A 115,343-nucleotide genomic window follows, 5' to 3' on the forward strand; every position below is an offset into this window, starting at 1 on the left:
CGCTTGACCAGCGGGCGGATCACCACGAACAGCACCACGATGCCGAGCAGCATCATCACCACCAGCTCGATGACGTTCATGACGTCGTCCTTGGTGAATTGCAGCATGCCGAGCAGGCCGCCGGGCTCGCTGGCCGGAACGGACTGGGGCGCGTCGGCAAAGCGCAGGTTCACGATCTCGACCTGGTCGCCGCGCTTCTGGTCGAAGCCGATGGCGGAGCGCACCAGGGCACCGATGCGGTCGAGCTCGTCCTTGCTGCGTTCGGTGTAGACGGTCTCGCCCTTGTCGTTCTTGCCGTAGATGCCGTCGACCAGCACCGCGACCGAGATGCGGTTGACGCGGCCGGCCTCGGTGACCTCGGTCTTGGTGACGCGGGAAATCTCGTAGTTGTTGATTTCTTCGCTCTTCTTGCTCTGGTCGCGGGCGGTGGTGGTCTGGCCGTTCTGCTGATTGCCCGGCAGTTCGTTGTTGACGGTGACCTGGCCGTCCCGATTGTCGGCGGTCAGGCTCGATTCCTCGCGCGACTGGCTGGAACGCAGCACCCGGCCTTCGGGGTCGAACTTGTCGGAGGTCTGGGTGACCTTGTTGTAATCGAAGTCGGCGGAGAGCTGGACACGGGCCCGACCGGAGCCGACCACCGAGGAGACGATGGCCTCGACCTGGTCGCGCATGCGCTTTTCGTAGGCCGCGCGACGTTCCTCGCCGGAGATACCATCGACAGTGTCGCCGGCCGCCCCGTCGGCGAGCAGGCGGCCGCTTTCGTCGACGATCGACACCCGCTGCGGCTTGAGGCCGGTGACCGCGGAGGCGACGACGTGGCGGATGGCGCGGACCTGCTGCGGCTCAAGCATGCCGCGGACCCGGAGGACGATGGAGGCGGACGGCTCGGGGACGTCGCGAGAGAACAGCGGCCGCTCCGGCAGCACCAGATGGACGCGGGCGAACTGGATCCGGTCGATTGCCCGGATGGTGCGGGCGAGCTCGCCCTCGAGTGCACGCAAGTGATTGATGTTCTGGACGAAACTGGTGGTGCCGAGGGCGTCGGACTTGTCGAAGATCTCGTAGCCGACGCCGCCGCCCTTGGGCAGGCCCGATTCGGCGAGCTTCATCCGCAGCCGGGTGACCTTGTCCTTGGGCACCATGATGATGGCGCCGTCGTTGCGCAGCTCATAGGGAATGGCCTGGCGGTCGAGTTCCTTGATGATGCCGGAGGAGTCCTCATAGCTCAGGTCGGTGAACAGCGTGGTCAACTGCGGGGAGGTCACCCGCAGAATCACGAAGGCGAAAAAGCCGATGAGGGCCATGGTGACGGCCGCCATCGCCGACAGGCGTGCCGCGCCCAGCGATTTCAGAAAAGCCAGTAGCCCCTGCAAAGAACCAGCCCCATGGATTCGGTGCCAACGTCACTGGGCAAAATTTGCCCATGGTATGGTTTCCATATGGTTAACGACGGTTAACGCGCGGAACCATTTTGAGACAGGGCAAGCGGACGATGAGGAAAATCGCGGGGATTTGGGCGGTGTTGTTAACCTCGTGGTAACCAGGGTAAACGAGATATGAGAAAAGCCGGCCCCGAACGGGACCGGCTTTCTTGACCGCCTGGGACAGTGGTCTGAACCGGCTTACTGCCGGTACTGCTGGATTCGGGTGGTGCGCAGGCCGGCGAGGCCGTGCTGGTCGATGGAGAATTGCCAGGAGAGGAACTCGTCAACCGTCAAGGTATAGCGGCTGCAAGCCTCTTCGAGAGAAAGAAGCCCGCCGCGAACCGCGGCAACGACTTCGGCTTTACGGCGGATGACCCACCGTTTGGTCCCGGGAGCCGGCAGATCGGCGATGGTCAAGGGACTGCCGTCGGGCCCGATGACGTATTTTACCCTCGGGCGATGGGGTTCTGTCATGGCTTACTCACATACTCTAACCACGAAACTCACTCTGCCACTCTAGGCAGCTCCACTTAAAATTTGCCTAAGCATATGGCTGCAATCGGAATTGTCGGCGCTGTCCGCATGCCAAAGGGCCCGGCCACTGTCGTGGCCGGGCCCTTGCGGGATCGTCATTGGACAGGGCAGGTCAGCCGGTCGTGGTCCCGGTGCCGCTCTTCGTCGGATTGACCACCCGTTTGATCTTGTCCGCCGTGTAGCTCTGGCCAGCCACCGAGAGCAGCGGCGGGCTCTGGGTGAGGTCGACGGAATCCACGGTGCCAAGGATCTCGGTCGAGATGCCGACGCTCTGGCCGTTGCTGTCCTTGGCTGTGACCGACAGCTTGTAGGTGCCGTCCGGATATTGCACCCCGTCGCTGCCCTTGCCGTCCCAAGAGAAAGTGGCCTCGCCGGAATTCACCGAATAGTCCTTCGAGAAGACGGTCTGTCCCGCGGCATTGGTGATGGTGATGGTCGCGTTCGCTGCCTGGCTGGCGTTGATGCCCCAGCTGGCCGCGCCGTTGGTCAAGCTTGCCTGGCTGCCGTCGATCGCGACGGTGCGGCCGACATAGGCCATCGCCTCGGTATTGGCCGCCGACTTCTGCAGGCTCACCAGCGTGGTGAGCTGCTCGTTCGCCTTGAGCTGCTGCTCGACCTGGGCGAACTGCACCAGTTGCTGGGTGAACTGGTTGGTGTCCATCGGATCCAGCGGGTTCTGGTTCCGCAGCTGGGTCGTCAGCATGGTCAGGAAGGTCTGGAAATTATTGGCGAGGCCGGTGACCGTGGAATTGGCTGTCGTCGTCGTGTTGGACGGATTGGTGTTCGTGACGGGCGTCGCGGTGACTGTCATGGCGCGGTCCTCATACGCGGATGTCGACGCCGCTGCTGGTGCCCAGCATGCGGCCGTAACTGCGGCCGGCGATCTCGACCGGCACGGCGTCGTCCTCGGGGATGATCAGGCGTTGAGCGTTGCGGCCGCTCTGACCGTCGTCGCGGCCGCCGGCGAAGGATGACTGATCGCGCAGGCTGAACTGCAGCCCGCTGTCGCCGGTCTTGAGGCCGGCATCCTCCAGCGCCCGTTGCAGTTGCGGCGCATCGCGGCGCAGCAGGTCGAGCGTTTCGGGCTTGTCCACGGTGAGATGGGAGGTCACCTGACCGCTCGCCTTGTCGACATCGAGCCGGACGTCGATGCGGCCGAGCTCCGGCGGGTCGAGCCGGATTTCGAAGCGGTTGTGGCCGCCCTGAAGCTGCGAGGAGATCTCGACCGCGAGGCCGCTCATGGGCACGGCCACCGGATTGGCGGGGGAGGCGGCCGCCGCTGCCGTCGGAGCGTTTTGCGGCGCGGAGTTCTGCAGGCTCGCGGTGCCCGGCAGGCTGTTGCCGGTCAGCTCGGCCTGAAGGTGATGCGCCAGCGTGGAGATCGGGCTCGGGGCCGCGGCGGCTTCGCGCCCCGGCGCCTCGGTTTTGGCGGCACCGTCCTTGGCCGTGGCCTCGGCGACGGCGGGCTTGGCAGACTTGTCTGCGGTCGGTGTCGTGGGCTGCGCGCTGCCTGGACCGGTCTGTGCTGTCGGCGTGCCATCGCCGGTCGCGGTCGGCAGGCCCGCCGTCGAGGCATCGGCGGCGGTCAGTGCGGTCGGCTTCTTCAGGGCGTCTTTTGCCGCGGGATTGGTGCTGGCGGCGACGGTTTGCGTCAGCCCCGTCGCGGCCGATGGCGCGCCATTGTCCGTTGTGGCTGCGGCGTCGGCGCTCGCTGCTGCATCGGTCGGCGCGGCATTCCCGCCTTTGCCGGCCTGGAGCGCGGCGAGGGCGGAGAGCTGGGAATTGGTCTTGCCCGCCGCGGCGGCAGCTTCGGCGTTGCCGGTCGAGGCGTCGGTCGAGATCTGGTTGGCGGTGGGAACCATCGGGATGAGAACCGCGACCGGCACCAGCTGGGTGGTTGGCGAACCCGCTGCTGCGGCGTCCGAGGAGGAACTGTCCGTGGCCGATCCGTCGCCGCCACCGCCGTCGAGAGTGCCGCCGCCGCGCGTACTTGACTTGATGACGACGAGCCCCGTCTCGGCGGTTTTGCTCGTGCCATCGCCGCCGGTCTGCTGCACATCGCCCGCGGCCTGGCCGTCGCCGGCTGCGCGGTTCGCGGTGCCGGCGTCGGAGCGTTCGCCACCCGCCCTGTCCTTGGCGTCGCTCCGGTCGGTGGTTCTCGCCGACGACGCCGCTTTTGCGGGCGCCGATCCGGACGGCGAGGCGCTCGATCCGGTTGCGGAGGTTTTTTGCTCCGTCGATGGATCGACGGTGCTATCGACCAGCGAACCGAAATTTGGCGCTTGGGATGAAGACCGGCTGTCCACGGCCCGCGCGCGGGACGGCGGAACGGAGGCGGCAACCTGGCTGTCGGACGACGGTGCGCTGACCACGGCAATCCCTTTGCGGGTGAACTGGATTTTCGATCAGCAAGGACCGGGCCAGCCGTAATCTCAAAAATATATGTGTATTTTCAATGGCTTGGAATGAGGTTGGCGGCGTGGACCGGGCTCAACCGCCGGCTTTTCCTGCCCGGCGGCAAGAATTGCCGGGACCACCGTTCCATTGCGCCCGGCCAGACCCAGCTACTATATAAAGACACTTCAAGATAAGACGCTCGCAAGGTCGCTGGCCGACGTCCCCGGGAAGTTTTCGCGCATGCTCAACAGTCTGGACCTCGAAGGTCGGCCCGAAGACACCCGGGTGGTGGTCGCCATGTCGGGCGGCGTGGATTCCTCGACGACCGCGGCGCTGCTCAAGGCCGAGGGCTATGACGTCGTCGGCATCACCCTGCAGCTCTATGACCACGGTGCCGCAACCCATCGCAAGGGCGCCTGCTGCGCCGGCCAGGATATCTACGACGCGCGGGCGGTGGCCGAGCGCATCGGCATTCCCCATTACGTGCTCGACTACGAGAGCCGCTTCCGGGAATCCGTCATCGATCGCTTCGCCGAGAGCTACGCCTCGGGCGAGACACCGGTGCCGTGCATCGAGTGCAATCGCGCCATCAAGTTTCGCGATCTGTTGGACACCGCGCGCGAACTCGGCGCCGAGGTGCTGGCGACCGGCCATTACGTCGCCTCGCGGCGCCTCGACGACGGCCGGCGGGCGCTGGTCTGCGCCGCCGACGCCGATCGCGACCAGAGCTATTTCCTGTTCGCCACCACCCAGGACCAGCTCCAGCATCTGCGCTTTCCCCTCGGCGACATGACCAAGCCGCAGACTCGCGAACTGGCGCGGCGCTTCGGCCTTTCGGTCGCCGACAAGCACGACAGCCAGGACATCTGCTTCGTGCCGACGGGCCGCTACACCGACGTGATCAGCCGCCTGAAGCCGAATGCGCTCGAGCCCGGCGACATCGTCGACCTCTCCGGCCGCGTGCTCGGCCGTCACAACGGCATCGCCAATTTCACCGTGGGCCAGCGCCGCGGCATCGGTATCGCCGCCGATGCGCCGCTCTACGTCGTGCGGCTCGACGCCGCGCGCCGCCAGGTCGTGGTCGGTCCGCGCGATGCGTTGCGGATGCGGCGCATCGTGCTGCGCGACGTCAACTGGATCGGCGACGGCACGCCGGAGAGCGCTGCGGCCGCAGGGCGCGAGATCTTCGTGCGGGTGCGCTCGACGCGGCCGCCGCAGCCGGCCTGGCTGCGCAGCGTCAACGGCGTCTGCGAGGTCGAGCTGGTCGAGGGCGAAGAAGGCGTGTCGCCAGGCCAGGCCTGTGTGTTCTATGACGCCGCTGGCGGACGCGCCCGGGTGCTCGGCGGCGGCTTCATCACCCATGCGACCGCCGAGACCGTGCCGGCCGGTCGCGCGTCGCGGAGCGAGCCGTTGCTCGCCGGAATTGGCGGCTAGTGTCCCGTCTCCGAATTACCGCTTCGTTTGCCTCACCCTCGCACGGTCATTCGGAGACATCGGGACACTAGCAAAATCAAAAAGCTAGTGTGGCTTATGTCTCGCAATTGCCTACAGGGGCTTGCCGCAAACGCACTAGAATCATAATGATGCTAGTGTCCCTTTGGTTCTAACGTTCGTATAAGTGCGCGCGGCAAAGGGATACGAACGTTAGAACCGGGACACTAGCTGCTCACCTCATGACAAACGATATCGATCGCGACGGCGTCGCGAAGGCCTATGCACGCTGGGCGCCGGTCTATGACCTTGTGTTCGGTCAGGTGTTCGATGCCGGGCGCAAGGCGACCATCGCCGTCGCCGATGCCATCGGCGGCCGGGTGCTCGATGTCGGTGTCGGCACCGGACTGTCGCTGTCGGACTATTCGCGCTCGACGAAATTGTGCGGCGTTGACATCTCCGAACCGATGCTGCGCAAGGCTCACGAGCGGGTGCGGGCCCTCAAGCTCGATAACGTCGAGACGCTGGCGGTGATGGATGCCAAGCATCTCGCTTTCGCCGACGGCACCTTCGATGCCGTGGTAGCGCAATACGTCATCACCGCCGTGCCCGATCCCGAAGGCACCCTCGATGATTTCGTCCGCGTGCTCAAGATCGGCGGCGAACTGATCCTGGTCAATCACATCGGCGCCGAGAGCGGGCCGCGCCGGCTGTTCGAGCTCGCCTTCGCGCCGCTGGCGCGACGCCTCGGCTGGCGGCCGGAATTTCCCTGGAAGCGGCTGGTCGATTGGGCCGCGCGCCACGGCGGGGTCAAGCTCGAGGAACGCCGGCCGATGCCGCCGATGGGTCACTTCTCCCTGATCCGCTTCCGCAAGGTCTGACCAAGGCAGCCCCGGAACATCCGGCGCGGTGGTCCGTTCTGCCGCCGTGCTGCCGCGCAAAACCCTCGTCACCGCCGCCGCGGCCAGTACCAATTGCGCGCCGACCCGGGCCCAGCCCGGCGAGGGCCAGGCGGCGCCGGGCGGCATCACCACGGGGTAGGCACCGTCTGAGCCGCTCGGCAGTCCCGGCGGCGATCCCTCGATCCAGCCGAAATAGCCGGGGCAGGGGCGCCAAGGTTGCTTGACATGTATTTGGCCGACTTCTTATATGCCGCCGGTTCGCGGACGGGCGATGCGCCCGTTCCGTGCGTTGGCGGGGTAGCTCAGCTGGTTAGAGCACGGGAATCATAATCCTGGGGTCGGGGGTTCGAGTCCCTCTCCCGCTACCACTAGACCCCCCACCCGAGAACAAGTCGGGAAAACGTCGGCCAGCCGTTCCACCGTGCACCGAGCGACATCGAAGCCCTCCCGGTTCAGCTGCCGCCAAACCTTGCGGGCACCGTAGACCTCGAAGTTCGCCCGGAACACGCGCGCGATCTCAGGCTCGAGGCCGACATCTCGTAGCGCCCGGGAAGCCAGTCGAGCCGGATCGGCCCGCTTGGCCGCGCCGCATGGTCGTGGTCGGTGGACGGGCCGATTTGCGGGGACGTTGCCAATCGTCAGCGGCCAGACCTCAGTGCCCTATCAGACCTTCATGCCGGCGCACGATCCGGCCTTCCTTCATGACGATCTGGATGCGGTTCATCGGATCGGCGAGGATCGCAGCATCGGCCATCGGATCGCCGTCGACGACGATGAGATCGGCGAGCGCGCCGGGGGCCAGAACGCCGAGCTGGCCCTCCATGCCGATGAGACGCGCCGCAGCCGTTGTGGCGCTGGCGATGATCTCACGCGAGGGCAGCACACGGGCGCGAATGGCGAATTCCTCGCTCTGGCGCACGTGGGTTTCCCCCAGAAGATCGGTTCCGAAGGCGATTGTCACCCCGGCGTCACGCAGGATCGTCAGGCTTTCCATGCCGCGACGCCGGACATCCTCGATCTTGGCGATCGAGGCCGGCGGCAGACCGTAGGAGGGGCCATCCTGCGCGAGCGCCTCATAGGTGACGAGCGTCGGCACGGCAACGGCCCCGGCACGTGCGGCGAGCTCTGCGGCCGGACGGTCGATATTGTTGCAATGCTCGAGCGAATGCACACCGCACTCGACCGCGCGCATGATGGCGTCAGCGGTATAGAGATGCGCCGAGACATAGGTCTGCGCATCACGGGCCTCTTCGACCGCCGCCTTGATTTCAGATACCGAATAGCCATGCCAGGCCACCGGATCGGTCGGGCTGGACACGCCGCCATTCGCCATGATCTTGATGAAGCGTGCGCCCTGACGTAGCTCCTGACGGCAAGCGCGGCGCACCTCGTCAATGCCATCCGCAACACGGCCGAGCGCGCCGAAATTGCGCTCCCAGCGGGTGGGATCGTGAATGTCGTAACGCGGCCGCCCATCGGCATGGCCGCCGGTCTTCGACAGCGACTTGCCACAGACGACAAGACGCGGCGCAACCGCAAGCCCCTGCTCAACCGCCTCTGCGAGCGCATAAGGCGCGCCCCCGACGTCACGCACGGTGGTAAAGCCGCGATCGATCATGCCGCGCATGATCGGCAGCGACCGCAATACGGCGAGTGAATCCGGCAGCTGCGCATTGGCATGCAGGTTCATCATGCTGGCGACCACATGCACATGGCAATCAATCAGGCCCGGCATGAGGGTGCGTCCGGCGAGGTCGATCATCTCGCGCCCGTCGGCAGGCTTGGGCGCGGCATCGAGATCGCGGATCACGCCGTCCTCGACCAGAAGATTGCCGATACGGCTCTCCGGCATCGTCGCATCGCTGAGGCGCGCGTTCAGGAACAGGGTCTGCATTAGAGGGTCTCTTTCATGGTCAAAAGGGCCGGAACAGCGTATTGCACAAGTGGATCAAGGCGACTTGGGTCGACGGTGTCGTACCAATGCGCCGCGTGGAGAAGGTTGAGCGTGCCGATGACGGTCGCATCCCACCGGACGGGCAGGTTCAGGACGCTTTCGCAACCGAGCGACCAGATCAGCTCGTAATCGAAGAAAACGTCGCGAATATCGTCGCGGTCGCGGCCGATATAAGCCTCGCCACGGCTCAACACGCGGCGCATCCACGGCGTATCATTGATCGGTTTGGTGCCGCCAACGGGATAGGCCTCGGGCATGTTCGAATAGGCGCGGCAAATGAAGCCGCGCACCGGATCATGGACAAGCACGGTGAAGAGCCGGACCCCGACGATCTCGGCCAGAACGCGCTCGATCGCCTGTAGCGAGGCCGTGGGCTGACCGCCGCCGATCTGCGCGGCGGCGAGATCGGCGACATGGCTGAGGGAGAGAGGCTGCATCAGGCGCGATCCAGCTCGGCGGCGGAGATTTCCTCGAGCGCACGATTGCGGGTGTCGACGCCCATGAAAAGGACAGCGCAAGCCCCGACCAGCAGCACGACAGTCGTCGTACCGAACACACCGGCAAAACCGAAATGCGGATAGAGCCAGCCGACGAGGATCGGCGAGACGATTGCGCCGATCCGACCGATGGAGGAGGCGGTGCCGACGCCGGTGGCGCGGACTTCGGTGGGGAAGATCTCCGGCGTATAGGCGTAGATGCCGCCATAGGTGCCATTCATGAAGAAGCTCAGGCAGATGCCGGCGATCATGATGACGCCTTCATTCGGCGCGAGCGCCATGCCGATGGCCGACAGACCACCCAACACCATGTAAGTTGCGATCGTTGCCTGCCGGCCGATGCGCTCATTGCAATAGGCGGCGGAGAAATAGCCCGGGATCTGGGCGAGATAGATCGCAATCGAATAGGCAAACGACTTGGTGATCGTCATTCCGCTTGCGACGAGGAGACTCGGGATCCAGGTGAAGAAGGCGTAATAGCTGAAGGTGATCGACAGCCACATCAGCCAGCTCATGAGCGTGATGCGGGCGAGCTTCGGGGTCCACAGGAATGCGAGCTTGCCAAGGAAGGAGCGCTTCGGCACCTCGACATGAGGCAGGGCCGCGGCGATTGGGCCGAGCGTCAGCCCTTCGGCCACAACACGCGCTTCGATGTTCGAAACGATCGTCTCAGCCTCAGCAAGACGGCCGCGGGTCATGAGCCAACGCGGCGATTCTGGCAGCGCCTTACGCCACCACAAGAGCATCAGTACCGGCGCAGCTGTGAGCAGAATGACATAACGCCAGGCCTCGGGGCCGAGCGGCACAACGAAATAGCCAAGCAGCGCCGCCGTCACGAAGCCAAAGGAGAAGAAGCCGGCGAGCGCACCAGTGAAGCGGCCACGCAATCGGCTTGTGACGAATTCCGCCAGGAACGGCGCAATAATGGCCGATTCCGCGCCTGTCCCGGCACCGGCCAGAATGCGCCAGGCGAGAAACGTCGACCAGTCCCCAGCAAACGCCGATCCGATCGAGGCAACACAATAGAACAGCAACGCATACATCATCACGGCGCGGCGGCCGATGCTGTCACCGAGAAGGCCGGCAAGCATCGCGCCGAAGAAGAAGCCGATATAGGTGCCGCTACCGAGGAAGCCGACCTCGACGCTGGTGAGATGCCACGTTGTGCGCAGTACCGGCAGCACGAACGCAATGACCGCCGCATCCAGCCCGTCAAACGTGTAGCCCAGCCCACCCATAAACAGAAGATTCCAATGGAACCGACTAAATGGAATTCTTTCTATACGCTCGGCTATGTTTGACAGGGTCTGCCCTCCAGCAGGTTGAGAATGGATACGGATCTCCACGCGCCGACATGTGCGGACGCGTTGACTGAGACTGCCTGGTCTCAGGTATTTCGGGGTGAAGTTTCGATTTCTCTCTCCAACTGCTCTTTCCAATAGGAGAGGATGGCCTCGAAATAGGCTGGATCGTCACGCAGCACACTTTGCGCGACCATGCCGCGAATCAGGCACATGGTCGCATTGAGCATGGTCTCCGCGCGGGTGGGTGACAGGCCGCGCCTCTGCGAGAGATGTTGCCAGGTCTGATCGATCGCGGCATGGAATTCCTGGACGACAGGGATGAGACGGGTGCGGAAGCCATGGTTGTGGCGCGCTTCCGGCAGATACTCCATGGTCGTATAGAAAAGACCACCGGCCATGAGGTTCCAGAGATAATCGACAATCTCACGGCTTGAGGTGAACGATGATGTTCCGCCTTCAACAAAAGCGCTTAAGTCAGCTGTGACTGTGCGCAGTTGATGCTCGATCGACTGTACGACAAGATCTTCCTTACTCTTGAAGTTATGCGTCAGGGCACCCTTCGAAAGCCCCGCTTCACGCGCGACATCGATTGTCGTTAGCCGTGTATATCCTTGCGTCAGCAGGAGATGCAGTGTCGCCTTCATCAGGGCGAGACGAGTGTCCTCGCTGCGCTGCTCCTGGGTGCGCTTCTGGCTCGCCGTCTGGTTGTCCACGCGGTGTCCTCACTGCCAGGTTTATCTGCCGGCTTGCTGGCCGGTTTGATCGTTCATGCAATAATCCTGACATTGATTTTAAAAACAGGCCAGCCGGTTTTTTAGACGGGGCTGAATTTTAGACAATCCAATAAATGTCAATTATTTCAGCTAGATAGCGCCAGATCGCCAGATCGCCTGATCCGTCTGGCCCCCGAAATGCCCATAATGCACATTACGGTGGATGAAATTCTAGGCAAGATCGACCAGCGAAGCGGACAGTCCGAAGTCGACACGCGGGTCGCCCGTGCTGCGGCGACGTGATCGTGTCCCGGGGCGTGGTGTAGCTGGCGGCGTGTCGCCGCGTTCGCCGGCGAGGGCCGGTCCGCTGGCGATAGCCGGAAGGCTGACGGTGGGATCATCGCTCAACGGCGCGATGGTTTCCGGTGTCATATAACGGGCCCGCTGGACGGCCCATTCATCGTTCTGTTCGCGCAGGAACGCGCCGACAAGGCGGACAACGGCGTCTTCATTGGGGAAGATGCCGACCACCTCGGTCCGTCGCTTGATCTCGCCGTTGAGGCGCTCGATCGGGTTGGTCGAGTGCAGCTCGGTCCGATGCTGCGGCGGGAACGTCATATAGGCCAGCACATCGGTCTCGGCCTCGTCCAGGAAGGTCGCGGCGGGAAATCGCTCGGCCAAACTGTTGAGCGCCGGTGCAGTCGTGCTGCGGTTTCCGCTCTGGTCGTATGCCCACCGGCGGTTTTGAAGGGCTGGATCGAACAGGTCAGGCAGTTCAGAACGGAAAAAGCTCTACGCGGACAGCCGCGTCAGAATCTCAATAAAGGCTCGGCTCACGGGCAGCTTCTTCCACTCGTCGGGAGCGGCGATCTGAAATCGGGCCTTGTAGGAAAAGAGATCCGGCCGCAAGATTCGAACTTGGCCTTGTTCGACAAAGGAACGCGCATAATGGTCGGGCAAATAGCCTAAGAAAGCTCCCGATTTGATCAAGTATGCCTCGGCTTCCATATTGCTGACGGTCGCATGAGACGACGGGATTGCAAATATCTTGATGTCACGCGCCGCCCAATAACCTCGCGCGATGATGCGATGCACGCGAACCGCCTCGATGTCGATCAATCGATCCTCGATGTTGAACAGCGGATGGTCGCGTCCGCAGCAGAAGTGCTGCATTTCGTCATAGAGATCGGTATAGGACAGGCCCAACGCGACCCGTGGAAAGCTGCCGATCGCTAGATTGAGCTTTTGTGCGACGACTTCGCGGAGTAGGATTTCTGGCGAGCCAATCTCCAGGGAGATATGGACGGTCGGAGCCACTCGAACGAATTCTGCGACCGCATCGGCCAGACGCATCCGGGAGTCGCTGATCGCATTGTCGACGACACCGATAGAGATCCGGCCGCCCAAGTGGCTGCGCAATTCCGCCACCCGCCGACTAAAATGCACCAGCGAGCCCAGGAGCCGCTGACCTTCTTCGTAAATCGCACGGCCATTTTCCGTCAGTGAGAAGCCGCTGCGGCCGCGCTTGCACAGCTTGACCCCAAGGCGCTGCTCGAGAGCACTTAGTTTTTCGGAGATGGATGGCAGGGAAAGATGGAGATCTGCCTGCGCGGCCGTCAGTCCCCCCGCCTCAACGACTGTCATGAAGATACGCAACAGCCGTACATCGGCGGTCTCCATGGCAATCAGCGCGCGCGCTCTTCTGCCTGCCGAATTCAAGGCATGTCCCCTGCGAGCTTCGAAATCGTGGTGGAAATCTTACATTCAACCGTTGCCCACGCAGGCTGTCTGTCCAGACGATCCAAAGCATTGGAAGCCCTTGAGCGTGATCGAGACCACTCGCATTGCATGATATCCCTTAGCCGTTGGTGAGCATCTTCGCTCTGCTGTCCAGATTTTAACGTTCGTATCCCTTTGCAGCGCGCACTGATACGAACGTTAGAACCAAAGGAACACCAGTATAGTCATGATTCTAGAGCGTTTTACCGCGGAGAAAGCGTGTCAAACAAAAACCTAGAGCTCCGCTCCGATTCCATCGGAGCGGAGAAGGCTCTAGTGTCCTGTCTCCGAATTACCGCTTCATTTGCCTCACCCTCGCACGGTCATTCGGAGACATCAGGACACTAGCAAAATCAAAAAGCTAGTGCGGCTTATGTCTCGCAATTGCCTACAGGGGCATGCCGCGAAGGGCATAGGCAATTGCGAGACGCCACACTAGTGCGGTTTTGGATCTGACGCCCGTACGACGACTTCGCTGCAATGCTGAAACGAGCGTCAGATCCCTTGTGCCCCTCATCAAGTTTCAAAACTCACGCGACCCGCGCAAATCGTTGCGATCGGGCTGATTTGATCAATAATTTCAGTTGGCGTGTCTTCAAGGTCGCTATCCAGGATCACGACGTCAGCTGCGTAGCCTGCCCTCAACTTGCCTTTCCAGCTGTCGCGAAATTCTGCGAATGCGGCTCGGACGGTATAGGCATCGAGTGTCTCGGCCAGTGATTGCCGGTTGTCAGGCAGGCCTTCCGCCCATGGCTTTCGAGTCATGGCCGAGTGGATTGACTGCAAAGGATTCACGGGAGAAACGGGCCAGTCGGAAGAGAAAATCATATCGACGCCGGCATCGCGGAAAGTGCGCCAGGCATATGCCAACGGCCACTTCGCCTTGCCGATGCGCGAAATGGTCGGTTCGAGGGGGAGCCCCATCTGGCCGGGCGGGTGCGGCGGCTGCATGGAGGCCAATACGCGGAGTCGCTTAAAGCGATCGAAGTCCTGAGAACGAATGATTTCGATATGCTCAATCCGATGCCGGCTGTCGCGTGGTCCGTTCGCTGCCGCAGCCGCCTCGTAGCCATCGAGCGCTCGCGCTACGGCGCCATCTCCGATAGCATGCACTGCCATTTGGAGACCACGCCGGTCCGCTTCTATGCAGATCCGATTGAACGTCGTCTCGTCGAGCCTCGCCTCGCCCCTCCATCCCGCAAGATCGGCGTAGTCATCGGCCATCAAGGCCGTGTGACTATCGAGCACGCCGTCCATGAATACCTTGACGGTGCCCGCACTCAGCCATTCCGAGTTATAGGCGGCGGCCATATATTCTGCTTTGTCCATAGCTTCAATAACGTCACCATCCGCATAGAGGAAGGGAATGCGAGCGCGGACGGTGAGTTCGCCAGACAGCTGCAAGTCCTTCAGCAACTTCAGTTGATAGAAGTTGCCATCCATATTCTGGAAGCTGGTGATGCCGTGCTTCGCCAAATGAGCGAGCCCTTTCTTCAAGGCCTCGCGGTCGCGGGCCATCTCGAGGGCGTCCGGTGACGGGGCAGGTTCGCCACCCGTACTAAGTCCAAGGCGCTCCCGGCCGCCGGAGCTTCCGAGAGCTATGACGGCATCAAAGGCAGCGTGCTCCCTCAGTTCACCGGTCGCGAGGTCGTCCGGGCCCATGACGATCTCGTTGCCTGGCGGCAGTACGCGCCCCTCCAGAAGCCCCGCTGTGCGCAGCGCGCGGGTATTCGCCCAGACCGTATGGTGATCGGGGGACATGAGGGCCAGCGGGCGATCCGGGAGGATGGAATCAAGCACATGCCGATCGACGCTGCGGTCTCCCAACAAGGAGTAGTCTGCAGAGTTCGCAATGATCAGGTTGTCCAGCGGCGTGCTCGCGGCATGCTCCACGATCGCTTTTCGGAGTGCTTCCTCGCCTTTCAAGCCAAACAGCGACAAATGCGTGAGTTCGACCGACCCACCGAAGATGTGGATGTGGCTTTCATTGAAACCGGGCAGAACCGTGTTTCCGGCGGCGTCGAAGACGCGTGTTCCGGGATGACGCAGTTCGGCAATCTCGTCGGCCGCTCCAACCGCGAGGATGCGGTCGTTCTGGATCGCGAGGGCCTCGGCCTTCGGGTTGAGTGGATCCATCGTGAGTAGGCGGCCGTTGGTTATGATGATGTCCGCCATTTCAGGCATGTTTCGCCTCCTGTCGAGTCGCAACTGTCAGATGCTTGACCGCAGAATAGGCGGCCAATCCGTGTGGTCCGAGCTCCCGTCCGATGCCGCTGGCCTTGAAGCCACCCCACGACGTGTTCGGGAAAATGATCTGAGGGGTATTGATCCAGATGTGACCAGCCACGACTTGCCTGGCCAGCCTCTGTGCATGATCCGGATCGCCCCCAACGATGGCGGCCGCAAGTCCGAATTCCGTGTCGTTGGCAAGCGCCACGGCTTCAGCCTCATCCGAAAAGCGCGCGATGGCCAGAACGGGACCGAAGATCTCCTCGCGCCAGATCGGGTGATGGAAGGGAACGTCCAGGTAGAGCGTCGGTTCGACGAAGAAGCCGTCTGCCTCAGTGCGGGCAACGCCGCCCTCCAGGCACTTCAAGCCGTCGACGCGAGCCTTCAGAAAGTAGGTCAGGATCTTGGCCCGCTGCGCCTCGGTCGTAATCGGTCCCATTTCGGCATGCGGATTGTCTGGACTATCCACGACCATGCGCCGCGTTTTTGCCCGCAGAACTGCGATCACGTCGTCGGCGATCGAATCGGCGACCAGCAGCCGCGATGTCGCCGAGCACATCTGGCCGCAATTGAAGAAAATGCCGGCGGCCGCGATCTCGGCCGCTTTCTCGACATCTGCGTCATCAAGAACGATGATCGGCGACTTCCCGCCAAGCTCCAGCGATAGTGGTAGAGTCCGCTCGGACGCGCCGGCCATGACCTGCCGTCCGGTGGCATTTGATCCTGTGAAAGACACTTTGGCGATGCCTGGATCCGCGACCAGCGCTGCTCCAATCGCGCCCGCGCCAGGCAGAATGTTGAGAACACCGGCGGGAAGTCCGGTCTCATCGGCAAGATCGCCGTAGACGAGTTCCGCAAGGGTCGTGAACTCGGACGGCTTGAGCACAGCTGTACATCCGGCGGCCAGCGCTGGCGCGAGCTTCCAGGCGGTCGTGACCAGCGGAAAATTCCATGGGACGATCAGCGCTGCCGGCCCGAGGGGTTCGAAATAGGTCCGGCCCGCAAGTCCTGGATCCGCAAGTCCTGGATCCGCAAGCATGAAGCCGCCGCCCTGGCGACCGTCGAGGTCGGCCGCCAGGGCGGCGTAGTAGTCGAACGCCGCAGCAGCATCGTCGACATCGATCATCGCTTCGCTACGCGGCTTGCCGTTGTTGCGCATCTGGAGAGCAACAAGCTCGTCCTTGCGTGCCCTGAGACCGTCCGAAAATCCGCGTAGGTGGCCGGCTCGGGCCGCTCCGGAAAGCGAGCGCCATTCGCTGAACGCCTCCGCGGCTGCCTGCCCGGCCAGACTGACTTGTTTAGCGCTCGCTGGCGCAATATCGGCAAACACCTTGCCGGACGATGGATCGACGGCCTCAAGCGGTTTATCGCCGCAGCCGGTATGCCAAGCACCACGAATGTACACCGCCTTATCCCGAGCGGGAATGGTCGGGGGCGCAGCCGCGCCTGGCCGGCGCATGTCGTCGTTCATAGGGGAAATCCCAATTGATGGACCAAATTGATCCAGAGCCGACGCCATCCGCCTTTCGTATCGGCCTCATCCAGGGCGTACATGGTTAGCTTGGCGCCGATCCAGCGGAACGGCTCGGGCGGAATATAGCCGGGGAGGGTGCTTGCGAATTCAAGCCGAAGTTCGGGTTTGTCGGCGCCGTAGAGAATGTCGAGGCCGACGCGAGCGCCGAAGCGTGTGGCGGTGACTCCGAATCCGGAATAGCCTCCCACCCAGATTCCCTTGCCGCCGTAGTAGCGTTGGAAGTGCACGGCCATGCGCTTCGAAAGATCGATCGGCCCGCTCCAGGCATGGCTGAACCGGACATCGTCAAGCTGAGGGAACGTCTTGAAAAAGGACGCAGCAAGCCGCTCGTAAGTGGTGATCTGCCGGTCTGCAGCGGGATCGACATCATCATTGTAGAAATAGCCGACACGCCCGCCGAAGACGATACGGTTGTCGGAGGTCAGCCGCATGTAGTTGAGCTGCAGACGGGTATCGTAGACGCCCTGGCGATTCCGCCAACCAAGCCTGGCCAACTGCTCGGCGGTTAACGGTTCGGTCGCCAGCACCCGGTCACGCACGCCAACGATCCGGCGCTTGATATGAGCATGGCCGGCCCCCCACGCGTTTGTCGCAAAGAGAGCCCGGTGAGCCACGATCCTTCCGTCATGCGTGATGATAGCAAGCCGGTCGCCCAAATCCTCGACACCGGTCATCGGCGTCAGTTCATGCATCCTGACGCCGAGACCCTTGGCGATACGCTTAAGTTCCCACGCGAGCTTCGCCGGATGGACCGTTCCGCTCTTTCCGAGCGACCAAACGCCGGCGGAAAAAAGCGGCGAAGCGACCTGTGCCTGAACCTGCTCGCGATCAAGCAGAACGGCGTCATGGCCGTAAAGCTTATGCAGCTCGAATTCCCGCTGGAGGCGAGGTACCTGCGCCTTCTCCACCGCAACCGTCAGCTCGCCTCCCCACTCGAGGTCGACATCGGCTTTGTTCTCGACCAGAGTCCGTTTCCAGCCGTCTAGGTTTTCATGTCCTAGCGCCTCGAGAACTGGCATGTCGTTCGGAAAAATCCGGCTCGCATTGACGAGTCCATGCATGACTGAAGTGGAAACGATTCCACCTGGCCTGCCGGACGCGCCGTGCCCGATCCTTCCCGCCTCGATCACCATGATGTCGCGGCCCGGATCGGCCTGTTTGGCGATGACAGCCGCCCAGAGGCCGGTGAATCCTCCGCCGACGATGACGAGGTCGGCCTGCGTCCGGCCGATAAGCTGCGGCTCTGGCGCGGGAGCCGAGGCATTGTCCAACCAGTAAGGATAAAGGGTCGCGTCGGACAACGCGCTTCGGATCTTCGTCATTTTCGGTCGGCTCCAAGTAGTTTCGGCAGATCGCCAAAACGGGCAATCAACGCCAGCTGCGTTACGGTCACGACGACGAAGAAGACGGAGGCAGCTGCCATGACGGGCGTGTAGCCGTAGCGCAGAGCATTGAAGATCTTCATCGGTAACGTTTCAAGAACTGGTCCAACAGTCATGAATGCCACGATGTATTCGTTCAGTGACGCGACAAACGTGAAAGCGAAACTGGATATGGCATAAGGCCGTATCAGGGGTAGGATGACGGTCATCGTGACCGTGCGTTCGTCGGCTCCCATCGTTGCGGCGGCCTCCGACAGAGACGGATCAAGACGCGAAAAGCCAAGGGTCAGCGAGAACAGCGGCAGTGAGACCAGGAGAATCGCATGGCTCAGGACGATGGTCCACGGTTGACCATAGGCCCCTGTTTCGATCCAGAATGCCAGAAGCCCTAGCGCAGTAATCACCGGCGGAAGCAGAAAGGGGATCAGGCCGAGCGCGACGATCATCTTGGCCCATCGTGATCGATATCGCCAGACATACCAGGCCAGCGGAAAGGCGATCGCGAGCGCGAGTAGCGCCGACGCCAGCGCAATCATTACACTGTTCGAAAGTGCGTTGAACCAGTCCGGATCGCGAAATATGTCGAAATACCAGGAGAAGCTGATGCCTTGCGGTGGAAAAGTGAGTGACTTCTTCTCATTGAGAGAGACGCCGATGACGACGATCAGTGGTGCCGCCATGACCACGGCCATCAAAGCGAAGAATAGCCGTCGCAAACCTGCCTGGCTCATCGCGAGGATTCCTTTTGTCCGAGCAGGAAAACTGAGCCGGCGAGCAGGATCGTCGCAACCACCAGGAACACCGCGAGTGCCGCGGCGAACGGGATGTTCGATTGCCCGATTGCCTGATCGGTGATGATCACCGATAGCGTCCATTCCTGCGGTCGACCGAGAATTTGGGGCATCAGATACGAGCCTAGCGTGAAGACGAAAACCATCAGAAATGTCGCGACGATGCTGTGGCGATGCATCGGCAGCACGATGTTGAAGAAGCTTCGCAGGGGCGAGCTTCCCAACGTGCGCGCGGCTTCTTCGACATGGGGATCATCGCGCGTCAGGATCGGATAGAGCAGAAGAACGGCGTAGGGAAAAGCCAGATAGACGATGCCTGCCAGCACGGCGCCAAGGCCGGGAGACAGCGAGGATGCCTCCGTCATCAAGCCCAATGTGACTGCGAGGTTCGTCACGCCTGCAGTGCGTGAAAGCAGAGTCGACCAGGCAAATCCGATGATCGTTTCAGACAGTGACAGAATCGAAAGCAGAAAGATCAGCCAGAGTACCTGGGTCGATCGAGCCGCCGTGACGAGAAGATAGGCAAAAGGAAAGGCTATCAGCACCGAAATCAGGGACACCAGCAGAGCAATACCGAGAGACACCCCCAAGATTCGCGCGACGTAGGGACTGAGCAGACGCGCGTAATTTTCGAACGTCAGCGTGGCTTCGTAGGCTCCTCCCCCGACATTATGGAAGAAGGAAATGGCTACCATGATGCCGAAGGGAATAACGAAGAAGAGCGCAAGCGCGAGGCCGGGCACGACGACCGGCAGGTGCCCGGCGAGCGTGCGGCGTTCGGCCGTCGAATCGCTCACGCGAGCACCACGCAGTCGCTCTGCGGAATGCGAACGTGAGCGATTTCGCCAAGCCGCGGCACCGGGCGATAGGCGGCGGCCACGGCCACAACCATGTCTCTGGGCTGTCCGGCGATGTTGATGCTGATCTCCGTGCTTGCGCCAAGTTGACGGACGAAGCTGACCGTCCCCGTAAGCGTATTTTCGCCGGCTTCGAGCTCAAGGATCAGATTTTCCGGGCGGACCGAGAAGGAAAAGCTCCCGCTTGAAGGCGCGCCTGCGACGTGAATCACGGTGTCAACGACCTTTGCTCGTCCATCGCCGAGCGCGTCGGCCTCGATGAGGTTGGCCTGCCCGACGAAGTCGGCCACGAAGGCATTCGCAGGCCGACGATAGACCTCGATCGGATGGGCGACCTGCTGAATGACGCCGTTCGACATCACGACGACCCGGTCAGCAGTGGTCATCGCTTCGCGCTGATCGTGCGTGACGAGAAAAGTCGTAATGCCGAGATCGCGCTGGAGGCGTTTCAATTCGATCTGCATTGCTTCGCGCAACTTGGCATCCAGTGCTGACATGGGCTCGTCGAGAAGGAAGAGCTTGGGTCGGAGCGCCAACGCCCGGGCGATGGCCACTCGTTGGCGCTGCCCTCCAGAGAGTTGGTTGATCGCGCGCTCGGCAACATCCGGCAGCCGTACCAGGTCGAGAAGCCGCTCGACCTCGATCCGCTGCTTTGCTTTCGGCACCCCGCGTATACGCATTGGATAGGAGACGTTCTCTCCCACCGTCAGGTGCGGAAACAGAGCGAGCGACTGAAACACCATTCCAAAGTCCCGTGCGTGAGCCGGGAGGTTGGTGATGTTGTGTCCGTCGAGCAGAATTTTTCCGGAAGTGGGAGTGTCGAGGCCGGCAATGATGCGCAACAACGTGGTTTTGCCGCAACCGGATGGCCCCAGCAGGCAGACAAACTGCCCATGCGCGACATCCAGCGATATGTCGTTGAGAATCGGGTGGGCACCGAACGTCTTGTTCAGATCGGTGATGGCGAGACCTGACATCAGATACACCTTCTGGTCGTCTGCGCGTTCAGGCGCGCAGACGACTGCAATTACCGATTCAACCCTGCTGCATTTCCGCCCAGATCTGGCTCAGCCAGTCGGCACGGGCTACGTGCATATCATAACGGGGGACGATCGGATCGATACTCGAGGAAACAGCCGCGAATTCCTCATCTGTCAGATCCGTGAGCGAGCGGTCGACGACCGGTGTGCTTCCGAGCTTGCGCGCAAGGAGTGCCTGAGTCGACGGCTGAGACATGTAGTCGATGAAGACCTCTCCCAGATCAACGAGCTTGGAGGCCTTCGGAATCACCCAACTGCCGCTGTCGATCAAGCCGCCCTCTTTAGGCATCGTCGAGCGAACGGGGAAGCCGTCGAGCGCGGCCTGACCCGTGACGTCGTGATAATATTGTCCCATCGGGATTTCGCCCGCCTTCAACGCCTGTTCGAACTGGGCCTCGTCGCGATACCACAACCGCACATTGGGCCTCAGTTCGCCGACCTTTGCGAGCACCCGCTTGATGTTCTCGTCTGAACTCAGGAAATCGGTGCCCCCGAAGAAGGTCTTTGCCGTAATTTCCAGCAGGTAGGAATTGCCTGCATTGGCAAGGACGCCCAGCTGGTTCTTATGCTTGGGATCCCAGAACTCCGCCCATGAGGTGGGAGCTTCCGGGAAGACCTTGGTATTGGAGACGAGCGTGATGTACCAGGAACTGGCTCCGACCGCGACGGTGTGCCCATCCTTGTCCTTGCTGATCAGCCGCGGTAGCACGCCACTGATGTGCGGCAACCGTTTCTCGTTGACACCCTGCCAAAGGCCCAAGGCAATGCCGCGCAACGCAGGCACCTGTGCCATCATGTTTACGTCGGCCGGCACTCGCCCTGCCTTGGCGGCTTGCTGCAACTGCACCAGCCAAGCCTCGCCGGTCGGCTCGGCGACGCTATCGATCTTGATGCCGGAGGCCTTGGTGAATGCCGGAAAGACCTCCTTGTCAAAGGTGTCCTTGTAGAGTCCGCCATATACGGCGACTTTCAAAGTTCTGTCCGCGGCTCGCAAGACGTTTGGAAAGCCGCCGATCAAGCTGGCCGCGCCCAACGTCGAGATATTGCGAAGAAGACGCCTGCGCGTCGTGGGAAGTGTTAAGACGGTGGCCATCGTATTCCCCAGCGAGTTGTAGAGTTTTGCCCGGCTCGGTCCCAGCGTGACTTGGACATTGCACGGGATACATTGCCAATTAGCGGCTCTCATTTCGGACTTTACCGAAGTTATGTCCTCTTCCGTCGGGATATGCTGACCGGCAGCCAGCAGAGGGAGCAAAGTGTGATCAGTCCGGAGAGGCTCAAATATCTACGCGAAAAATATGCCGAGGCCGCCGGAGGGGATGTCTTCGACCCGAAGTTTGGCAGGGTGGCAGCCGCACAATTTCAGGGCGGAGACCGGCGCAAATGGCCATTTTCGGGTGTGCCTACCTTGCTGAATTCCCCTTATCTACCTGGCGTACGCAATGCCGACGACGTCCACGGAGTCGATATCGCGCTCGTTGGTGTCCCCATGGACCTCGGCGTGACCAATCGCAGCGGCGCCCGCTTTGGTCCCCGGGCGTTGCGGACGGTCGAAAGGATTGGGCCCTATGAGCATGTTCTGGATTGCACGCCGTTTGCCGATGCCAGCATCGCCGATATCGGCGATGTGCCGATGCAGAGCCGGTTCGATTTGGCACAATGCCATCAAGACATCGAGCAGTTCTACACCGGTCTAGCGGACCGGGGGATTCGCCCCCTTAGCGTGGGCGGTGATCATTCGATCACTGCGTCGATCCTGAAGGCGCTCGGGCGAGAACGTCCGGTTGGGCTGATCCACATCGATGCTCATTGCGATACCGCCGGCCCGTATGAGAACACCAAGTTTCAGCACGGAGGCCCGTTTCGCCTTGCGGTGCTTCAGGGCTCGCTCGATCCGACACGCACCATCCAGATCGGCATTCGTGGCGGCGCCGAGTATCTCTGGGAATTTTCGCACGAGAGCGGCATGGTGGTCGTCCATGCCGAGAAAGTCGCCGCCATGGGCATCCCGGCTCTGATCCAGATGGCAAGAGAGGCCGTCGGCGACGGTCCGACATATTTATCGTTTGACATCGACAGCATCGATCCCGGCTTTGCGCCCGGTACGGGAACGCCTGAAGTGGGCGGCTTGACGCCGCGAGAGGTGCTGGAATTTCTACGCGGCCTGAAGGGCCTTGATTTCGTCGGTGGAGACGTGGTGGAGGTGGCGCCCCAATACGACACGACAACCAATACCGCTCAAATCGGTGCACAGGTGCTCTTTACGATCCTTTGCCTGATGGTTCAGTCGCCTCGGCCGGAAGGGACGCGCACTCCGGCGCAATTTTAGGCATTCGTTCGCACGAAGGCGCGTGCTTCCGCGGCGATCTGCTTTCCCGTGCAGCGCTGTCGCTGCAAAGCCTCGACGGCAACACACGCGACCGCCGGGGTTTGACCCGGCATGAATTGGGGCGTGAGGAACGGTCCCACAGCCTATCCACGTCGCCGCGCGGAAGCGTTCGACCCTCTTGGCGACGGTCTTCAAGGTCGTGTTGAATTGCCGGCACCCGGCAGCGAAGATCCAATCCGTTTCACGAGAGCGTCCGTTCCGATTGAATCAAAGCGGGCAAGGCTCCGGCCTCGCGAGCGCAAAAAAGAGGCGCCATGGAACACGGCGCCTCTTTCGCAATTCGATTGGGTAGGTCGGCCTGAGGAAGCTCAGAATTTGACCGAGATGCCCGAGGTCAATGATTCCTCCTTGCAACTCCCGTTGTTGACTGCCGCCGCCGTTCCCGCGTTGCCGAAGCACACATTATTGGCGACGTCCTTGTCATCCAGACCGAACTTGTTTTGCCAGTAGCGGTAGGCAACCCAGACGTCGACGAAGTGCGAGTATGTCGGACCCCAGAACAGCTTGGAGGCGTCGAAGGTCAGGCGAATGGGTTCGGAGTTGATCTCCATCTTGGTGTTGTTGATTGGCGATAGAATGCCGTCGGCCGCTCCTGTGCCTTTCGGACCGTAGAAGCCCGCGCGCCCCGAGATCGCGAAATACTGCAGGTTCTCCGGCAGGAAGCCGAGCTCCATATAGTAGTTGATCTCCAGCGCCCAGGTGCCGCGGAATTCGACGTTTCCGTCGACAACGCCCGGAAACGGCGCCGCGTAGGCCGGCATCACGAAGATGTTGTGATTCCACTCCTTGTAGTAAAGGGGCGCTACGTTGAAGTAGCCCTTGTAGGGCAGATCAAATGCGAATAGCAGTCCGGCGACCACTGCTTTCTTGGCAGGGGCCGCGAACTGATTTTCTGTCTCGATGTCGGCTCCGACCTCGAACGAGATGTTGTTCAGCGCCCCATAGCTAAAGGCTTTTGTGTTGAAGATTTCGTTCCAACCCAAGGTGCTCCGGAGCACTCCGAAAAACTCAACGGCACCAGCGCAGCCGGTCATCGGCCGTAGAACGTCGCCGCAAGGAGCTGCGGGATCATTTTTGTCGGATTTCAGTAGCTCGAAATTGGCGAAATTGGTGCCGTAGGCCCAGACGTCGAAATGGGTAAAAGCGAGGACGTTCTTGGCAGTGCGATTCGTCGCACCTGGCGAAGTGGCCGAGAACTGATAGGAGTAGGTCAGCACGTTGTCGTTGATCAGAAAGAACGGCAAGTCTGCGACAGGCTTCGCCTTCACAGGCATTGGAGATAGATCAGCGGCCAAAGCCGATCCGGTCGCGGCGAGCCCCAGACAAGCCGCGAATATGCAGTGTTTCAAGTTCATCTAAACTCCCTTTCACAGCGAACCTTCTGTCTCGTTACTGCTTGCGTGGGATGCGAGATCCGCATTGCGTCTCTCGGTCCAAACACGTGAGTGGTTTGATGCAGTAACTCACGAAGAATTCATCGATCAAAGGAGCGGTAGAGCGAAGTCTGCTTCGTCGACTGTCGAAGTGTCGGAATCGGTTTGATCTTGGATAAGCAATGCCAAGTCGGCGATCGGCAAGGCTCCACTCAATAGAGTGGCATCGGCGAGGCGCTGGGCCGTCGATCGCATCGGCCTCAGGCTGGCTCTGCAGGGGGCGCAGGCGAAGGCCGTCAGGATCGTGCTTCCGTTCGCCGATGCGAGCGATGCGTCGACGCATCCTTACCCGGCCAGTGCTAGTGCGGTGGATCTGACGCTCGTATCAGCGTTGCAGCGAATTCGTCGCACGAGCGTCAGATCCACCACACTAAGGCCTGTCCTCAATTGAGCCAGATGATAACCGCCGCGAGGTGGATTGCGGCGAGGAAATTTCTGGCGGTTTTGTCGTAGCGGGTAGCGATGGCGCGGTATTGCTTGAGCTTGCAGAAGAAATTCTCGATGAGATGGCGTGCCTTATAGGCGTGCTTGTCGAAATCGCGCTGGAGCTGCCGGTGGCGCCTGGGCGGGATCACGACCGACTTTCCCCGTGCCAGCAACGGGGCAATCACCCGTTCGTCGGCGTCGAAGGCCTTGTCTGCCAATAAGGCGTCGGCCGCCATGTCGGGCAGCAGTGCATCGGCGCCCTCCAGATCATGGGCTTGGCCGGGCGTCAGGATGAAGTCCAGCGGATTGCCCAGGGCATCGACAAGCGCATGGATCTTGGTGCTCAGCCCGCCTTTGCTGCGCCCGATAGCTTGGTCTTCGCCGTCTTTTTTTGTGCGCCGGCACTGTGCTGATGCGCCCGCACGATCGTGCTGTCGATCATCGCGTACTCATTGTCGGCATCGCTCGCCAGCATCTTAAACAGCTTCTTCCACACCCCCGCTCTTCGTCCAGCGCGAAAAACGCGTATGTATCTTGATCGGATCGCCGAAGCGTTCGGGCAAATCTCGCCAAGGGATCCCGGCTCGATAGCGGTAGATCACCGCTTCTACAAACAGCCGATTGTCTTTGGCCGTGACCCCTACATGCCCTTCACGTCCGGGCAAAATATCCTTGATCCTATCCCATTGATCGTCCCGAAGGGCGTAGCGGCGCATTTGGTCAGCTCCGAATCAGCTGACCGCCTATGAATCATGCGATAATCTGCTTGGGAATCCTCTAATTGAGGACAGGCTCTAGCAAAATCAAAAAAAGCTCGTGCGGCTTATGTCTCGCAATTGCTCACTGGGGCTCGCCGGCAAAGGGCATAGGCAATTGCGAGACGCCGCAAGACCCCCTCTGTCTCGTCATCTCCGCGATGAGCGGGCCGAGCTTTTGGCCGCTGGGCCGGATCCGACGGCCCGGTTTCAGACGAGAATATCGACAACCGGGCGTCGGGATTTTCGCCAGTAAGCTTTATAATGTAGGTTAAAATCCGTTTCGATTTGACGCTGTCCGTCAGTCCAAAATAGGCTCGCTCGATCTCGCGAAGAGCAGGATCGGAGATCAGGTGAGCGGCCGAAATCCGAGTTGCGGCTCAAGGGCCGGGTTCCTCGACCAGCGGATCCGCACGCTCGCGCGGGAATATTCAGAGTTGGTGCGCCTTCGTGATCTCGTTAAACAGGCCGAAGCGATCCAGAAGAACCGTCGGCGCTCCACCGGCATGGCCGGCGAGGCAAGGGGCGCAAAGACAAGCGGCGCCCGGCGCATTCGCTGAGGATCGCGCTCGCGGCGGCCTGCGGGACCGCCCGTCATTTAATTTTTGCGTCGCGGTAGCGCGTCCCAATTAAATCGGAGAGCGGCGCTTCTGGCGAGCCCGGCGTCGGCATATCGCATTGGGGGAGGGCGGCCATCACATGGTTGTGCGCTAAAATTGAGCGGAGGGACGGACGAGGCTCGAATATCGGGGCGCCGAGATGAAAAACCCTTCAAGAATCGGTCGTTAGGCCTGCCATGCGATCAAAAAGAATCTCGTTGATCAGCGAAATAAAAATAGTTCTCAATTGAGTTTGAACCCACGTCGGACCGTGATCGTCTAACATAGGGCGGAACGATATTCGCTTTGCGTCCCTATGTGTTGTGCCAGTATTGGGGGGTAACAATGAAGAAAATGAGCCATGTGGACCAATCGCATGCCGGCTCTCTTCAGCATTCTCTAAGTGCAATCAAAGAAGCACATTTTCAGCTCCTCCTTCTGACCTCTTCGTCAACGACGCCAACTGCCCTGGCCTCGCGCATTCAGCTTTACGACGTCTTGCTGGGCGAAATCTCAGGAATTCGCAATCGTCTTGCGAGGTCTATCAAGTACAGGCGCAGTGCGCCATACGCGTGCGGGGAGCGTGTCGGACTGAACAGCTGAGGACGTCGGCCGGCCGGCACCCCTCAAGAGTGGTGGCTGCGCCGCGAATTCTTGTTTTCCGCTGTCGGTCCGCCATCGCCGATCTTGAAGTCCTCAAGCTTGCGGCCGGACTTGAGAGCCGTGACCAGCCATCGCGGCTGCTTGCCGCGGCCGGACCAGGTCTCCGTCGGCGCAGACGGATTGTAGTATTTCGGCAAAACCTTCGGGTACTTGCGACGCGGTACCCGGTCGGACCGCGGTTCTTCGGTCGTAATTCCAGCCTCGCCGATCCTCTCAGCACGATTGAGCTGCGCCAGCCGCTTCTCCAGCTCCAGCTTTTCCGCGGTTATCTTTTCCGACAGAATCTTCGTCAGCTCCTCGTGCAGAAGCCAGAGCTCGTCGAAGTCCATTGCCTCTAGGTCCAGTTTGCGCATCGCGCTCTCGTGATTGTTCGACAGATTACAATCTGGTCGGCTGCAAACTCATCTGCGAAACGACACGCTCGGTTTGCGGCGGATCAGGTCAAGCTGGCGAAATTCGCCCCAAACCGGGAATATAATATAGACTAATTTATATAAATTAATAGCTTGCCAATTATTTTATTTCTGTCAAGTTTCTCTTGGTGGTGGGATTTAAAATGAACTGGCGTCCGTGCGATTTAAGGGATGATTTTTAAGATAAATCAATGAGTTGTCGTGAGTTCAAATATTGCCGAAGGCGCTATGAGGCAAGGGAGAATTAAATATGGATTTTATCGAGCCTCCCCTCGCTCGTCTCCAGGAATCCGTCAGCCGGTTCGTCGCTCCGTCCTGCGATTTGTGCGACGTCTGTGCGATCAAAGCCCAGATCGAGCTCAGGCAGCGCGCCTTGATGGACATCGAGGTCATCCGCTGCCGGCTGCGGCCTTTCATCCGGAGAGAAGGCGTGCGGCTGCACCGCAGGCTGCAGAATCGGTACGGACGCCGGCCGCCATCCGGGGCGCATATTCAGTGCCGGTCGCGGTTGCCGGTCATTATGACGCCATGAATCAATTGGAATTTAATAGACGGCGAATCAGGCGGTACGTCGCAGAATAATCCCTGGTCGCGCGAGCGATGCGGGCATTTGCCGCGGTTGCCCGAGGTGCGGCGCGGTTGTGCCAAGCCTAGTTGCTCGTGATAATGAGTGGCTGTCGGCTTTTTGCTTTGGAACACTCCGGGACGCCGCTTGATTAATATCAGGTGGGGCAATATGACATCCGACCAGCACAAAGCGGAGCTGCAAGGCGGCAGTATGTCGGCAAAGAAGGTCGAACTCGAAGCGATGGCGCTGGACGACCTCTGGTCGCTTCACGAAGAGATCAGCGCGATCCTGTCGGCTCGGATCAAGGCTGAAAAGCGCGAACTCGAAAAGCGCTTGGCGGTTCTTAATCGCGGCATGGATGTCATTGAGGAATCGAGCGATTCACGGCCGATTCAGAACGGAAAGCCGCGCCGCAAATATCCGAGGGTGATGCCCAAATACCGTAATCCGCAGACCTCGGAGACGTGGTCGGGGCGCGGCAAGCGACCGCGCTGGCTGGTGGCGGCAATGAAGTCCGGCCGCAAGATGGAAGAGTTCCGAATCAGCGAAGGCGGCGGCGCGAAGGGTCGACAGCGGGCCTGATCGTTTCCTTTCCGGCCTGTCTAACTCGACTTGCCATCAATCGTCTGAAGATGCCTGAGACGGCCTGCCCTTCGGTCGGCGCCACGGCTTATGGCTGCGGGCCGATTTAATAGGCATTGCGTCCGCGCAACACCTCGAGGGGGGTCTGAAGCAGGATCGCAAGATCGAGCCGCAGGCTCCAATTGTCGATGTACCAGAGGTCATACTCGACCCGGCGTTCGATCAGGGCGGTGGTCGGGGTCGGACCGCGACACCCATGCACCTGCGCCCAACCGGTGAGGCCGGGCTTGACGCGTCGCCGGAACGCGTAGTTCCGAACCACCTTGTCGAACTGGTTGTCGTGTGCCAACGCGTGGGGCCTTGGGCCGACCAGGGACATGCTGCCATCGAGCACGTTGAGCAGCTGCGGCAGCTCGTCGATGCTCGTTCTGCGCAGCCATTTGCCGATCCGTGTCACCCGGTTGTCGACCGGCCCGACCTGGACGATCGATGGCCCGTCCTCCAGCACGGACATTGTTCGAAACTTGCAAATCGCAAACCTCCGGCCGTTGAAGCCGCAGCGTTGCTGCCTGAACAGCACAGGTCCGGCGGAGTCCAGTTTGATGGCGATGGCAACGGCCGCAAGCAGCGGCGACAGGATGGTCAAGGCGAGCCCTGCACCGACGAGATCGATCAGCCGCTTCGTGGCGTGTTCAACTCCCGTGAGAGGGCCGCGCTGGAGTTCGACGCAGACGGCGCTTCCGAGGTCCCGCGTCGGCCGCCGAAACATCTCGGAGGCCGCGCCACCCGGCACAAAGACGATGGGAAAGGGCACAACCCTCAATTCGGCGACGAAAGCACGCAGTTCCGACCAGCGGTTGGGGTCCGCCTCGACAATCACCTCGTCGATGTCGGAACCACGGATGCGTTCGATCACGCGCGCGCTGAGCCGTTTTCGATAGCCGGAATTGGAGCCCGGCGGCGGCAAGCTGAATTTTTCGGATACGCAGAATCCGAGATTCGTGAGAGTCTGGGCCAGGCCGGAATCGAGCGGCTGCGGTTGGTCGGTGATCAACACGACGTTCCGCCCGGTAAATCTCCTGCCGCTGAGGCCCTTCTTGAGCAGATCGCGCATGACGCCACGCTGGACGATCAGGGCGGCTAGTCCGATCAGCGCAAAGAGCAGAGCCGCGCCGCGCGAGAGTTCGTGGCCGATGTCGACGGCACCGACGGTTCCGGCGAGCAGAAGGAACACGCAGCTCCAGACGAGGCAGACGGTCCGGATCTGGCTGCGCAAGACCAGAAGTTCGGTCGGTCGGTACATGTCCTGTATCTTCAGCAGAGAAACAAACAGCGCCGATACGATCGTTGCGGAGCCGAGGGCCTTGCCGGGGTCGGCGGTCATCCCGCCGCCGCCATGGAACTGGTAGATCGCGGCCGACACGACGCTGGCAACGAGGATGGTCGCGCAGTCGGCGAGCAGCACGAGCGGCGCGATGGACTCGTAGCGGATCGGCCATTTCCGTTCCGTCGCCAGCGTTGCGCCAAGGCTGCGAGGCGGCACCTCGTCCGAGATATTCGCCGCGATATGCCGATTGACAAAATTCATGACGAACGAAGTGCCACCGTCGGGATAATATTTAATTTATTGTAAATGTATTAAATAAAGCAAGCCCAAATCGCGCCAAATTAAACATATAACATATATTTAATCATCGGCGTTCCGTTACCCCCCCGCCTTCCAGGCGCGGTGGATCTGACGCTCGTCGCGTGCTGTCGCGCCCGAAAGGCCGGGCGCGGGAAGCCGGCGCAGGGTCATGGATACTGGGTCCGGATGGTTTTCAGATAACTTGGATCGACCTCGGAGATCAGGCGTTCCGCGATCAGCTTTCGGCCGGGAGCGGCCGATTGATAAGCGGCGACAAGGGCGGGCCTGAGGGCTGGCAGCCGGGTGAGGACGAGGCTGACGTCCCGCCTGATCATGTCCTGGAGCTCGGGATCTCCGGCTGCAGTCTCTGCGCCGAGAGCGACCCGCAGCCGCGCCGGAAGCAGGCTCAACTCGTTCGGCGCGGTGTAGTAGGACATCTTGAGGAGGGCGCTGGTGTCGTAGCCGACCGGTTTGTACCGGTCGGCCAGCAGGGCGAGCATGAGCCAGGCATCGCCACGATGGGGCGCGTAGCGCACGGCGCGGTTCAGCGCCTTCAGTGGCGCCGCCGGCACGGCGGCGCGAGGTCCGCCGGCCGGCGGTTCGTCCGGGGGCGCGCCGAGCTGAGCCGTGGGCCGGGTCTTGAACTCAATCATGGCGCTTTCGGCCCACAAGTCTCCGCGTACGATCGCAAGGGAAGCCGCCGTGTTGATCCCGTCCCGCAAGGAGCTGAGCGAGGCGGGGGTCTGGGCGGCTGCAAGCTGAAGCCCCCTGGACGAATATCTCTCGGCGGAGAGGATCCAGGCCGCCTGGGCCGTCAGAGCGACGCCGAAGACGGCGAGGGCGACCCGCGGCCACGTCTCGTCGAGCGCATTCAGCGGCCGCCGCCCCTTGCCGGGATCGATCGGAGCCTCGCGCAATTCGAAATTCTGCACATGCCGAGCGCTCCCGCGGCTTTGGGCGAATGCGAGACCACACAAGACGGCAGTGAACAGCGACGCCCCCAGGCTCAAGATGCCGCCGTTCAGGAATGCCGTCACCGGGAGCGCCAGCAGCGCTCCAGCGCCGGCGCCGGCGTAGATGTAGTCATGGCCGCGGGACAGGGAGCGGTTGAACAGCACCAGGGCGCCCGACAGCGCTGCGAGGATCAAGCCACACAGGAAAGCCCTGCCCATCTCGATGGTGATCGTGGCGGCTGCCGTCGGGATCTCGGCGGTCGCGAGTGCACTGATGTCCCGGTAGAGGGGCAGCAGCGCCTCGAACGTCCCCGCGCCAGACCCGGCCAGCGGAATGTCGGACAGCATCCGCTCGGTCGCGGTCAGGCTTGGCATCGACCACGCGATGGCCAGATCCATGTCTTTCTTGATCGGAATGGCGGCGAAAGCGGCGAATAATCCGATGACTGCGGCTGCGGCGAGGCCGGTCCTGCCCCATGGGCCAGGCAACCACTGGCGGATGGCGAAGATGGCGCACAGCGTTCCCGCGCCGAGCAGCGCTGCGATGGCCGTGCCGGTATCGGCATGGATCAGCAGCTCGGAGGTACAGGCAAGAAGGGCGACGATCGATGCCACGACGGACAATGTAATCGCTCTGTTCGACTTCCGGTGCCGGCCGGAGCGCTGCCGTCGACCATCGGCGTGAAGGAGGCTGGTGCAGGACAGAAGGATTCCGAGGACCGCGAAGATTGTCGCCTCCGCCCCGTCTCCGCCGGACGCGTCGGCACGAACCTGGTCGAATCCCAGATCCTGCGCGATCTGCCGGGCGGCAACCAGGGCCGAGATCGCCAGAAGGATGTAAAGGATGCTTTCGGCGCGCTGCCTGTCCAGGGCGATCGCCGCGGTGACGAGGGCGGCGGCGATGACCGCGCAATACTGAGCCAGCGAAAGCAGCGTTGCCCCGATGTCGATCGTGATGGCGCCGACGATCGGTTGGTTCAAGGCGGTCGAGGCGCTGGCCCAGATCGGATTGGCGAGCGCGGTCGCCGGCATCGGCAGCACCTGCGCCAGCATCCACAGCGCCGGCGCGACGAGGACGATGATCAGGACAGGCCGTAGCAGCCGCGTGAACCGGGTGAGGCTGGTGCCCGGCAGAGTCAGCGCAACGGCGACCAGTGCCAAGGCGAGGACGGCCGAAGCGACGCCAACCGCGCGGTTGGCGTCAATGATCCCGAACGCCGGAATGAGGGCGACCACAAAGGCCAGCGCAATGAACGGGATAATCATCGGGTGTCATCCCCGGCAGGGGCCGATATCGGGGCGGGCCGGGTCTGCCATCGGCTCGCACAATCCCGGCGCTATTTAATTTGGCGCGATATTAATATTAAATTTTGGCAAATCAATTAAATATTGCCGTCGCTGCACCCTGCAGCAAGGCCGGCGACCGATCGGTGTCGGACGAGCCCGCGGCGCCGGTCAGGTTGTCGCGAGGCGGGACCGGGCGTGAGCCCGGAGTTCGGCTGCCGCGTCCAGGGGGCGCTACTTGGCAACGCCGGTGATCGGGGTCGGCGTTGTGATGATGGTGGTCGGCGACCCCTGGATCGCGGCCTTCAGGGCATAGCCATTCGTCGCATAGATGATCGGGTCGTTGGCCGTGGCCATGATGGTCCGCAGGAAGTTCAGGAATTTGGTCGTTTCAACCGAGACCGCGTTGGACGTGTAGATGACATCCTTGTTTCGCATCTCGAAGGTCTGCGCCAGGAAATAGCCCGAGGGATCGCGCAGATTGACCATGTAGATCACGGGGATGACGGGCCCCTGGTACTGGTCGACATCGACGCCGATCTGGCGAGCGACGTCCCGGGTCTCGCCACGATACAAGAAGACCGAGCCCGGATCGGCCTGCGCATCGTTGAGGCCGCCCTGCTTCGCGACTCCTTCGGCGAGGGAGATACGCCAGGCGTCGAATTTGAACTGGCCCTGGTTGCCGGCGGCGCCGAAGGCGACGAATGTCTGTGGCTGGGTATAGAGGTAGATGACGTCGTTGGGCAGGACGTAGATATTGTTGGCCGGCTCGTACATCAGCGCGCCGAACGGCACGCTTGCCCGGTGTCCCATCCGCTCGAGCGACACCCACATGTCGTAGCCCTGCGTCACCGGTCCGCCGGCTCGCGCGACTGCGTCGAGCACACGTTCGCCGGACGGGCTGGCAGGGAACCGTCCCGCGGCGCGGACGTCTCCCAGGACGCTGATCAGCGACGTATTCTGGGTTGCGAGTGCCACCACCACCTGAGGCTCGAGCGCCCGTGCCTTGAGGCGGTCGACGATGTCGCGCTGGATCTCGGAAGGCGTTCGGCCCCTGGCTCGAACTGAGCCGGCATAGGGAACGGTGATGTTGCCCTGCTCATCGACCGCCTGGTTCGGAATCGTCACGAAATTGCCGGCGCGCACCCCGGCGTCGGACGTGAACAGGCCGCCGGCGGAAGCTTCGAAGATGGTCACGCTGACGATGTCGCCGACGCCGAAGCGGAAGGCCTTCGGCGGGCTCCGGTCGGCAAATGCCGACGACAGTCGGGGCGTGTACCGGCCGAGGATCCGCACGACCTCGGGGGTCAGCTTGACCAGGGCATAGGGCAGTGCCGCCGGCTCGGCGCCTTCAGATGCCGTGCGGACGTCCATTCCCAGGGGGCCGTTGGTCGGCATGATCCCGCAGCCGGCACCGGACAGTGCCAGGATTCCCACCGCAATCCTCGCCCAGCTTTGAGATGCGGAAATCAGAACTGCCCCCGATCATCTTCTATATTCGCGATAAAATGACATTTCAGCTTGATTCAGACCAGCTGATCGTGCGTCGAACCCAAACACGGTCGCCGTGTGTTGCCGATCGGCAACAATCTCTGGTGCGCCTGCGGGCCCGACGAAGGCACGCTCCAGATTAAATCGATCAAATCCACCTCAGGCCGAGTCCGAAAAGCCGTAATGAGTGTAATGGTTGTCGCTGTAATAGTCGCTCCGGTAGGAATCGTAGCGCGCCATCGCCTTGATGTCGGTCTTGTTGAGCACCGTCCCGATCAGGCACTCGTAGATGTTCGGCGCGGTGTGCAGGGCGTGCTGGACGACGTCGATCTTCGTCCGCCCCCATTCGACGACCATGATGAAGCAGTCGATCAGCGGTGTGGTCGCGCGGACGTCCACCACCGGGGTCAGCGGTGGCAGGTCGACGACGATGTAGTCGTATGACGCGCGCAGCCGGTCGAACAGTTTGCGGGTCGCGTCCGCCGACAGGATTTCGCTGGTGTGGAGCAGGGGGCCGCGCCTGACGGCGGGCAGGAACGTCAGATTGGTCTTCGGGTCGCGCCAGACCGTCTCATCGAGGGTTCGCGTGCCGTAAATGACTTCCACGATTCCGGCGGCCGCATCGGGGGCGAGGCTGGCCGAGAGCGACGGATTCCGCAAGTCGCAGTCGACGACGATCACGCTCTTGCCGCTATGGGCGATCAGCTGGGCGAGCGCTGCCGCAATCGTGGTCTTGCCCTCGTTCGGCAGGGCCGATGTGATGCCGATGATCTTGTTCGAGGTCTTGGTTGGATTGAGATCGATCGCCAGCTTGACTGAACGGATCGCCTCCGCGAAACGCGACAAGGGCATGCCGATCACCGTCGAGTGCACGGCCGAGCGTGTCGAAATGGTTCGCTGGCGCAGGTCTTCATCGGGTTGACGGGGAGCGACCGGAAAAGGCTTCTGCGATTTGGGAGCGCGCAGCAGCGGGACCAGGGACAGGCAGGGCAGCTGCAGCGCGGCTTCGATCTGCGCAGAGGTACGGAAGACGCGGTCCATGACGTCCCTGAGCAGTCCGAGGGCGACGCCGAGGGCGACGCCGCCGAAAAGCCCCAGCGCCAGGATCAGCTTCGTCTTCGGCTTGCTTTTGCTTTCCGGCGGCAACGCCGGATAGATCACCCTGGCCTCGGAAATCGGAAACGACTCCTGCTGAACCGAGCCCATGTAGCGCTGCAGGAATGTGTCGTAGAGGCTACGGTAGCCTTTCGCCCGGCTCTCCAGCTCGCGCAGGGTGATTTCGGCGGTGTTGGTCGTGCGCGACACGGATACCGCCTCGGCCAGCTGTTTTTCGATCTCCTGCTGCCGCTGCTTGGACACCTCGAAATCGCTCCTGGCGCTTTCCGCCAGCCGCCGGACCTCGTCGAGAATGGAGGTGCGCAGATCCCGCATCCGGGTTCGCAGATTGATGACGGCGAGGTGGTCCCGGCCAAACCGGGCGGACCACTCGTTCTCGCGACGGGCAAGTTCCAGATACTGTTGGCGAAGGTTGTTGATGATCGGATTGGTCAGGGCATCTGAGCCGCCGCTATCGAGGGTTCCGATCGCCGACGAGTTCGCCGAATTGGCGCGAAGGATCGCCTCGTAACGGTTCAGTCTCGCCTGGGCATCGGAGGTTTGGGCGCGGGCGGCCACGATGCGGCCGTTGAGGTCCGTCACCTGCTGCTCGTCGATGGGTTTTCCGCCGCTCGACATGATGTTGTTCTGGGATCTATAGGCGTTGACTGCGCGTTCGGCGGTCAGCGCCTGATCCCCGAGGTCGCGCAGCCTCTCCTGCAGCCAGGCCGTCGCGCTGCGATTGGCCTCGAATTTCGCGTTCAACTGATCGGTGATGTAGGCGTTGGCGATGGCGTTGGCGATTTCGGCCGCGCGCGCCGCGCTGCGCGAATTGAAGTTGATCTCGATGACGCTGCTGAAGCTGACCCGGTTCGCGGTGAGCCGATCCTGGAACGCCGTGATCAGGCCCTCGGAGAGCTGGCCCGTCGTCGCGGTTCGCGACGCCTTGGGCGGGCTCGAGATCCACCCCCGGAGGCGCTGCCACAGCGAGGAGAATGACGGCATCGATCCGTTGAAATCCGGATCGTCGGCGAGCTTGAGCTGATTGATGACCGAAATCGCGATGGCCCGCGATTTGAGGATCTGAAGCTGCGTCTCGATCTGGTTGAGATCGAATGCCGGCTCGGCGAGCAGCGACTGCTGCTGGACGAACTGGGCCTTGGGATTGCCGAGCAGGACCTGGACCTGACCGGTATAGGTCGGCGGCGTGATCCGCAGATAGACCGCGCAGACCGCCAGGGCGAGGGCAGCGGTAAACAGCACGACCAGGTACTGACGGCGCAGGAAGCCCAGCGCAAAATTCACCAGTTCGCCGATGCCGCCTTCGGCGGCCGGTTCGCTCGACGAGGTGCCGCGCGTTCTGTCCGTCTGCAGCATATTGCTCTGAAGCATCAGGTATCCGCCTGCGCTCGTCTTTTGATCATCGCCGGGCCGCGGCCCGCATGGACATCGCAACGCCCGCGCCGGTGCCCGACCGGGCGCTCGGCAAAGGCCGTGTTGCATTTAAAATAAATATATCGGATAAAAGCGCGGCTGTCCAAATTAAATGGATACTGGTTAAATTTTGCGGTTTTTGCAAAATCTAAACCCTTGAAATGAGCGCCATGCGGTTGAATTCGCAGCGAAATTTGTCGGCGGCCCGGGGCTGTCTGGCCGGTTCAGGGAAACGGCGTGTGCCGCATTGAAAATAACCGGCGGTTGCCGGCCGGAATTAATCAGGCCGCCCGGAGCAGGGTCGACGGCAGGCCGATGCTGAACGTGCGATGGAGGCGATCCCGATGCGCATATTGGTGACAGGCGGTGCAGGATTTATCGGATCTGCGGTATGCCGCCGACTGGTGCTGCAGCATGGCGCATCGGTGATCAACGTCGACAAGCTGACCTACGCCGCCAATCTAGGGTCGCTGGTCCAGATCGAAGGACTGCCGGGCTACGCGTTCGAGCAACGGGACATCTGCGATCGCGCCGCGATGGATGATGTGCTCGCAAGCCATGAGCCGGACGGCATCATCCACCTGGCCGCCGAGAGCCACGTCGACCGCTCGATCAACGGTCCGGCCGACTTCATCAATACCAACATCGTCGGCACCTACGGCCTGCTGGAGGCGGCGAGGGCCTATTACGATCGGCTGCCGCGCTGGCGGCGCAGCCGTTTCCGTTTCGTCCATGTGTCGACGGACGAGGTCTATGGCTCGCTCGGTCCGGATGGCCGCTTCTGCGAAGACACCCCGTACCGGCCGAGTTCGCCGTACTCGGCCAGCAAGGCGGCATCCGACCACCTGGCGCATGCGTGGTTCAGAACCTACGGCGTCCCGGTCATCGTTTCGAACTGCTCGAATAACTACGGCCCGTTTCAATTTCCCGAGAAGCTCATTCCGCTGACCATTCTCAATGCGATCGAGAGCAAGCCGCTGCCGGTCTATGGCAGCGGCGCCAACGTGCGGGACTGGCTCCATGTCGACGATCACGCGGCGGGACTGATCAGCTTGTTGCAGCAGGGCCAGCCCGGCGAGAAATACAATTTCGGCGGCGACAGCGAACGCACCAATCTGGACGTGGTCACCCTCATCTGCGACCTCGTCGACAGCATGAGCCCGGGCCGCGAAAGCAGGCGATCGCTCATCACCTTCGTGCCGGACCGCCCCGGCCACGACCTGCGTTACGCCATCGATGCCGCCAAGGCGCGCTGCGAGCTCGGCTGGCGGCCGGCGAGGACTTTCGAGCAGGGCATCGCCCAGACCGTCGAGTGGTATCTCAAGAGCCGCGCGTGGTGGGAAAAACCGCGCGCCAGCGTCTACGATGGCGCCCGTCTCGGGCTCCTCGAAACCCAGCTTTGAGGTCGAGGATGACACCGGGTCCGCGCCTGATGACCGGTCCAAATCGCCGGGTTGCAAGGCGCCTTCAAGACCTCGTCGCAGAGGGCACCGCGACTTTGCGCCGTTCTCGCGAAGGTGGTTTCGACCGGCGTGTCCTTGAAGGCTTGCGTGTCGTTGAAGGAGAGGCCCCATGCTGAAGGGAATCGTGCTGGCTGGCGGCAGCGGAACGCGGCTCTATCCGATCACCCGAGCGGTCAGCAAGCAGCTGCTGCCGATCTACGACAAGCCGATGATCTATTACCCGTTGTCGACGCTGATGCTGGCGGGCATCCGCGACATCCTTGTCATCACGACGCCGGCCGACAGATGCCAGTTCGAGCGGCTGCTGGGCGATGGCGGTCAATGGGGCATTCGTCTGAGCTATGCGGAGCAACCTCGTCCGGCGGGCCTCGCCGAGGCCTTCATCATCGGCGCGGACTTCATCGGCAGCGATCGCATCGCCATGGTGCTGGGAGACAACATCTTCTTCGGTCACGGCCTGCCAGAACTGCTGGCCAGGGCGGCACGGCGCGAGGAAGGGGCAACGGTGTTCGCCTATCACGTGCGAGATCCGGAGCGCTACGGCGTCGTCACGTTCGATGAGACGCAGCGGCCGGTGCGGATCGAGGAAAAGCCCAAAAGGCCGGCTTCGAACTGGGCGATTACCGGCCTCTATTTCTTCGATAATCGCGTCGTGCGCCATGCCCGTCACGTCGAACCGTCGGCGCGCGGCGAACTCGAAATCACCGATCTGCAGATGCGCTATCTCGCCGCCGGTGCACTCGAAGTCGAGCGGATGGGGCGTGGTTTCGCCTGGCTCGATACCGGCACGGTCGAGTCGCTGATCGAGGCGGCGAGCTTCGTCCAGACGCTCGAGACCCGGCAGGGCATGAAGGTCGCCTGCCTGGAGGAAATCGCGTTCAGGCAGGGCTTCATCGACCGCAACCAGGTCCTCGCCCTCGCCGGATCGCTCGAGAAGAGCGGCTACGGCCGGTATCTGAATGAGCTCGTCGGCACCGCCTGATCCCCGACTGGCGGCGAGACGCCAATGAAATCATCAGATTAACCACATCCTTCGCGCAGATTTAATTTTTAAATACATTGAATTGACGTTTTAATTGACGAAGGGTTAAATGTTTTAATTCGACTCCGGCCGCGCGGCGGTCGCATCGAGGGCATTGGCCATGTTGCGAGAGAACCCGACCGGTTTGTCCACCGGTGAGAATGCGCAATCTCCGCTGTCGAGCGCTGGGGCGGATTACACCGCCGAGGACCTGATGGCCGTGGTCGCTGCGCTGCCGCCGCATGGCGTTGTATTCAAGCGCGACGGGCGGACGCCGGTGAGCCTCGGCGAGACGATGACCGCGGCGGAACTTGCCGCCGTCACATTCGCGTCGACGCCAACCGGCTCGGCCGATATGCCCTGGAGCGGGGGCGTGCTGTATGCCCCGGAAGGCCGTGGACGCCTTCCGCTGCCGCTTGATCCCGAACTCCTGGCGCGTTCGGCCGCGGACGGCGTGGTCGTGATCACCGAGTTGCCGGCCAATGGTTCGGTGTTCCTGGCCGATGGCATGACCGCCGTGACCCGCGGGCAGGCGATCACCGTGGCCCAGCTGGCCGGACTGAACTTCAGCGCTGCTGCCGCGGCGGCCGGACAGATTTCTCTGCTGCGCTATGGCAGCGCGGACCAGGCCTTTGCCGGTGAGGTGTTGATCGTCGTTGGCCCTGATCTGCCCACCCCCGGCTTCAAAGCGGCCGGGGCGACCAGGGACGATTTATCCCTCGCGCCGTTCGCCGTCGCCCTGTTGCTGGATCTGGGGCTTACCGCGTCGGACCTGACGGCGGCTTCCGCTGCGGTCGATCCCAACGACGCGTTTTCCGCCGCGTCGCCCGGGCCGATGGGGGGTGCGTTCGGATCGTCCCCGGGTGATGGCTCGAGGGCCGCGGCGGGGCCGATACCTGATCATGGATTCGGCCTGACGCCGGCCGTCCCGGTGCAATCGTCGACGACTGGAAGCGATACGACCGGTTCGACCGGCCAGTCGGCAAACGACACGGCGCCGCCGAGGCGGATCGGGTCGAGCAGCCCGCCGGATTTCGGCAGCTTGGCGCTGGCGCCGATGGCGCAGGGCGGCACGCTGACCACGACAACCCCATCGTCGTTGTCGACGTCCTCGTCGTCGACACGCGACACCTCGACGACGCCATCATCGAGCTCAACCATCTCGCAAAGCTCGACCCTGCTCGCAAGTCCGACGCTGCTGTCGACCTCGACCTCGACCGCGACCACGCCGACGACGACGTCCCCGGCGACGACCAGCACATCGACGACGACCACCACGACCACGACGACCACCACCACCACCACCACCAGCACCACGACGAATTCGATCGTGGCCGAAAATCAGCTGGCGGGAACGCCCCAGAGCATCTGGCGGATCGCGCCGGGAAAGGACTCGACGACGATCCAGGGCTTCACGACGGCGATCAGCACCAATCTCGGCGGTACGGTCCAGTTCAAGATCGACAATCTGACGGGCAACCCGAACTACCAGATCGATATCTATCGGTTGGGCTATTACGGCGGCGACGGCGCCAGACTCGTCACGAGCCTGCAGCATCAGGCGGCCACATCGGTGGTTCAGCCCAACCCGTTGACGGACGCCTCGACCGGCCTCGTCGACGCCGGCAACTGGAGCGTGACCGACTCCTGGACGGTGCCGACGACCGCCGTATCCGGCGTCTACATCGCCAACGTCATCGACGGCACGCAGATCTTCCAGATCCCGTTCGTGATCCGCAACGATGCCTCGCACAGCGCCATCGTCTTCCAGACGGACGATCAGACCTGGCAGGCCTACAATCCGTGGGGCGGCGCCAATCTCTACGCCGGCAATGGGCCCGGACTCCACGGCGCAGCCTATGCCGTCAGCTACAACCGTCCGATCACCACGCGCGACGGCGGCCTGTCGGGCACCGCCAACGACATGGTGTTCTCGGCCGAGTATCCGGCGATCTACTGGCTCGAGCAGAATGGCTACGACGTTTCGTACATCTCGGGGATCGATGCTGCGACCAACGGATCGCTGCTGCTCAATCACCAGGTCTATATGGATGTCGGTCACGACGAATACTGGACCGATAGCCAGTACAACAACGTCCAGGCGGCCGGCCACGCTGGCGTCAACCTGATGTTCCTGAGCGGCAACGAGGTCTATTGGCAGACGCGGCTCGCGCCGAGCATCGATGCCAGCGGCTCTGCGAACCGGACCCTCGTCTCCTACAAGGACACCCACGCCAACGCGGTGATCGATCCGACCGGCACGGCGACGGGAACATTCATGGACGCCCGCTTCACCTCGAGCGGCGGCCTTTCGGGTATTCCCTCCAATTCGCTGACGGGCACGGTCTTCCAGGTGGATTCCGACCGCACCGACACGATGACGATCCCGTATGGGATGACGCAGCTGCGCTTCTGGCGGAGCACGTCGATCGCCGGCACCGCGCCCGGACAGACGGCGTCGCTGGTGCAGAACCTCCTCGGCTACGAATGGGACTCCTCGCCCGACAACGGCTTCCGGCCGGCCGGCTTGGTCGATCTGTCGTCGACCACCCTGCAGGTCGACACCTACCTGCTCGATTACGGCAATACGACCGGGAACGGCACCGCGACCCACAACCTCGTCGAGTTTCGCGATCCGGTGAGCGGCGCGCTGGTGTTTGGAGCCGGCACCGTGTTCTGGTCATGGGGCCTCTCGTCCAACCACGATCAGCTGCTGGGCACGCCCACCCCGATCGATCCGAATGTCCAGCAGGCGATGATCAACCTGTTCGCCGACATGGGCGTGCAGCCGGCGACGATACAGGCCAGCCTGGTGATTGCGTCGCAGACGACGGACCATACCGCGCCGACCTCGACCGTAAAAAAACTCTCGACCACAAGCGTGGTCGAGGGCCAGTCGATCACGGTCACCGGCACCGCCACCGACGTCGGCGGCGTGATCGGCGGGGTTGAAGTCTCCACCGATGGCGGCAAGACATGGCATCCGGCCACCAGCACCGTCGGCGCTTCGAATGTGAATTGGTCCTACACCTTCCTCGCCGGCGCTCCAGGGACGCTGAACATCGAGAGCAGGGCGATCGATGACAGTCTGAACCTGGGAACGCCCAGCGCGGGCGTCTCCTACACGGTCATGCCGTCTTCGAACCTTTCGATCTTCAGTCCCACCGACACCCCGGCCGTCGTCACCAATAACGACCCCAAGGCGGTGGAGCTGGGCGTCAAATTCGTCACCTCGGTCTTGGGCGAAATCACCGGAATTCGATTCTACAAGGGATCGCAGAACACCGGCACGCATCTCGGCGACCTCTGGACGTCGAACGGCACGCTGCTCGCGAGTGCAACCTTCACCAACGAAACCGCCAGCGGCTGGCAGCAGGTCAATTTCGCAACCCCGGTCCGCGTTCAGGCCGGCACGACCTATATCGCCTCCTATCACACCGATACCGGCAACTATTCGACGACTGCTTTCTATTTCGACAACGCCGGGCATACGACCGGTGCGCTGACGGCGACCGGCGGCGGCCTCAATGGCGTCTATGCCTATGGCAGCGGACCGATCTTCCCCGGCAGCGTCGCGATCGCCAACGGTTTCAATTACTGGGTCGACGTCGTCTTCAACGACACCAGCCAGCAGCCACAGGCGAACAACGACAGCGGCTTTTCGGTGACCGAGAACGGCGTTCTCAACATCCCGGCGTCGGCGTTGCTCGCCAATGACACCGACCCATCCGGCCTGTCGTTCTCGATCAGCGGCGTCGGCGGTCCGGTCAACGGAACGGTGAGCTACAACGCCCAGACCCAGACCGTGACCTTCACCCCGACGGCGAACTATGCGGGGGCTGCGAACTTCACCTATACGATCACCGACACGAGCGGTGCCAGCAGCTCCGGCCACGTTTCGCTCAATGTCAATTATCCGATCGCCGCGCAAAGCCTGTTCGGCACCAACGATACGCCCAGCACCGCCAATTCTGGTGACACCAGTTCGGTCGAAGTCGGCGTCAAGTTCACCGCGTCGGCGAACGGGATGCTGACCGGCCTGCGATTCTACAAGGGATCCGCGAACACCGGTACGCACGTCGCCGATCTCTGGAGTTCGAGCGGAATGCTGCTTGCCACAGCGACCTTCACCAACGAGACGGCGAGCGGCTGGCAGGAAGTCGACTTCTCCAGCCCGGTGGCGATCACTGCCGGCACGACCTATGTCGCCTCCTACCACACCAACGGAAACTATTCCGCCACCTCGAATTATTTCACGTCGTCGCTGACCAATGGCGAACTGACGGCGCCTGCCGCGGGCAACGGCGTTTACGGTTACGGATCGGGAAACATCTTCCCGACCAACACCTACAAATCAACCAATTACTGGGTCGACGTCGTGTTCGACGGATCCGGCCGGCCCATCGCCAATGCCGACGGCGGCTTCGTCGTCAACGAAAATGGCTCGATTTCGATCGCCGCTTCGGCGCTGCTCGCCAACGACACCGATTCAGCCGGCCTGCCCATTTCGATTACCGGTGTCAGTAATGCGCAGAACGGGACGGTGTCCTACGATCCCAACACGCAGACGGTCACTTTCGTGCCGACGACCGGCTACACCGGAACGGCTAACTTCACCTACACGATCAGCGATACCGGCGGCAACGCGGCCTCGGCCGGCGTCTCGCTGTTCGTCAACAATCCCGCGACCGAAAGCCTCTTCAGCCTGCGCTCGAGCCCGAGCGTCGTGGCCGTGAACGATCCGAACTCGGTGGAATTGGGCGTCAAATTCACGGCCGACGCCTCCGGGGTGATCACCGGCCTTCGCTTCTACAAGGGGCTGCAGAATACCGGTTCGCACGTTGCCGACCTGTGGAGCTCGAACGGGACTCTGCTCGCCACCGCGAGCTTCTCCAACGAGACCGCGAGCGGCTGGCAACAGGTGAATTTCGCAACGCCGGTAACCATTGCCGCCGGCACGACCTATATCGCCTCGTATCACACCGACGGCAACTACTCCGCCGACGGCGGCTATTTCGCCAACTCGCTGGTCAGCGGCGACCTCACCGCTCCGGCGGGCGGCAACGGCGTCTACGGCTACGGGACGGGAAGCCTGTTCCCGACCAAAAGCTACAACGCCACCAACTATTGGGTCGACGTCGTCTATTCCAAGACGGCGGCGCCACCGCTTGCCAACAACGACAGCGGCTTCGTCGCCAGCGAGAACGGCTCGGTCACCATCGCGGCGTCGGCGCTGCTCGCCAACGACACCGATCCGCAGGGCCTTGCATTGTCGATCACCGGCGTCGCCAACCCGAGCAATGGCAGCGTCAGCTACGATGCCAACACCCAGTCGGTCACCTTCGTGCCGACCGCGGGCTATACCGGAGCGGCGAGCTTTACCTATTCGATCGCGGACACCGCTGGCGGAACGGCGTCGGCCAGCGCATCCCTGCTGGTCAACGATCCGACGACGTACAGCCTGTTCAATCCGTCCACCGCGCCGTCGATCGCGACGGTGAACGATCCCAGTGCGGTTGAGCTCGGCGTCAAGTTCCAGTCGAGTTCGAACGGCGAGATCACCGGGCTGCGGTTCTACAAGGGGCCGCAAAACACCGGAACCCACGTTGCAGACGTGTGGAGCCCCACCGGCACGTTGCTGGCGAGCGCGACCTTCGGCAACGAAACGGCGAGCGGCTGGCAGCAGGTGAACTTCGCCACGCCGGTGGCCGTCACCGCCGGGACGACCTATGTCGCTTCTTACCATACCAACGGCGACTACTCGGCAGATCCCAACCTGTTGGCGACCGCGCTCACCAACGGTCCGCTGACGGCGCCATCGAGCTCGAGCAGCGGCGGCAACGGCGTCTATGCCTATGGCAGCTCGAGCCTCTTCCCCACCAACAGCTTCAATTCCACGAGCTACGGCGTCGACGTGGTCTTCAAGGCGCAGTTGGCAGCATAGGAATAGCGCGATGCACGACGAAGTCTACACGGATGGAGTGGAAGAGATCACGGTCGGCGGGTCGATCGTGCGCGTCGATCTGATCACTCTGTCGCTGACGGAGCGGGACGCCAACAATCTCCCGAAACGGGTATTCCGCCAACGCCTGATCTTTTCGGTCGAGGCGTTCGCGAACTCGGTCGACGTGATGCAGAACGCGCTCCAGGGCCTGGTCGATGCCGGGATCGTCCGGCGCAACCAGCCGCGGCCGTCGGCCGATCCGGTCAATATCGGTTCGTCCGCAGAGCGCGGTCCGACAGCTCCGAACAGCCCACGGTCACCGAATGTCTCAACCAATTTCCGCTGAGATCGAAGACGTCGGCGAAGCGCCGTCCGCAGCAGTCGTCGACGAGGCGCCAGCCGTTGTCGATGAGGCGCCCGGTCCGGCGTCGCGAACGGCGCTGGAATGCCTCGCCAGGGTCGCGGCCCATCATGGGGTCGATCTGCCGGCCGACCGGCTGCAGCACGCCTATGTGGTCGCCGGCTCGCCGATCGCGACGAACCTGTTGCTGCGAATGGCGAAGGATGGCGGACTGCGCGCCCGGAATGCGCGGCTCGATTGGGGAGCTCTGTTCCGGCTGGGCGAGGCCTATCCGGCATTGGTCCGACTGAAGAACGGCAACTGGATCGTCGTCCTCGGCGCCGGCGAGGCGGCTGACGGCACCGAGGCCGTCAGCATCTTCGATCCGCTTGCTGAACGGCAGGACGAGGCCTTGATCGTCGGCAAGGATCTGTTCTGCGGCCGGTGGAGCGGCGAAGCCATCCTTGTCAAGCGCAACGGCCGGTCTGCCGATGGACGACCCGCCTTCGGGCTGCGGTGGTTCGTCCCCGAACTGCTGCGCCAATGGCGGCTGTTTGCCGACGTCGCCATCGCCGCGATCCTGCTCTATGCGCTCGGTCTCGCGCTCCCGATCTTCTTCCAGCTCGTGATCGACAAGGTCCTCGTCCACGAAAGCTTCACGACGCTCTATGTGCTCGCCGCCGGAGCGACGGCTGCGCTTGCGTTCGACGCCATATTCGGATTCCTGCGCCGCTACCTTCTGCTGTATGCGACCAACAAGGTCGACATCCGGGTTGCGACCAAGACGTTCGGACACCTGCTCGGTCTTCCGGTGACTTTCTTCGAGCATATTTCGGCCGGGGTGCTGGTCAAGCACATGCAGCAGGCCGCCCGGATTCGCGAATTCCTGACCGGCCGGCTGTTCCTGACCACGCTCGATGCGCTGTCGCTGGTCGTCTTCATTCCCGTTCTCGCGCTCTACAGCATCAAGCTGACCTGTGTGGTGCTGGCCTTCACGGCGCTCAGCGGCGCGGTCGTCGCGCTGCTGATGGGACCATTCCGGCGCCGTCTCTACGAGCTCTACCAGGCCGAAGGCGCGCGTCAGGCTCTGCTCGTCGAGACCGTGCACGGCATGCGCACGGTGAAGTCGCTGGCGATGGAGCCGCTGCAGGGCAAGGTGTGGGACGACCGTTGTGCCCAGTCGGTCACGATGCGGTTCGGGGTCGAGAAGATCTCGGCCGGGGCGCAGTCGCTGACCGGGTTTCTCGAAAAATTGATGACGCTCGGGATCATCGCACTCGGCGCACTCGACGTCTTCAGCGGCGAGATGACCATCGGCGCGCTGGTCGCGTTCAACATGCTGGCCGGGCGCGTCTCGGGGCCACTGGTGCAGATGGTGACGATGGTCCACGAATATCAGGAGGTCGCCCTCGCGGTTAAGATGCTGGGCGAGGTGATGAACCAGAAGCCTGAGCGCGATGGTCGGCGCGACGGGCTGCGGCCCGATCTCGTCGGCAAGATCGAATTCGAGAATGTCTCGTTCCGTTATGGCCCGGACGCGGCGCCGGCGCTCGACGACGTCTCCTTCTCGATCGCGCCCGGATCGATCTTCGGCATCGTCGGCCGCAGCGGTTCCGGCAAGACGACGCTGACGCGGTTGATTTCGGGCATGTATCCGGTCCAGCAGGGCCTGCTGCGGGTCGACGGCTACGATTCCCGCGAGCTCGATCTTATTCACCTGCGCCGCAATCTCGGTCTCGTGCTCCAGGACAATTTCCTGTTTCGCGGTACGGTGCGCGAGAATATTGCCTGCGTGAAGCGAGACGCGACCTTCGCCGAGGTGGTCCGGGCGGCGCAGCTCGCCGGGGCCGACGAGTTCATCGAGCGATTGCCGCGCGGCTTCGACACCATGCTCGAGGAGGACGCCTCCAATCTTTCGGGAGGCCAGAAGCAGCGGCTGGCGATCGCCAGGGCGCTGATCGTCAACCCGCGCATCCTGATCTTGGACGAGGCAACGAGCGCGCTGGATTCGGAGAGCGAGATGATCATCCGGCGCAACCTGCGTCGTATCGCGGCCGGGCGGACCGTGATCATCGTCTCGCACCGGCTGTCCATGCTCACCGATGCCAGCGAGATCCTGGTGATCGATCGCGGCCGCATCGTCGACGTCGACCACCATGACCGGCTGCTGTCGAAGTGCACCATCTACAGGCATCTCTGGAACCAGCAGACGAAGCAGATCGCATGACCAGGGCAGACAAATCCGGCGCCGACGCAATGACCGGGAAGAAGGCATCGCCGCAGCCGGCCGGGCGGCGGCGCCGATCGCTGTTCCGGGCGGCTCCGCTCCGCTCGCCGCTGATCGCGGAATTCCAGACCGATGCCATCGAGATCGAGGAGCGGACGCCGCCGCGCGTGGCGCGTCTGACGCTCTATTGTGTCGTGGCGCTGATCCTGGCCGCCGTCGCCTGGGCGTCGGTGTCGCATGTCGACATGATCGTCACGGCCCAGGGAAAGCTGATCACGACCCGGCCCAATCTCGTGGTGCAGCCGCTGGAAACCTCCGTCATCCGTGAAATTCACGTCAAGGCCGGTGATCGGGTCAACCGCGGCGATGTGCTGGCGACACTCGATCCGACCTTCTCCCAGGCGGACCTCGATCAGTTGCGCAACCGCGTCGCCGCATTCGATGCGACGATCAACCGTCTGAAGGCCGAACTGGCCGGCCAGGATTACGTGGTCGGCGTCGGCGCCAGCGGCGACGAGGTCCTGCAACGCAAGATGTTCCTGCAGCGCAGGATGGGCTACGACGCCCAGATACAGAATTACGACGCGCAGATCGCGTCCGCCCAGGCGAATCTCAAGACCGCGCAGGACGAGGAGGCGGTGCTGGTGCAGCGGCTCGAGACCATGAGGTCGATCGAGACCATGCGCAGCACACTGATGGACAAGGAGGTCGGCTCGAAGCTGAATTTCCTGCTCTCGCGCGACGCGCGCCTCGAAGTGGAAAGCAATCTGGCCCGGGTGCGGGGGAATATCGCCGACAATGCTCACCGGGTCGACAAGTCCCGCGCCGATCAGAACGTCTTCGCCGAGGACTTCCGCCGCACCGCCTATCAGGATCTGGTCGAGACCCTGGCCAAGCGCGACAGTGCCGCAGAAGATCTCAAGAAGGTGGAGCTGCGGCGGCAGCTGATCGTGCTCAAGGCGCCGGCCGATGCCGTCGTGCTCGAGATCGCCAATCGGACGGTCGGCTCGGTGGTTCGCGAGGCCGAGACGCTGTTTGTGCTGGTCCCCCGCGATGTGGCACTCCAGGCTGAAGTCAACGTCGAGGGCAGGGATATCGGCCAGGTATCGGTCGGCCAGCCGGTCCGGATCAAGTTCGAGGCCTTCCCGTTCCAGAAGTACGGCACGGGGAGGGGTGAAGTGCGCGTCATCAGCCAGGATGCATTCTCGCCGGATCCCAAAGCCGAAGGTGCGCGCCGCGCGACGGCTCCGTATTACCGTGTGCTGGTCGACCTGTCCGACGCGCATCTTCGGCTCCCGGCGGAGCGCGTCCCGCTGATTCCGGGCATGGCGGTGACCGCCGAGATGAAGGCGGGACGGCGCAGCGTGATCTCCTACTTCCTCTATCCCCTGCTTCGCGGACTCGACGAAAGCATCCGCGAATACTGACCAGCGTACGGTGATTGTCGTGATGAAGACCAGTTCCGATGCCGGAGTGAAACTGATGGCGCCCGCCGGCCTGACGGAGCCGACGCGCAACTCGCATCTGGTGAATTATGCTCTGCGCGGCCTGCGCCACTGCTGGCTGCCGCAACACGGCCGCTGGTCGCATATCTACCATCTCGACGGACGCGCGGCGCCAAACCAGTCGCTGCCGCAGAGCGACGTGTTCTATACGCTGAACGTTCTGCTCGGAATGTCCCGGACCGCCGAGATACCCGACAGCATCGGTCTGTCGGAGATCTTTCAGCGCAACGTGCGCCAGCTCGTGAGCCTTCCGGTGCCGAAATATGCCTACGGCATGGCGCTGTGGGCCGCCGCGGAGCTGGAACTGGGGATTCCTGAGGAGGTGGCGCGGGAGGTGAAGGCGCTGCTGGACAATCGCTCGGGCTGGGAGAATTTCCGCGCCCAGGACCTCGGCATGCTGCTGACCGGAATCGTCGCGATGGCCCGCGCCGATCGAAAGGAGTGGTACCGCTTCGCCGGGCCGCTCTTCGCCTTCCTCAGGCAACGCTATCACAGCCCTTCGGGGTTGTTCTTCGATGCCCCGTCGGGAATGCGGCGGCGTTTCGCGTCGTTCGCGACCCAGGTTTATCTGTCGATCGCCTGCTATCAGTACGGCGACGTCGCTGGAGATCCCTTGGCGATCGCCATGGCGTCGGCCTGCGTCCGCAAGCTGATGGCATTGCAGGGGCCGCGCGGCGAGTGGCCGTGGTTCTTCGATGCGGTCAGCGGGCGCGTGCTGGACTTCTACGAGGTCTATTCGGTCCACCAGTACGGCATGGCGCCAGCCCTGCTGGAATGGGCGGAGCGGTACGATGTCCACGGCGCGCGGGAGGCCCTGATCAAGGGTTTCAACTGGGTGCTGGGCCGCAATCAGCTCGAGCGATCGATGCTCGTACCCGAGCTGGGCTTGAGCATTCGCTCGCAAATCCGCCGGAGCGAGCTGACGACGAAGCTGCCGCGGATGTTGCGTGCGGCCGCGAAGGCCTATCTCGGGCGTGACTCGGACCTGATCGACAGCTCGGCGGTCGGTCTTCGTCTCGAGTGCCGCAGCTATGAGCTTGGCTGGATCTTGTGGTCGTTCGGCCAGCGCTCCGATCTGCCGGAATTGGCCGATCATCAGGCTTTCGTTCCGCCGGTGTCGCCGGCCTAAATCCGCCGAGCTTCAGGTCCGGTCCGGAGAGGATCGCGGACCGAGCGGCCGAACGCTCAGCGATTCCATGAAATCGATCGGTCACCTCGCAGCAGCGTCAGCATCACCGCGGCGCGGTGCGTGCGCACGGCGCAAAGCACGGCAAAGGCCCGCCATCGCGTGACGAAGCCCTTGATACGGTCGCTGGTCAGGACCGTGATCGCGCCGGCGGCCGGCGAGGCGAGCAGGAGGAGTGCGCGCGCAATCCAGCGCAGTCGCCAGGCGGCCTTGCCGTCCGCCATGTGGCGATAGTGCAGGATCTGCCGATCCCATTTGGCATAGAGTTCGTCAAGCGAGCCGCGGGCAGGGTGGAAAACGATCATCTCGGGAACGTAGCGGAAGCGCAGGCCCGCATCGCGGGCACGCTGCCCCCATTCCATGTCTTCGGCCACCTCGATGCCGGCGAAGGGACCGGCGGCGTCGAAGTCCCGGCGAAACATCACGAGGTTGCCGGTGCCGGAATAGCCGTGCCGCTCGATGTAGAGCTTGAAGCGATAGGCGAAGACGCTCTCATAGGCCTCGACGGCGGTGAGACTGCTGTCTCCGGGATGCCAGATGCGCACATCGCCGCCCAGCACGGTGCGCGGCAGGGACGACTGGAGCGCGTTCAGGGCGTTGTCCAGCCAACCCGGGTGGGCGCGGCAGTCGGCGTCGATGAAGGCGAGGATGTCGCCGGCTGCAGCGGCAACGCCGGTATTTCGGGCGGGACCGGGACCGGGCCGTCCTTCCTGCAGCAGGCGCGTGCCAGGATGGCGGGCGACGACCTCGGTCGGAAGCGCCAGCGAGCCATTGTCGACGACGATGACCTCGAAGAGGTCTCGCTGCAGGCTCTGCGCTTCGAGGCTGCACAGGCAGGTTTCGAGGCCGTCGGGCTGGTTGAGATGCGGAATAATCACCGAGATCTTGGTCATATTTAATCCTGCACTGGTTTAAATCGCCCGATCCAGCCGCGAGCGCCGCCGCTCTGCTGCGGATCCTGCCGCAACAGCCTGCCGGGCAGCTGCGCGGCCTCGATTTAATGCCAAAATAAATCTTGCAATTAAATGTTGCGTGAGTATTATCGCGATTATTAATTTAAATACAAGAGCAAGTTGCTCTTTAATTGCAGGGGGTTGCGATGCGCGCGTCGTTCCTGGAGTGCCCCGTCGACATCCTCTCCATGGCCGAGACCGTCGATCTCGCCCGCCGGGCGATGCGCAGCCGTCAACGTTTGCAGCACGTCGCGCTCAATGTCGCCAAGCTCGTCAACATGCGCCTCGACCCGGTGCTCGCTGCCGACGTGGCCAACAGCGATGTCGTGAGCATCGATGGAATGGGGATCGTCTGGGGCGCGCGGGCACTCGGGTTGCCGGTCAAATCGCGCGTTGCCGGCGTCGATCTGCTTGCGGAGCTGCTCGCGGTCTGCGCCTCTGAGGGATTCAAGCCCTATTTCCTCGGCGCGACGCCGCCGGTGCTGCAGCGGGCGGTTGAGCGTGTTCGCGGGCGTCATCCTTCCCTGGTGCTGGCAGGGTACAAGGACGGCTATTTCGGCCGCGAGGACGAGGCCGCTGTCGTCAGCGACATCCGGGCCAGCGGGGCCGACTGCCTTTTCATCGGCATGCCGACACCGCGCAAGGAGCGGTTTCTCGCGGCGCATCGCGACGTCCTCGGCGTGCCTTTCATCATGGGCGTCGGCGGTTCATTCGACATTCTCGCCGGCGAGGTCCGGCGTGCGCCCGCCCGCATGCAGCAGCTCGGACTGGAGTGGCTCTACCGCGTCTATCAGGAGCCGGGCCGGATGTGGTGGCGATACGCCAGGACCAACACGCTGTTTGCCGGAATTCTGGCGCAGGCCGTCATCCGCCAGATTCTCGGAGCCGCGCCGCGGGCGAACCGCGTGATTCCGCCCGGCGCGGGCCGGGTCGGAGGCTGAGACGTGCAGAAGCATTTTCTCGTCCTGTTGGGTACCCGTCCGGAGGCGATCAAGCTGTTTCCGGTGATCAACCGCCTCAAGGCCGAAAAGGACATCACAATCACGGTCTGCGCCACGGCGCAGCACCGGCAGCTGCTCGATCAGGTGCTCAAGCTTGCCCGCGTGGTTCCGGATTTCGACCTCAACGTCATGACGGCCAACCAGACGCTGGATCATCTCACGGCGCGACTGCTCGGCAACATCGGCGAGGTGCTCGACCAGGTGAAGCCGACGCGGGTCATCGTCCAGGGCGACACCGCGACCGCAATGACGGGTGCTCTCGCGGCCTACTACCACCGTATTCCGGTGTCGCACGTCGAGGCCGGATTGAGGAGCGGCGACATCTACGCTCCCTGGCCGGAGGAGGTGAACCGCAAGATCGTCGGCTCGATCGCCGACCAGCACTTCGCGCCGACGGAGCGTGCCGCGCAGGCGCTGCGAGCGGAAAACGTGCCCAATGAGCGTATCCACGTCACGGGAAACACCGTCGTCGATGCCCTGATCCTTGCCAGGGCCATGGTCGAGGCCGACCCTTGCCTGTCCTCGCGGTGGGACGACATCAGAAAGCATCACGGCAATCGCCGCATCATCCTGGTGACCTGCCATCGCCGCGAGAATTTCGGCGGTGGCGTGCTCAACATCGTCAACGCGCTGCAGACCATCCTCGCCAGGGAAGATGTCGCCGTGGTGCTTCCGATTCATCCGAACCCGAATGTCCGCGACATCTTCGCCGCGCACCTTTCGAACCACCCCCGCGTCATCCTGATATCGCCGCAGGAATACACCGATTTCGTCAGCCTGCTGTCGCTCTCTTACCTGGTGCTGACCGACTCCGGTGGCGTCCAGGAGGAAGCGCCCACCTTTGGCAAGCCGGTCCTGGTGATGCGCGAGACGACCGAGCGACCCGAAGGTGTGGAGGCCGGCACGGCGCGCCTGGTCGGCGCCGACTACGACAGGATCGTCGAGGAGACGTTCCGCCTGCTCGACGATGACGAGACCTATTCGGCCATGGCTCGCTCCCACAACCCGTTCGGCGACGGCCGCGCCAGCGAGCGAATTGTGAAGGTCCTTCTCGATGCCTGAATTTCAGAAAGTCGTGATGATCGGACTTGGCTATATCGGGCTGCCGACGGCCGCCCTGATCGCCAGTCGCGGGATGCAGGTCGTCGGCGTCGACACCAAGGAAGACGTCGTCCGGACCGTCGGCTCCGGGGCCATCCATATCTCGGAGCCGGATCTCGACGGCCTCGTCTCCAAGGTGGTGTCGAGCGGCGCGCTGGTGACCGCCACCAAGCCGCAGCCGGCGGACGTCTTCATCATCGCGGTGCCGACGCCGATCGATGGCGACAATCGGCCGGATCTGAGCAGCGTGAACGCCGCCGTCGAGAGTATTCTCGACGTTCTGGCGCCGGGGAATCTCGTCATTCTGGAATCGACTTCGCCGATCGGAACGACGGAAGCAATAGCGAGGCGCATCAGTGAGCGAAGGCCGGACCTCCATGTCGGCACCAACGGCAAGGAGGACGGATCGGTTTATGTCGCCTACTGCCCCGAGCGCGTCCTTCCAGGCCGGATCCTGACCGAACTCATCAACAACGATCGCTGCATCGGCGGCATTACGCCGGCCTGCACCCGGCGGGCGCAGCGCTTCTACAAGATGTTCGTCCGCGGCGCCTGTGTCGCGACGACGGCGCGCGCGGCGGAACTGGTCAAGCTGACCGAAAATGCCTTCCGTGACACCAATATCGCCTTCGCCAACGAGCTGTCGCTGATCTGCGACAGGTTCGATATCAACGTCTGGGAGGTGATCGACATCGCCAACCGGCATCCCCGCGTCAACGTGCTGCGGCCCGGCCCGGGCGTCGGCGGGCACTGCATCGCGATCGATCCCTGGTTCATCATCGATTCCGCGCCAGACCTCGCGCGGGTGATGCGGACGAGCCGTGACGTCAATAATCAGAAGACCCACAGGATCATCGAGCGCGCCGAGGCGCTGATCGACGATCACCCCTACGCGAACGTCGCCTGCTGCGGCCTGACGTTCAAGGCCAATATCGACGATCTGCGCGAGAGCCCTGCCATGGAGGTTGCGTTGCATCTCGCCGCCAAATACGGGCCGCGCGTCAAGGTCGTCGAGCCGAATCTGAGGCGGTTGCCGCCCGATCTAGCCGACCATCGCGTCGGCTTCATGAATATCGATGAGGCCCTGCGGAGCTGCGAAATCGCAATCGTGCTCGTCGACCACGACGAATTCAAGATGATCCCGCTGGCGGAACGACGCCACCTCGACGTCATCGATACGCGGGGCATCTGGCAGGACATGCCGGTACGGACCTGAGCCGGCAAGGCAGTGGAAATCGGCGGCGTTGGGCGAACCGGGCCGCGCTCAACCAGCGACAAGGAGACCTTGCGGTCTCGAACGGGCAGAGGACAGCGCATGCAGAGTAGCCAGATAGGTGTCGGCATTGTGGGATACGGCTACTGGGGCCCGAATCTCGTGCGCAATTTCGCGAATAACGCCTCGGCCAGCGTCGTCGGGGTCAGCGATCTCGATCCGGGTAAGCTCGCGGCGATTCAGCGGCTTTATCCTGGTACGACGACGACCCAGCGCTACGACGACCTGCTCAGCAATCCGGACATCGACGCCATTGCCATCGCCACGCCGGTGCACAGCCATTACGAGCTGGCCCTTGCGGCGCTCAGGGCCGGCAAACACGTCCTGGTCGAGAAGCCGTTGGCGTCCAGCGCGGATCTCGTGCGCCGCCTGATCGACGAGGCCGATCAGCGCGGGCTGACGCTGATGGTCGATCACACATTCCTCTATACGCCGGCGGTGCAGAAGATTCGCGAGCTGATGCTTCGCGATGAACTCGGCGAGGTCTACTACTACGACAGCACCCGCTCGAGTCTCGGCCTGTTCCAGAGCGACGTCAACGTGATCTGGGATCTGGCTGTCCACGATATCTCGATCATCCAGTATATTCTGGACGAGGACCCGGTGGCGGTCTCGGCGACCGGGTCGTGTCATGTTGCCGGGTCCCCGGAGAACATGGCGCATATCACGTTGTTCTTTCAGAGCAGATGCGTCGCCCATGTGAGCGTCAACTGGCTGTCCCCCATCAAGGTGCGGCAGACCTTCGTCGGCGGCAGCAAGAAGATGATCGTCTACGACGACCTGGAGCCGACCGAGAAGATCAAGGTCTACGACAAGGGCATCACCCTGAACGGCTCGTCCGAGAACGCTCATCAGTTCCGGATCGGCTATCGGGCCGGGGACATGTGGGCGCCGCACATTTCGGCGAAGGAGGCGCTGCAGAGTGAAGTGGAGCACTTCATCGATTGCGTCCGCAACGGCACGCCGCCGGTGTCCGATGGCCTGTCGGGGCTGCGCGTCATCGAAGTGCTCGAAGCCGCGTCGCGCTCGATCGCCGATCAGGGCAAGCCCGTTCTGCTCAAGCATCCGCGCGGCAGCGTCCGGGAGCCCGCCAGGGCTACGGCCTGATCGGTTCGTGATGAGCTCAGTCCAGCGTTCCATCTTCTTTTCCGCGGCCGAGCGTTATGCCAGCCTGTTGCTGTTCCTTGTCTCGACGGCCGTCCTGTCGCGGCTGCTGACGCCCAAGGAGTTCGGTGTCTATGCCGTCGTCGGCGCCGTCACCACCGTGGTCGCGGTATCGTCGCAGGAGTTCGGCGGCGCCAATTATATCATCCAGAAGGTTTCGCTGTCCGACGCGAATGTCCGCACCGCATTTACGGTCACGTTCTGCCTATCCGCCTTGATCGGCGCCGGCCTCTATCTTCTGGGCGGAATGCTCGGGGCGTTGTTCGGCGAGGCCGGCATAGAGGCGGGGATCGCCGTCGCCGCGCTGAACTTCCTGATCACGCCGTTCTCGATGACGATCATCGCGCTGCTCCGCCGCGACATGCGGTTCGGCGTCATCGCCGGCGGAAACCTTGCCGGCAACTTCGCCACTGTCGTGGCGTCGATCGCGCTGGCGGCGTTGGGCTACAGCTATCTCGCACCGATCTGGGGCATGGTCGCCGGAAGCGCCGTGCAGGCGGCCTATATGATGGCCGGACGCGACGATCTGCGGATTTTCCGGCCGTCGCTGGAAGGCTTCCCGGAGGTCGTCAGATTCGGTCTCTATTCGAGCGGCGTCGTTCTCATTAACGTATTGTACAACTCGGCGCCCCAACTGTTTCTCGCGCGGGTGCTGGATTTCGCCGCAGTCGGTCTCTACAGCCGGGCCGTCAACGTCACCCAGGTGTTCGACAAGCTGGTCATCCAGGTGATCAGCCCGGTCATCATGCCTGCCATCTTCGCCCAGACCAAGGCCGGCGCCGACCTCAAGCGGATCTATCTCGATGCGATCGGGCTCCTGACCGTGCTGCACTGGCCGTTCCTGATCCTGGTGGCGGTGATGGCGAAGCCGATCATCGCCGTGTGGCTCGGCCCCACGTGGCTGGAAGTGGTTCCGCTGGTGCGTCTGTTGTGCATCGCCTATCTGTCGCTGTTCGCCGCCTGCCTGACCTATCCCGTCCTGGTGGCGGCCGGCAGCGTCCGCGACGCGCTGGTTTCCTCGCTGATCTCGTTGCCGCCGTCGCTGCTCCTCATTCTCGGAGCGTCCTTCTTCGGCGTCGGCGCGGTGGCGGCCTCGGCGCTGCTGACATTGCCGTTCCAGGCTGCGGTGGCGATCTATTTCGTCGGCCGCCATATCGAGCTGCGGCCGATCGATATCCTCCGCGCGACGCAGAAGAGCGGTGTGGTCGCGGCCGGCAGCGGCGTTGCGGCGGCGATCGGCGCCGCCCTGATCGACTACGGCGTGATCGGCCAGGCTGCCGGTGTCGTTGCCGCCTGCGCGGCAGCTGCGGCAGCCTGGCTTGCAGCGCTGGTGGCGGTGCAACATCCGTTGCTGCCGAAGCTGAAGATGGCAGCCGGCGAGGCATTGTTCATCACGTGGCGCATCGGAGTGCCCGTGCCGCTGTCATCCGGCCGGCCGGACCGGGATGGCTGTTGAATTCCTGCTCTAACGCTCGGGAGAAGAGGCGATGGCGATCGCAAAGGACGTGCAACTCGGCCGCGACGTGCGGATCTTTCATCCGGACCTCGTCAACCTCTACGGTTGTTCTATCGGTGACGAGACCAGGATCGGGACCTTCGTCGAGGTCCAGATCGGGGCGACGATCGGCGCCCGCTGCAAGATCTCCTCGCACAGTTTCATCTGCGAGGGGGTCACCATCGAGGACGAGGTGTTCATCGGCCACGGCGTGATGTTCACCAACGACAAATACCCGAGGGCGACCACCGCGGACGGTCGCCCCCAGGGCCCGGCCGACTGGAGCGTGGAATCCACGCGCGTCGGCAGGGGGGCCTCGGTCGGATCCAACGCCACCATTCTGAGCGGCATCACGATCGGTGCCGGCGCCATCGTGGGCGCCGGCGCGGTGGTGACCAAAGACGTTCCGCCTCAAGCGATCGTGGCGGGAGTCCCCGCCCGTGTGATCCCGGCCTCGACGGCAGGGGCTTCATCGAGGCGGTACGCGACGCCGCATCGTAACCGTTGACCACGGCCACGAATTAAACCGAGTTCGCGCGAACAGCAGTTTTCATTTGTTTATTTTTGTGATTTGATTTAATTGGAATATTGAATTTAAATAAATTAACCGCGCGGCCGGGCGCCAACACAGGATAAGGCCTTGATACCGCTTCTCGATTTGAAAGCTCAATACCGCCAGATCAGGTCCGAAATCGATGCCGCGATCATGCGCGTCATCGAGAGCACGCAATTCGTGCTGGGCCCCGATGTCGACGCCTTCGAGAATCGCTTCGCTGCCTATTGCAGCGCCGCGCACTGCCGGGCGGTCAACAGCGGCACCTCGGCGCTGCACCTGGCGCTGCTCGCGGCGGGCATCGGCCCTGGCGACGAGGTCATCACGGTCTCGATGACCTTCGTCGCGACGACTGCCGCCATTCTGTACAGCGGCGCGAGGCCGGTGTTCGTCGATGTCGATCCGGTGACCTGGACGATGGATCCGGCGTTGATTGAAGCCGCGATCACGCCGCGGACGAAGGCGATCCTTCCGGTTCATCTGCACGGCCTGATGGCCGATATGGATCCGATCATGGAGATCGCCCGCCGGCATCGTCTCGTTGTCATTGAGGATGCTGCGCAGGCTCACGGCGCCGAATACAAGGGGCGCCGCGCGGGATCGATCGGTGATCTCGGCTGTTTCAGCTTCTATCCGGGCAAGAATCTGGGTGCCTATGGCGAGGGCGGAGCGATCGTCACAAACCAGCCCGACCTCGCGCGGCGGATATCGCTGCTGCGGGACTGGGGGCAGGAGTCCAAATACAATCACGTCGTCGCCGGCTTCAACTACCGCATGGACGGCATCCAGGGCGCGGTGCTCAACGTCAAGATGGACTATATCGAATCCTGGACGCAGGCGCGCCGATCGGTTGCCGCGCATTACGATCGCCTGCTGGCGCAGTCGCCCCTCATGCGGCCGCGGCCGCCCTCGCACAGCCGTCATGTCTATCACGTCTACGCGGTCGGCCTGCCGCGCCGCGACGAGACGCTGAAGATGCTGCACGAGGCCGGCGTCGGCGCCGGCATTCACTATCCCGTTCCGGTCCATCTTCAGAAAGCCTATGCCGGCCTCGGCCACGGCGCGGGCGATTTTCCGGTCACCGAAGCGCTGGCCGGCGAGTTCCTGTCGCTGCCGATCTATCCCGAGCTCGAGCCGGCGCAGGTGGCCGAGGTCGTCGGCACACTGGAGAAGATCACGTTGGTCGAGGCGGCCTAGCGCGGTGGAGCTGACGCTCGTTTCAGTCTTGCGGCGAGTTCTTCATACGCGCGTCAGATCCAAAACCGCACTAGAAACACAATGATGCTGGTGTCCCGTTGTTTCCAACGTTCGTAGAAGCAGTCTGCTGCAAAGGCATACGAACGTTGGAAACGGGATGCTAGTGCGGCGTCTCGCAATTGCCTACCGCCTTTGCGGCAAGCCCCTGTAGGCAATTGCGAGACATAAGCCGCACTAGCTTCTTGATTTTGCTAGTGTCCTTATGTCTCCGAATGACCGTGCGAGGGTGAGGCAAATGGAGCGGTAATTCGGAGACAGGACACTAGATATCCGATTTTCAAGGTCTCGATCGGAAACGCATGTCGTCAAAAAGCGGTTTCGGAGCCGCGTAAGAACAGGAGAGCGTCGTGGCTGATCTGAAGGGGAAGCGCGTTCTGGTCACCGGCGGAGCCGGGTTCATCGGCTCGCATATCGTGGACCTGTTGTGCGACGAGGGCTGTATCGAGATCGTCGCTCTGGATAACATGGTCAGAGGACGGCCGGAGAACCTCAAGCGTGCGTCGACACGCGGACCGGTCCGTCTCGTTCATGGCGACATCCGCGACGGCAAGCTGCTCGGCCCCCTGGTCCGGGCAGCGGATATCGTCTTCCATCAGGCTGCGTTGCGCATCACCCATTGCGCCGCCGAGCCGCGCCTCGCGATGGAGGTTATGGTGCAGGCGACGTTCGATCTGCTGGAGCTCTGCGTCCAGCACAATGTCGAGAAGGTCGTCGCCGCGTCGTCGGCATCGGTCTACGGCATGGCCGAGGAGTTTCCGACCACGGAGCGCCAGAACCCTTATGATAACCGGACCCTCTACGGGGCTGCCAAGGCGTTCAACGAGGGCCTTCTTCGCGCCTTCAACGACATGCACGGGCTCGACTACGTCGCCTTCAGATATTTCAATGTCTACGGCGATCGCATGGACATCCACGGCCGCTATACCGAGGTGCTGATCCGCTGGATGGAGAGGCTGGAGGCCGGCCTGCCGCCGATCATCTTCGGCGATGGTCAGCAGACCATGGACTTCGTCCACGTTCGCGACGTCGCCCGCGCCAACATTCTCGGCGCCAGGGCCAATTCGACCGATGAGGTGTTCAACGTGGCGAGCGGAACCGAGACCAGTCTCTTGCAGCTGGCGAGAACGCTGTCGATGGTGATGGGCCATCGCGAGCTGGTGCCGGAATTCGCGCCGGAGCGATCGGTCAATCCGGTGCCGCGACGTCTCGCCTCCACGGGAAAGTCGGAGCGCCTGCTCGGCTTCCGCGCCACCGTGCCGCTTGAACAGGGTTTGGCCGAACTCGTCAAATGGTGGCGGACGGAACGCGGCTCCTTCGCGGCCGTGCGCCGGCAAGAGGCGGTGGCCTCGTGATCCCGATCGCGATGCCGCTGCTGGCGGAGGACGAAGCCGATGCGGCCCGGGCGGCGGTGCTGTCCGGCTGGGTGTCGCAAGGTCCGCAGGTGTCGGCCTTCGAGCGCGACTTCGCGGTTCTGGTCGGCGCCGAGCATGCCTGCGCCGTGTCCAATTGCACCACCGCCCTGCATCTTGCCCTGACCGCCCTGGACATCGGGGCCGGTGACGAAGTGATCACCGCCAGCCATTCGTTCATCGCCTCCGCCAACTGCATCCGATATTGCGGCGCCACGCCGGTTTTCGTCGACATCGACCCGGATACCTACAACATAGATCCGGTCAAGGTGGCCGAGGCGATCACGCCGCGGACACGCGCCATTATCGCCATTCACCAGATGGGCATGCCGTGCGACCTCGCTGCGCTCGGCGCCCTGGCGAACCGTCACGGGGTCGTCCTGATCGAGGACGCGGCTTGCGCCGCGGGCAGCCAGATTCGCATCAACGGCGAATGGGACCGGATCGGCAGGCCGCACGGTGCGATCGCCTGCTTCTCGTTTCATCCCCGCAAGGTGATCACCACCGGGGAGGGCGGGATGCTCACCACGGCGGATGCCGAGCTCGACCGCAAATTCAGGCTTCTGCGGCAACACGGCATGAGCGTTCCCGACACCGTCCGGCACGGCTCGCCAAAGGTGATCTTCGAGGACTATGTCGTCGTCGGTTTCAATTATCGCATGACCGACATCCAGGCCTCGATCGGGCGCAAGCAGCTCGAGCGGCTGCCCGAATTGGTGTCGCGCCGCCGGGCGCTTGCATCCCGCTATACCGAACTGCTGGGCAATATCGAGGGCCTGCACCTGCCATTCGAGCCGGACTGGGCGCGGTCGAATTGGCAGAGCTATTGTGTGCGTCTGCCCGGGCGGGTCGAGCAGCGGACGGTGATGCAGAAGCTGCTCGACCAGGGCATCGCGACGCGCCGTGGAATCATGTGCTCGCACCGCGAAGCGCCTTATGCCGGCACCGTGTGCCTCCACGATCTGCGCCAATCCGAGCTCGCCCAGGATCATGCGATCCTGCTGCCGCTCTATGCGCAGATGACCGAGGACGATCAGGTCCAGGTCGCGACTGCACTGCGGGCCGAATTGGGCTGCTAGTGTCCTGTCTCCGAATTACCGCTTCATTTGCCTCACCCTCGCACGGTCATTCGGAGACATCAGGACACTAGCAAAATCAAGAAGCTAGTGCGGCTTATGTCTCGCAACTGCCTATGAGAGGGTTGCCGCGAAGGCGGTAGGCAATTGCGAGACGCCACACTAGCGGCGTCGCGCGCAGCCTGGTCGATCAATTCGGGCGCGGCATGCCGGTCGCAGCATCTTGACTGCCGGCCGGCGCCGCCGGTGCTGCCCCGTGCCCGGGCGACAGGATGGCGGCGATCATGGCGCGGGCATTGCCATCGTCGGTCGAAGCCGTACCGAGCCAGCGTCGATATTTCCGCTGCAGCTTGTAGCGGGCGACGCCCACTCCGCAGCGGGCAGCCTCAACCAGCCGCTGTCCGGCCGAGGCGCGGTTGCGGATCGCTGACAGATACGTCTCTTCCATCGTCCGCGCGGCGTGGTCCAGGCTGAAACGCTGCTCGACCAGCCGTCTTCCGAAGATTCCGAGAGCACGCCGCCGCGGAGCCGATGCGACCACCGGTTCGAGAACCGACCGCAGCGCGGCCACGCCGGCGCCGCGCGAACCGGGGCCGAGCCCGTACCAGCCCTGACGCAGAAAGATCGGCGCGCTGTCCGGTGTCAGCAATTCGCTGAAACCATTCTCGCCGACCACCACCAGAGGCTTGCCGAAGGCCATGCCGCGCAATGCGGAGCCGCCCTGGCCAACGATGATATCGGCGGCGGCATAGCCGGGGCGCGGGTCGGCCATCTCGCCGGCGAGCAGAACCACCATCCGGCCGACGCTCGCGTTGACCTTCGCCGCCTGCATCGCCACCTGGTCGCGTGCCGGCCCGTCGCCGATCACGACCAGCCGGACGGGCAGGCCCGCGAGCGCGAGATCGCCAATTGCATCGCAAGCCGACAGCAGTCCCTCGAGCTTGAGATCAGGCACCAGGCGGCAGATCATGGCGAGCAGAACCTCGTCGGGTGCGATGCCGTGCGAGATGCGGAAATCGCTGCCGTCGAACGAGGGATGGTCGGCCCGCGTGTCGACGGGCGGCTCGAGCAGCGCGACTTGCCGATACCCGTCCGCTGCGGCCGCTTGCCGGATCATCTCCGTGCCGACGGTCAGCGGCACGCTCCGCGGCAGGAACGGCGCTACCGACATCGACATCACGGTGCCGACGACGGCCGCCCGTCCCGGCAGGTCGACGCCAAGAAAGGCCTCGATGATGGGCGGCCATTCATGGCCGTGCACGACGTCCACGGCGTGATGGCGCACGAGATCGCCGAGCATGCGGATCACCGCCGGCGAGGGACGCGCCCGGTGTTGTGGAACTTCGATGTGCGCGAGCCCCATGGCCTTGACCCGTCCGACCAGGGGACCAGCCTCGGAGACGACGGTGACGTCGTGGCCGCGACTGCGGATCGCCCCGGCCACCTGCACCGCGTTGAGCTGCGATCCGCCCATTTCCATGGAATGCGGGTAGACGAGCACCTTCATGCCTGCCGCGTCCTCCAAGACCGGCCCGACAAGCCGCCGGCCAGCCATCCATTGACCGCGCTATCTCAGGACAGGCCGGCAACAACCGGTCCGGGCGGACCGATAATTAATCAACTCTGATAAATCGCATCATATCGAGATTTAAAATCGGAGCAATTCGATTATATTGCGATTTAATGAGGGTTTTCCGGCCGGCTGTGGCAGCCGGATCGCAGACGGCAAACCGGATCGCACAAGGCGCTTTCGCAGATGAGCATGACGGCCAGGAAGGGTGGTGCGGCGGCGCCTCGGGTATTGGTCGCCATCGCGAGCTACGGCTCGTCGAACGACCGCTATCTCGAACGGATCATCCGCGAATACAGGGCGATGGCCTTCGATATCGACATCGTCGTGTTGTCGAACATCGACAAGACGCCTGCACCCGGCATCGAATGCCGCGTCGGCCTGCCCGCCAGGGATCCGTGGTCGCTGCCCTTCGCCCACAAGAAGTTGTTCGCCGACCGGTGCGATCGCTACGACCTCTTCATCTATTCCGAAGACGACATTCTGATCAGCGAACGAAGCCTTTGTGCCTGGCGCGAGGTGACCGCGCAGCTCGCGGAGGACGAGGTCGCAGGTTTCTTGCGGATCGAGTTCGGAAACGATGGTGAGCGGAACTATCCCGATGCCCATGGTCATTTCCACTGGGATCCAGCCTCTGTCCGCCGGCGAGGCGACTATACGCTGGCGCATTTCACCAACGAGCACGCGGCCTGCTACGTGCTCACCCGCGAGCAACTGCGCAAGGCGCTGAAATCCGGCGGCTTCGACGTCGCCCCGCACGAGGGAAAATACGATCTGCTGTGCACGGCGGCGACCGATCCATATACCCAGTGCGGGCTGACCAAGCTGATTCCGGTTTCGCACCTCGATGAATTCACCGTCCACCACATGTCCAACCGCTATGTCGGGAAAATGGGGCTGACGGCCAGGGAGTTCGGCAGGCAGGCGGATGCCCTGCTGCAGATCGCGGCAGGCGCCTCCCGGCAACGATCGCTGTTTCCGACCGAAACGCGGCTTTGGCGCGGCGCCTATTCCAAGGACTACTACGAGCCGGTCATGGAGCAGGTCACCTCGCTGATCCCGCGCTCGGCCCGCAACGTGCTCTCCATAGGCTGCGGCCGGGGCGCGAGCGAAACGCGGCTGGCGGCGTCGGGACTGGCGGTCACGGCCATTCCACTCGACAGCGTCATCTGCCGGGCAGCTGCGGAAACGGGCGTCGAGATCATCGACCCGGACTTTTCGTCTGCCGGGGCAAGTCTGGATGGCCGGCGGTTCGACTGCGTACTGATCTTGAATGTGCTGCACCTCGTGCACGATCCCGTCGAGGTGTTGTCGCTGTTTGGCGGCCTGCTGTCGCCTGCGGCGACGGTGATTATCCAGAGCCCCAACATGTCCAATCTCCCGGCGATCTGGCGGCAGATCCGCGACCGCCGGCTCGAAATGCCGCGCAGCTATGAGACGGCGGGCGCCCACTTCTCTTCCCCGGGCTCCATCGCGAAATGGTGCAGGCAGGCCGGTCTGGCCGTGGAACGAACTGCCGAGGTCCTGCACCGGCGCGTCGAGGCCTATGACGGCATCATTCCAGCGATCGCGCGGCGCGCGCTTGCTTCGGACATCATCGCCGTCGCAAGAAGCCGAGGTGATGCGCGCGAGCGTGTCGCCGGCCCGGAGCAGCTGACGTGAGCGACGCTCGGACAACGGGTTTCGGCGTCGACGGCCTGGCTCTCCCGCGAAGCTGGACGGCGGTCACTGCGTCCCGGAGGCCGGCGGCGCCAGCCGGGCCGCGCTACCAGCTTGCCAGCTGGGTGGCGCTGGTCGGTCTGGTCATTCCGGCCTGGGAAGCCGAGGTCTCGGTCGCCGGTGCAAAATTCACCGCGGGCCGGCTCGCCGTCACGGTGCTGGTGATCCCCGGGGTGGTCATCCTGGCGCGCCGCGGGCGGCGCCTCGTCGCCTGCGACATGGCGGTGCTGCTCGCCGCGGCGTGGATGCTCGTCGCCGCATCGGCCACGGCAGGCATGGGATCGCTGGCGTCGCCGGCTGCGGAGAGCCTGCAGTTCCTGTTCAGCTACATCGTCGGCAGAGCGTTCTTCTTCCGGCCGCCGGCCCTCAATACGTTCATTCGCGTTCTCAAGATTCTCACGATCGCGATGATCCTGATCGCAGCCGCCGAAAATATCGCCGGCCGCTGGCTGGCTCACGAGGCGGCGGCGTCGATTTTCGGCACCACGCCGCTGGGGGCGGTGTTTCGCGGCAATACCATTCGTGCGACCTCGACGCTCGATCACCCGATCCTGTTCGGAGTGTTTTGCGCGCTCGTCAATGCGATCCTGTTGCTGTGGGAGCGGAGCGCGGGGCGTCGCCTGTTGTTCTCGGTGATCTGCCTGGCGGGATGCGTCCTCTCGCAATCTTCGGCGGCGCTCATGGCCTATGTGCTCGGCGTGGCCGCCTATGTCTATGATCGCCAGATGCGGCAGACGCCGGCGCGATGGACGATTTTCTGGGTCCTGTTTGGTGGTGCGATCGGCGCGGTCTTCCTGGTTACCGAGCATCCGATCGGCTGGCTGGTCTCGCACCTCACATTGGATCCCGAGACAGGGTACTATCGCATGCTGATCTGGGATGCGGCGCTTGAGCGGATTGGCCAGAGTCCGTTAACCGGATATTCGTTCCAGCTCTTCAACGAAAACATCCTGGATTCCACTGTCGACTGCGTTTGGCTGGTCGAGGCGCTGCGGTTCGGAATTCCCGCCAGCGCATTTCTGTTTCTGGCGAACATGGCGGCGATCTGGCCTGCCGGCAGGCGCAAGGCGCCTTCGGCCGACGAGTTCGATCAGCGGATGAATCTGGCCTTCGCCATTGTCCTGCTGCTGTTCGTTTTCAGCGGCATCACCGTTCATTTCTGGAACTACATGTGGATATTCTGGGGATTGTGCATCGGTATCAAGGCGTCGCTGCGAGAAAGAGCGGTTTCGCGTTAGCTCTCAAGCCGGATCGGGGCAGGAACCAGGTGAAGGTGGTGCCTTTGCCGGCGACGCCTGGAGTGAAGTTCCCGCCTTCGAGTGCGTGCGGGCTGTAATCGAAGGTGTCGAGAAATTCGATCAGCTCTGGCGTCGGAAAGGCGCACATCAGTGCCGGCCGGCACCGGCGCAAGGTCTCGGTCGCGCCGTTGAGGATGTCGAGCTCGGCGCCCTGGGCATGCAGCTTGAGTAGTCGGGGCGACAGGCCGAACGAATCGAGCGTCCGGCACTGCACCTGATATTCCTCGACGGTCAGCTTGCGTTCGTCGAACCGAAACATGCGGCCGCGATCGCGCAGCCACTCGGTCGCTTCGTTCCGGCTCATGGCGGCCATGCCGTCGCAATCCCATCTCCCGTAGCGGGGAACGAAGAAGCGCAGCTGCCCGGGCCGTCGCCCCAGCGCGCAGATGTGAATCGTCACATTCCTGTCGGCGCCAAAGCGTGATGCCAGCCGGTCGGCCGATCGAGGCTCCGGCTCGAAGGCGACGACGGGGCATCGGGGCAGCAGCCGCCTGAAGGCGGCGACGCTTTGGCCGCGGTTGGCGCCGACGTCGACGATCAGGCCCTCGCCGAGCGCCAGCCGGGCGACGCCGTCGAATTCCGGCTTCGAGACATAGCGGGTGGCGAGGTCCTTGATGGCGAACCGGACGCGGGCCGCGCCGGGAATCCGGGCGTAGAGAAAACGCGCGAGCGCTTTCGCACTCGTGGGCTTGAATTCGAGGGTAATCGTCATCGGACAGGCCCCGGGAAGACGGCTCCGCCCCAGCCGGTGTCCAGGCGGGAATTTAATATCTGTTGCAATTAATATCAGGCTGGTCAAATAATGTCGAATTAAATAATCGGCGCGGCGTCTGATCTGTTCGGCGCGGCCTGACAACCCCGGGGCAGCAGCGATGGCGGCCGCAACGATCCACGACAAGGTCGCGGTTCTGATTGTCGGATTCCATAATCCCGACGACATCGCCCGGTGCCTCACCGCGTTGTCGAAAGCCGGCGGCTCGCCCGCCTTCGACATCTTCATCTGTGAGAACGGCGGGCCGGATGCCTATGACCGGCTGATCCATCAGCTGACGGCGATCGGCGGTTGTTGCGCAGGGGTGGCCGGGGTGGGCGTGACAAGCGCGGCGCCGGAGACATTCCTGGCAACGCGGCGGCTCAAGCTGCTGACGAGGCCCTCGGACGTCCTGGTCGGATGCGCGACCGGCAATCTCGGCTATGCCGGGGGAATCAACGCCTGGCTACGCGAACTCGTCAATCGAAACGGCTGGAAAGGCATCTGGATCCTCAATCCCGACACCGAGCCGGCGCCGGATGCGCTGGCTGCGTTGGTCGCCCGGGCGGAAGTCGGCGGCAAGGGAATGGTCGGCAGCACGATTCTCGAAGCGGGACGGGACGACGTCGTCCGCTTTCGCGGCGGGCTCCACTGGCACAAGCTGGGCGCAAGGGCGATCGCCATCGGACTGTCGGACCAGATCGACGCGCCGTTCGATCTGTCGGCGGTCGAACGGGCGATGGACAGTCCGTCGGGCGCCTCGATGTACGTGACGAGACGCTGCATCGAGCAGATCGGGCTGATGGACGAGAGCTATTTCCTGTTCTTCGAAGACCTGGACTGGGGCGTGCGGGCGAAGAAGCTCGGCCTCGGCTATGCGAGCGCGTCCATCGTCGCTCACCAGCGCGGGACCACGACCGGCTCGGCCGGGCATCTCACGGCGCTGTCCCGGCTCGCCGTCTATCTGCAGCATCGGAACGCCATTCATTTCGTTCGCCGGCATCATCCTTGGACATTGCCCGTCTTGGTCGCCATTTCGACCCTGCAGGCGTTTCGATTTCTGCTGCACCGCGCGCCGCGCAACTGCCTTGCGGCCATCGAAGGCACAGTGGCTGGGCTTCGAGGCGAGAAAGGCCCGCCGAGTTGGCATCGGAATGCGGCTTGAGGGGCCCGATGAGGACGGCGCGATGGTGGGTGCCGCCGCTGTTGGGAGCGGCCATGGCGCTGCTCGGATGGGGACGGACGCCGGTCCTGGACGAGGACGCCGCGGCGGCCGGCCGGGATGGTGGTGCGCCTGCGAGCGCGCATTGGCCCGATGATGCCAACACCGGCGTTCCGGCAGGGACCGCGCTCAAGCCGCACGGTCCGCTGGTCGTGACCGCGGCGGGAAGCATCATCGCCGATCTCGACATTCAAGGATCTGTCGTCATCAAGGCCGCTGACGTCGTGTTGAAGAGTTCGCGGATTCGCAGCGCGAGTTACGACGTCGTCCGGATCATGCCGGGCCTGTCCGGGGTGATCATCCAGGACTGCGAGATCGACGGCGTCGGCACCGGCAATGATGGATCGAGCGGCATCCGCGGCGCCGGCTCATTTCTGCGTAACAACATCCACGACGTCGAAAACGGCATCACGCTGGATGGCAGCGCGGCAATCAAGGACAACTATATCCACGACCTGCGGGCATCCGGGGCACCGCACTATGACGGCATCCAGATCGACGGAGATGTCTCCGACGTGGTTATCAGCCATAACACCGTCATCAACTCGTACGGGCAGACATCGGCGGTGATGATCGACAATTATTTCGGTCCGATCGCCAACATCCAGGTCGACAACAATCGGCTGGTCGGCGGCGGCTATACGGTCTATTCGGACGGTCAATTCAGGCAGGACCCGATTTCGGGCGTCGCGTTCGTCGATAATCGACTGGGCAAGGGGCATTTGGGCTACAGTTCGTTCGTCAGAAACCAGCCGGACTGGCGCGGCAATGTCGACGACGCGACGGGCCGGCCCCTGGGCTCGCAGTGACCGGGCGCACATTAAATGAGAGCGCAAATAGCCGTGCGCTCGCCCAATGAGCCGATAAATACCCTGGGTGCGGTTCTTTGATGCGAAGCGCCTGTCCTCACGGCGGTCCTGCCGCGAAGGGCGATGGTCCTTCCGCAAATTAAGTTCCTGGCGGCGTTCGCATTTAATTCCCGTTCGATGCGCCGATTGCTCGCGCCGCGCAACAGCGTCGCTCGATGTCGTGCCGTGGCTGGCGCCGCGGACGCCGCGAACAATTTTGCCGAACGTGGCGCGGTTGCCACAGCGGCGGCATTTACAGCGTTGCGCGGCCGTGGCGTTTAAAAAATCAAATCCCTGCCCGAGGCTTAGTCGGGACACCACCAGGCAGCCGTCGCCGCGATATCGTTTTCAATCAGGTGAATTGGGCGGCCGTCGCAAAGAAATGACCTCGGCCGGGCCGCGGTCTTGTCCCAAAAAAGCCGCCGCCGGTCGACTTGCTCCGAACCGCAACGCAGCGGCGCCGCCTATTCCTATGCTTTGGGGAAGATATGGAGCCTGGGACGAAGCGCGGATCGTTGCCAACCGAAGGGAGAAACAACTTGGCTACGACTTCTAACGGGGGAATGCCGGATTCCACAAATACGGGGGTGTCCTCGGGCATCACGTTGACGCCGTCAGGCGATCTCATCATCACCCAGGCCGGAGCGGTCATCTCCGGACTGAATATTCAGGGCACGGTCTATATCGCGGCGCCGAACGTCACGCTGGTCGACTGCAAGATCACGGCGGCGAGCTTCGGCGTGGTGCAGATCGCCCAGGGGGTGACCGGAGCGGTCGTCCAGAACTGCGAGATCAACGGAGTCGGCAGCGGCAATGATGGCTCCAACGGCATCAGCGGTCAGGGCACCTTCATCGGCAACAACATCTACAACGTCGAAAACGGGATCAACGTAACCGGCGCGTCCGTCATCAAGGACAATTATATCCACGATCTGCAGGCGTCGGGATCGCCGCATTACGACGGCATCCAGATCGACGGCGGGGTGTCCAACGTGACGATCAGCCACAACACGGTCATCAATTCGCACGACCAGACCTCGGCGATCATGATCGACAATTATTGGGGCCCGATCGCCAATATCAGCGTCGACGGTAACCTGCTCGTGGGCGGTGGCTACACCGCCTATACGGACGCGGGGTTCAGCGGCGGTTCGGTTTCGGGAGTTTCTTTCACCAATAACCACATGGTCACCGGCGCCTTCGGGGTGACCGACTTCAACCAGGCATCGCCGACCTATTCCGGCAACGTGAACGACGGGGCCATGCTGGTCTCGGCGCTCAATACGCCGACCAACGTTTCGACGACGACGAGCGCGACCTCGACCGCGCCGGCGGCGCCCATCATCGCCTCGTTCTCGACCGACACCGGCGTCGTCGGCGACGGCATCACCAGCGACAACACGCTGGCGCTCAAGGGGACCGCCGCCGTGGGCAGCACCGTGCAGCTGTATGATGGCTCGACCCAGATCGGCGCAACCACCGCCGATTCGGCCGGGATCTGGAACTACATCACTTCCGTCCTGGCCGATGCCAAGCATGTGCTGACGGCGACAGCGACCAACGCCACCGGCCAGACCAGCACGGCCTCATCCGCGCTCAGCGTGACTGTCGACACGGCGGCACCGACCGCACCGGTCCTGACCACCGATTCCATCGTCAACACCAACCACGTCGTGCTGAACGGAACGGCCGAGGCCAACAGCTCCATCAAGGTCTATGACGGCACGACCATGGTCGGCACCGGGACGACAAGCGCGAGCGGCGCATGGAGCGTCACGACGAGTGTCTTGTCCGCCGGCGCCCACGCCCTCACCGCCACGGCGACCGACGTCGCCGGCAATGTCAGCGTCATGTCAAAGCCGCTCGATCCGGTGATCGGCACAAGCACCACGACGAGCACCGGCTCGACGTCGCTGGCGGCACCGGCGATCGCCTCGTTCTCGACGGACAGCGGCATTTTGGGCGACCACATCACCAACGACAATACGCCGACCCTGACCGGAACGGCGGTCGCCAGCAGCACGGTCAAGGTGTTCGACGGCAACACGCAGGTCGGGACCGCGACGGCGAACAGCAGCGGTCGGTGGAGCGTGACGACGTCGGCGCTCGGCGACGGCAGTCACAGCCTGACAGCGACCGACACCGATTCCTCGGGCCACACCAGCGCCGCGTCGGCCGCCTTGTCGGTCACCATCGACACCCATGCCCCCGCCGCGCCGACGATGGCCGTCTCCTCGCAGACCGGTTCGGCGGTCGGCGGCGTGACGAACCTGACGGACCTCGTCCTGAAGGGGACCGCGGAAGTCAACAGCACCGTGAAGGTGTTCGACGGCACGACCCAGATCGGGTCCGCGACCGTCAACAGCCACGGCGGCTGGAGCTTCGATACTGGTCATCTGGCCAGCGGCAAGCACAGCTTCGCATCGACCGATACCGACGTCGCCGGCAACGCCGGCGCCGCGTCGGCGGTCAAGGCGGTGGCCGTGACTGCGCCGATCGAGTTCACGAATCTGTCCGAGAACGCGAGCCATATCGCGACCATCAAGGGCACCGCCGACGCTTACAGCCAGATCAAGCTGTACGAAGGCAGTACCGCGCTGGGCACGGTTCAGACGGCGGCCGACGGCACCTGGAGCGTCACCACCGGCTACATGTCGAACAAGGTGCACACCTTCACCGCGCAGGAAGTCGACGGCAGCGGGACCACCATCGCCAAGAGTTCGGGCGAGGCGATCCTGGGCTCGACCCGCCGCGACACGCTGACGAGCACCTCAGGCGACGACTTCCTCTTCGGCAACGGCCATCCCGACACCTTCGTGTTTGCCGCGAATTTCGGCCATGACGTCATCAAGGATTTCGTTGCCGGGGGCCGTGGTCACGACACGATCCAGTTCGGTACCAGCGTGTTCGACAGCTTTGCCAGCGTGCTGTCCCACGCCTCGCAGGTCGGGCACGACGTCGTCATCGCGAAGGGGAGCGATATGCTGATGCTGAAGAACACCAATTTGGGGTCGCTCAACGGCCACGACTTCCACTTCGCGTGAGCCGCGTAGCCTGTCGAAGGGCGATGCATAGCCGTCACCTGTTTTGGAGGATCATCCCGATGAGGAGTGGCAAATCCGGATGTCGTTATTGCCGGGCGGAGGGATTGCCCCCACCGCGCGAGAGGCGGCCGCGGTACCCGGCTGCGGAACATAGAAGCATGTGTAGTGATCGCGGGCGATGTTGCTCAATCCGTGCGGCGGTAGCGGGTTGTGAGTGAGGCGCCTGCGCGACGTCGAGACTTTGCGATGTCGTGCCGCTTGGGATGCCGAGTGCGAATGATCTCGTTGCAAGCGGCGTTGCCGTCGCGCTGCGGTATTTTTGTTGGCCGAGGTGAATTCGGAAAAATAGGCAAATCACTCGCCGATGTTTGAGCTAGATCATCATCGAGGCCCGGAGTGAGAGTATGTTTAAATTTATCCAACTTGGTGGACGTCGCGCAAAAAGGACCATGCACGTCGTGGTCTCGTCCCAGAAAATCCGTTCACAGTTGGCCGCTTATAGACAGCAATCAATTCCGCGGTGAGATCGACGTCTTCGCTCGGGAGCATTGTTGAGTCCGGGAAAACGCGCCGCTCCTTGCCAACCGAAGGAGGAATGCCGTGGCGACAATTTCCACTAGTGGATGGCCGGATCTGTCAAATACGGGTGTGCCCTCGGGTGTGACGCTGACGCCGTCCGGCGACCTCATCATCACCCAGGCCGGAGCGGTCGTCTCCGGACTGAACATCCAGGGCAGCGTGTATATCAATGCGCCGAACGTCACGCTGATCGACTGCAAGGTCACCTCGGCGAGCTTCGCCGTGGTGCAGATCGCCGACGGGGTGACCGGAGCGGTGGTCCAGAACTGCGAGATCAACGGTGTCGGCAGCGGCAATGATGGCTCCCTCGGCATCAACGGCCAGGGCACCTTCATCGCCAACAACATCTATAACGTCACGGATGGCATCAACGTCACCGGCTCGTCGCTGATCAAGGACAACTACATCCACGATCTGCAGGCATCGGGGGAGCCGCATTATGACGGCATCCAGATCGACGGCGGCGTCTCCAACGTCACGATCAGCCACAACACGGTGATCAATTCGTACGACCAGACCGCGGCGATCATGATCGACAATTATTTTGGGCCGATCTCCAATATCAGCGTCGACAACAACCTGCTCGCGGGCGGCGGCTACACCGTCTATGCGGACGCCCAGTTCAGCGGCGGTCCGATCACGGGCGTGTCGTTCACCAACAACCACATGGCCAGCGGGCTGTGGGGCTACACCGACTTCAACCAGACGTCGCCGGTCTACACCGGCAACATCAACGATGGCACGGCGTTGATCGCCACGCTGAACAGCCCGGCCAACGACGTTCCGCCGGCGCCTGCCATCGAAGCCTGGTCGCCCGATACCGGTGTTGTCGGTGACGGCATCACCGACGCCAATAAGGTGACGCTGACGGGGACCGCGGCCGCCAACAGCACCGTGAAGGTGTACGACGGCACCACTCAGATCGGCGCCACCCTGGCCAATGCGATCGGCGCCTGGTCGCTCGTCACGGCGGTGCTGAACGACGCCACGCACATCCTGACGGCGACGGCGACGAATGCCGCCGGCCTGACCAGCGGAGCGTCCGCGGTGCTGAGCGTGACCGTCGACACGATAGCGCCGACCGCACCGGTTCTGGTCAGCGACACCATCGTCAACACCGATCACGTCGCGCTGGCGGGGACCGCCGAGGCGAACAGCAGCATCAAGGTCTATGACGGCACGACCGCCGTCGGCACGGCGACGACCAGCGCGAGCGGTGCCTGGAGCCTGACCACGACCGCATTGGCCGATGGGGCCCATGCCCTGAGCGCGACGGCGACCGACGTCGCCGGCAACGTCAGCACCCTCTCGGCGCCGCTCGATCTGGTGATCAATGTCACGACGCCGCCGCCCGTGATCGCCTCGTTCTCGACGGACAGCGGCGTCCTGGGAGACCACATCACCAACGACAACACGCCGACCCTGGCCGGAACGGCGGTCGCCAACAGCACGATCAAGGTGTTCGACGGCACCACCCAGGTCGGGACCACGACAGCCAATGGCAGCGGCCAATGGACGCTGACGACGCCGACGCTCGGCGACGGCAGCCACAGCCTGACGGCGACCGACACCGATTCGTCGGGCCACACCAGCGCCGCATCGGCCGCCTTGTCGGTCACCATCGACACCCACCCGCCGGTCGCGCCGACCATGGCGGTCTATGCGCAGGACGGCAGCGCCGTCGGCGGCACGACGACGCTCACCGACCTGATCCTCAAGGGAGCGGCCGAAGCCAACAGCACAGTGAAGGTGTTCGACGGCACGACCCAGATCGGATCGGCCACCGCCAACGGCACCGGCGCCTGGAATTTCGACACCGGCCATCTGGCCAGCGGCCAGCACAGCTTCACGTCGACCGACACCGACATCGCCGGCAATGTCGGTCCCGCGTCGGCGACCCAGGCGGTCACGGTCGCGGCCTCGACGGGTGGCGGATGGCCGGATCTGTCAAATACGGGTGTGCCCTCGGGTGTCACTCTGACGCCGTCCGGCGACCTCATCATCACCCAGGCCGGGGCGGTCGTCTCCGGACTGAACATCCAGGGCAGCGTGTATATCAATGCGCCGAATGTTACGCTGATCGACTGCAAGGTCACCTCGGCGAACTTCGTTGTGGTGCAGATCGCCGACGGGGTGACCGGAGCTGTGGTCCAGAACTGCGAGATCAACGGTGTCGGCAGCGGCAATGATGGCTGCGAGGGCATCAGCGGCCAGGGCACCTTCATCGGCAACAATATCTATAACGTTGAAGACGGCATCAGCGTCACTGGCCCGTCGCTGATCAAGGACAACTACATCCACGATCTGAAGGCATCGGGAGAGCCGCATTATGACGGCATCGAGATCGACGGCGGCGTCTCCAACGTCACGATCAGCCACAACACGGTGATCAATTCGTACGACCAGACCGCGGCGATCATGATCGACAATTATTTTGGGCCGATCTCCAATATCAGCGTCGACAACAACCTGCTCGCGGGCGGCGGCTACACCGTCTATGCGGACGCCCAGTTCAGCGGCGGTCCGATCACGGGCGTGTCGTTCACCAACAACCACATGGCCAGCGGGCTGTGGGGCTACACCGACTTCAACCAGACGTCGCCGGTCTACACCGGCAACGTCAACGATGGCACGGCGTTGATCGCCACGCTGAACAGCCCGGCCAACGACGTTCCACCTGCGCCTGCCATCGAAGCCTGGTCGCCCGATACCGGTGTTGTCGGCGACGGCATCACCGACGCCAATAAGGTGACGCTGACGGGGACCGCGGCCGCCAACAGCACCGTGAAGGTGTACGACGGCACCACCCAGATCGGCGCCACCCTGGCCAATGCGATCGGCGCCTGGTCGCTCGTCACGGCGGTGCTGAACGACGCCACGCACATCCTGACGGCGACGGCGACGAATGCCGCCGGCCTGACCAGCGGAGCGTCCGCGGTGCTGAGCGTGACCGTCGACACGATAGCGCCGACCGCACCGGTTCTGGTCAGCGACACCATCGTCAACACCGATCACGTCGCGCTGGCGGGGACCGCCGAGGCGAACAGCAGCATCAAGGTCTATGACGGCACGACCGCCGTCGGCACGGCGACGACCAGCGCGAGCGGTGCCTGGAGCCTGACCACGACCGCATTGGCCGATGGGGCCCATGCCCTGAGCGCGACGGCGACCGACGTCGCCGGCAACGTCAGCACCCTCTCGGCGCCGCTCGATCTGGTGATCAATGTCACGACGCCGCCGCCCGTGATCGCCTCGTTCTCGACGGACAGCGGCGTCCTGGGAGACCACATCACCAACGACAATACGCCGACCCTGGCCGGAACGGCGGTCGCCAACAGCACCGTCAAGGTGTTCGACGGCACCACTCAGGTCGGGACCACGACAGCCAATGGCAGCGGCCAATGGACGCTGACGACGCCGACGCTCGGCGACGGCAGCCACAGCCTGACGGCGACCGACACCGATTCGTCGGGCCACACCAGCGCCGCATCGGCTGCCTTGTCGGTCACCATCGACACCCACCCGCCGGTCGCGCCGACCATGGCGGTCTATGCGCAGGACGGCAGCGCCGTCGGCGGCACGACGACGCTCACCGACCTGATCCTCAAGGGAGCGGCCGAAGCCAACAGCACCGTGAAGGTGTTCGACGGCACGACCCAGATCGGATCGGCCACCGCCAACGGCACCGGCGCCTGGAATTTCGACACCGGCCATCTGGCCAGCGGCCAGCACAGCTTCACGTCGACCGACACCGACATCGCCGGCAATATCGGCCCCGCGTCGGCGACCCAGGCGGTTGCCGTGATCGCACCGATCGAGTTCACGAATCTGTCCGAGAATTCCGGCCATATCGCCACCATCAAGGGCACCGCCGACGCCTACAGCCAGATCACGGTGTACGAAGGCAGCACCTCGCTGGGATCGGTCCAGGCGGCGGCCAACGGCGCCTGGAGCTTCGCGACCGGCCCCTTGTCGAACGTTGTGCACATCTTCACCGCCCAGGAGGTGAACAGCGCCGGCCAGACGATCGCCACGAGCTCGGGCGAGGCGATCCTCGGCTCGACCCGCGGCGACACGCTGACGAGCACAGCGGGCAACGACTTATTCCTCGGTAGGGCCGGGGCAGATACGTTCGTGTTTTCCGCAAATTTCGGCCACGACGTCATCAAGGACTTTGCTGCCGGCGGTGGAGGTCACGACACGATCCAGTTCAGCGCGACCGTGTTCGACAGCTTCGCGAGCGTGCTTTCCCACGCCTCCCAGGTCGGGCATGACATCGTCATTGCGACGGGGAGCGATACGTTGACGCTCAAGAACACAAACCTCGCCTCGCTCAACCAGCACGACTTCCATTTCGTGTGAGCGGATTTGTCCGCTGATGCGAATAGTCGCCAATCCGCGTGAGAGATCATTCCGACGAAAAATGGTTCAGGGGAAGCGCCATGACTGACTTCGAACGGCGGGGGGAGGAGTCCCCACCGCCCGCCACTGCCGACAACACTCAGGTCTCGCATTCTTCGGTGTTCAATGCGGCGCCTGGTCTCGTCGCCGAGCGTGTGCGATCGCTGTCGCGCATCGTCGAGCTGACCGCGGGGGTGGAGCGGTCGATCGAGACCGTGCGGCGACGACTGTTCTCCGGCCGAACGCGACCGGCGGACGACTATGACGGGCTACGATCCGAGGTCGCCGGCTTCCTGGCGTCGTGCCGCCGGATCTTCTGGGGGCTCGCGGCGTTCAGCGGCCTGGGCAATCTGTTGATGCTCACCGGCTCGTTCTTCATGCTCCAGGTCTATGACCGGGTGCTGCCTAGCCGAAGCGTGCCGACCCTTATCGGCCTGCTGGTCCTGGCGACGGTGCTGTATCTGTTCCAGGGGGGCCTCGACCTCGTCCGCAGCCGGATCAGCGTGCGTATCGGCCGTCATTTCGACGAACGGCTGGGGCTCCGGGTGTTCGACGCCGTCGTGCGGCTGCCGCTGAAGACCCGCAGCGACGGCGACGGATTGCAGCCCTTGCGCGACCTCGACCAGGTCCGCAGCTTCCTGTCCGGCGGCGGGCCGTCGGCGCTGTTCGATCTGCCGTGGATGCCGATCTATCTCGGCATCTGCTTCCTGTTCCATTTCTGGATCGGGGTCACCGCGCTGACCGGCGCGTTGGTGCTGGTCGGCATCACGGTGCTGACCGAGATGCGCACGAGAGGGCCGGCGAAGGCGTTTTCGCGTCTTGCGGTATCGCGCAGCGCACTGGCCGCCGAGGGGCGGCGTAATGCCGAAGTGCTGCAGGCCATGGGCATGCGGCGACAAGCTGCGCAGCGCTGGCAGGACGTCAACAGCAAGTATCTCGCCGCCCATGAACGGGCGAGCGACGTCGCCAGTGGACTCGGCGGGATCTCCAAAGTATTTCGTTCGATCCTGCAGTCTCTGGTACTTGCGGTCGGCGCCTATCTCGTCATCAACCAGGAATCGACGGCAGGCATCATCATCGCCGGCTCGATCCTGACGGCGCGGGCGTTGTCGCCGGTCGAGATCGCCATCGCCAACTGGAAGGGCTTCGTCGCGGCACGGCAGTCCGGCGACCGGCTGGACCAGCTTCTCAAACTCCTGCCGGAGGAAGAGGAGCCGTTGGCGCTGCCGGCCCCAAGCCAGGCGCTCGTGGTCGAGCAGCTCCATGTCGCGGCGCCGGACTCCGAGAAGCAGATCCTGACGGACGTTTCATTCGAGTTGCGCAGCGGCCAGGCCGTCGGAATCATCGGTCCGAGCGGATCCGGCAAGTCGGCGTTGGCACGGGCGCTGGTCGGGGTGTGGCCGCGACTTCGCGGCAGGATCAAGCTCGACAACGCGGCGCTGGATCAGTGGTCGGCGGAGGCGATGGGCAAGCATATCGGCTACCTGCCGCAGGACGTCGAACTGTTCGAGGGCAGCATCGCCGTCAATATCGCGCGCTTCGATGAGCAGGCGACGCCGGGCGCGGTGCTGGAAGCTGCCAAAGCGGCCGGGGCGCATGACCTGATCCTGTCGCTGCCGGATGGATATGCCACGAGTGTCGGCGAGGGGGGCATGGCGCTGTCCGCCGGACAGCGGCAGCGGATCGGATTGGCCCGCGCCTTCTACGGCAATCCGTTCCTCGTCGTCCTCGATGAGCCGTCGTCGAATCTGGATGCCGATGGCGAGGAGGCGCTCACCGAGGCGATCCAGAGCGCTCGCCGTCGTGGCGGCATCGCCGTCGTGATCGCGCATCGTCCCAAGGCGCTCGATGCCGTCGACCAGGTTCTCGTCATCGGCGAGGGCAGGGTCAAGTCGTTCGGGCCGAAGGAGGAAGTGCTGCGGAAAGTGCTGCGGCCCCCCGTGCCGCTCAAGGTCGTGGCGGAGAACCAGGGAGGCGGACGATGGACCGCGAGATGACATCGGCGCTGCATTCGATCCAGCGCTACATGATCGTCGGCATGATCATGGTCGGCTGCGTGACGTTCGGCATCGGCGGCTGGGCCGCAACGACGCAATTGTCGGGTGCGGTGATCGGCCAAGGGGTCGTTGTGGTGGATTCGAGCGTCAAGAAGGTGCAGCACGCGACCGGCGGCATCGTCGGCGAGCTCCGCGTCAGGGACGGCGACCGGGTCAATGCCGGCGACATCCTGATCCGCCTTGACGAGACCCAGACCCTGGCGAACGCGACGATCGTCACCAAGAGCCTCGACGAACTTCTCGCCCGCCAGGCCCGCCTCGAGGCCGAGCGTGACGCTGCCGACCAGATCGTGTTTCCGAAAGCGCTGATCGAGCGGACAAAGGACGCCAATTCGGAAGCGGGACGCGCGATCGCCGCCGAGCGGACACTGTTCGACCTGCGCCGGGAGGCCCGGAGCGGGCAGCGGGCGCAGCTCAAGGAGCGAAGCACGCAGCTTCAGGACGAGATCAAGGGATACCTCGGCCAGGCGGAGGCCAAGCAGAAGGAAGTCGATCTCATTCATCAGGAGCTCGATGGCGTTCGCACCCTCTGGCAGAAGAACCTTGTTCCGATCACGCGCTTGACGGCCCTGGAGCGCGACGCCGCCCGGCTCGAGGGCGAGCGTAGTCAACTGGCCGGAATGGTCGCCCAGGCCAAGGGCAAGATCGCAGAAATCGAGTTGCAGATCATCCAGGTCGATCAGGACCTGCGGTCGGAAGTCGGCAAGGACCTGATCGAGACGCGCTCGAAGCTGTCCGAAATGACCGAGCGCAAGACGGCGGCGGTCGACCAGCTCAATCGCATCGATATCCGGGCGCCGCAATCCGGCCGGGTCCACGAGCTCTCGGTCCACACCGTCGGCGGCGTCATTTCTCCCGGCGAGCAGATCATGCTGATCGTTCCGGACGCGGACGCACTGGCCGTCGAGGTCAAGATCGCGACCCGCGACATCGATCAGGTGTTTGTCGGGCAGACCGCGACGATGCGGTTCGCTGCCTTCAATCAGAAGACGACGCCAGAGATCGAAGGTGATGTCAGCGTGGTCTCGGCCGATCTGATCCAGGACCAGAGAACCGGAACGAGCTATTATACCGTACGCGTGGTGCTCAAGCCCGACGAGCTTGCCAAGTTGGGCTCGGCCAAGCTGCTCCCGGGCATGCCCGTGGATGTCTTCATCAAGACGCCGGGGCGAACCGCGCTGTCCTATCTGACCAAGCCGTTGCGGGACCAGGCGGAGCGCGCCTTCAAGGAGCGCTGAGGCGCTCCTTGATGCAGGCCATCATGCCGGCAATGGCGCGATGGCCGAGCCGTCGATGACGACGCAGGTGAGGCGCCCGGTCGCGAACGCTCCGGTGTCGATGTTGATCCGGTTCGGCCGGATGTCGGGCGCATGCACCGGTGTATGGCCGTGGACGACGAAGCGTTCGAACGGTTGCTCGTGAGCGAGAAAATCCTCGCGGATCCAGAGCAGGTCGTCTTCCGTCTGCTGGTGGATCGGAACGCCCGGTCGAATCCCGGCGTGGACGAACAGAAAGTCGCCGCAGTCGAACGAAAGCTCGAGCGACTGCAGGAAATCGAGGTGCTCCTTGGGTACCGCGGCGGTCAGCTCGTCGGCGAGGGCGATTTGTTCGTGGCGCTCAGGGCTTATCGTCGGCCTCAATCCGTAGGACAGCAGGGTTTCGAGACCGCCGCATAGTCGCCATTCATCCAGCGTTCGCGAATCCGAGAGAAACCGCGGCAGGAAGGTCTCGTGATTGCCGCGCAGGAAGATCGCCTCTCGGCCGCGCCGCCACTGTAGCAGCAGCTCGAAGACCTCTCGCGACGCCGGCCCCCTGTCGATGTAATCGCCGACAAAGACGCTGATCGCCCGTTCCGCCGGCCGGCGCCGGCAATCGGCATCGATGTTCGACAGCACGCGGCCGAGGAGATCGGCGCGGCCGTGAATGTCACCGATCGCGTAGATCCTGACCCCGCGGGGCAGGGCTGCGAGCTGTCGGCCGTTGCGGATCGGGGGAGGGCTCCACACCACGTCGGCCTCGGTTCACGCTTGAGCCATGCGTTGCCGCGGCGGCTCGGCCGTGTACGGCGGGGGAATCGCCGGGCCGTCATGAGCTTCGTCCACGGCCGCTGCGGTCGTTGGCGGCGGCTGGCGGACGATCGTCAGCATCGTCCGGCCCTGCGAGGGGCGATCTGTCAGTCGCGGCGTCCGTGCGGCCGAGGTTCGAGACAGCCGCGCCGGCGCCTTACGGCGCGACATTCGCTCGCGCTCGGCCAACTGCCGCAGCCCTTCGATGGTTTGCGCGACTGCCGGGCTCGGATCCCGCGGCGCGCCGAAATAACGCCCGCTGACGACATCCCTGCGCCCGCGCCAGAAGTTCATCGCCCCGAGCGAGGCGAGCAGGATGATTTCGGCGCCCAGCATGACGAGCAGCTCGTGCGGCATGATTTAATCATATTTTTATTGGTCATTGAAGGCAACTCGTTCGATCGGGCCTCGTATTCACCTTGTCGAGCAAAAACATGATGCAAGACGGCTGATTGGGTGATCATTAAATAATGTGGACATCATTTTAAATGCAAGGTATATTTAAATTTTAATTGAGGCGAGGGGGAGAGCATGGCGGCCGAGTTGACGCACGAGGTTGCGTGGGACGGTCAGGCACTCCTCGTGGAAGCCGCGACCGATCATGGCAAGGTGACCTGCAAGGTGCCTCGCGAAACCGTACATTCGCTGCGGATCTATTCTGATGCCATCGGCCGTGAGATCCAGCTCGAACGGTATCAGATCGTGGAAAAGCTGGCGCCGTACCTGCTCGCCAAATTGTCGGGAGCGGACGCCGGCGCCATGCTGGAACTGCATCCATGGGAGGTCCACGACTGAGGGGGCGTGGGCCGGTCGGGACGGTTCCGCGCCGGTGGTCGGCCGATGGACTTTGCCGACGGACTTCGGTACGGCGTCCGGACAGCCCCTTATCGAACCTTTGCCGGAGAGCCGAAGGCCTTCGTGCCTGCTGGAATATCGCAGTTGACGAGTGAATTCGCGCCGATGATCGCCTTGTCGCCGATCGTGACCCCCATCTGAACGATCGCATTTGGTCCGATATAAACGCCGTGGCCGATCCTGGTCGGAGCGTAGTCGACCGGCAATTCGCCGAGCGAAATCGAGCGATTCACAGTGTGGTGAGTGTAGATTTGAGCACCGGCTGATATCGAACACCAATCGCCGATCTGTAAGCCGCCACCCGAGCCATCGAGGATGCACCCCGGTCCGATCCAGGTATGGCGGCCGACCTTGACGTCGCCCAGCACGAGCACGTTGTCGTACATGGTGGTGCCCTCGCCGAAGCCATAGGCGACGGCATTGTCGCCGCGTTCGGTGAGGAGGTCCCCGACCGGGACCCTGCGGTTGAATTGCTGCTTCTTGCGCGTCGCAAGAATGCCGAGAGCGCGCCGGATCAGCCTGAGCCAGTCGTCGACCTCGTCGTCGATATTCTCGATAGGCGTTTGGGGGTCGAACCTGGACGGCATCGCAAGCACCTTGCGCGTCGGATCGGGAAATGGTCGCCGCTGCTAGGCGGCTGTGCAATCTAGTGTCCCGTCTCCGAATTACCGCTTCGTTTGCCTCACCCTCGCACGGTAATTCGGAGACATCGGGACACTAGCAAAATCAAAAAGCTAGTGTGGCTTATGTCTCGCAATTGCCTATGAGAGGCTTGCCGCAAAGGTATAGGCAATTGCGAGACGCCACACTAGCTGATCCTGTATTCGACGATAAAGCGATTTAAAAGGCCGGAAGGGGCCTAATCCCGCCCCCGAACGTATGTCCGGGAGCCCTCTGCGAGGGGCGATCTGTGAGCTCAGTCACATTGGTATGCACTATTCGGGCGTATGGTTGCGCCGCCCGGGGATTATGCGGGGCATAATTAAATAGCCCAGCCGAGCGTGGGGTCGCGGAGAAGGACCCGCGTGTCACGGCGATTATTTGGAACGAAGTTATTCTATCGAGTATTTATTTTATCGCCGGGGTAGGGGCGCGGGATGAGCAAGAAATTCGAAGTCAGGCTGCGACTGCGTGAGATCGCCAAGAAGTCTGCGGAATTGACTGCGGCTTCGTTGATGCTCGACGATATGGCTTTGCAACTGGATCAACTGCGTGAACTGACGGGCCGGCCCGGCCTGCTGGGCGATCGTCATCTGTGTCGGGAGGTCAGCGATTCACGTTGATCCGGTCCGGTCGGTGTTGGGGCGAACCGGTCCTGGCCGGCGCCTATAGCTTTCCGACTCGGGGCTCCCGCGCGAGGCCCAGCAGAAATCTCAGGTTCGCCGCCTTGGGCAGGATCCACATCTGCGGCGCGAGATGTTTCGCCTTCCTCTCCTCACGACCGATCTCGCTCCGATAGTGGACGATGTCGATCAAGGCCGTCGCCATCAGCATATCGCGCAGGACAGGGAAGCGAAGCTGCAGCAGGCGGCGCGAGAACTGGAGGCGCGGGACAGGCTCCGCTCGCCCAGCGACGGCATGCGGCATGGAAGACGATATCAGGCTGGCTCTTCGTCACGACCTGTTCAGTGATGAACGCCTTGATCGCGGGCAGCAATTGGCGGGAACAGCATGCGACGGCAATCGCTTGATCGCGGCCGCGAGGCGGTTGCGAAGCTGATGGCGATCACCGGTGGGCGCGGCGTCGACACGGCGATCGAAGTGGTCGGCGTGCCGGCGAGCTTTCTGACCTGCGAGGACATCGTGGCGCCGGCCCGGCTCATCACCCATCGCTTCACGCTCGACGACATCATCGAGGCCTACGACCCGTTTTCCCGGGCGAGCACGACCAGCGCCCTCAAGGTGATCATCGACTGTCGAACGCCGTCCGCGCGTGATTGCGGCCAGGCGCTGCCCATCGCCTGTTGCCGGGCACCTGTTCTGCGACTGACATGCACATGCACCCGAACGGCTGGCGTTGGAGGTAATGCGCTCCGCCAGCCGGGTCGCGGCGCATGGTTGTGAAGACGAAGCGCACACTCCATTTACCAAGAGTCCGCCGCGTCGCCGAAATTCAGGAAAACGAACAAAAATCGAGCGGAAGCTATCCGCCGACGAATGATCGAAGAGCGGACCGAACTCATTTGCCCTGTTCGATATGGACCGCCGACTGGAATCGTGGAGAGGCGCAAGGCAATCGACATGTCAGACGGCGTAGCCGCGCGGCCGAACCAACCTCAGATCCGCAACCTCGTCATCGCCGTGGTGTTGCTGACGGCGCTGGTCGCAGCCGGGCCATGGCTGCCCGATTTTCAGTTCTTCACGTGCCAGACCGACTACCTGCCGCTCCACACCGGGCTGGAATTCATCGGCATGGCGGTGTCGCTGATCGTATTCGGCCTCGGCTGGAGTCTAAGGCGCCAGGCCGGCAACAGCCATAACATCATTCTGGCCTGCAGCCTGCTCGCCGTCGCGCTGATTGATTTCGGCCATACGCTCGCCTTCGACGGCATGCCCGATCTGTTCGGCCCGAGCGGGCACGAAAAGACAATCAATTTTTGGCTGATCGGTCGGGTGGTGGCGGCCGGCGGACTGGTGCTGGTCGCCGTCTTGCCCAATCGCACCTGGCGCCCGGGAGCCTATTTCGGCTGGATGCTCGGCGCGGTTGCGGTCGCGGCTGCGGCCTGGTGGATCTGCTTCCTCCACGCCGATTGGCTGCCGCACACCTATATCCTCGGGCAAGGCTTGACGCCGTTCAAGATCGGCGTCGAATACGCCCTTTCGGCAACATACTTTCTTGTCGCCTTCCTGCTGGTCCGCCGGGCGTCGCGGAAGCGAAACGTCGAGGTCTATTGGCTTGCGGCGGCCTCCTGGGTGCTCGGCCTCGCTGAATTGTTCTTCACGCTCTATGGTCAGTTCACCGATCTGTCCAACCTGCTCGGGCACCTCTACAAGGTGGCGGCCTACGGCCTGATCTATCGCGCCGTGTTCGTCGCCGGGGTGCTCGCCCCGCAGGATGCTCTCAGGCAGAAGGAAGCCGAGCTCGACTATCTTGCGCACCACGACTCGCTGACCGGATTGGCGAATCGCCTGCTGCTCGGCAGGGAGCTCGCCCGGGCGGTGCGGGACGTGGTCAGGGCCGGGCAACGCGGAGCGCTGCTCTTTCTCGACCTCGACAATTTCAAGAACGTCAATGATGGCCTGGGACATGGTGCCGGCGACGAACTCCTGTGCCTCGTCGCCGCACGGCTGCGGCGGCGATTACGCCATCACGACATCCTGGCGCGCACGGGCGGCGACGAATTCGTGGTCTTGCTGGAAGGTATCCGGGATGCGCAGGCCGCGATGGCGACCGCGCAGGCACTGATCGCCGAACTCACCGAGGTGTTCGTTCTCGCCGGCGGGCAGGACATCTACATCGGCACCAGCGTCGGCATCTGCGTCTTCCCCGACGACGGCGTCACGGCCAGCCAGATCATCCGGAACGCCGACGCGGCGTTGTTCCAGGCCAAGCGCGACGGCCGCGGTGGGGTGAGGTTCTATACCAAGGCGCTCACCGATGTGGTGAACGCACGCGTCGAACTGGAGGCGCGGCTGCGCCGCGGTATCGAGCGCGGCGAATTCCTGCTGCATTATCAGCCGCTGGTGAGTGTGGCCGAGTGCCGCATCGTCGGCGTCGAGGCGCTGATCCGTTGGCAACCGCCAGGTAGCGACATCATCCCGGCGGGGAGCTTCATTTCAGTCGCCGAGGACACCGGATTGCTGGTGCCGCTGGGAGAGTGGGGCCTGCGCGAGGCCTGCCGCCAGATGAAGGCGTGGCTCGACGCGGGACTGAAGCTGGAGACCATGGCGGTCAACCTGTCGCCCCAGCAATTCAGGCGGCCGAACGTTCACGAGACAATCGGCGAGATTCTCGCGCAGACCGGACTTCCGGCGCGCTATCTCGAGCTCGAGATCACCGAAGGCAGCCTGATGGATCCGGGCAGCGACGTCGAGGACCGCTTGCACGCCCTCAAGCGGCTGGGCGTGCGGCTGGCGATCGACGATTTCGGCACCGGGTATTCATCGCTTGCCTATCTCAAGCGGTTTCCGGTCGATACACTCAAGATCGATCAGAGCTTCGTCCGGGACATTCCCGATGACCGGACCGGCGTACAGATCGTCGCCGCCATCGTCGGCCTCGGCAAGGCCCTGAATCTCGACGTGCTCGCCGAAGGCGTCGAGACGCCGGCGCAACTCGCCTCTGTGCGTGAGCTCGGCTGCGATACGGCGCAAGGCTATCTGTTCAGCCGGCCGGTGCCGGCTGCGGAGATCGTCGGGCTGGTCTCCGGTTCGGAATCCGCGCGGCAGATGATCGAGCGCTTCAACTCTTCGATCGGCCTCGGCGCACCGGTCCCGGTCCGCCGCGCCGGGCGAAGCCGGCTGAAAAAACGCCCGGCCTGACGGCGCTCTGCCGCTCGGTTGTCATGGCGGTCCTGCGGCAAAATAGGTATCGATGTTGCGATGGGAGGCCTTGGCGAGGCGGCGAAGCCATTTGTCGTCTCCGTCGATGTGTCCCTGGAAGCTCGGCTTGCCTTCGTCCCGTTCTTTCGCCTGCCAGGCGCGGAAGCGGTAGTGATCATAGACATCGATGACGTGCACCGCGTAGGCGAGGGCGAGCGCCTGGGCGCCGCGGATAATCAGCAGGTTCTCGTCGTTTTCGTAGGAGGCCTTGAAGCCGAGATTGTGGCTGCCCGTCGCGACGACGCAGTTGTCCTTCGACAACGGATCGATCACCACGACCTTGTCGTGAACCACCGCATTTCCGGTTTTGAGAATCTCTTTCTCGAAATCACCGATTGGGTCGTTCAGCGCTGCGGCGCGAACGATGTGCAATCCGCCATTGTCATACGTATAGGGCTTGACGCCCTCGCGTTCCGCGGCAGTGCGACCGTTCTTGTCGGGCGCGACGTACCCCGGCATGGCGGTGACGTCGCTGATGGCGCCGGCGGCGATCAGGGTCTTCTTCTTCCTGGCCACCTCGATCGCCGCCGAGATGATGCTGTCGACGCCGCCGCGGGACGGCAGAAAGGCGAGAAAGAAAATCGCCTGTTCGGCGCCGGCGATCAGGTCGAAGAGCGTCGCAAGGTCCGGCGGCGTGGCCTTGCCTTTTCGCGTGGCCATGGTGTTCGGCGAGAACCAGACCTGTGCCTCGGCGCCGCCGAGAGCCGCCGCAAACGGCGTCTGGTCTGCGCTGCGGATTTCGGGGCCCTGGCATTGTGTGGATTTGCCGGCGCTGCTCGGGGGGCGCGGCGCTGGAAACTTGTCATCGCGCAGTCGCTGCCAATAGGTATCGTAGGCGTGGGCGGCGTCCGCCGAAGCGATGATCAGCGCGTTGTTCGATTGGCCGCACAGCCCGGTGGGCGTCCAATTGGTGCTGCCCGTCATCACCGCCATAGGCTTGCCGTCCTTGCGCCAGACGGCGAATTTGTTGTGACCGATGTGGTTGTTGTTGAACATGCGGTCGTGAATGCGGACCCCGGCCCGGTGCAGGGCGCGGCGTGAGTCCTCGTTGGTGTGGTCCCAGGCTGTCCCGCCCCGCTCCTTGCCGGTGTTGGACAGGATGATCTCGATCCGGTCCTTGTTGTCGAGCAGCAGTTGCTGAAGCTGCTTGTCGCTGAGTTCATAGAGCGCGAGGCGCAGATCTCCATCCTTGTATTTCGGATCGGTCAGGAACAGGTGAAGGGTATTGAGCACGTCGCCGGTCAGATACCGCCGGATCCGGCCGGTCGGATCAGCCATTTCCGCCGCGAGGGTCTGGGGATTGAACGGCTTGCCGTCGGATTCGATGGCGTGCCGCAGCCATTGCCCGGACAGGATGCCGTTGGTGAATGTCGCCCGGACGCCCCCGTAATCGAGATCGATGCGGATGGGATCTGTCTCGACCGCGGGACCGAGATAGCCGAGCGGCCGCACGTCGCCGCTGTAGGTCTTGGCCTGCCGTGGCTCGACGCGCTCCAGTCCCGGTCGCCAGTCGCCGACCGGCCGGATGGCGTATTTGACCTCGAAGCCGATGTCGCGTTCACCTAAATCGTTGCGGTGCCGGCGCAGCGTCAGATCCCGCCAGTACAGCCGCTGAACCGGCCAGACGCTGGTGTCCTGAGCCTTCCAATCGGGGTTGTCCTGGCCCTGGAAAGGCACCCAGGCCGGCAGTCCCTTGGGGGGCTCGCTGCCGTCGGTTCTGATCCGGACAATGTCGAAGCCAAGGCAGCCCTCGATCATTCCGTCGAGCTCCCAGGCGATCAGGGCGACTTCGCTGTTCGGATAGGCATGCGCGGCGGTGATCTTCCCCATGGTCCTCTCCCTTATGCGGCGACCACGGATTCGCGAGCAGGCCCACGCCTCTTGCAGCCACGTCTTGCAGGCATGTTTTGCAGGCGTGTCTAGCAAGCGCGTCGCGGGCCAGCACATCGCGAACACGCAAGGTGCGTTCAAGGTGCTGTGGTAGCGCCGCAAACGACTGGCAGGATCGCAACAGGATTGTGGACGAGTTCGCGACGGCGTCAACCAAGCATTGTGGATTGGCAATGATGCAGGCCAGGTCAGCAGACCGTGACGTTGACCGCGAGGCCGCCGAGCGACATTACCTGAAGACGCTGGAGGCGATGGGCGGTGATCCCCGTGACGGCGCCAAGGTCGTGGCCAACATGAAGGAACTGAAGGTCGACGATCCGCTGTTCGGCAAGAACCGCATTCGCGCCGACGGCCGCCGGCTGATTCCTGGTCATTGTGATGCACGGGGCATTGCGGTTCCCGCCCAGACATTCTTATTGAAGGCTGCGTGCAGCAAAAGGGATGCGGACCGGGAGGGCGTCGATGATCATCAGGACCCACGAGGATGTCACGGCCGACGCGCTGGCGGTGATGGCGCGGACGCAGGATCCGCGACTGCGCACCATCATGATGTCCCTGGTCAGGCATCTCCATGCCTTCATCCGCGACGTGCACCTGACCGAAGCCGAGTTTCGAGAAGCCGCGGCGATCATCAACGAGATCGGCCAGCGCACCACCGACAGCCATAACGAGGCGGTGCTGATGGCCGGTTCGCTCGGCGTGTCGTCCCTGGTCTGCCTGCTCAACAACGGCGACGACGGCAATACCGAGACCTCGCAGTCGCTGCTCGGTCCGTTCTGGCGGCTGCATTCGCCGCGGGTGGACAATGGCGGCTCGATCGTTCGCTCCGACACCCCCGGCGCGCCGCTCCTGGTGACCGGCCGGGTGGTCGATCGGAGCGGAACGCCGGTCGCCGGCGCCGAAGTCGATATCTGGCACGCCTCGCCGGTCGGCCTCTATGAGAACCAGGACCGCGACCAGGCGGAGATGAATCTGCGCGGCAAATTCACCACCGAGGCCGACGGCCGGTTCTGGCTGCGGACCGTCAAGATGGTCGGCTATCCCATTCCCACCGACGGCGTCGTCGGGCGCTTGCTGGCGGCACAGGATCGCCATCCCTATCGGCCGGCCCATCTGCATGCGCTGATCGTCAAGCCAGGCTTCAAGGTTCTGATCTCGCAGGTCTACGATCCGCAGGACCCCCATATCGATAGCGACGTGCAGTTCGGGGTGACCAGGACCCTGCTTGGCGACTATGTCCGTCATGACGAGGTGCATCCGACCGATTCCACCGTCGGCGCGCCCTGGTATTCGCTGGACTACACCTTCGTGATGGAGGCGGGGGAGACCGTGCTGCCGCGGCCGCCGATCAAGTAATAAGCTGTTCCTCGCGAGGATAATTTTCTAACGAGCCGTGATAAATAGTAAAAATATTTCTAATTTTCCGGAATTTCCGTGATTGTCAGGTGCGCTGCGGCAAGCCACCATGTGCCCTATCATGAGGGCCACTCACCCTCGACCGGTTCAGAAATCCAATGAATGTCCATCAATCCGTCACGCTCGGCCAGTCGGTGGCCGCCGCGGAGCTTCGAGGCTTTGATCGTCCGGAGCCCATGGTCCGCTTCGAGGGCGTCTCGAAGACCTACCCCGCCCGCCGCGGCAAGCCGGGCGTCGACGCGCTGCGGTCGATCGACTTCGCCATTCCCCGAGGTTCGATCACCGGAGTGATCGGCCGATCGGGCGCCGGCAAATCGAGCCTGGTGCGGCTGATCAACGGGCTTGAGAAGCCGACCGCGGGCAGGGTGGTGGTGGATGGCCGCGACATCTCGGCGCTCGCCGGCCGCGACCTGCGTCTTGCCCAGCGCTCGATCGGCATGATCTTCCAGCATTTCAATCTGCTGTCGTCGCGCACCGCCGCCGGCAATATCGCGCTGCCGCTCGAGATTGCCGGCTGGTCGCGCGATGCGATCGCCGCGCGGGTGACCGAGCTGCTCGACCTCGTCGGCATCGCCGACAAACGGGATCGCTATCCGTCCGAACTTTCCGGTGGGCAGAAACAGCGTGTCGGCATCGCTCGCGCGCTGGCGACGCGCCCCGACGTGTTGCTGTCGGACGAAGCCACCTCGGCGCTCGACCCGCAGACGACGCGGGCGATTCTCGACCTGCTCGCCAGCATCAATCAGGAACTCGGCGTTACCATCGTGCTGATCACCCATGAGATGTCGGTGGTGCGCCAGCTTGCGAAGGACGTCGTGGTGATCGATGGCGGCCATATCGTCGAGCGCGGACCGGTGGCGGAGATTTTCACCCATCCGCGCCATCCATTGACACAATCCTTCCTCGCCGAGGCGATCGGCGATTCCGTGCCGCTGTCGCTGGCCTCGCGGCTGTCGCCGGATGCGATTGGCGGCCAGGCGGTGCTGCGCGTCGCGTTGCGCGGCGTCGAGGTCGCCGACACGCTCGTTGCCCGGCTGGCGCGGGCGCTTTCGATCGACGTGGCGCTGTTATCGGCGCGGATCGATGAGATCGGCGGCCGCCATGTCGGCTCGATGATCATCGGCGTGCCGGCCGCCGCAGGCGCGAAGGCCAAGTCGTTGCTGGCTGAGCAGGGCATCGAAGTGGAGCATCTCGGCCATGTCGCGTGAATTGATCAACCTCATCATCGACGCGACCTGGGAGAGCCTCTACATGGTGGCGGCGGCGGCCCTGCTCGGCATCTTGTTCGGCGGTCCGATCGGAGTGTTTCTGGCCACCAGCCGCAAGGGCGAATTGTTCGCCGCGCCGGCTGCCAATGCAGTGCTCGGCACCGTGGTCAATGCGGCGCGGTCGACCCCGTTCATCATTCTTGTGGTCGCCATCATTCCCTTCACACGGTTGGTCGCCGGCACCTCGATCGGTTCGACCGCGGCGATCGTGCCGCTCACCGTGGCGGCGACGCCGTTCATCGCCCGCCTGGTCGAGGCGGCGATCCGGGAGGTCGATGCCGGCCTCGTCGAAACGGCGTCGTCGTTCGGCGCGACGCCGCTGCAGATCGTCGTCAAGGTGCTGATTCCGGAGGCGCTTCCGGGCCTGGTGCTGGCCCTGACGCTGGCGGTGGTCAGCCTGCTCGGCTACTCGGCCATGGTCGGGGCAGTGGGGGGCGGCGGGCTCGGCGACCTCGGCATCCGCTACGGCTATCAGCGCTTCATGCCGGACATGATGCTGGCCGTGGTGGTCGTGCTGATCGCGCTAGTTCAGGTGGTGCAGACCCTCGGCGATCATCTTGCGCGGCGGCTGAACCGGCGGTTGCGACACTGACCCCTCGCCAACGAGCACTGACCCGGGGACGGAATGACAGCGGACCATTCCCCGACGTTCGCGCGATCTGGCACGCCGACGCTGCGGGTCTGGGGCCGGCGTAACTCATTCAACGTCCAAAAGGTGATGTGGCTGCTCGGCGAGCTCGGTCTCGCCTACCGGCACATCAATGCAGGTGGCGCGTTCGGCGGCCTCGACACGCCCGCCTTTCTCCAGATGAATCCCCATGGCCATGTCCCGGTCATCGACGATAACGGAACGGTCGTCTGGGAATCGCATACCGTCATCCGCTATCTGAGCGCCCGATATGGCGTAGGCACGTTCTGGGTGGAAGATCCTGCCGAGCGGTCGCGCGCCGACCGGTGGATGGATTGGGTGCTGGCGACCCTGCAACCGGATTTCATGGGGCTGTTCTGGGGATTCTATCGGACTCCCGAAGATCAGCATAACCCGTCGATGATCCGCGGCTATGTCGCGCGCTGTGCGGCGCATTTTCAGCTTCTCGACAGGGAATTGGCGACGCGGCCCTATCTCGCGGGGGACAGTCTCACCATGGGCGATATTCCGGCAGCGACATGCCTGTTCCGCTACTACGGCCTGGAGATCGAGCGTCCGCATCTCCCGCATGTCGAAGGCTGGTATCGGCGGCTCGCCGAGCGGCCGGCCTACCGCGAGCACGTCATGGTGCCATTCGACGATCTCCGCGGTCGGCTGGTATACTGAAGTCACGTGGCCGTCTTCGGGGCGCCGGCGCGCGTGTCGGCAAGGGGTGAGATCTCAGGAGCTTGGGATGGAACGGACGACTCTGGCGGAGCGTCTCGGGTATGGCCGAACCGACCGTCTGCTGATCGTCAACTGCGACGATCTCGGCTCCAGCCATAGTGCCAACGTCGCGACCTTGGATGCGGTGACGCGAGGCATCGCCACCAGCGCGACCTTGATGGTTCCTTGTCCCTGGGCACGGGAGGCTGCCCGGCTGTTCGAGGGGCTCTCCGTCGGCGTCCACCTGACGCTGACGTCCGAATATCCGGGCTATCGCTGGCGCGGCTTGAGCGCCGGCGCCTCGCTGCACGATCAGGATGGTTTTCTGCCCGCGACCACTCGCGCCGCGCTGGAGCGGCTCGACGCCGCGGACGCGCGGATCGAATGTCAGCTTCAGATCGAGGCGGCGCTGTCCTGGAACCTCGATGTCACCCACCTCGACGCCCATATGAACGTGATGCAGGCGCGATCCGATCTATTCGAGGTCTACCTCGATCTTGCGCAGGCCTTCAGGCTGCCGGTCCGCATGTTCTCGCCCCAGGAAACCGCACGGCAGGGCTTTCGAGCACGCGAGCGCGCCGAGGCCCGGGGCATCCTGTTTCCCGAGCACATCGTCTATCCCTGGCCCAGACCGACCCGCGAGGTGTTCTTCGAGGAGATCCCGAAGCTGTTGCCCGGCATCACCGAGATATTCGCCCATCCGGTCCATGACGGGGACGAGCTGCGCGCCTACGATCCACTCCACAGCGAGATCCGGACCCATGACGCCGGATGCCTGATTGACCCTGCGGTCTCCGAGCTTCTGGAGCAGAACGGGATCAGGCGCATCAGCTTCCGCGAGATCCGCGACCTCCAGCGCATCAGCGGAGGCGCGGCATAAAGGGTGACCCGCGGCAGGTGCCGACCGCGGTTCACAACGCCGGCGACGACCAGATCTTGACGTTCGAGGTATCGACCTTGGCCGGCAGCAGGCCTTCGGCGAAGAACGCGTCGGCGATGCGCTGCTGCTCGGCGAGCCCCTGCACGGTCACCGGACCAACCTGATAGGAGCGGTGGCTGTTGGCCTCGGCCACGGTCTCGGCGTCGATCTTCCACAGGTTGGCGAGCAGCGCCGCCGCCTCCTGCGGGTGGGACTTGACCCAGCGGCCGGTGTCGGCGAGCGAGCGGACCAGCACCGCGAGCACATCGGCGCGCTTGTCGGCGAAGGCCGCGGAGGCGAGATAATAGCGCTTGTAGCTGGCGAGGCCGCCGCTGCCGTCCGCCAGAAGCCGTGCCGCCGATTGCCGGCGGGCGCTGGTCAGGAAGGGATCCCAGGCCACCCAGGCATCGACCTTGTTGCTGACGAAAGCGGCGCGGCCATCGGCCGGCGGCAGGTAGGCGGCCGAAATGTCCTTGAAGCTCAGCCCGGCTTTGGCCAGCGCCGTCAGCAGCAGGAAGTGGCTGCCGGCGCCCTTGGTGACGGCAATCCGCCTGCCCTTGAGATCGGACAGCGATTTCACCGGAGAATTCTCCGCCACCAGGATGCCCTGGGCGGCCGGAGAGGCGGCTTCCTCGGCGATGAAGGCGAGCTTGGCGCCGGCGGCCTGGGCGAAGACCGGGACCGTATCGGCGACATCGGCGCTGACGTCGACATTGCCGAGATTGACCGCCTCGAGGAGCGGCAGTCCGCTGGTGAATTCGTGCCATGACACGGTGACGCCAAGCGGCGCCAGCGCCTTCTCGAGCGCGCCGGTGGTCTTCAGGATGACCGTGAGCGTCGACGAGGTCTGATAGCCGAGGCGGAGCTGTTCGGCTCCCGCGCTCGGCGCCCCGACAGCGACGGCAGCAAGGCAGCTCATGCCGAGCAGGGTCGAACGAATTCCGCGGATGAGCGAGCCAGTCATGACGTGATATGTCCTGTACGAAGAAGAGCGTAGCTAGTGTGGCGTCTCGCAATTGCCTATGCCCTTTGCGGCAAGCCCCTGTAGGCAATTGCGAGACATAAGCCACACTAGCACTTTGATTTTGCTAGTGTCCCTATGTCTCCGAATGACCGTGCGAGTGCGAGGCAAATGGAGCGGTAATTCGGAGACGGGACACTAGTCCCAGTCATGAAGCAGGTTCGTGCCGCCGGCAATTGCGGAGAATCGCGGGATACGGGGCGAAGATTTCCCTGCCGGCGCGCGAGCGAGAATTCTGTTCTTGCGGAGCGTCGCCGGCCTCGCCGCAGAACGGCAGCGCAACAGCGAACGAGTTGCATGGCGAAGGCGGGGGCGGCACGCGAGAGAATAAACACGCTTTCCGTCCTGAAGTTTGTGGAATATCTCCTCTGCATGGCAGGCGCGTGAGACCGGTTTGTCGTTTTGTCTCTCCGGTGATTGATGTCGCCCTGTCGCGGCGTTAGGTCCGCGGCTTCTTCCAGTTTTGCCTGACTTCGGAGATATCGATGCGTATCGTGACTGCCGCCGCCATTGTTGCCGCCCTCCTGACCGGCGGCATGGCCCGGGCGGAAACCATCAGGGTCGGGGTGACCGCCGGGCCCCATGCCGAAATCCTCGACGTGGTGAAGAAGGTCGCCGCGGAGCGCGGGCTCGACATCAAGGTCATCGAATTCACCGACTACGTGATCCCGAACCAGGCGCTGGCGCAGAAGGAGCTCGAGGCCAATTCATTCCAGCACGAGCCCTACCTGAAGAACCAGATCGCCAAGACCGGCTGGAAGATCGTCAAGGTGGCGACCAGCATCGGCTCGCCCCAGGGCGTCTATTCGCGGAAATACAAGAGCCTCGCGGACCTGCCTCAGGGCGCAAAGGTCGCGATCGCCAACGATCCGTCCAACGGCGCGCGGGGCCTGATGATCCTGGCGCTGCACGGGGTCATCAAGCTGAAGAATCCGGAGGACGTGACCTCGACGGTGGCGGATATCGTCGACAATCCCAAGAAGCTGAAATTCATCGAGCTCGACGCCGCGCAACTGCCGCGCTCGCTGCAGGATGTCGATCTCGTCTCGATCAATAACAACTATGCCGTTCAGGCCGGTCTCAATCCGGCGACCGACGCCATCGCCCACGAGAATCCCGATGGTCCCTGGGTCAACATCCTGGCCGTGCGCGAGGAGGACAAGGACAAGCCCTGGGTCAAGGAGTTCATCGCCGCCTACCATTCCGATCCGGTGAAGGAATTCGTCAAGACCCGATTCAAGGGCACCTACCTCCCGACCTGGTAAGCTGGCGGGCACGACCGACGCAGGCAGGCCAAGCCTTCCCGGTTTGGCCTGCAGCGGATGACAACTTCGCCGCAAGCCGCCGAGCTTTGCAAATTAACTCTCCCGCAATTGCGTTAGCGTTGAGCGCATCAGTCCTGCGGGAGATCATCAAACCATGTCCAGCCTTCGTGTGTTCGCCGGTGCCATCCTCGTCGCGCTCGGCGTGACGGCCGCGACCCTCGCTTCCTCGTCTGCCGCCGAGTTGAAGGAAGTCCGCGTCGGATTCCAGAAGGCCAACATCTTCCCGGCGGTGAAGCAGCGGCAGACCCTCGAGAACGCACTCAAGGGGCGCGGAGTCACCGTGCGCTGGGTCGAATTCCAGTTCGGGCCACCGCTCTTGGAGGCGCTGAACACCGGCAATATCGATTTCGGCTATACCGGCGACGCGCCGCCGATCTTCGCCCAGGCGGCCGCGGCCAACCTGCTCTATGTCGCGGCGCTGCCGGCATCCGGTCAGAACGAGGCGCTGATCGTGACGGAGAACTCGCCGATCAGGTCGGTCGGCGATCTCAAGGGCAAGCGGGTCGGCGTCGCCAAGGGCTCGAGCCCCCACAACACCCTGCTGGCTCTGCTCGAAAAGGCTGGCTTGTCCTTTACCGACATCACGCCGGTCTATCTTGCTCCGGCCGATGCGACGGCCGCCTTTTCCGGCGGCAGCATCGACGCCTGGGTCATCTGGGATCCCTATCTGGCGCTGGCTGAGGGCAACAAGGCGCGGGTCGTCGCTTGGGCCAGGGACGGACATCGGTCCAACAGCTTCTTTCTGGCAAACAGGGACTTCACCAGGGCCCATGCCGATCTGGTGACGCAGATCATCGAGACTTTCGCGGCGGAGGTGAAATGGGGCGATGCCAATCGGGTCGAGGTCGTCACCGCGCTGCATGAGGCGACCGGCTTCAATCAAGACGCGCTGTCGCGCGCGATCGGGCGCTCGGCGTTCTCGGTCGTGCCGCTGAACGACACCATCGTCGCCAACCAGCAGAAGGTTGCCGATCGCTTCCACAAGCTCGGCCTCATTCCGACGCCGATCGTGGTCAAGGACATCGTCTGGATCTGGAATCCGGGATCGTGACGCACCTCGCATGAAGCGGGGGCGGTATCCGAATGGATGCAAGGAAGAATCCATCTCCCGGCGCCGCGACGAGGGAAAAGTCGTTCTCCGGGTGATTGCAAGAATGAAATTCTCTGCGGTTGCTCGCCGCGCATCGTGAGCAGCATTTTCGGGTGTCGGGTTCGCAGCGCAGGCGTGCTGCGCATGCAGACAGGGGGCTAAGGGGATCATGTCGGAGATTGCGGTCAAGGCGGCCGAGGCGCCGCTGTCGAAAACGAGCGTGACGGAGGACTGGCTGGCGGTCGCCATCGGTCTTCTGGTGTTTGCGCTGGCGCTGTTCAACGTCAGTGGAATCGATCTGCTCGGCTGGGCGGTGACCACCTCGGTCTACACCAGCCTCACCCAGGCGCTGAACCCGGTTTCCAAGGCCTATGCGGCGCTCGGCGGCGGTGGCGCGCTGCTCGCCACCTGGCTGTCGCTGGTCGTGGTGCTGAGCCTCGGCGTCGCGGCGCTGGGCGGCAATGTGCGGCGCTTCGCGGTGAGCTTCACCGTGGTCTTCGCCATCGCCTATGCGAGCTGGATTGCCGGCAGCTACGCCTATCTTGCTGCGGTAACGCCTGCCGAGCAGCAGAAGTTCGGAATCGCCTGGTCGCTCAAGCTGACCAATGAAGGCGGCTTCATCGTCGCGCTGCTGGCGGGCATCGTCATCGCCAATTTCTTTCCGCGCTTCGCCGAGTGGCTCAAGGAGGCGATCCGGCCGGAACTCTACATCAAGATCGCCATCGTCATTCTCGGCGCGACGGTTGCGGTCACTGCCGCGGGCCGATTGAATCTCGCCTCGTCGATCCTGCTGCGCGGCGTCGCTGCGATCATCGAGGCCTATCTGATCTACTGGGCGGTGGTCTATTTCGTTGCGCGCAAGTGGTTCGGCTTCAGCCGCGAATGGTCGGTGCCGCTCGCCTCGGGCATCTCGATCTGCGGCGTGGCGGCGGCGATCGCCACCGGCGGCGCGATCCGCGCCCGGCCCGCGGTGCCGGTGCTGGTGTCGTCGCTGGTCGTGGTATTCGCGGTGGTCGAGGTCCTGATCCTGCCGTTCCTGGCCCAGACCTTCCTCTGGCAGGAGCCGCTGGTGGCGGGGGCCTGGATCGGTCTCGCCGTCAAGACCGACGGCGCGGCGGTGGCCGGCGGCGGCATCACCGAGGCGCTGATCAATGCCAAGGCGGCGGCCGAGGGCGTCCATTACCAGAGCGGCTGGATTCTCGCGACCACGGCCACCGTGAAGGTCTTCATCGACATCTTCATCGGCATCTGGGCCTTCGTCCTTGGCTACATCTGGACCAACCACATCGACAAGGGGCCGGACAAGGCAAAGGCCTCGGAGATCTGGCAGCGCTTCCCGAAATTCATTCTCGGTTTCGTGGTGGTTTTCGCGCTGTCGCTGTGGCTCGCGCTCGGCACCACGCCGACGATCGCCAAGGCGCTGCCGGCGGCCGCCGGCGAGGCCAATGTCTTCCGGGTGATCTTCTTCATCCTGACCTTCTTCTCGATCGGCGTGCTGTCTGACTTCCGCAAGCTGTGGCAGCAGGGCTTTGCCAAGCTGGCGGCGGTCTATGTCATCAGCCTGTTCGGCTTCGTGATCTGGGTCGGGCTGTTGATTTCCTGGCTGTTCTTCAGCGGTGTCAAGCCGCCGCTGGCAAGCTGACAAGGAGGCGGAAATGTCCGAACCGACGCTCAACGACATTCAAGGCAACGTGCCGGAGCCGCTGCTTCCGGTCGAGAAGAAGCTGATCGGCATCAGTCTCGGCACCGGCATCGTGCTGCTGGTGATTCTGGCGATCGTCAGCCGCTATCTGCCGGCGACCTTCTGACCGACACGCCCCAAAAAAAGCCGCCGGGCGCAACCGCGTCCGGCGGCTTTCCGATTTGAACTAGTGTCCTGTCTCCGAATTACCGCTTCGTTTGCCTCACCCTCGCACGGTCATTCGGAGACATCAGGACACTAGCAAAATCAAAAAGCTAGTGCGGCTTATGTCTCGCAATTGCCTACAGGGGCTTGCCGCAAAGGGCATAGGCAATTGCGAGGCGCCACACTAGCGCATCCGCTCGCCGACGCAGCGCGGATCGTCGTCGTTCAACGCTCGGCGTCATCCCGTCATCGTCGGCGGCTGCAGGCGCAACGAGATCGGTAGTCGGATCCATGCTCCGAATGGCGTCAATCTCACGGCAGTAAAATGCACGTCGCGCTGGCCCACAAAATTCGTAAGCGGATTCTCCTCGCGACGCGAAAAACAGATTGTTTGCCACTCGTAGGATTGCGGGCGATCTGCAACACTTTCACCCGATCATTGATGTCGATGCGTCTCGGAGGGTGGTGAAGCGTAGTCTGTTCGCGAATTTCGCGGACGGAATCGGCTGTAGCGCGGTCAGATCGATGTAGGCCGCGGTCGGGACATTGATCTCGCCGGCGGTCGGCAGGGAATGTCCACGATCGTGTGTCCGGTGATGAAAAGTCAGGGCCGCAACCGATCAAAATCACAATCGGAGATAGTATAATGGTGGAACTGCGGGAAGACTTGAAGTTCGCCTATTGGGTGCCGAATGTGTCCGGCGGGCTTGTCATCAGCAAGATTGAGCAGCGGACCGGCTGGGACATCGGTTACAATCGTCGGCTTGCGCAGATTGCAGAGGAGAATGGGTTTGACTATGCGCTGAGCCAGATCCGGTTCACCGCCGGCTACGGCGCTGAGTATCAGCACGAGTCGGTCTCGTTCAGCCATGCGTTGCTGGCCGCGACCAAGCGACTGAAGGTGATTGCCGCGCTGCTGCCGGGACCATGGACGCCGGCGCTTGCCGCCAAGCAGATTGCAACCATCAACCATCTCACCGAGGGGCGCATCGCAGTTAACATCGTGAGCGGCTGGTTTCGTGGGGAGTTCGCCGCGATCGGCGAGCCATGGCTCGATCATGATGAGCGCTATCGCCGGTCCGAGGAGTTCATCCGGGCGCTACGCGGCATCTGGACCGAGGATCAGTTCAATTTCCGCGGTGATTTCTACCGCTTCACCAATTACTCGCTGAAGCCGAAGCCGCTGGAGCCGTTTCCGGAAATCTTCCAGGGCGGCAGCTCGCGCGCCGCTCGCGACATGGCAGCCAGGGTCTCCGATTGGTATTTCACCAATGGCAACTCCGTCGAGGAGATCGCAAAGCAGGTGGATGACATCCAGACCAAGGCTGCCGCGACCGGACACAAGGTCAAGATCGGTGTCAACGCTTTCGCGATCGCTCGCCCAACCGAGGCCGAGGCCAGGGCCGTACTCGCCGAGATCATCGACAGGGCCGATCCGGAAGCCGTCAATGCATTCGGCCACGAGGTCAAGAATGCCGGCAAAGCGTCGCCCGAGGGGCAGGGTAACTGGGCGAAATCGACCTTCCAGGATTTGGTTCAGTACAACGATGGCTTCAAGACCAACCTGATCGGTACCCCAGGTCAGATCGCCGAGCGCATTTTGGCGCTGAAGGAGGTCGGGGTCGATCTCATTCTGCTCGGCTTCCTGCACTTCCAGGAAGAGGTCGAGTTTTTCGGCAAGCACGTCATTCCGCTGGTGCGCGAGCTGGAAGAAAAGCGCCGCGGCCGGGTCCAGGCCGCCGAATAGACAGGCCGATCAAGCGCAGTCTGGAACGGTAATGACGAGCGGTGCGGCACTGACATTGCGGCGCGACGCAGCGGTAGGCGGGGCAGTGGCTGCGCCGGCTGCCTTCACGCGCGAGGCGCCGGGCGGACGTTCCGGAACCGCGATCCTGGCGTTGACCGGCATCTCTCTCAGTTTCGGCGGCATCGCGGCGCTGCGCGACATCGATCTGGCTGTGTCAGCGGGGGAGATCCGGGCCGTCATCGGCCCCAACGGCGCCGGCAAGAGCTCGCTGCTGAACGTCGCCGAAGGCGGATTGACGCTGCTCGTCGCGGAACAGAATTCCACAGTCGCGCTACGTTTTGCCGATCGCGCGTTCGTGCTGGAAAACGGACACACCAAGCTTTCGGGCGACGCGCAGGAGCTGCGCCGGCGATCCGATGTCGAGGCACTTTATCTTGGCGGCCGCGCCGCCACCGCGCCGGCACCGGTTGCCGCGGCTCTCGCCGTCACAGTCTGACACCTTCATTACATCTTCATGCCAACGACCAGGAGACCATCGCTATGAGTCTATCGACCCTTGCCCGCGTCGAGCCCGATCATTATGCGCAGCTCGACGGCATCATTGAAACAGCCGTTAAGGTCAATGCCGACGGCAACGACCTGAAGGGGCTCTTCCCGAAAGACAATCTCGACGCGCTGGCCGCCGCCGGGTGGACGGGCGTGCTGAACGAACCGCGTTTCGGTGGGCTCGGCCTCGGTCACGTCGATTTCGCGGAGGCGGCACATCGGATCGGCCAGGCGGATGCCTCGACCGGCCTGGTTTATGTCATGCATGTCGGTGCCGCCCAGACCATCAATCTGTTCGGTAATGATGATCAGAAGGAGCGTTGGCTGAAGGCGAAAAACGGCGGGTTGCTCGGCACCTATTCGACCAGCGAACGAGCCTCTGGCGGCCACTGGTGGTACAATTTCTCCGAGGCGGCGAGGGATGGTGACGACTACATCGTCGATGCGGAGAAATCGTTTACGACCAGCTCCGGCAAGGCGGATTTCTATCTGGTTCAGACACGCTCGCCAGGTGCGAAGGACCAGGCCGACATCATTTTCTTTATTGTGGATGGCAAGGCGCCGGGGATCGAAGTCGGTGCTTGGGACGCGCTCGGGGTGCGCGCCAATCATTCGGGGGCGATTCGCTACAAGGGCGTCAAGGTGCCGCGGCGCGACAGGCTCGGAGCGGAGGGGCAGGGCAAGGAGATCATCTACGACGGCGTTTCGCCGGTCTACCTGATCGGCCTTGGTGCGGTGTGGGAAGGGGTGGCGCGTGGCGCGCTCAATGCGGCGATCGCCCATGTCACCAGCTTCGTCCACAAGGATAAGAACAAGAGCCTGGCCGACTACCAGGCGATCCGCCAGGAGCTTGGTGCGGCCAAGGTCCTCGTGGAGAGTCTGCGGCCTTGGCGCATCGAACTGGCGCAGCGGCTCGACGAACTGTGGCGCGCTGGCAAGCCGCAGAGTGAGATCTTGATTCCGCTCACTGAATTCAAGGTCCACGCGGCTGAGGTTGCCAACAAGGTCGCGGGCGCGGCTCTCACTGTTACGGGCGGCTATGGCTATCGGCGCGGTCCGATCGAGCGGTCCTATCGCGATGCCCGTGCGGCTATCGCAATGGGGCCGTCGAACGTGATTGCGCGCGACTGGGTCGGCAAGTCGCTGGTCGGTCAACCGCTTGAGCTGTTCTACGAGGGCGGTGAGTGAGGTCGAGCAGCGGTTATGGGCGGCGGCGTGAGCCGCCGATCACCGCTCAGCAGGCGAGAGCGTGAGATGATGCGGTGCGCGGGCAGGCCTCGCGCACGCTACAGCTTGGCGACCACCAGCAGGCGCTTGATCTCGCCGCTGCGGAAGGCGCGCAGGAACTGATCGTAGTTGCGGAACGATACGCAGCCGTTGGAATCGCCGTTCGGGCCGAGCATGTAGGTATGCGCCAGAAGCCCGGTGCGGCCGTAGACATTGCCTTCGCCGCCGACCGGCTTGAGGCGGATGGCCTGGACGCCGTGGAACAGGGATTCCCGCATCGACAGGTCGTAGATGTGAGGCGGGGTGGCACCGCGCATCCGCTCGCCGACATAGCGAGGATCGTCGAGGCGGTTGCCGAGACCGGAATGGGCCTCGAGGCGCGTGCCGTCGGGCAAGTAGACGGTCTTGGCGCTGATGTCATAGACGGCGGTGTAACGGTCGACACCGGCGGCGGCAGCCGCATTCTTCGAGGTCAGCCCGGGGATGCCGCCGTCCGACGGCGCATAAGCGAGAACCGGGCCGACCGGTTTCGGCGCGCCGAACAGCTTCTGGAAGAACGAGGGCTGCTCGGCCGGCGCATTGGCCAGCGCCACGGAATCGTTTTCCCGGGCGACCTCCGGCTGGCTCGGGCCGCTCGCCCGCTCGTTGCGGGCCTCGGCCGGGCGGGCGCGTGGCATCGGTATGGAGGTGTCAACGGAGGTCTCGAGGGAGGCGAGCACGATCGAGGGCTTCGGCGCCGGGGCGGCGATCTGGGCCGCAAGTGCCTTTTCATCCATCGGCGCCGGGGCGGCTTTGGCCCAGACGGTGGGGAAGCGTTCGTCGAAGCTGGCGCGCGGTTCGGCGGGCATGAAGTCCGCAGCGGCGAAACGCTCGGAGAAGGATACGGGCCGCGGTCCGACCGAGGCCGTGGTGTCGAGCAGGCGGTCGAAGGTGGCGGCGACGCGGTTCTCGCCGACCCATTGCGACGCCGGTGCGGGCGTCGAAAGCGCGGCGGCTGACAGCGATGGCGGAGACAGCGAAGCGGAGACGACCGGGACGTCGGTCTGAGGCGTAGCGAAGTGGCCATAGAGAAGCCCCGCGCCCAGCGCTACCCCGAGCGCTGGGACGCAGGAGCGGACAATGCTGCGATAACCGGAGGTCGGCTTGCGTTTGCGAGCGACCTTCGCGGGGCGACAATACACCCCGGCCCCGACACGCTTTCCCGTCACTTCCCACCCAATTCCACAGTTACAATCCGGTATCGGACTCAAGGATCGCTACCGGACCCCATCCGCAGGCTCCCCCCTGCGGACCGTCTGAACTTTGTGCCGCCGCCTATTTGGCAAGACGACATAGCGGCATTAAGGCCTAGTTTTGGTTAAATGCCGATTAAGTATCGGCTCAACCACCATAATTGTTGAGAACGACGTGGCTTTACGGCACTTTCAAGGCGTTCGGCCATCGGCCCGCCGGTCCGGCGCTGGGGAGGCCGGAGAAAACGGGATAGATGGTTAAAAACGCCGGCTCCAGGTGGAAGTCCGGAATCGGCCGCCGTCGCCCCCCTGGCGGGCTGATCGGCCCGGAAGGATCATGATACCATAATCCTATCGTCCTGACATCTCAAGCCGACTCAGCTGCCGCTGCGGCCGGCGAGCTGGGAAATGAACATGTCGGACCATTTGGCCGGGGCGACCTTGATGGTGCCGGCGCGATGCATGAATTCCACGAAATTCATGATCTTGCTCGGTGTCGTGGCGAACTGCGTATCGGGATCGTCGAGGATCTTGAGGATTTCCTCCTTCGAGACCTTGGTCTTCGACGTCCGGGAGAAGATCTCCGCCGCATCCGCCTTGCGGGTGCGGATGAACTCGTCGGCGGCGTCGAGGGCGGCCACCATTGCTTCCGCCATCTTGGGGTTGGCGTCGACGAACTTCCTGGGCGCGTAGACCACGTCCATGGTGAGATTGCCGATGACCTCCACGGAGTTGACGACGCGATGGATGTGCGGGTCGGCGAGCTCGAGGTAGGAGAAGGGCGGCGAGGTGAAATGCGCGGTCACTTCCGTCTTGCCCGAGGTCAGCGCCGCCAGCGCTTCCGGATGGGGCAGGCTCACGGTGATCGGGTCTAGCTTGGCGAAATTCTCGAGGCCGAACTGCTTGGCCGCCAGCATCTGCAGCACGACCGCCGACAGCGAGGTCTTGATGCCGGGCAGTGCGATCTTGTCGGTGCTCTTGAAGTCGGCGAGACTCTTGATGTTCGGATTATTGGTGTTGAGATAGAGCGACGTGGCGCTGAGCGCGCTGATGCCGACCACTTCGACGTTGGGAATGCCGCGCGCCTTGGACCACAGGGTGATGAAGCCGGGCGCGCCGGTGCCGGCGAAATTCAGCGTGCCGGCCATCATCGCGTCGTTGATGACATTGCCGCCGTCGAGCAGCACCCACTTGACCTTGACGTCGCCGAGGCCGGCCTTCTGCGCTTCCTTCTCCAGGAACTTCTGGTCCTCCATGACGATCAGCGGCAGATAGAGAATGCCGTATCCCTTGGAGATGCTGATCTCCTTGACCTCGGCGCGGGCCGCCGGCATCGCCACGGTCAATGCCAGAGCCACGCCTGCGATCAATCCGGACCAACGGTTCAAGCCGATTGCATTCATGGTCGTCCTCCCTGTTGTGAATCGATTATCGCCTCGGCCGCGTTCTGTCAGGCCTGCATGCCCCAACGGTGCACGGTGCGGCGCTCGATCGCCGCGAACACCACGTGCTCGACGACGAGGCCGATCATGATCACGGTGAACAGCCCGGCGAAGACATTGGCGGTCTCCAGCGCATTGCGGTTCTCGAAGATGAACCAGCCGAGGCCTCCCGATCCGGACGAGACGCCGAACACCAGTTCCGCGGCGATCAGCGTCCGCCAGGCGAAGGCCCAGCCGATCTTGAGGCCGGTCAGGATGCTGGGGAAGGCCGCGGGGATCAGGATCTTGGTCACCAGCCGCAGGCCGCGAAGACCATAGTTCAGCCCCACCATGCGCAGCGTGTTGGAGACCGAGCGGAAGCCGGAATGGGTGTTGAGGGCGACCGCCCACAGCACCGAATGCACCAGCACGAAGATCACGCTGCCCTGGCCGAGGCCGAACCAGATCAGCGCCAGCGGCAACAGCGCGATCGCCGGCAGCGGGTTGAACATCGACGTCAGCGTTTCCAGAAGGTCGGTGCCGATCCGCGAACTGATGGCCAGCGTCGTCAGCAGGCCGGCGAGCAGCAGCCCGACGCCGTAACCGACCAGGAGGGTCTGCAGCGAGAGCATGACCCGCAGCGGCAGCACGCCGTTGGCGATGTTGTCCCAGAACGCCTCCAGCGTCGCCGTGAAGGTGGGAAACAGCAGGGCGTTGCCCAGCCATCGGCCATAAGCTTCCCAGATCAGCGCCAGCGCCACCAGGATCAGGGCCTTGCGCAGCCCGCCGATGCGATAGAGCCGCTGCAGCGGCGTGGCAACGGCTTCGACATAGGGGATGTCGGCGGGCGGGGTCTCGACCACGATCTCCGGCCGGGACAGCGCCAGTAACGAGGCGGTGGCGGTGGTCATTGGTGTGCGCCTCCAAACAGCATGTCGTTGATGCGGGTTTCGAGCTGGCCCTGGGCCGCGGTGCCGAGCTGGCTCACCGGGATGCTGTTGAGCTCGGCCTTGACGCGCCCCGGATGCGGCGAGAGCAGCAGGATGCGGGTGCCGATGCGGATCGCTTCCTCGATCGAATGGGTGACGAACAGCACGGTGAATTTCGTCGTCTCCCACAGCGCCAGCAACTCGTCCTGCATCTTGCGGCGGGTCAGGGCGTCGAGCGCGGCGAAGGGCTCGTCCATCAGGAGGATGTCGGGCTCCATCGCCATGCCGCGGGCGATGGCGACGCGCTGCTTCATGCCCCCGGACAGGGTGTGCGGATAATTGTCGGCGAACTTCGCCAGCCCGACCATCGCGATGTAGTGGCGGGCGCGCTCGGCCGCTTCGTGGCCCGAGGCGCGGCCGCTCGCAGTGAGCGCGAAGGCGACGTTGTCGGCGATGGTCTTCCACGGCAGCAGCTGGTCGAATTCCTGGAACACCATCATGCGGTCGGGCCCGGGTTCGCGAACCTCGCTGCCCTTGAGCCGGATTGCGCCTTCGGACGGCGCGATATAGCCGCCGATCGCCTTCAGCAGGGTGGACTTGCCGCAGCCGGACGGCCCGAGCAGCACGAAGCGATCGGAGCCATGGACGTCGAAGCTGACGCGATAGGTTGCCGTGATGCGGTGATCGACGGTGCGGTATTGCAGCGTGACGCCGTCGACGGCGAGCAGCGGCGCGGAGCCTTGACCGGCCATATCCCCTCCCGATACGTTTTTGTCGTTCCGAAACGGAGCTGTAGCGCGCGGACCTGACGCGAAACTGACTCTTTTGCCCTCTTGCAGAGGACCGTGGCACAGGACCGGGGCGTCGCGCCGTCATTGCCCGTCCCGGGAGGACGCGCCGCGACGGCGCTGGAGGAGATGATAGCGATCAGTCATGCGAATTCTGCTCGTCGAGGACACGCTGGACATCGGCGAGGCGATCGTGGCGCGCTTCGAGCGTCTCGGCCACGCGGTCGACTGGGCCAAGGACGGCGAGTGCGCCGACGATCTGCTCACCGTGCAGCACTACAGTCTCGTCATTCTCGACGTGATGCTGCCGGGGCGCGACGGTTTTTCCGTACTCAGGTCGCTTCGCGGGCGGCGCTGCGCGACGCCGGTGCTGGTGCTCACGGCGCGCGCCGCGGTGGATGACCGGGTCAGCGCGCTCGACCTCGGCGCCGACGATTATCTCGTCAAGCCGTTCGATTATCGCGAGCTGGAGGCGAGGGCGCGCGCTTTGCTCCGGCGCAGCAGCGGCAGCGCCACCAACACGCTGGTCTGTGGCCGGCTGGTGATCGATCGCAGCGCCCGGATCGCCAGCATCGACGGCAAGCCGCTGCCGATGACGCGGCGAGAGTTGACCGTGATCGAGATCCTCGCCGCCAGGCCCGGGCACGTCTTCTCGAAGGAGCAACTGATGGACCAGTTGTTCAGCTTCGATCGCGACGCCAGCGCCAACGCGGTCGAGCAGTGCGTGGCGCGGGTGCGCCGCAAGCTCGAAGGCTCCGGGACCGAGATCAGGACCATGCGCGGTCTGGGGTACCAAGTTGTCGTTATGTAACGGCTGGCGGGGTTCGCTCACCACCCGCAGCCTGGCGCTGATCGCCGCCGCGGTGGTGCTGGGCGCGGCCGTGCTGATCGCCGCCGCGGTCTATTACGCGCGTCTCGCCGCCGGCGAAGCCTATGACCGGATCCTCACCCTCGGCGTGGTCCAGGTGGCGGAGAACCTGTTCGTTCAGGGCGGCGTCATCGCGGTCGATCCGCCGGCGGCGACCTTCGCCTCGCTGTCCTCCTTCGATCTGGTGTTCTACAAGGTGGTCGATCCGCGCGGCGTCGTGGTCGCCGGCCATCCGGACCTGCCGGACGCGGCCAAGCCGGCGAATCCGAACCGCGGCCCGGTGTTGTCGAACGGGTATTACCAGGGCCAAGACATTCGCCTCGCGACGCTTGGCCGCCACTTCGCCGAAGCGCCGGGAGACGGTTGGGCCACCGTCACGCTGGCCCAGACCGTTTCGGCGCGCGACGCCTTCGCCCGTGAGCTCGCGATCAAGGCGGTGATGATCGTGCTGGCGATCAGCGCGCTGGCGCTGCTGGCCGGCGCGCTGGCCATCCGCCTCGCGCTGGCGCCGCTTGCCCGCGTCGAGCGTGCCATTGCGGCGCGCGATCCGAACAATCTCGACGCGCTGGATCTCGAAAGCCCGGTCGAGATCCATGCCCTCGTCAATGCGGTCAATCAGTTGATGGCGCGGCTGCGGCAGCGGATGTCGATGATGCAGCGCTTCATCGCCGACTGCGCCCATCAGATCCGGACGCCGCTCGCCGCGCTCGATGCCCAGGTCGAACTGCTCACGGGCGAGGCGGCGCGCGACGGCGAGCGGATTACGCGCATCCGCCAGCGCAGCGGCGAGCTGGCTCGGCTCACCAATCAGCTGCTCGGCCACGCCATGGTGACGCACCGCGCCAATGCCGGCCTTCCCGGGACGGTGGACCTCGTGGCGCTGGCGCGGAGCGCGCTCGCAGACACCGTGCCCCTCACGATCGAGCGCGAGGTCAGCATCGCGTTCCGCGCCGCGGCGGATCAGGTGCCGATCGCCGGCGATGCCATGAGCCTGCGCGAAGCCATCGGCAATCTCGTCCACAACGCCATCACCCACGGCGCGAACTCCTCGCTTGCCGTCGAGCTCCAGACCATTGCCGACGAAGCCGTGGTGCAGGTGATCGATGATGGTTCGGGGATCGCGGCGGAGGACTGGCCGCGCATGCTGGAGCCGTTCGGCACCGGGCCGCGAGGCGGCTCCGGGCTCGGTCTGGCCATCGCTGCCGACGTGGTCAGGGCGCATGGCGGCACGATCGGCTTTCAGCACCGCGTCGACGGGCGCTTCGCCGTGGTGATTCGATTTCCGAGTGTCAGGCCGGCCGGGCACACGAGCGGTTAGATCACGCCGGTCTCTTCTTCCGCTTCCGCCAGCGTCGCGGCGCTGACCGTGGCCCGGCGACGCGGCACCAGCAGCATGATCGCCGTGGCGCAGGCCATCGAGAGGGCGAGGATGGCGAGATTGAGCGGCAGCGGCGTGGTGAAGCGGCCGCCGAGCAGCGCGCCGCCCTGCGAGCACAGCGCGCCGAATCCCATCTGCAGGAAGCCCATGGCCCCCGAAGCCGTGCCCGAGGCCTGCGGCCGGACGCTGATCGCCCCCGCCGAGGCATTCGACATGACAAAGGCATTGCCGAACGTGATGATCATGTGCGTGCCGAACAGCCAGGCGGGGGCCTGGTTCAGTCCGGTGACGCCCCAGATGGTATTGAGCACCGCGCCGGCGATCTGGATGGAAAGACCCAGCCAGATCATGCGATCGAGGCCGTGGCGCGGCGACAACCGCACCGACACCAGGTTGCCGATCATGTAGGCGAAGCCGGCCGATGCGAACCATGCGCCATATTCGCTGGCGGACCGGCCCATGTGGTTGATGACGAGATAGGGGCCGCCGCCGGCGAAGGCGAAGATGATCGCTGATGCAAGCATCTGGCACAGCACGTAGCCGATGAAGGCGGGACTGGTGCCGAGCGCGCGGACGTCGTTGATGAAGCCGCCCTTGCGCCCGGCTAGCCGGCTCGGCCGGGTCTCCGGCAGCGCGACCAGAATGGCGAGGGTGGTGAAGGCGGTGAAGACGGCGAGGGCATAGAAGATCGCGCGCCAGCCGAACAGCGTGTCGATCATGCCGCCGGTGAGCGGGCTGAGCATCTGGGCGATCATCATCACGGCGATGACGAGGCTGATCATGCCGCCGACCCGGTGGCGGGGATAGAGGTCGCGGATGATGGCGCGGCTGATCACCATGCCGGCGGCGCCGCCGGTGGCCTGTGCCACCCGCGCGGCGATCAGCTGCGGCAACGTCGCGGCGAAGATGCAGGCAATATTGGCGGCGACCACCAGGGCGAAACAGCAGATCAGCACCGGACGTCGGCCGAACCGGTCGGACAGCGGTCCCATCACCAGCTGGGAGCCGGCCATGCCCACCATGTAGAGCGAGACCGTGAGCTGGGCGATCGAGATGTCCTCGCCGAACCGCGTCGCGAGCTGCGGCAGCATCGGCACCAGCATGTAGAGCGAGATCGGCGCGATGCCGTTCATCGCCACCAGCAGCACCAGCGTCATCGCGGTGGCGCGGCCCGTGGCCGTCGCGTCGCGGTCTCGTGCGTAAGGACCGGTCGTCTCCACCACGCCCGACGAACTCCTCCCTGGATAACCCGTCGGGCGCGCGCAGCTCAGGCGCGCAGCGGTGCCGTCGCGGCTTCCAACCAGGAACGAGTTGCATCATCGAGCGTCCCGCGCAACGTGTCGCAAACGCGGACGTGGTATGCGTCGAGCCAGCGGATCTCGTCGTCCGTCATGGCGGCGGGGTCGATCAACCGGCGGTCGATCGGCGCCAGCGTCAGCGTTTCGAAGCCATTCATCGGCTTCTCGGCTCCGGCGATCTCGGCAGCCGTCACCAGCTCGAGATTCTCGATGCGGATGCCGTAGTCGCCGGCCTTGTAGTAGCCGGGCTCGTTGGACAGGATCATGCCGCGCTTGAGCGGCGTGGTGCCGAGCTTGGAGATGCGTGCCGGTCCCTCATGGACCGAGAGATAGCTGCCGACCCCATGACCGGTGCCGTGCTCGAAGTCGATCCCCGCCTGCCAGAGAAACTGCCGCGCCAGCGTGTCGATCTGGGCGCCGCTGGTGCCCTCGGGAAAGACAGCGCGGGCAATGGCGATGTGGCCGCGCAGCACCCGCGTAAAACGATCCCGCATCTCGGCCGTCGGCGTGCCGATCGCAATCGTGCGGGTGACGTCGGTGGTGCCGTCCTGGTATTGGCCGCCGGAGTCGATCAGCAGGAGGTCACCGGGCCGGATGCGGCGATTGCTCTTGCGGCTGACGCGGTAATGCACGATGGCGCCGTTCGGCCCGGCGCCGGCGATCGTCGGAAAGGAGACGTCGCGCAGCGCACCGGTCTCGCGGCGGAAGGTCTCCAGCGCCTCGACCGCATCGATCTCGGTGAGCGCGCCGCTCGGCGCCTCACGGTCGATGAAGGCGAGAAAGCGCGCGAGGGCGACGCCGTCACGCTGGTGGGCGGCGCGCGCGCCGGCGATTTCGGTGTCGTTCTTGACGGCCTTGAGCCGTGCCACCGGATCGTTGCCGCGCACCGGCTTGCCGCCGGCCTCGGTGACGATGCGGCTCAGGGCATCGGCGGCGGTGGCGCTGTCGAGCCCGATCGCCGCGCCGCTGGCGGCGAAATCGGCGAGGCGCGCGGTGAGCGCTTCGGGGCCGTCGACCTCGGCGTAATATTCGAGCTGGTCGCGGATGCTGTTGGACAGCTTGCGGCCGTCGATGAAAAGACAGGGCCGACCGTCCTTCGGCACGATGGCATAGGACAGCGGCAGCGGCGTGTGGGCGACGTCGGAGCCGCGGATGTTGAAGGTCCAGGCGACCGCATGGGAATCCGACAGCACGACGGCGTCGAGCTTCAGGCGCTCCAGCTCGCTACGGATGCGGGCAAGCTTGGCGGCTTCGCTCTCGCCGGAGAATTCCGGGCCATGCGACGACACCGGCCCGACCGGCGGCGCCGGGCGCTCGGTCCAGACGGCATCGACAGGATTGGCGTCGACGGCCACCAGTTCGGCACCGGCCTTGGCGCAGGCGGCCGACAGGCGCTCCACCGCAGCAGTGGTATGCAGCCAGGGATCGAAGCCGAGCCGGTCGCCCATGGTCAGATGAATCTCGAGCCAGCGCTCTGGCGGCGGATCGACCAGCGGGGTGATCGCCCAGGCGGCGGGATCGACCTGCTTGCCGGCTTGGAGCGTATAACGGCCATCGACGAACAGGGCGGCACGGTCGCGCAGCACCACGGCCATGCCGGCCGAGCCGGTGAAACCGGTGAGCCAGGCGAGGCGCTCGTCGGACGGCGGGACATACTCGTTCTGCTGCTGGTCGGCGCGCGGCACCACGAACCCGGTCAGGTTCCGCCGTCGCAGCTCCTCGCGGAATGCGGCCAGGCGAGCCGTCAGGGCGACGCCGCCTTCGGGGTCTTCAAAGGTCTGAAACAGGGCTTCGAACATGGGCGAACCTTAGAACATCATGCCTGACTGTGAATATCGGTTTTCCGCATGATCATTCCATCAACCGGTCGGCGACAATGACCCCAATGACGTTTGTCTTCGCTGTTCTGGATCTTTTTGCTGCAATCGCTCACTGCTTGTGGCAGTGTGATGACAAATGACGGGTCCGAAGGGTTCTGCAGGTCCAGCATAGGGCCGCGGCACCCGCGCGTGCCTCGGGAGGTTACTCGGGGTGAGTTGTCCGGATTTCGTCGGTCGCAGCGGCCAGTTGCGATCAAAACGAGACGAATTGGGGCGGTGCGACCACGGGAACCTCAAGGGGCTGTTCGGCCTCAATGAAGAGGGGACAACGATGCCTGCCTTTTCCTTCGAGAAGTTATCGCCGCCCATCCACCGCGAAACTGTTCCCGTCGCGCCGGTCAAGCCCCGCGGCTTCATTCACCAGATGCTCGATCGACTCGCTGCGGCCCGTCTGCGCCGCAACGGCCACGATGAGACCGCGTCGATGCCGTCTCGCGCCAAGCGGTCGGCGCGCCACAGCTGAACGACGCCGCCTCAGGGCATGCGCAGCAACAGGCTGGTCCAGCCGTCGAGTTGCAGGCGGCGCACCAGGATCATGCCGGCCATGCGGTAGGCGCTGATGACGCTGTTGGCCTGATGCGGCAGCAGTCCCGACAGGATGACATCGGCAGAGGGCGCCAGATGCTGTGCCATCGGTACGGCCAGCCGCTTGAGCGGATTGGCCAGGATATTTGCCATCACCAGATCGAATGGCGCCCGCGCCCGGCCGCGGAATGCCGGCGAAGCGAAGCCTGGCGCGTGCACGGCGCTCACCAGCGGCGCCGCCCGGTTGAGCCGGGCATTTTCGGCGGCCACCTGCACTGACCGGGCGTCGATGTCGCTGGCCAGCACCGGCCGGTGCAGCGCGCGCACCGCTGCGATGGCGAGCACGCCGGTGCCGGTGCCGAGGTCGAGGATGCGGCGCGGCTGGCGCCGGCGCAGCAGGCTGTCGAGCAGGACGAGACAGCCGCGGGTCGTGCCGTGGTGGCCGGTGCCGAAGGCGAGCGCCGCCTCGATCTCGATGCCGATGCGGTTGAGCGGCACGCGGCCGCGGTCATGGGCGCCATGCACCATGAAGCGGCCGGCATCGACGGGCGCCAGCCCTTCGAGGCTTGCTTTCACCCAGTCGGTGGCCGCCACCGTGTCGAACGTCACCTGGCTCGCCGCCGCCTCGCCGCAGGCCAGCGCCACCAGGCCGCGCACGGCCTCGGAATCAGGCTGCGTGGCGAAATAGACCGTCACGTCCCAGGCGCCGTCCGGCCGTTCGAAGGCGGCGATGGCGGCTTCGTTATTGTCGAAGCTCTCGGCCAGCAGGCTGGCGGCGCGATTGGCGCTGGCCTCGTCAGCCAAGGTGAAGCTGGCGCGCGCAGCGGCGGCGGTCGGGGTCGAATTCATTAATCTACCGAAGTGGTTGGGAGAAGTTATCCACCGGTCGTCCACAGGGCACGGGCCCTGTACTCAACCGGTTATGCACAGCGTCAGCAACGCTTTGTCCGCAGCCCTATCCACCGTCAATCCACTTGCTTGTCAACAGCGTGGGGCGCCAAGGAGGAAGGTCGGCCTCGACTCACGCCCCAAGCCTGCGCCGATCCTGCAGGATGATGCGCGCGGCGTTGTGGCCCGGCGCGCCGGTGACCCCGCCGCCGGGATGGGCGCCGGCGCCGCAGTGATACAGGCCCGGCAGCGGGCCGCGGTAATCGGCATGGCCCAGCATCGGCCTTGCCGAAAACAACTGGTTCAGCGTCAGGGCGCCGTGGAAGATGTCGCCGCCGATGAGGCCGAATTCGCGCTCGAGATCGAGCGGCGTCAGCACCTGCCGCGCGAGCACGCTGGCGGCGAAGCCCGGCGCATAGCGGTCGACGGTCGCGATCATCAGGTCGGCGACCTCGTCGCGATGCGCGTCCCAGGATTGGCCCTCCGGCAATTGCGGCGCGACATGCTGACAGAACAGGCTGGCGACATGGGCGCCTTGTCGCGCCAGGGTGTCGTCGAGGGTGGAGGGGATCAGCATCTCGACCACCGGCGCGCGGCTCCAGCCCAGGCGTCGCGCGTCCTGCCAGGCGTCATCCATATAGGCAAGGCTCGGCGCCAGAATGATGCCGGCGGTGAGATGGTCGCCGTCGCCGGGCAGGGCGGTGAACGAGGGCAGCGCTGACAGCGCCACGTTCATGCGGAAGGTGCCGGAGCCGTTGCGCCAGTGACGAATGCGGGTGTGAAAATCCGCCGGTTGCGCCTCGGCGGGCACGAGGCGGGTGTAGAGCAGCGTCGGATTGACGTTGGAGACGATAGCGCGCCCGCGCAGGCTGCGGCCGTCCTCGAGCACGACGCCGGCGGCGCGGCCCTTTTCCACGATCACTTCCCTGACGCCGGCGCCGGTCTCGATCTCGGCGCCATGACTCCTCGCCGCTGCCGCCATGGCCGCGGTGATCGCCCCCATGCCGCCGATGGCGTGGCCCCAGATGCCTTTCTTGCCGTTCACCTCGCCGAAGGCATGGTGCAGCATCACATAGGCGGAGCCGGCGGCGTAGGGGCTGGCGTAATTGCCGACGATGGCATCGAAGCCGAACAGCGCCTTGACGAGATCGCTTTCGAAGCGCTCGTCGAGCAGCTCGCCGGCGGAGCGGGTGAAGAGATCGAGCAGCAGGCGCTTGTGCGGCAGGGTGAGCTGGCCGAGCAGCCGCGCGGTGGCGAGCGCATTGAAGCCTTCGCGCAACGCCCAGGCGCTGAAGCCCTCGACGATATTGGGCGGGGCGCGCAGCACGAAGGCGCGCAGCACATCGGCGATGGTTTCCAGTTCGGCGGTGAATCCGTCAAAGGCCTGTGCGTCGGCGGCACTGAGCCGGGCGATCGAGCTCCTGGTGCGCCCTTCGCCAGTGAGCAGATAGCGGCCGTCGGGAGCGGGCAGGAAATTCTGGGCCCGCCGCTCGACGATGCGCAGCCCGTGATCGGCGAGACGCAGATCGGCGATGATCTTCGGATTGAGCAGGCTGACAGTGTAGGACGCCACCGAATTGCGGAACCCGGGGTGGAATTCCTCGGTGACGGCGGCGCCACCGACCACCTTGCGCCGCTCCACCACCTTCACGCGCAGTCCGGCCCGGGCCAGATAGGCGGCACAGGTCAGGCCGTTGTGGCCCGCGCCGATGATGATGATGTCGTAATCGGGCATGCGCGGCGGGTCTCGTTGCCTCGTATCCCGCGGGTTAGAGCAGGTTCGGCGCGGCTTTGGAAGCACGCGCCCATGCGGTTGCGGATCACATCATGGGGGCGGCGCCGCCGGGTAGTTGCCGCCTTGCGGCGGCTATGGTCCAATCCCGCGCCGGCGCAACGCCCGGCACGTCCGGTCGCAGGCCGGATTCATCGCCGGAGCGTGCATGACTTCGACCGACCTGTCCGAGGCGCCTGCCGCGATCCGCGGTCGTGCGATCATCCTCACCGTCTACACCGCCGCGATCTTCCTCAGTGCGCTGCTTCTGTTCTCGGTTCAGCCGATGTTCGCCAAGATGGTGCTGCCTCGGCTC

Annotated in this window: 91 protein-coding genes, 1 tRNA gene and 5 pseudogenes (2 of these 97 only partly in view); 54 read left to right on the forward strand and 43 right to left on the reverse strand. The window is 63.7% G+C overall.

Annotated features, from left to right (window positions below; all coding sequences use genetic code 11):
* The 4 genes from fliF to DB459_RS14460 form a co-directional block, all read right to left on the reverse strand.
* Positions 1-1,373, reverse strand: the 5' portion of a protein-coding gene (gene fliF, locus DB459_RS14445) for a flagellar basal-body MS-ring/collar protein FliF (RefSeq protein ID WP_253705954.1). 238 nt of this gene lie to the left of the window's left edge; 1,373 of the gene's 1,611 nt are visible here — the first part of the coding sequence; its start codon is at positions 1,371-1,373; the stop codon falls past the left edge of the window.
* Between the two features lie 249 nt (positions 1,374-1,622).
* Positions 1,623-1,898, reverse strand: coding sequence for a DUF1153 domain-containing protein (locus DB459_RS14450; protein ID WP_002714638.1), 276 nt, complete (start codon positions 1,896-1,898; stop codon positions 1,623-1,625).
* A gap of 172 nt (positions 1,899-2,070) precedes the next feature.
* Positions 2,071-2,769 (reverse strand): flagellar hook assembly protein FlgD, encoded by a 699-nt coding sequence (locus DB459_RS14455; protein ID WP_253705956.1) that lies wholly within the window; start codon positions 2,767-2,769, stop codon positions 2,071-2,073.
* Positions 2,770-2,779: 10 nt separating this feature from the next.
* Positions 2,780-3,820, reverse strand: coding sequence for a flagellar hook-length control protein FliK (locus DB459_RS14460; RefSeq protein ID WP_253705958.1), 1,041 nt, complete (start codon positions 3,818-3,820; stop codon positions 2,780-2,782).
* 4 nt (positions 3,821-3,824) lie between these two features.
* Between DB459_RS14460 and DB459_RS14465 the strand changes: the two genes are divergently transcribed.
* The 5 genes from DB459_RS14465 (at position 3,825) to DB459_RS14480 (ending at position 7,056) form a co-directional block, all read left to right on the forward strand.
* The gene (locus tag DB459_RS14465) at positions 3,825-4,388 is read left to right on the forward strand and encodes a hypothetical protein (RefSeq protein ID WP_253705960.1); all 564 of its coding nucleotides are present in this window, start codon (positions 3,825-3,827) and stop codon (positions 4,386-4,388) included.
* Positions 4,389-4,595: 207 nt separating this feature from the next.
* On the forward strand, positions 4,596-5,789 hold the full coding sequence (gene mnmA / locus DB459_RS14470) for a tRNA 2-thiouridine(34) synthase MnmA (protein WP_253705962.1): 1,194 nt from the start codon (positions 4,596-4,598) through the stop codon (positions 5,787-5,789).
* Positions 5,790-6,028: 239 nt separating this feature from the next.
* On the forward strand, positions 6,029-6,667 hold the full coding sequence (locus DB459_RS14475; RefSeq protein ID WP_253705964.1) for a class I SAM-dependent methyltransferase: 639 nt from the start codon (positions 6,029-6,031) through the stop codon (positions 6,665-6,667).
* A 28-nt stretch (positions 6,668-6,695) separates the two neighbouring features.
* Positions 6,696-6,827 (forward strand): hypothetical protein, encoded by a 132-nt coding sequence (locus tag DB459_RS27365; RefSeq protein ID WP_256519170.1) that lies wholly within the window; start codon positions 6,696-6,698, stop codon positions 6,825-6,827.
* A 152-nt stretch (positions 6,828-6,979) separates the two neighbouring features.
* Positions 6,980-7,056, forward strand: a tRNA-Met gene (locus tag DB459_RS14480).
* Between the two features lie 40 nt (positions 7,057-7,096).
* On the opposite strand, the pseudogene DB459_RS14485 reads toward DB459_RS14480, so the two are convergent.
* The 14 genes and pseudogenes from DB459_RS14485 to DB459_RS14550 all read right to left on the reverse strand — a co-directional run.
* A pseudogene (locus DB459_RS14485) lies at positions 7,097-7,270 on the reverse strand (IS3 family transposase); the annotation flags it as partial.
* Between the two features lie 70 nt (positions 7,271-7,340).
* Positions 7,341-8,582 (reverse strand): amidohydrolase family protein, encoded by a 1,242-nt coding sequence (locus DB459_RS14490; RefSeq protein WP_253705966.1) that lies wholly within the window; start codon positions 8,580-8,582, stop codon positions 7,341-7,343.
* Positions 8,582-9,079 carry a GAF domain-containing protein gene (locus DB459_RS14495; protein WP_253705968.1) on the reverse strand — a complete coding sequence of 166 codons (498 nt, stop codon included), beginning with the start codon at positions 9,077-9,079 and terminating at the stop codon, positions 8,582-8,584. Before DB459_RS14495 ends, DB459_RS14490 begins: the two co-directional genes overlap by 1 nt.
* Positions 9,079-10,485: an MFS transporter gene (locus DB459_RS14500; RefSeq protein WP_253705970.1), complete on the reverse strand. Its 1,407-nt coding sequence runs from the start codon at positions 10,483-10,485 to the stop codon at positions 9,079-9,081. The genes DB459_RS14495 and DB459_RS14500 overlap by 1 nt, the downstream gene beginning before the upstream one ends.
* A 41-nt stretch (positions 10,486-10,526) precedes the next feature.
* Complete coding sequence (locus tag DB459_RS14505; RefSeq protein WP_253705972.1) at positions 10,527-11,156, reverse strand: TetR/AcrR family transcriptional regulator; 630 nt, start codon at positions 11,154-11,156, stop codon at positions 10,527-10,529.
* A gap of 366 nt (positions 11,157-11,522) precedes the next feature.
* A pseudogene (locus tag DB459_RS14510) lies at positions 11,523-11,843 on the reverse strand (transposase); the annotation flags it as partial.
* 105 nt (positions 11,844-11,948) lie between these two features.
* Positions 11,949-12,875 carry a LysR family transcriptional regulator gene (locus DB459_RS14515; RefSeq protein WP_253705974.1) on the reverse strand — a complete coding sequence of 309 codons (927 nt, stop codon included), beginning with the start codon at positions 12,873-12,875 and terminating at the stop codon, positions 11,949-11,951.
* Between the two features lie 576 nt (positions 12,876-13,451).
* Positions 13,452-15,119 (reverse strand): amidohydrolase, encoded by a 1,668-nt coding sequence (locus DB459_RS14520; RefSeq protein ID WP_253705976.1) that lies wholly within the window; start codon positions 15,117-15,119, stop codon positions 13,452-13,454.
* A complete protein-coding gene (locus DB459_RS14525) occupies positions 15,112-16,635 on the reverse strand; it encodes an aldehyde dehydrogenase family protein (protein ID WP_253705978.1) in 1,524 nt (507 codons plus the stop codon). Before DB459_RS14525 ends, DB459_RS14520 begins: the two co-directional genes overlap by 8 nt.
* On the reverse strand, positions 16,632-18,020 hold the full coding sequence (locus DB459_RS14530) for an FAD-binding oxidoreductase (protein ID WP_253705980.1): 1,389 nt from the start codon (positions 18,018-18,020) through the stop codon (positions 16,632-16,634). Before DB459_RS14530 ends, DB459_RS14525 begins: the two co-directional genes overlap by 4 nt.
* A complete protein-coding gene (locus tag DB459_RS14535) occupies positions 18,017-18,811 on the reverse strand; it encodes an ABC transporter permease (protein WP_253705981.1) in 795 nt (264 codons plus the stop codon). The genes DB459_RS14530 and DB459_RS14535 overlap by 4 nt, the downstream gene beginning before the upstream one ends.
* Positions 18,808-19,668 carry an ABC transporter permease gene (locus tag DB459_RS14540; protein ID WP_253705982.1) on the reverse strand — a complete coding sequence of 287 codons (861 nt, stop codon included), beginning with the start codon at positions 19,666-19,668 and terminating at the stop codon, positions 18,808-18,810. Before DB459_RS14540 ends, DB459_RS14535 begins: the two co-directional genes overlap by 4 nt.
* Positions 19,665-20,705, reverse strand: a complete 1,041-nt coding sequence (locus DB459_RS14545; RefSeq protein WP_253705983.1) for an ABC transporter ATP-binding protein — start codon at positions 20,703-20,705, stop codon at positions 19,665-19,667. The genes DB459_RS14540 and DB459_RS14545 overlap by 4 nt, the downstream gene beginning before the upstream one ends.
* A gap of 58 nt (positions 20,706-20,763) precedes the next feature.
* Complete coding sequence (locus DB459_RS14550) at positions 20,764-21,861, reverse strand: PotD/PotF family extracellular solute-binding protein (RefSeq protein WP_253705984.1); 1,098 nt, start codon at positions 21,859-21,861, stop codon at positions 20,764-20,766.
* Between the two features lie 165 nt (positions 21,862-22,026).
* Here DB459_RS14550 and speB point away from each other — a divergent pair, with 165 nt between their 5' ends.
* Complete coding sequence (gene speB / locus DB459_RS14555) at positions 22,027-23,097, forward strand: agmatinase (RefSeq protein WP_253705985.1); 1,071 nt, start codon at positions 22,027-22,029, stop codon at positions 23,095-23,097.
* 368 nt (positions 23,098-23,465) lie between these two features.
* Here speB and DB459_RS14560 read toward each other — a convergent pair whose 3' ends face one another.
* Together DB459_RS14560 and DB459_RS14565 are read right to left on the reverse strand one after the other, a co-directional pair.
* The gene (locus DB459_RS14560; protein WP_253705986.1) at positions 23,466-24,512 is read right to left on the reverse strand and encodes a hypothetical protein; all 1,047 of its coding nucleotides are present in this window, start codon (positions 24,510-24,512) and stop codon (positions 23,466-23,468) included.
* Between the two features lie 461 nt (positions 24,513-24,973).
* Positions 24,974-25,732: pseudogene (locus tag DB459_RS14565) on the reverse strand (IS5 family transposase).
* A 392-nt stretch (positions 25,733-26,124) separates the two neighbouring features.
* On the opposite strand from DB459_RS14565, the gene DB459_RS14570 reads away from it, so the two are divergent.
* Positions 26,125-26,331 carry a hypothetical protein gene (locus DB459_RS14570; protein ID WP_253705987.1) on the forward strand — a complete coding sequence of 69 codons (207 nt, stop codon included), beginning with the start codon at positions 26,125-26,127 and terminating at the stop codon, positions 26,329-26,331.
* A gap of 665 nt (positions 26,332-26,996) precedes the next feature.
* Here the strand turns inward: DB459_RS14570 and DB459_RS14575 are convergent.
* Positions 26,997-27,386: an H-NS family nucleoid-associated regulatory protein gene (locus DB459_RS14575; RefSeq protein ID WP_253705988.1), complete on the reverse strand. Its 390-nt coding sequence runs from the start codon at positions 27,384-27,386 to the stop codon at positions 26,997-26,999.
* 310 nt (positions 27,387-27,696) lie between these two features.
* On the opposite strand from DB459_RS14575, the gene DB459_RS14580 reads away from it, so the two are divergent.
* Complete coding sequence (locus DB459_RS14580; RefSeq protein ID WP_253705989.1) at positions 27,697-27,978, forward strand: hypothetical protein; 282 nt, start codon at positions 27,697-27,699, stop codon at positions 27,976-27,978.
* A gap of 246 nt (positions 27,979-28,224) precedes the next feature.
* On the forward strand, positions 28,225-28,596 hold the full coding sequence (locus DB459_RS14585; RefSeq protein WP_253713569.1) for an H-NS family nucleoid-associated regulatory protein: 372 nt from the start codon (positions 28,225-28,227) through the stop codon (positions 28,594-28,596).
* A gap of 106 nt (positions 28,597-28,702) precedes the next feature.
* Here the strand turns inward: DB459_RS14585 and DB459_RS14590 are convergent, their stop codons facing one another.
* The 4 genes from DB459_RS14590 to DB459_RS14605 form a co-directional block, all read right to left on the reverse strand.
* Positions 28,703-30,184 carry an exopolysaccharide biosynthesis polyprenyl glycosylphosphotransferase gene (locus DB459_RS14590; protein ID WP_253705990.1) on the reverse strand — a complete coding sequence of 494 codons (1,482 nt, stop codon included), beginning with the start codon at positions 30,182-30,184 and terminating at the stop codon, positions 28,703-28,705.
* 206 nt (positions 30,185-30,390) lie between these two features.
* On the reverse strand, positions 30,391-32,442 hold the full coding sequence (locus DB459_RS14595; RefSeq protein ID WP_253705991.1) for a hypothetical protein: 2,052 nt from the start codon (positions 32,440-32,442) through the stop codon (positions 30,391-30,393).
* 252 nt (positions 32,443-32,694) lie between these two features.
* Complete coding sequence (locus tag DB459_RS14600; RefSeq protein ID WP_253705992.1) at positions 32,695-33,897, reverse strand: polysaccharide biosynthesis/export family protein; 1,203 nt, start codon at positions 33,895-33,897, stop codon at positions 32,695-32,697.
* Between the two features lie 213 nt (positions 33,898-34,110).
* Positions 34,111-36,438, reverse strand: coding sequence for an AAA family ATPase (locus DB459_RS14605; RefSeq protein ID WP_253705993.1), 2,328 nt, complete (start codon positions 36,436-36,438; stop codon positions 34,111-34,113).
* Between the two features lie 386 nt (positions 36,439-36,824).
* On the opposite strand from DB459_RS14605, the gene rfbB reads away from it, so the two are divergent.
* The 7 genes from rfbB (at position 36,825) to DB459_RS14640 (ending at position 50,109) form a co-directional block, all read left to right on the forward strand.
* Complete coding sequence (rfbB, locus tag DB459_RS14610) at positions 36,825-37,883, forward strand: dTDP-glucose 4,6-dehydratase (RefSeq protein ID WP_253705994.1); 1,059 nt, start codon at positions 36,825-36,827, stop codon at positions 37,881-37,883.
* Between the two features lie 169 nt (positions 37,884-38,052).
* A complete protein-coding gene (gene rfbA / locus DB459_RS14615; protein WP_253705995.1) occupies positions 38,053-38,925 on the forward strand; it encodes a glucose-1-phosphate thymidylyltransferase RfbA in 873 nt (290 codons plus the stop codon).
* A 160-nt stretch (positions 38,926-39,085) separates the two neighbouring features.
* Complete coding sequence (locus DB459_RS14620) at positions 39,086-44,908, forward strand: DUF4082 domain-containing protein (protein ID WP_253705996.1); 5,823 nt, start codon at positions 39,086-39,088, stop codon at positions 44,906-44,908.
* Between the two features lie 10 nt (positions 44,909-44,918).
* Positions 44,919-45,254, forward strand: coding sequence for a hypothetical protein (locus DB459_RS14625; protein ID WP_253705997.1), 336 nt, complete (start codon positions 44,919-44,921; stop codon positions 45,252-45,254).
* The gene (locus DB459_RS14630; protein WP_253705998.1) at positions 45,232-47,475 is read left to right on the forward strand and encodes a peptidase domain-containing ABC transporter; all 2,244 of its coding nucleotides are present in this window, start codon (positions 45,232-45,234) and stop codon (positions 47,473-47,475) included. Before DB459_RS14625 ends, DB459_RS14630 begins: the two co-directional genes overlap by 23 nt.
* Complete coding sequence (locus DB459_RS14635; RefSeq protein ID WP_253705999.1) at positions 47,472-48,902, forward strand: HlyD family type I secretion periplasmic adaptor subunit; 1,431 nt, start codon at positions 47,472-47,474, stop codon at positions 48,900-48,902. Before DB459_RS14630 ends, DB459_RS14635 begins: the two co-directional genes overlap by 4 nt.
* A gap of 22 nt (positions 48,903-48,924) precedes the next feature.
* Positions 48,925-50,109: a hypothetical protein gene (locus DB459_RS14640; RefSeq protein WP_253706000.1), complete on the forward strand. Its 1,185-nt coding sequence runs from the start codon at positions 48,925-48,927 to the stop codon at positions 50,107-50,109.
* A 56-nt stretch (positions 50,110-50,165) separates the two neighbouring features.
* Here the strand turns inward: DB459_RS14640 and DB459_RS14645 are convergent, their stop codons facing one another.
* Positions 50,166-51,059, reverse strand: a complete 894-nt coding sequence (locus tag DB459_RS14645) for a glycosyltransferase family 2 protein (RefSeq protein ID WP_253706001.1) — start codon at positions 51,057-51,059, stop codon at positions 50,166-50,168.
* A 206-nt stretch (positions 51,060-51,265) separates the two neighbouring features.
* Between DB459_RS14645 and DB459_RS14650 the strand changes: the two genes are divergently transcribed.
* From DB459_RS14650 to DB459_RS14690, 9 genes and pseudogenes are all read left to right on the forward strand, one after another.
* Positions 51,266-52,060, forward strand: a complete 795-nt coding sequence (locus DB459_RS14650) for a WecB/TagA/CpsF family glycosyltransferase (RefSeq protein ID WP_305884131.1) — start codon at positions 51,266-51,268, stop codon at positions 52,058-52,060.
* 3 nt (positions 52,061-52,063) lie between these two features.
* On the forward strand, positions 52,064-53,182 hold the full coding sequence (gene wecB, locus DB459_RS14655; RefSeq protein WP_253706003.1) for a non-hydrolyzing UDP-N-acetylglucosamine 2-epimerase: 1,119 nt from the start codon (positions 52,064-52,066) through the stop codon (positions 53,180-53,182).
* Positions 53,175-54,437, forward strand: coding sequence for a UDP-N-acetyl-D-mannosamine dehydrogenase (gene wecC, locus DB459_RS14660; protein ID WP_253706004.1), 1,263 nt, complete (start codon positions 53,175-53,177; stop codon positions 54,435-54,437). The genes wecB and wecC overlap by 8 nt, the downstream gene beginning before the upstream one ends.
* 99 nt (positions 54,438-54,536) lie before the next feature.
* On the forward strand, positions 54,537-55,601 hold the full coding sequence (locus tag DB459_RS14665; protein WP_253706005.1) for a Gfo/Idh/MocA family protein: 1,065 nt from the start codon (positions 54,537-54,539) through the stop codon (positions 55,599-55,601).
* Between the two features lie 10 nt (positions 55,602-55,611).
* The gene (locus DB459_RS14670; RefSeq protein ID WP_253706006.1) at positions 55,612-57,114 is read left to right on the forward strand and encodes an oligosaccharide flippase family protein; all 1,503 of its coding nucleotides are present in this window, start codon (positions 55,612-55,614) and stop codon (positions 57,112-57,114) included.
* Positions 57,115-57,367: 253 nt separating this feature from the next.
* A pseudogene (locus DB459_RS27600) lies at positions 57,368-57,598 on the forward strand (DapH/DapD/GlmU-related protein); the annotation flags it as partial.
* 195 nt (positions 57,599-57,793) lie between these two features.
* On the forward strand, positions 57,794-58,903 hold the full coding sequence (locus DB459_RS14680) for a DegT/DnrJ/EryC1/StrS aminotransferase family protein (RefSeq protein WP_253706008.1): 1,110 nt from the start codon (positions 57,794-57,796) through the stop codon (positions 58,901-58,903).
* A gap of 416 nt (positions 58,904-59,319) precedes the next feature.
* Complete coding sequence (locus DB459_RS14685) at positions 59,320-60,315, forward strand: NAD-dependent epimerase/dehydratase family protein (RefSeq protein ID WP_253713570.1); 996 nt, start codon at positions 59,320-59,322, stop codon at positions 60,313-60,315.
* Complete coding sequence (locus DB459_RS14690) at positions 60,312-61,451, forward strand: DegT/DnrJ/EryC1/StrS family aminotransferase (RefSeq protein WP_371926744.1); 1,140 nt, start codon at positions 60,312-60,314, stop codon at positions 61,449-61,451. The genes DB459_RS14685 and DB459_RS14690 overlap by 4 nt, the downstream gene beginning before the upstream one ends.
* 187 nt (positions 61,452-61,638) lie before the next feature.
* Here the strand turns inward: DB459_RS14690 and DB459_RS14695 are convergent, their stop codons facing one another.
* Positions 61,639-63,003, reverse strand: a complete 1,365-nt coding sequence (locus tag DB459_RS14695) for a glycosyltransferase family 4 protein (protein WP_371926745.1) — start codon at positions 63,001-63,003, stop codon at positions 61,639-61,641.
* Positions 63,004-63,204: 201 nt separating this feature from the next.
* On the opposite strand from DB459_RS14695, the gene DB459_RS14700 reads away from it, so the two are divergent.
* Complete coding sequence (locus DB459_RS14700; protein ID WP_253706010.1) at positions 63,205-64,680, forward strand: bifunctional 2-polyprenyl-6-hydroxyphenol methylase/3-demethylubiquinol 3-O-methyltransferase UbiG; 1,476 nt, start codon at positions 63,205-63,207, stop codon at positions 64,678-64,680.
* 103 nt (positions 64,681-64,783) lie between these two features.
* On the opposite strand, the gene DB459_RS14705 is transcribed toward DB459_RS14700, so the two are convergent.
* Entirely contained in the window at positions 64,784-64,957 is a 174-nt protein-coding gene (locus DB459_RS14705; protein ID WP_253706011.1) for a hypothetical protein, read from the reverse strand.
* A gap of 4 nt (positions 64,958-64,961) precedes the next feature.
* On the opposite strand from DB459_RS14705, the gene DB459_RS14710 reads away from it, so the two are divergent.
* Positions 64,962-65,975 (forward strand): O-antigen ligase, encoded by a 1,014-nt coding sequence (locus tag DB459_RS14710; RefSeq protein WP_253706012.1) that lies wholly within the window; start codon positions 64,962-64,964, stop codon positions 65,973-65,975.
* Here the strand turns inward: DB459_RS14710 and DB459_RS14715 are convergent.
* Positions 65,938-66,933, reverse strand: coding sequence for an FkbM family methyltransferase (locus tag DB459_RS14715; protein WP_253706013.1), 996 nt, complete (start codon positions 66,931-66,933; stop codon positions 65,938-65,940). The two genes, DB459_RS14710 and DB459_RS14715, sit on opposite strands and share 38 nt — an antisense overlap.
* Here DB459_RS14715 and DB459_RS14720 point away from each other — a divergent pair.
* From DB459_RS14720 to DB459_RS14745, 6 genes are all read left to right on the forward strand, one after another.
* Entirely contained in the window at positions 66,908-67,951 is a 1,044-nt protein-coding gene (locus DB459_RS14720; protein WP_253706014.1) for a glycosyltransferase family 2 protein, read from the forward strand. The genes DB459_RS14715 and DB459_RS14720 overlap by 26 nt on opposite strands.
* Positions 67,952-67,959: 8 nt before the next feature.
* The gene (locus DB459_RS14725; protein ID WP_253706015.1) at positions 67,960-68,817 is read left to right on the forward strand and encodes a right-handed parallel beta-helix repeat-containing protein; all 858 of its coding nucleotides are present in this window, start codon (positions 67,960-67,962) and stop codon (positions 68,815-68,817) included.
* A gap of 554 nt (positions 68,818-69,371) precedes the next feature.
* Positions 69,372-71,900, forward strand: coding sequence for an Ig-like domain-containing protein (locus tag DB459_RS14730; RefSeq protein WP_253706016.1), 2,529 nt, complete (start codon positions 69,372-69,374; stop codon positions 71,898-71,900).
* 600 nt (positions 71,901-72,500) lie between these two features.
* Positions 72,501-76,841, forward strand: a complete 4,341-nt coding sequence (locus DB459_RS14735; protein WP_253706017.1) for an Ig-like domain-containing protein — start codon at positions 72,501-72,503, stop codon at positions 76,839-76,841.
* An 80-nt stretch (positions 76,842-76,921) separates the two neighbouring features.
* Complete coding sequence (locus DB459_RS14740; RefSeq protein ID WP_253706018.1) at positions 76,922-78,877, forward strand: type I secretion system permease/ATPase; 1,956 nt, start codon at positions 76,922-76,924, stop codon at positions 78,875-78,877.
* The gene (locus DB459_RS14745; protein WP_253706019.1) at positions 78,862-80,175 is read left to right on the forward strand and encodes an HlyD family type I secretion periplasmic adaptor subunit; all 1,314 of its coding nucleotides are present in this window, start codon (positions 78,862-78,864) and stop codon (positions 80,173-80,175) included. The genes DB459_RS14740 and DB459_RS14745 overlap by 16 nt, the downstream gene beginning before the upstream one ends.
* A gap of 21 nt (positions 80,176-80,196) precedes the next feature.
* Here the strand turns inward: DB459_RS14745 and DB459_RS14750 are convergent, their stop codons facing one another.
* Positions 80,197-80,943, reverse strand: coding sequence for a metallophosphoesterase family protein (locus DB459_RS14750; RefSeq protein WP_253706020.1), 747 nt, complete (start codon positions 80,941-80,943; stop codon positions 80,197-80,199).
* A 15-nt stretch (positions 80,944-80,958) separates the two neighbouring features.
* Complete coding sequence (locus DB459_RS14755) at positions 80,959-81,360, reverse strand: hypothetical protein (RefSeq protein WP_253706021.1); 402 nt, start codon at positions 81,358-81,360, stop codon at positions 80,959-80,961.
* Between the two features lie 174 nt (positions 81,361-81,534).
* Here DB459_RS14755 and DB459_RS14760 point away from each other — a divergent pair, with 174 nt between their 5' ends.
* On the forward strand, positions 81,535-81,798 hold the full coding sequence (locus DB459_RS14760; RefSeq protein ID WP_253706022.1) for a hypothetical protein: 264 nt from the start codon (positions 81,535-81,537) through the stop codon (positions 81,796-81,798).
* Positions 81,799-81,887: 89 nt separating this feature from the next.
* Here the strand turns inward: DB459_RS14760 and DB459_RS14765 are convergent, their stop codons facing one another.
* Complete coding sequence (locus tag DB459_RS14765; RefSeq protein ID WP_253706023.1) at positions 81,888-82,445, reverse strand: DapH/DapD/GlmU-related protein; 558 nt, start codon at positions 82,443-82,445, stop codon at positions 81,888-81,890.
* A 510-nt stretch (positions 82,446-82,955) separates the two neighbouring features.
* Between DB459_RS14765 and DB459_RS14770 the strand changes: the two genes are divergently transcribed.
* Positions 82,956-83,141: a hypothetical protein gene (locus tag DB459_RS14770; RefSeq protein ID WP_253706024.1), complete on the forward strand. Its 186-nt coding sequence runs from the start codon at positions 82,956-82,958 to the stop codon at positions 83,139-83,141.
* A gap of 43 nt (positions 83,142-83,184) precedes the next feature.
* Here the strand turns inward: DB459_RS14770 and DB459_RS14775 are convergent, their stop codons facing one another.
* Positions 83,185-83,445, reverse strand: coding sequence for a hypothetical protein (locus tag DB459_RS14775; RefSeq protein ID WP_253706025.1), 261 nt, complete (start codon positions 83,443-83,445; stop codon positions 83,185-83,187).
* A gap of 132 nt (positions 83,446-83,577) precedes the next feature.
* Between DB459_RS14775 and DB459_RS27465 the strand changes: the two genes are divergently transcribed.
* Both DB459_RS27465 and DB459_RS14785 read left to right on the forward strand, forming a co-directional pair.
* A complete protein-coding gene (locus DB459_RS27465) occupies positions 83,578-83,922 on the forward strand; it encodes a hypothetical protein (RefSeq protein WP_305884132.1) in 345 nt (114 codons plus the stop codon).
* Positions 83,923-84,099: 177 nt separating this feature from the next.
* Positions 84,100-86,340 carry a bifunctional diguanylate cyclase/phosphodiesterase gene (locus DB459_RS14785; protein ID WP_253706026.1) on the forward strand — a complete coding sequence of 747 codons (2,241 nt, stop codon included), beginning with the start codon at positions 84,100-84,102 and terminating at the stop codon, positions 86,338-86,340.
* Between the two features lie 21 nt (positions 86,341-86,361).
* On the opposite strand, the gene DB459_RS14790 is transcribed toward DB459_RS14785, so the two are convergent.
* Positions 86,362-88,230 carry a phospholipase D-like domain-containing protein gene (locus DB459_RS14790; RefSeq protein WP_253706027.1) on the reverse strand — a complete coding sequence of 623 codons (1,869 nt, stop codon included), beginning with the start codon at positions 88,228-88,230 and terminating at the stop codon, positions 86,362-86,364.
* Positions 88,231-88,505: 275 nt separating this feature from the next.
* Between DB459_RS14790 and DB459_RS14795 the strand changes: the two are divergent.
* From DB459_RS14795 to DB459_RS14820, 6 genes and pseudogenes are all read left to right on the forward strand, one after another.
* Positions 88,506-88,664 (forward strand): annotated as a pseudogene (locus DB459_RS14795) (ABC transporter permease); the annotation flags it as partial.
* Between the two features lie 88 nt (positions 88,665-88,752).
* Positions 88,753-89,646 carry a dioxygenase gene (locus DB459_RS14800; protein WP_253706028.1) on the forward strand — a complete coding sequence of 298 codons (894 nt, stop codon included), beginning with the start codon at positions 88,753-88,755 and terminating at the stop codon, positions 89,644-89,646.
* Positions 89,647-89,804: 158 nt separating this feature from the next.
* A complete protein-coding gene (locus DB459_RS14805) occupies positions 89,805-90,914 on the forward strand; it encodes a methionine ABC transporter ATP-binding protein (protein ID WP_371926746.1) in 1,110 nt (369 codons plus the stop codon).
* Positions 90,904-91,566, forward strand: a complete 663-nt coding sequence (locus tag DB459_RS14810; protein WP_253706029.1) for a methionine ABC transporter permease — start codon at positions 90,904-90,906, stop codon at positions 91,564-91,566. The genes DB459_RS14805 and DB459_RS14810 overlap by 11 nt, the downstream gene beginning before the upstream one ends.
* 33 nt (positions 91,567-91,599) lie before the next feature.
* Positions 91,600-92,289: a glutathione S-transferase family protein gene (locus DB459_RS14815; protein ID WP_253706030.1), complete on the forward strand. Its 690-nt coding sequence runs from the start codon at positions 91,600-91,602 to the stop codon at positions 92,287-92,289.
* A 67-nt stretch (positions 92,290-92,356) separates the two neighbouring features.
* Positions 92,357-93,208 carry a ChbG/HpnK family deacetylase gene (locus DB459_RS14820; RefSeq protein WP_253706031.1) on the forward strand — a complete coding sequence of 284 codons (852 nt, stop codon included), beginning with the start codon at positions 92,357-92,359 and terminating at the stop codon, positions 93,206-93,208.
* 31 nt (positions 93,209-93,239) lie between these two features.
* Here DB459_RS14820 and DB459_RS14825 read toward each other — a convergent pair whose 3' ends face one another.
* On the reverse strand, positions 93,240-94,166 hold the full coding sequence (locus tag DB459_RS14825) for an aliphatic sulfonate ABC transporter substrate-binding protein (protein ID WP_253713573.1): 927 nt from the start codon (positions 94,164-94,166) through the stop codon (positions 93,240-93,242).
* A gap of 587 nt (positions 94,167-94,753) precedes the next feature.
* On the opposite strand from DB459_RS14825, the gene DB459_RS14830 reads away from it, so the two are divergent.
* The 7 genes from DB459_RS14830 to DB459_RS14865 all read left to right on the forward strand — a co-directional run bounded on the left by DB459_RS14830 (position 94,754) and on the right by DB459_RS14865 (position 102,010).
* Positions 94,754-95,533, forward strand: a complete 780-nt coding sequence (locus tag DB459_RS14830; protein ID WP_253706032.1) for a MetQ/NlpA family ABC transporter substrate-binding protein — start codon at positions 94,754-94,756, stop codon at positions 95,531-95,533.
* 154 nt (positions 95,534-95,687) lie between these two features.
* Complete coding sequence (locus DB459_RS14835; RefSeq protein ID WP_253706033.1) at positions 95,688-96,644, forward strand: aliphatic sulfonate ABC transporter substrate-binding protein; 957 nt, start codon at positions 95,688-95,690, stop codon at positions 96,642-96,644.
* Between the two features lie 208 nt (positions 96,645-96,852).
* A complete protein-coding gene (locus DB459_RS14840; RefSeq protein WP_253706034.1) occupies positions 96,853-98,325 on the forward strand; it encodes a putative sulfate exporter family transporter in 1,473 nt (490 codons plus the stop codon).
* Between the two features lie 13 nt (positions 98,326-98,338).
* Entirely contained in the window at positions 98,339-98,491 is a 153-nt protein-coding gene (locus DB459_RS14845; protein ID WP_253706035.1) for a hypothetical protein, read from the forward strand.
* Positions 98,492-99,175: 684 nt separating this feature from the next.
* A complete protein-coding gene (sfnG, locus tag DB459_RS14850; protein WP_253706036.1) occupies positions 99,176-100,276 on the forward strand; it encodes a dimethylsulfone monooxygenase SfnG in 1,101 nt (366 codons plus the stop codon).
* A gap of 31 nt (positions 100,277-100,307) precedes the next feature.
* The gene (locus DB459_RS27370) at positions 100,308-100,772 is read left to right on the forward strand and encodes an ATP-binding cassette domain-containing protein (protein WP_256519171.1); all 465 of its coding nucleotides are present in this window, start codon (positions 100,308-100,310) and stop codon (positions 100,770-100,772) included.
* Between the two features lie 44 nt (positions 100,773-100,816).
* Positions 100,817-102,010 (forward strand): acyl-CoA dehydrogenase family protein, encoded by a 1,194-nt coding sequence (locus DB459_RS14865; protein WP_253706037.1) that lies wholly within the window; start codon positions 100,817-100,819, stop codon positions 102,008-102,010.
* A 98-nt stretch (positions 102,011-102,108) separates the two neighbouring features.
* Here DB459_RS14865 and DB459_RS14870 read toward each other — a convergent pair whose 3' ends face one another.
* From DB459_RS14870 to DB459_RS14885, 4 genes are all read right to left on the reverse strand, one after another.
* On the reverse strand, positions 102,109-103,230 hold the full coding sequence (locus tag DB459_RS14870; protein ID WP_253706038.1) for a DUF2778 domain-containing protein: 1,122 nt from the start codon (positions 103,228-103,230) through the stop codon (positions 102,109-102,111).
* Between the two features lie 428 nt (positions 103,231-103,658).
* Complete coding sequence (locus DB459_RS14875) at positions 103,659-104,684, reverse strand: ABC transporter substrate-binding protein (RefSeq protein WP_371926747.1); 1,026 nt, start codon at positions 104,682-104,684, stop codon at positions 103,659-103,661.
* Between the two features lie 47 nt (positions 104,685-104,731).
* Positions 104,732-105,613, reverse strand: coding sequence for an ABC transporter permease (locus DB459_RS14880; RefSeq protein WP_253706039.1), 882 nt, complete (start codon positions 105,611-105,613; stop codon positions 104,732-104,734).
* Entirely contained in the window at positions 105,610-106,383 is a 774-nt protein-coding gene (locus DB459_RS14885; protein ID WP_253706040.1) for an ABC transporter ATP-binding protein, read from the reverse strand. Before DB459_RS14885 ends, DB459_RS14880 begins: the two co-directional genes overlap by 4 nt.
* A 181-nt stretch (positions 106,384-106,564) precedes the next feature.
* Here DB459_RS14885 and DB459_RS14890 point away from each other — a divergent pair, with 181 nt between their 5' ends.
* Positions 106,565-107,230: a response regulator transcription factor gene (locus DB459_RS14890; RefSeq protein WP_253706041.1), complete on the forward strand. Its 666-nt coding sequence runs from the start codon at positions 106,565-106,567 to the stop codon at positions 107,228-107,230.
* On the forward strand, positions 107,217-108,605 hold the full coding sequence (locus DB459_RS14895; protein WP_253706042.1) for a sensor histidine kinase: 1,389 nt from the start codon (positions 107,217-107,219) through the stop codon (positions 108,603-108,605). The genes DB459_RS14890 and DB459_RS14895 overlap by 14 nt, the downstream gene beginning before the upstream one ends.
* Here DB459_RS14895 and DB459_RS14900 read toward each other — a convergent pair.
* Positions 108,602-109,822 (reverse strand): multidrug effflux MFS transporter, encoded by a 1,221-nt coding sequence (locus DB459_RS14900; RefSeq protein ID WP_253713575.1) that lies wholly within the window; start codon positions 109,820-109,822, stop codon positions 108,602-108,604. The genes DB459_RS14895 and DB459_RS14900 overlap by 4 nt on opposite strands.
* Positions 109,823-109,932: 110 nt before the next feature.
* Positions 109,933-111,762 (reverse strand): aminopeptidase P family protein, encoded by a 1,830-nt coding sequence (locus tag DB459_RS14905; RefSeq protein WP_253706043.1) that lies wholly within the window; start codon positions 111,760-111,762, stop codon positions 109,933-109,935.
* Positions 111,763-112,114: 352 nt separating this feature from the next.
* On the opposite strand from DB459_RS14905, the gene DB459_RS14910 reads away from it, so the two are divergent.
* A complete protein-coding gene (locus DB459_RS14910) occupies positions 112,115-112,306 on the forward strand; it encodes a hypothetical protein (protein WP_253706044.1) in 192 nt (63 codons plus the stop codon).
* A gap of 11 nt (positions 112,307-112,317) precedes the next feature.
* On the opposite strand, the gene DB459_RS14915 is transcribed toward DB459_RS14910, so the two are convergent.
* Complete coding sequence (locus DB459_RS14915) at positions 112,318-113,217, reverse strand: 50S ribosomal protein L11 methyltransferase (protein WP_253706045.1); 900 nt, start codon at positions 113,215-113,217, stop codon at positions 112,318-112,320.
* A gap of 172 nt (positions 113,218-113,389) precedes the next feature.
* Positions 113,390-114,991: an NAD(P)/FAD-dependent oxidoreductase gene (locus DB459_RS14920; RefSeq protein ID WP_253706046.1), complete on the reverse strand. Its 1,602-nt coding sequence runs from the start codon at positions 114,989-114,991 to the stop codon at positions 113,390-113,392.
* Between the two features lie 205 nt (positions 114,992-115,196).
* On the opposite strand from DB459_RS14920, the gene DB459_RS14925 reads away from it, so the two are divergent.
* Positions 115,197-115,343 carry the beginning of a fused MFS/spermidine synthase gene (locus DB459_RS14925; RefSeq protein WP_253706047.1) on the forward strand. Its footprint extends 2,124 nt past the window's final position, so 147 of the gene's 2,271 nt are visible here — the first part of the coding sequence; the start codon lies at positions 115,197-115,199; the stop codon falls past the right edge of the window.

The organism is Bradyrhizobium sp. WD16, from assembly GCF_024181725.1.
In the GTDB taxonomy this organism is placed as follows: domain Bacteria; phylum Pseudomonadota; class Alphaproteobacteria; order Rhizobiales; family Xanthobacteraceae; genus Bradyrhizobium_A.

Coding starts and splice junctions, on each gene's coding strand:
- DB459_RS14450 (WP_002714638.1), bottom strand. CDS start 1,898: ATGACAGAACCCCATCGCCCGAGGGTAAAATACGTCATCGGGCCCGAC.
- DB459_RS14455 (WP_253705956.1), bottom strand. CDS start 2,769: ATGACAGTCACCGCGACGCCCGTCACGAACACCAATCCGTCCAACACG.
- DB459_RS14460 (WP_253705958.1), bottom strand. CDS start 3,820: ATGGTTCCCACCGCCAACCAGATCTCGACCGACGCCTCGACCGGCAAC.
- DB459_RS14465 (WP_253705960.1), top strand. CDS start 3,825: ATGAGAACCGCGACCGGCACCAGCTGGGTGGTTGGCGAACCCGCTGCT.
- mnmA (WP_253705962.1), top strand. CDS start 4,596: ATGCTCAACAGTCTGGACCTCGAAGGTCGGCCCGAAGACACCCGGGTG.
- DB459_RS14475 (WP_253705964.1), top strand. CDS start 6,029: ATGACAAACGATATCGATCGCGACGGCGTCGCGAAGGCCTATGCACGC.
- DB459_RS14490 (WP_253705966.1), bottom strand. CDS start 8,582: ATGCAGACCCTGTTCCTGAACGCGCGCCTCAGCGATGCGACGATGCCG.
- DB459_RS14495 (WP_253705968.1), bottom strand. CDS start 9,079: ATGCAGCCTCTCTCCCTCAGCCATGTCGCCGATCTCGCCGCCGCGCAG.
- DB459_RS14520 (WP_253705976.1), bottom strand. CDS start 15,119: ATGCCTGAAATGGCGGACATCATCATAACCAACGGCCGCCTACTCACG.
- DB459_RS14525 (WP_253705978.1), bottom strand. CDS start 16,635: ATGAACGACGACATGCGCCGGCCAGGCGCGGCTGCGCCCCCGACCATT.
- DB459_RS14530 (WP_253705980.1), bottom strand. CDS start 18,020: ATGACGAAGATCCGAAGCGCGTTGTCCGACGCGACCCTTTATCCTTAC.
- DB459_RS14535 (WP_253705981.1), bottom strand. CDS start 18,811: ATGAGCCAGGCAGGTTTGCGACGGCTATTCTTCGCTTTGATGGCCGTG.
- DB459_RS14545 (WP_253705983.1), bottom strand. CDS start 20,705: ATGTCAGGTCTCGCCATCACCGATCTGAACAAGACGTTCGGTGCCCAC.
- DB459_RS14550 (WP_253705984.1), bottom strand. CDS start 21,861: ATGGCCACCGTCTTAACACTTCCCACGACGCGCAGGCGTCTTCTTCGC.
- DB459_RS14560 (WP_253705986.1), bottom strand. CDS start 24,512: ATGAACTTGAAACACTGCATATTCGCGGCTTGTCTGGGGCTCGCCGCG.
- DB459_RS14575 (WP_253705988.1), bottom strand. CDS start 27,386: ATGCGCAAACTGGACCTAGAGGCAATGGACTTCGACGAGCTCTGGCTT.
- DB459_RS14580 (WP_253705989.1), top strand. CDS start 27,697: ATGGATTTTATCGAGCCTCCCCTCGCTCGTCTCCAGGAATCCGTCAGC.
- DB459_RS14585 (WP_253713569.1), top strand. CDS start 28,225: ATGTCGGCAAAGAAGGTCGAACTCGAAGCGATGGCGCTGGACGACCTC.
- DB459_RS14590 (WP_253705990.1), bottom strand. CDS start 30,184: ATGAATTTTGTCAATCGGCATATCGCGGCGAATATCTCGGACGAGGTG.
- DB459_RS14595 (WP_253705991.1), bottom strand. CDS start 32,442: ATGATTATCCCGTTCATTGCGCTGGCCTTTGTGGTCGCCCTCATTCCG.
- DB459_RS14605 (WP_253705993.1), bottom strand. CDS start 36,438: ATGCTTCAGAGCAATATGCTGCAGACGGACAGAACGCGCGGCACCTCG.
- rfbB (WP_253705994.1), top strand. CDS start 36,825: ATGCGCATATTGGTGACAGGCGGTGCAGGATTTATCGGATCTGCGGTA.
- rfbA (WP_253705995.1), top strand. CDS start 38,053: ATGCTGAAGGGAATCGTGCTGGCTGGCGGCAGCGGAACGCGGCTCTAT.
- DB459_RS14620 (WP_253705996.1), top strand. CDS start 39,086: ATGTTGCGAGAGAACCCGACCGGTTTGTCCACCGGTGAGAATGCGCAA.
- DB459_RS14625 (WP_253705997.1), top strand. CDS start 44,919: ATGCACGACGAAGTCTACACGGATGGAGTGGAAGAGATCACGGTCGGC.
- DB459_RS14630 (WP_253705998.1), top strand. CDS start 45,232: ATGTCTCAACCAATTTCCGCTGAGATCGAAGACGTCGGCGAAGCGCCG.
- DB459_RS14635 (WP_253705999.1), top strand. CDS start 47,472: ATGACCAGGGCAGACAAATCCGGCGCCGACGCAATGACCGGGAAGAAG.
- DB459_RS14640 (WP_253706000.1), top strand. CDS start 48,925: ATGAAGACCAGTTCCGATGCCGGAGTGAAACTGATGGCGCCCGCCGGC.
- DB459_RS14645 (WP_253706001.1), bottom strand. CDS start 51,059: ATGACCAAGATCTCGGTGATTATTCCGCATCTCAACCAGCCCGACGGC.
- DB459_RS14650 (WP_305884131.1), top strand. CDS start 51,266: ATGCGCGCGTCGTTCCTGGAGTGCCCCGTCGACATCCTCTCCATGGCC.
- wecC (WP_253706004.1), top strand. CDS start 53,175: ATGCCTGAATTTCAGAAAGTCGTGATGATCGGACTTGGCTATATCGGG.
- DB459_RS14665 (WP_253706005.1), top strand. CDS start 54,537: ATGCAGAGTAGCCAGATAGGTGTCGGCATTGTGGGATACGGCTACTGG.
- DB459_RS14670 (WP_253706006.1), top strand. CDS start 55,612: ATGAGCTCAGTCCAGCGTTCCATCTTCTTTTCCGCGGCCGAGCGTTAT.
- DB459_RS14695 (WP_371926745.1), bottom strand. CDS start 63,003: ATGGCTGGCCGGCGGCTTGTCGGGCCGGTCTTGGAGGACGCGGCAGGC.
- DB459_RS14700 (WP_253706010.1), top strand. CDS start 63,205: ATGAGCATGACGGCCAGGAAGGGTGGTGCGGCGGCGCCTCGGGTATTG.
- DB459_RS14705 (WP_253706011.1), bottom strand. CDS start 64,957: ATGTCGCAGGCGACGAGGCGCCGCCCGCGGCGCGCCAGGATGACCACC.
- DB459_RS14720 (WP_253706014.1), top strand. CDS start 66,908: ATGGCGGCCGCAACGATCCACGACAAGGTCGCGGTTCTGATTGTCGGA.
- DB459_RS14725 (WP_253706015.1), top strand. CDS start 67,960: ATGAGGACGGCGCGATGGTGGGTGCCGCCGCTGTTGGGAGCGGCCATG.
- DB459_RS14740 (WP_253706018.1), top strand. CDS start 76,922: ATGACTGACTTCGAACGGCGGGGGGAGGAGTCCCCACCGCCCGCCACT.
- DB459_RS14745 (WP_253706019.1), top strand. CDS start 78,862: ATGGACCGCGAGATGACATCGGCGCTGCATTCGATCCAGCGCTACATG.
- DB459_RS14755 (WP_253706021.1), bottom strand. CDS start 81,360: ATGCCGCACGAGCTGCTCGTCATGCTGGGCGCCGAAATCATCCTGCTC.
- DB459_RS14760 (WP_253706022.1), top strand. CDS start 81,535: ATGGCGGCCGAGTTGACGCACGAGGTTGCGTGGGACGGTCAGGCACTC.
- DB459_RS14765 (WP_253706023.1), bottom strand. CDS start 82,445: ATGCCGTCCAGGTTCGACCCCCAAACGCCTATCGAGAATATCGACGAC.
- DB459_RS14770 (WP_253706024.1), top strand. CDS start 82,956: ATGAGCAAGAAATTCGAAGTCAGGCTGCGACTGCGTGAGATCGCCAAG.
- DB459_RS14775 (WP_253706025.1), bottom strand. CDS start 83,445: ATGCCGCATGCCGTCGCTGGGCGAGCGGAGCCTGTCCCGCGCCTCCAG.
- DB459_RS27465 (WP_305884132.1), top strand. CDS start 83,578: ATGGCGATCACCGGTGGGCGCGGCGTCGACACGGCGATCGAAGTGGTC.
- DB459_RS14785 (WP_253706026.1), top strand. CDS start 84,100: ATGTCAGACGGCGTAGCCGCGCGGCCGAACCAACCTCAGATCCGCAAC.
- DB459_RS14790 (WP_253706027.1), bottom strand. CDS start 88,230: ATGGGGAAGATCACCGCCGCGCATGCCTATCCGAACAGCGAAGTCGCC.
- DB459_RS14800 (WP_253706028.1), top strand. CDS start 88,753: ATGATCATCAGGACCCACGAGGATGTCACGGCCGACGCGCTGGCGGTG.
- DB459_RS14805 (WP_371926746.1), top strand. CDS start 89,805: ATGAATGTCCATCAATCCGTCACGCTCGGCCAGTCGGTGGCCGCCGCG.
- DB459_RS14810 (WP_253706029.1), top strand. CDS start 90,904: ATGTCGCGTGAATTGATCAACCTCATCATCGACGCGACCTGGGAGAGC.
- DB459_RS14815 (WP_253706030.1), top strand. CDS start 91,600: ATGACAGCGGACCATTCCCCGACGTTCGCGCGATCTGGCACGCCGACG.
- DB459_RS14820 (WP_253706031.1), top strand. CDS start 92,357: ATGGAACGGACGACTCTGGCGGAGCGTCTCGGGTATGGCCGAACCGAC.
- DB459_RS14825 (WP_253713573.1), bottom strand. CDS start 94,166: ATGAGCTGCCTTGCTGCCGTCGCTGTCGGGGCGCCGAGCGCGGGAGCC.
- DB459_RS14830 (WP_253706032.1), top strand. CDS start 94,754: ATGCGTATCGTGACTGCCGCCGCCATTGTTGCCGCCCTCCTGACCGGC.
- DB459_RS14835 (WP_253706033.1), top strand. CDS start 95,688: ATGTCCAGCCTTCGTGTGTTCGCCGGTGCCATCCTCGTCGCGCTCGGC.
- DB459_RS14840 (WP_253706034.1), top strand. CDS start 96,853: ATGTCGGAGATTGCGGTCAAGGCGGCCGAGGCGCCGCTGTCGAAAACG.
- DB459_RS14845 (WP_253706035.1), top strand. CDS start 98,339: ATGTCCGAACCGACGCTCAACGACATTCAAGGCAACGTGCCGGAGCCG.
- sfnG (WP_253706036.1), top strand. CDS start 99,176: ATGGTGGAACTGCGGGAAGACTTGAAGTTCGCCTATTGGGTGCCGAAT.
- DB459_RS27370 (WP_256519171.1), top strand. CDS start 100,308: ATGACGAGCGGTGCGGCACTGACATTGCGGCGCGACGCAGCGGTAGGC.
- DB459_RS14865 (WP_253706037.1), top strand. CDS start 100,817: ATGAGTCTATCGACCCTTGCCCGCGTCGAGCCCGATCATTATGCGCAG.
- DB459_RS14875 (WP_371926747.1), bottom strand. CDS start 104,684: ATGAATGCAATCGGCTTGAACCGTTGGTCCGGATTGATCGCAGGCGTG.
- DB459_RS14880 (WP_253706039.1), bottom strand. CDS start 105,613: ATGACCACCGCCACCGCCTCGTTACTGGCGCTGTCCCGGCCGGAGATC.
- DB459_RS14885 (WP_253706040.1), bottom strand. CDS start 106,383: ATGGCCGGTCAAGGCTCCGCGCCGCTGCTCGCCGTCGACGGCGTCACG.
- DB459_RS14890 (WP_253706041.1), top strand. CDS start 106,565: ATGCGAATTCTGCTCGTCGAGGACACGCTGGACATCGGCGAGGCGATC.
- DB459_RS14900 (WP_253713575.1), bottom strand. CDS start 109,822: ATGACGCTGGTGCTGCTGGTGGCGATGAACGGCATCGCGCCGATCTCG.
- DB459_RS14905 (WP_253706043.1), bottom strand. CDS start 111,762: ATGTTCGAAGCCCTGTTTCAGACCTTTGAAGACCCCGAAGGCGGCGTC.
- DB459_RS14910 (WP_253706044.1), top strand. CDS start 112,115: ATGCCTGCCTTTTCCTTCGAGAAGTTATCGCCGCCCATCCACCGCGAA.
- DB459_RS14915 (WP_253706045.1), bottom strand. CDS start 113,217: ATGAATTCGACCCCGACCGCCGCCGCTGCGCGCGCCAGCTTCACCTTG.
- DB459_RS14920 (WP_253706046.1), bottom strand. CDS start 114,991: ATGCCCGATTACGACATCATCATCATCGGCGCGGGCCACAACGGCCTG.